Genomic DNA, 110809 nt, shown 5'->3' on the forward strand with positions numbered 1-110809 from the left:
ATGTCTGGCCAGCCATTGTGTGGCCGTGGCATGGTGCACATGCCCGCCGTCCAGCAGGGCAATGAGCACATTGATGTCCAGCAGCGCGACCATCAAACGCCTTCGGATTCGCGCAGGGCGTTGACCTGGTCGTTGCTGGTCAGTGCGCCGTGGCGCGGCAAGGGCCGGAAGCCAGCCACGGTCGGAGCCGATGGGCTGTCGCCCGTCCGGCTCGTCAAGGCCCGCCTCGCCAGGCGCGAGATCACCTGCCCGGCGCTCAGATGCTCCCGTCGCGCCATCTCCTTGGCGGCCAGCAGAACGTCGTCTTCGATGTCCAGAGTGGTTCGCATACCGAATTCCAAGACCAAGTTGATGCGATGATTGTAAATCATCAGCGCATCAAACTATCTCCCTCAGCATGCGCGCCACCCCGTCCTCCCAGTGCGGCAAGGTCAGGCCGAAGGTGTTTTGCAGCAGCGTGGTGTCCAGGCGTGAATTGTGCGGCCGTTGGGCCGGTGTCGGATAGGCCGAGGCCGGGATCGGCAGCACCTGTTCCGGCCCGGCTTTCAGGGCCCGGCCGGCCGCCTGCGCCCGCTGCAGCACGAAGCGCGCATAACCGTGCCAGGAAGTCTCGCCGGCCGCCGCGAGGTGATAGATGCCCGATGACGTCAGGTCGTTGCGCCGCATGGGCGGCAGCACGTGCCGGATGGCGTGGGCCGTCACGTCGGCCAGCAGGTCGGCCCCGGTGGGCGCACCGATCTGGTCGTCGATCACCGTGAGCTGCTCACGCTCGGCGGCCAGGCGCAGCATGGTCCTGGCGAAATTGCCGCCACGTGCGCCGTAGACCCAGCTGGTGCGCAGGATCAGGTGCTGGCAGCCGCCGGCCGCGATGGCCTGTTCGCCTTCGAGCTTGGTACGACCATAGACACTGAGCGGTGCGGCGGCATCCGATTCCTTCCACGGCGTGCTGCCGCTGCCGTCGAACACATAGTCGGTGCTGTAGTGCACCAGCCAGGCCCCGAGCTGCGCGGCCTCGCGGGCCAGCGCCGCCGGGGCCAGGGCATTGAGGGCGCGGGCCAGCTCGGGCTCGCTCTCGGCCTTGTCTACCGCGGTATGCGCTGCGGCATTGACGATCACCTGCGGCTGCACGCTGCGCACGGTCTGCGCCAGCCCCTCGATGTCGGTGAAATCGCCGCACAGATCCTTGCTGTCATGGTCCAGTGCCACAAGCTCGCCCAGCACCGCCAGGGAACGCTGCAGCTCCCAGCCGACCTGGCCATTCTTGCCGAGCAGCAGAATCTTCATGCGTATTGCTTGCTCACCCAGTCGCGGTAGGCGCCGGACTGCACGTGCGCCACCCAGTCCTGGTGGTCCAGGTACCACAAGACCGTCTTGCGGATGCCGGTCTCGAAGGTCTCGGCCGGTTTCCAGCCCAGTTCCTTTTCCAGCTTGCGCGCATCGATGGCGTAGCGCCGGTCGTGGCCCGGGCGATCTTTCACGTAGGTGATCTGCCCGCGGTAGCTCTTGCCATCAGGGCGCGGGCGCAGTTCGTCGAGCAGCGCACACAGCGTCTGCACGATCTCGATATTGGGCTTCTCGTTCCAGCCGCCCACGTTGTAGACCTCGCCCAGCCGGCCGGCGGCCAGCACGCGGCGGATGGCGCTGCAGTGGTCCTTGACGTACAGCCAGTCACGGATCTGCATGCCGTCACCGTAGACCGGCAGGGGCTTGCCCGCCAGGGCGTTGACGATCATCAGCGGGATCAGCTTCTCGGGGAAGTGGCAGGGGCCGTAGTTGTTGCTGCAATTGGTGGTCAGCACCGGCAGGCCGTAGGTGTGATGGTAGGCGCGCACCAGGTGGTCGCTGGCCGCCTTGCTGGCGCTGTAGGGGCTGTTGGGTTCGTAGCGGTGCTGTTCCGTGAAGGCCGGCTCGGCCGGGGCCAGGGAGCCGTAGACCTCGTCGGTGGACACATGCAGGAAACGAAAGGCCGCTTTGCCTGCTTCGTCCAGCCCGCCCCAGTGGGCCCGCACGGACTCCAGCAGGCGGAAGGTGCCGACGATATTGGTCTGGATGAAGTCTTCCGGGCCGTGGATGGAGCGGTCCACATGGGACTCGGCCGCGAAGTTGAGCACGGCACGCGGCCGGTGCTCGGCCAGCAGGCGCTGCAGCAGGGCGCCGTCGGCGATGTCACCCCGCACGAAGACATGCCGCGGGTCACCCTGCAGCGTGGCCAGGTTTTCCAGGTTGCCGGCGTAGGTCAGCTTGTCGAGATTGAGCACCGGCTCGTCGGTCTGAGCCAGCCAGTCCAGCACGAAATTCGCGCCGATAAACCCCGCCCCGCCGGTGACCAGAATCATGCATGCCCCTGTGACCCGGTAGCGCCGCTTCAGGCCGGCCCCGGGCTGTGTATGAACGCTCAAGTTTATCGCATGGCCAACCTGCAAACGCCTGCCGCCCAGGCACTGGCGCACCGGCCCGACTGGGCGTAGAGTCCCGTTCATACCGGCCCTTCAGGAGTACAGCACCATGAGCAGCAAATCGACCTCGCACGGCACTCCCCCGCACCCCTCCGAAGCCGATTCCGTGCGCGACTCGGCCCACCAGATCTGGCTGGCCGGCCTGGGCGCCTTCACCAAGGCCCAGCAGGAAGGCGGCAAGGTCTTCGACGCCCTGGTGCAGGAAGGCCTGACCATGCAGCGCAAGGCCCAGACCACGGCCGAGGCCAGGCTGAGCGAGGCCAGCCAGAAGATGAGCAGCATGGCCCGGGAGATCGGCAGCCGCGCCACCGGCCAGTGGGACAAGCTCGAAGGCCTGTTCGAGGAGCGCGTGGCCCGCGCCCTGGAACGCCTGGGCATGCCCACGGCGCAGCAGGTCCAGGCCTTGCAGGCCCGTGTGGCGGCGCTGGAAGCGCAGCTCAAGGCCCGTGCCGCCAAGCCGGCTACGGCCGCGAAAAAAGCCACCCCTGCCCGCAAGACAGCGCGCAAACCCGCCGCCAAGACAACCCGCTGATGGCCAAAAAGGCGCCACGCCGCACCGCCCAGCGCATCCAGGAGGCGGCGCTGGCGCTGTTCAACCGCTACGGCGAGCCCAATGTCTCCACCACCCAGATCGCCGCCGAGCTGGGCATCAGCCCGGGCAACCTCTACTACCACTACCCGGCCAAGGACGGCCTGGTCAACACCCTCTTCGAGCAGTACGAGCAGGCCCTGGCCGGCCTGCTGCCGGCCGCCGGGGACGTGCGCGACGTGGAAGGCGCCTGGTTTTTCATGCACAGCCTGTTCGAACGGATCTGGGAATACCGCTTCCTCTACCGCGACCTCAACCTCCTGCTCAGCCGCAACCGCCGGCTCGAAGCCGGCATCCAGCAGACCCTGCACGACCAGACCGTGGCGCTGAGCACCCTGCTGGCGCGGCTGCAGGGCAGCGGCGCGCTGCAGATCGAAGCGGTGGACGCTGCCGGCCTGGCCACCAGCCAGGTGGTGCTGCTGAGCTACTGGCTGAGCTACGAGTACGCGCTGAACCCGCGCCATGCGCTGGAACCCGAGGGCCTGCAGTCCGCCGGCCTGCGCGGGGCCGGCCAGGCCCTCGGTTTGCTGCTACCCTACCTGGTTGCGGCGCAGCAGGCCCACCTGCGGCGCCTGCTGCGCGCCTATGAACCCGCCCATGCCATCGAGAACCCCGGAGCCACCCCATGAGTGACCTCAAGTCCAAATTCGAAGCCGCCGTCGCCGCGTCCAAAGACCTCAGCGAGCGCCCCGACAACATGACTCTGCTCAAGATCTACGCCCTGTACAAGCAGGCCAGCGCCGGCGCCCCCACCGATGCGCGCCCCGGTTTCTCCGACATGGTGGGCCGTGCCAAGTGGGACGCCTGGAACGCGCTCAAGGACAAGAGCCAGGACGAGGCCATGCAGGACTACATCGACCTGATCGAGTCGCTGGGCTGATGCCCTCACCCTAGCCCTCTCCCAGGGGGAGAGGGGACAAGACGGTCGCATTGTCCCCCGGGAGAGGGCGGTGGAAATGCATTGCTCCCCCTCCCCCTGGGAGAGGGTTAGGGTGAGGGCAGGTATTCACCCCACCACGCCACGCACCTTGAGCGCAGCAATCTGCGCCTCCGTCAGCCCCACCTCGCGCAGCACGGCCTCGCTGTCCTGCCCGAGGGCCGGCGCCAGTCGCCACTGACCGCCCGGCGTGGCCGAGAGCTTGGGCACCACGCCCGGCACCGTCAGTGCGCTGCCATCCTCCATGGTCACCGTCTGCAGCATGCCGCGCGCCGCGTAATGCGGATCGGCCGCGATGTCGGCCACCGTGTAGATCTTGCCGGCCGGCACCTGGGCCGCGTCGAGCGCGGCCAGCACGGCATCCACCGCCATCGCCGCCGCCCACTTTCCGATCGCCGCGTCCAGTTCCTGCACCCGCGCCACGCGGCCCGCGTTGTCGGCCAGCGCCGGGTCATTGGCCAGATCGTCACGACCGATGCAGTGCATCAGGCGCTTGAAGATGCTGTCGCCGTTGCCCGCGATCAGGGCGTAACCCCCGTCGCTGCAACGGTAGGCGTTGGTGGGCGCGATGCCCGGCATGGCGCTGCCGGCCGGCCCGCGCACCGCGCCAAAAGCGCTGTACTCGGGCAGCAGGCTCTCCATGCAGTTGAACACCGCCTCGTACAGGGCCACGTCGATCACCTGGCCTCGCCCCTTCGGCGCTGCCTGACTGACCGTGGCGTGGCGGTGCTGCAGCGCCAGCAGGACGCCGATGACGCCGTGCAAAGAGGCCAGCGTGTCGCCGATGGACACGCCCACACGCACCGGCACGCGCCCGGACTCGGCCGTCAGGTGGCGCAGGCCGCCCATGGCCTCGGCCACCACGCCGAAACCGGGCCGGTCGCGGTAGGGCCCGGTCTGGCCGTAGCCGCTGATGCGCAACATGATGAGCCCCGGGTTCAGCGTCTGCAGCGCCTCCGGCCCCAGGCCCCAACCCTCCATCGCGCCGGGACGGAAGTTCTCGATCAGCACGTCGGCCTCGGCGGTCAGCTTGCGCACGATGTCCTGCGCCTCGGGCTGTTTGAGGTCCAGGGCCAGCGAACGCTTGTTGCGCGACTGCACCTGCCACCAGACCGAGGTGCCGTCCTTGAGCAAACGCCACTTGCGCAGCGGATCACCGGCGCCCGGCGGTTCGATCTTGATCACCTCGGCGCCGAAATCGGCCAGGGTCTTGGCGGCGAAGGGGCCGGCGATCAGCTGACCCAGTTCGACGACCTTGAGCCCGGTCAGCGGGCCTGAGGGCTTGCGTCGGTCTTGTTGTGTCTCCATGCCCTGCATGCTACCCTCACAGCCCTCACCCCAACCCTCTCCCGCAGGGAGAGGGAGAAAGCCCAGCCCCATGCTCTACAAGTTCAAGTCCCGCGCCGCCGCCGACCTCATCATGCTCGAGCCCAATGGCCGGCGCCTGCTGCAGATCATCGGCAAGCCGCTGGACGAGAAGCAGGGCATCCTGCAGCCGCAGGACATGGGGGCGGCCATCGCCGCCTTGGAAGCCGCCATCACCCAGGAAGAGGCCCGGCAGCAAGCTGCGCGGGAAGCCACCGTGGCACGCGGCGAAGAGCCTCCGAAGGCCGAGGACGTCTCGCTGCGTCAGCGCGCCGCCCCCTTCATCGAGATGCTGCGCCGCTGCGAGAAAGCAGACAAGGAAATCGTCTGGGGGGTGTAGTCCAACGCTACGTCAACGCCGAAACGCCGCGCCTGAAGAAAGCCAAATCGTGGAACGCCGTGGAACCGGCTTGGCCGGGCCACTGGCGTTGCCCCCTGCAAGGGGGGCTGAGACCTGCGGCTCCAAGCCTGCCCGCGCAGGCTTGGACAGGTCGAAGAGCCTTGGCCTCTGGACAAGGCCCCGCGGCGACTAGCGAACGAAGGGAGCGGAGCCTGGGGGTTAATCCACTTTGGCGCCGGAGGCTTTCACGACCGCTGCCCACTTCTTGTGTTCGGCATCGATGAAGCGGGTGAACTCCTGGGGTGACATGCCGCCGGGGATGGCCCCCTGGGCCTGCAGCTTTTCCTTGATGGCCTGCGTGCCCAGCGACTTGGCCACCTCCTGCTGGATGCGGTTGACGATGTCGGGCGGGGTGCCGGCCGGCGCCAGCAGGCCAAACCAGCTGCTCGCCTCGAAGCCCTTGAGCTTGCCCGCCTCCTCCACCGTCGGGATGTCCGGCAGGGCCGTAGAACGCTGGCTGCTGGTCACGGCAAAGGCCTTGAGCTTGCCCGACTTGATGAGGGGCATGGAAGACGGCAGGTTGTCGAACATGACATCCATATTGCCGCCCACCATGTCCAGCAGCGCCGGACCGGAGCCGCGGTAGGGGATGTGCGTCATGAAGATGCCGGTCATGGACTTGAACAGTTCACCGGCCAGGTGGATGGACGTGCCGTTGCCGCTGGAGGCCATGTTGAGCTTGCCGGGGTTGGCGCGGGCGTACTTGATGAAGTCGGCCACGCTGTTGATGTTCAGCGCCCGGGCCCTGTCGGCGTTCATCACCATCACATTGGGCACGCCGGCCACCAGGGTGATGGGCGCAAAATCCTTCTGCGGCTCGTAGGGCAGCTTGGCATACAGCGCCTTGTTGATCCCGTGCGTGCCCACCGTGCCCATCAGCAGGGTGTAGCCGTCCGCCGGCGACTTGGCCACGATGTCCGCGCCGACATTGCCGCCGGCGCCGCCGCGGTTGTCCACCACGAAGGGCTGGCCAAAGGCCTTGGTCAGCTCCGGCGCCATGGCGCGCGCCAGGATGTCGGTGGTGCCGCCCGGCGCAAAGGGCACGACGATCTTCACCGGCTTGCTCGGCCAGGCATCCTGGGCCCAGACGGCTGGTGTCAGCGCGAGCAGCGTTGCGGCGGCGAGCAGATGGCGGCGGTTCGAGGCAAAGATCTTGCGCATGGTGATGTCTCCTGGATTTGATGCGGTCGAGTGTAGGCTTTGGCTTGCTTCTGTGACCTAGGGTTTGCCTCGGGTTGGGTTGACTGTTTGTCGCTTTCGATACTGGCCGTTGGCTGGCTGTTTTTCTTGCGTGGCATTGCCGGGATGTGCCCCCGGCAATGCCACGCAAGCAACAACACAACTCAACGCAAAAAAGAAAAAGCCACCTGAACGGTGGCCTTTCCGGCAGTGAAGCAGAACGAATCAATCAGTCGGCGTAAACCCCGGCCGCTTTCAAAATGGGGCTCCACTTGGCGATTTCGTCGGCCACGAACTTCTTGTGTTCGGCCGGCTCGACGCGCTTGTCGGTCACCACCACGGCGCCCAGGCCTTCCTGCTTCTTGATGAAGTCCGGGTCCTTGAGCGCGGCCTTGAGCGCGGCGTTGAGCTTGGCCAGCACATCGGCCGGCGTGCCCTTGGGCGCGTACAGGCCGTGCCAGATCGTCACTTCGAAGCCCTTGAGGCCGGACTCGTTGAGCGTCGGCAGGTCCTTGAGTGCAGGCGTCGTCAGGCGCTTGGCCGTGGTCACGGCAAAAGCCTTGACCTTCTTGCCCTCGATCTGGCTCGTGGTGTTGGTGGTCTGATCGCACAGCAGATCGATCTGGCCGCCGATCAGGTCGGTGATGGCCGGGGCCGTACCCTTGTAGGGGACGGTGGTCATGTCGGTCTTGAGCGCGTTCTGGAACATCAGGCCGCACAGGTGCGAAGCGGCGCCGATGCCGGCGTTGCCCAGATTGATCTTGCCCTTGTTCTCGCTGATCCAGGTCGTCAGTTCCTTGTAGTTGTTGGCCGGCAGGTTGGGGCGGGCGATCAGGGTCATGGGCACGTCGTTGACCATGCCCAGGTAATCGAAGTCGGTCTCGACCTTGAAGGGCAGGTTGCGCACCAGGGTGGGCATGGTGGCCATGCCGATGTGGTGCAGCAGCAGGGTGTGACCGTCGGCGGCGGCCTTGGCCACCTTGTTGGCGCCGATGGAGCCGCCGGCGCCGGCTGCGTTGTCCACTACCAGGGTCACGCCGCCCAGGGGCTTGCGCATGGCCTCGGCCAGGTCACGCGCCACGCGGTCGGTCGGGCCGCCGGCCGCGAAGGGCACGACGATGGTGATGGGCTTGGATCCGGGGAAGGATTGGGCCTGGGCCGCGATAGCGGTCACGGCGGCAGCGAGCAGTAGCAAACGTTTCATGGTGAACCTCCAAAGAATGGGAGGGAGTCTAGCCCCGCCCGTCCAGCATGCCAGCGCGGAAAATACTTAGTCCGAGGGAAAACCCCGCCCAAACAGGCTGCTCACTTGTAACTGCGTGCGTCCTCGATCACCTTGCCGTCGTTGGGCAGGCTGCCGGGCAGTACCAGCTCCACCTCGCCGCGCAACTTGGTCACGTCGCGGATGGTTTCGGCAATGCGCAGGGCCAGTTCGCCCGGCCCGCCGCAGGCCGTTTCCACCTGCAGTGTCATGCGGTCGTTGGCCATCTCGCCGGCCACCACCAGGCGCGCGCGCACCACCTCCGGGTAAGGCTTGACGATCTCGGCGATCTGGCCTGGGTGCACGAACATGCCACGCACCTTGGTGGTCTGGTCAGCGCGCCCCAGCCAGCCCTTGATGCGTGTATTGGTCCGCCCCGTGGGGCAAGGGCCGGGCAGGATGGCCGAGAGGTCGCCGGTGCCGAAACGGATCAGCGGGTAGTCCGGATTCAGTACCGTGACCACCACCTCGCCCACCTCGCCCTCGGGCGCGGGGTCGCCCGTGCCGGGACGCACGATCTCCATGATCACGTCCTCCTCCAGCACCAGGCCCTCGCGCGCCGAAGTCTCGTAGGCAATGAGGCCGGCGTCGGCCGTGGCATAACACTGGTAGGCGGTGATGCCGCGCCCGCCCAGCCAGTCGCGCAGGCTGGGCGGAAAGGCCTCGCCGCTGACCAGGGCCTTGCGGATGGACAGGGTCTGCCCCGCCTCCTGCGCCTTCTCGACCAGGATCTTCAGGAAACCCGGTGTGCCGGCGTAGGCCACGGGCCGCAGGTCGGCGATGGCCGCGAGCTGCTGCTCGCTATTGCCCGTGCCGCCCGGAAACACCGTGCAGCCCAGGGCCTGTGCGCCGGCCTCCATGATCCAGGCGCCGGGGGTCAGGTGGTAGCTGAAGCAGTTGTGCACGAGATCACCGGCCTCGAAACCGGCCGCCGCAAAGGCGCGGGCACTGCGCCAGTAATCTGCGGCATGCCCCTCGGGTTCGTAGATCGGGCCGGGCGACTGGAAAACGCGCCGCGCCCCGCTGTTGCGCAGCAGGCCGCGCCAGCCGATCGCAGCGAAACCGCCGAAGGGATCACCCGCATCACGCGCGCGTGCAGCCTGCTGGCGCTCCAGCAACTCGTGCTTGCGCGTCACCGGCAGGCGGGCCAGCGCGGCCCGGCTGGTGATCGCCGTCGCATCGACGCCGCGCAGGATCTCGGCGAACGCCGGGGCCAAACGCTGGGCCTGCGCCACATGGCCCGGCAGGGCGGCCAGCAGCGCCGCCTCGCGCTGCGCCGGGTCGCGCGTTTCGAGCGCATCAAAAAAATCAGTCATCCTTGCCTCTCTTTTCCCTCTCCTTCCGGGAGAGGGTTGGGGTGAGGGCTCTTACCCATCCAACGCCCGCCCCTCACCCCCTCCCTCACCCCCAAAGGGGGGAGGGAGTGAATCGGTTCACGCCAGCCAGCGCTTACGGCGTTTGTAGCTTTTGACGTCTCGGAAACTCTTGCGCTCGCCGCCGCCCATGCCGAGGTAGAACTCCTTCACGTCCTCGTTGCTGGCCAGGTCGACCGCTGCGCCATCCATCACGATGCGGCCGGACTCCATGATGTAGCCGTAGTCCGCGTACTTGAGCGCCATGCTCGTGTTCTGCTCGGCCAGCAGGAAGGTCACGCGCTCCTTCTGGTTCAGGTCTTTCACGATCTCGAACACCTCTTCCACGATCTGCGGTGCCAGACCCATGGAGGGCTCGTCCAGCAGCACCATGCTGGGGTTGGCCATGAGCGCCCGGCCGACGGCGCACATCTGCTGTTCGCCTCCCGAGGTGTAGGCCGCCTGCGAGCCGCGGCGTGTCTTCAGGCGCGGAAAGTAGGTGTAGACCTTCTCCAGGCCAGCGGCCACTTCGGTCTTGCTCTTGCGCGTGTAGGCCCCGGTCAACAGGTTCTCCTCGATGGTCAGATGGGCAAAGCAGTGCCGCCCCTCCATCACCTGCACCACACCACGCTGCACCAGCTCGGACGGCGTGAGGTTCTCGATGCGCTCGCCGCGCAACTCGATCGAACCCTTGGTCACCTCGCCGCGCTCGCCCTTGAGCAGATTGGAGATGGCGCGCAGCGTCGTGGTCTTGCCCGCGCCGTTGCCCCCGAGCAGCGCCACGATGCCCCCTTCCGGCACCTGCAGCGACACGCCCTTGAGCACCAGGATCACGTGGTTGTAGATGACCTCGATGCCGTTGACGTTGATGACGATATTGGCTGTACCCATGACGAAATGACCCTCCGCAAACACGAGCGCCGCACGCGGCACTCGTGTTTGCGCACGGATGACGCGCTGCGCGCATGACCTCTTCCCTGTCATGGATGCGGCAGAGCCGCAAGGTCATGCCTGCGCAGCAGGCGTCATGCCGTCATCAGCTTTGACAGTCAGCCGGGGTGCGCGCCGTCAGCTTCTTCTCCGCCGCGTACTTGGCCGCCGTGCTCTTCACCAGCGGCTTGATGATCTGTTCGTCGGCCTGCAGCCAGTCCGAGGTGAACACCCATTTCTTGCCGTCCCAGGTGTGGATGCGCGCCCAGGAAGCGCCCATGTGGTCCACGCAGGAGGTGCTGATCGGCCGCATGACCCCGGCAAAACCCAGCGCGTCCAGCTTGGCCTGCGTGAGGTTCAGGTTCTCCAGGCCCCAGCGCACCTGTTCACCCGTCATGACCTTGCCCTTGCCGTAGCGCTCCTGCGCCGCGCGGATGCCCTCGATGCCCAGCATCGCGCTCATGGCGCCGCGCATGTACAGCACCTGGCCCACCTCCTCCTTCGGGCCCGTGCCCTGGCCCTTGCCGTGCACCAGGGCCATCACGTCCTTGACCAGCTTGGACTGCGGCTCGGCGCCGTGCTGCATGGTCACGGCGTTGTAGCCCTTGGCGCCCTCGGCCACGTCCTTCACGTCGGGTTCGGCACCGGCCCACCACACGCCGTACATCTTTTCGCGCGGGTAACCCGTGGCCTGGGCCTCCTTGATGGCCGTGCTGTTCATCACGCCCCAGCCCCACAGCGCCACGTAGTCAGGCCGGCTCTGGCGCACCTGCAGCCAGGTGGCCTTCTGCTCCACGCCCGGCGCGGTCACCGGCAGCAGTTGCAGGCTGAAGCCGTGCATGGCCGCGCGTTCCTGCAGCAGCGGGATGGGTTCCTTGCCGAAGGGGCTGTCGTGGTAGACCAGCGCGATCTTCTTGCCCTTGAGCTTGGCCAGGCCGCCTTCCTTCTTGGCGATGGCCTGGATGATGGCGTCGGCCGCCACCCAGTAGGTGCCGGCGAGAGGGAAGTTCCACTTGAACACCGTGCCGTCGGCGCTTTCGCTGCGGCCGTAGCCCACCGTCACCACGGAGATCTTGTCGGCCGGGGCCTTCTCGGTGATGGCAAAGGTCGCGCCCGTGGACAGGGGCTGCACCAGGGTAGCCCCCTTGCTCTTGAGGCGTTCATAGCACTCGACGCTGCGCGCCGTGTCGTAGCCGGTCTCGCACTCCTCGAAGGAGAGCTTCACGCCGTTGACGCCCCCGCGCGCATTGACGAGTTTGAGGTAGTCCACATAACCATTGGCCCAGGGCACGCCGTTGGGCGCGTAGGGGCCGGTGCGGTAGGACAGCACCGGAATGAACTGCTCCTTGGCTTGCGCCAGGGCTGCCACCGGCGCAGTACACGCCACCACCGTGGCCGCCAGAACGAGATGACGTAGCTTCATACTTGTCTCCTTAGAGTTGATCGGAACACCACCAGCACATCAGCCATCAAGAAAACATAAACCCAGGGGGCTGCAGCCCTGAGTTCAGTGTGGGAAGGGCCACAGGCGCATCTTCTGCTTGCCCACGGACCACAAGCGCGCCAGGCCGTGCGGTTCCACGATCAGGAACCAGACGATCAGGCCGCCAAAAATCATGAGCTCGGCATGCGAGATGCCGGCCGTGGAAATCTCGATGCCGAACAGGCCCAGGAACATGGGCAGGAACTGGTTGAGCGCGATGGGCAGCACCACGATGAAGGCCGCGCCGAAGAAGCTGCCCATGATGGAGCCCAGCCCGCCGATGATCACCATGAACAAGAGTCGGAACGAGTAGTCCACCGAGAAGGCCGCCGGCTCCCAGGCGCCGAGGTAGACAAAGGCCCAGAGCGCGCCGGCCACGCCGACGATGAAGGAGCTCACGGCGAAGGCGCTGAGCTTGGCGTACATGGGGCGGATGCCGATCACCGCGGCCGCCACGTCCATGTCGCGGATCGCCATCCACTCGCGGCCGATGGCGCCGCGCACCAGGTTCTTGGCCAGCAAAGCAACGACCACCAGGATGGCCAGGCAGAACCAGTACTTGCTCAGCGCGCTCTCCAGCGGCCAGCCGAAAACCTGCAGATTGGACACCGAGACCGAGCCCGAGGGCGTGTCCAGCGTGAACCACTTGATGCGCAGGAACATCCAGTCGGCGAAGAACTGGGCCGCCAGCGTGGCCACCGCGAGGTACAGGCCCTTGACGCGCAGGCTGGGCAGGCCGAACAGCACGCCGAAGGCCGTGGCGCACAGGCCGCCGAGGATGAGCGCGGGGATCAGCGGCAGGCCCGGAATGCGCACGAAGAAGTTGTAGGCCCCGTAGGCGCCTACCGCCATGAAGGCGCCCGAACCCAGCGAGATCTGGCCGCAATAACCCACCAGGATGTTCACGCCGATGGCCGCCAGCGAGAAGATCAGGAAGGGAACCAGGATGGCGCGGAACAGGTAGTCGCTGGCCAGCGCGGGCACCAGCACAAAGGCGGCCAGCAGCAGCAGGCCGATGGCGATGCGGTCCTGCAGGATGGCAAAGATCTGCTGGTCCGCGCGGTAGCTGGTCTTGAACTGGCCGTTTTCTCTGTAGAACATGAGCTAATGACTCCGCAGCTTCGCTGCTCAAGGACGGAATGACCTTGCGGCTGCGCCGCTTCGATGACGCGTGCAAGGCCTGCATGAACAACTTGGCGTCTGCGGCGCCATCATCGATGCCGCAGGCAAAGTCATCGTGCCGCGCGGCGGCATGGTCATGCGAGCGCAGCGAGCTGTCATACGCGGTCGATGATCTTCTCGCCAAACAGACCCTGCGGCCGGAACAGCAAAAACACGAGCGCCAGCACATAGGCAAACCAGATCTCGATGCCGCCGCCCACGAAGGGCCCCAGGTAGACCTCGGACAGCTTCTCGCCCACACCGATGATCAGGCCGCCGATGATGGCGCCGGGCACCGAGGTCAGGCCGCCCAGGATGATCACGGGCAGCGCGCGCAGGGCGACGGTCGCCAGCGAGAACTGCACGCCCAGCTTGCTGCCCCAGATCATCCCGGCCACCAGGGCCACCACACCGGCCAGGCACCAGACGATGACCCAGATGCGGTTGAGCGGGATGCCGATGCTCTGCGCGGCCTGGTGGTCGTCGGCCACGGCCCGCAGCGCGCGGCCGGTGGCCGTCTTCTGGAAAAACAGCGAAAGCCCGGCCACCAGCACGGCGGCGATGGCCGCGGCGAACAGGTCTTCCTGGTTGATCAGCACGCCGCCCTCGAAGACCGACTCGAAGGCGAAGATCGGGTCCTTGGGCATGCCGATGTCGATCTTGTAGATGTCGCTGCCGAACAGGGTCTGGCCCAGGCCTTCCATGAAATAGGTGATGCCCAGCGTGGCCATCAGCAGCGTGGCGCCTTCCTGGTTGACCAGGTGGCGCAGCACCAGGCGCTCGATCACCCAGGCCACGACGAACATGACGGCGCCGGCCAGCACGAAACCAAAGGTATTGGCCAGCCATTTGTTGTCGATGCCGGTCCAGGCCGGGAACCATTCGGCAAAGCGCGCCATGGCCAGGGCCGCGAACAGCACCATGGCGCCCTGCGCGAAGTTGAAGACGCCCGAGGCCTTGAAGATCAGGACAAAGCCCAGCGCCACCAGCGAATAGAGCATGCCGGCCATGAGGCCGTTGAGCAGGGTCTCAAGAAAAAATGCCATGGCTTGTCCTGTGCGAGATGACGAAATGACCTGGCTGCTGCGCAGCTTGATGAAAAATGACTTTCGTCATGCGGCGCAGCCGCGTCACCAAAGCCGAAGGCGAGGTCATTTCGTCATCTCCTGATGAGAAGTGCCCAGATAGGCCCGGACCACTTCCTCGTTCTTGCGCACGGCGTCGGGCGTGCCGTCGCCGATCTTCCTGCCGTAGTCCAGCACCACCACGCGGTCGCTGATGTCCATCACCACCCCCATGTCGTGCTCGATCAGCACCACGGTCGTGCCGAACTCGTCGTTGATGTCGAGCACGAAGCGGCACATGTCCTGCTTCTCTTCCACGTTCATGCCCGCCATGGGCTCGTCCAGCAGCAGCACCTGCGGCTCCATGGCCAGGGCCCGGCCCAGGTCCACGCGCTTCTGCAGGCCGTAGGGCAGCTGGCCCACGGGCGTCTTGCGGTGCGCCTGGATCTCCAGGAAGTCGATGATGTGCTCGACGAACTCGCGGTGGCGGATCTCCTCGCGCTCGGCGGGGCCGATCCGCAGCGCCTGCAGCAGGATGCTGCTTTTGATCTTGAGGTTGCGCCCGGACATGATGTTGTCCAGCACGCTCATGCCCTTGAACAGGGCCAGGTTCTGGAAGGTGCGCGCCACGCCCATCTCGGCCACCTGGCGGCTGTTCATGTGGTCGAAGGTCCGGCCGCGGAAGGTGATGGTGCCGTGCTGCGGCGTGTACACCCCGTTGATGCAGTTGAGCATGGAGCTCTTGCCCGCGCCGTTGGGGCCGATGATGGCGCGAATCTCGTGCTCGCGCACGTCGAAGGAGATGTCGGTCAGCGCCTTGACGCCGCCGAAGGCCAGGGAGATGTTCTTCACATCCAGAATCACGTCGCCCAATTTTCCTTGCGTCATACCCAACCCCGTTCGCACTGAGCCGCCTGTCCTGAGCACTGCCGAAGGGGTCGAAGTGCTTGTGCATTGCTAGTCTGAAGGGCTTCGACAAGCTCAGCCCGAACGGTATTTCTCCTCATGCAACCGCCTTCACTGGGGTAAAGGTCTTGGCGTCACGGATGGGCAGCGTGGCCGAAACCGTGCCGCTGCGGCCGTCCTCGAACTTCACCTGCGTCTCGATGAACTGCTCCTTGCGGCCCGCGTAGAGCGCCTCGATCAGCACGGCGTATTTGTCGCCGATGAAACCGCGGCGCACCTTGCGCGTGCGCGTGAGCTCGTCGTCGTCGGGGTCCAGCTCCTTGTGCAGCACCAGGAAACGCGCGATCTGCGTGTCGGCCATGCCGGCCTCGGTGGCCAGGCCGGCATTGACCTGCTGCACGCAGTCGGCCAGCATGTCCAGCACCTGGGGCTTGCCGGCCAGGTCCACGTAACCGCTGTAGGGCAGGCCCTGGCGCTCGGCCCAGTTGCCCACGGCCTCGAAGTCGATGTTGAGGAAGGCGCAGACCTGCTCGCGGCCGTGGCCGAAAACCACCGCCTCCTTGATCTGCGGGAAGAACTTGAGCTTGTTCTCGATGTAGTTGGGCGCGAAGATCGCGCCCGCCGCCATCTTGCCCACGTCCTTGGCGCGGTCGATGATGATCAGGTGGCCGTCCGGGTCGATCACACCGGCATCGCCCGTGTGAAAAAACCCCTCGGCGTCCATGACCTCGGCCGTGGCGTCGGGGCGCTTGTAGTACTCCTTGAGCACCGAGACACCGCGCACCAGCACCTCGCCGTTGTCGGCGATCCTGATCTCGATGCCCGGCGCCGCCTCGCCCACGCTGTTGAGCTTGACGCGGCCGTTCTTCTGGATGCAGACGTAGGCGCAGGTCTCGGTCTGGCCGTAGAGCTGCTTGAGGTTGATGCCGATGGAACGGTAGAAGCGGAACAGGTCGGGCCCGATGGCCGCGCCCGCCGTGTAGGCCACACGGATGCGGCTCAAGCCCAGCACATTGCGCAGCGGCCCGTAGACCAGCACATTGCCCAGCGCATAGAGCAGGCGGTCGCCCAGCCCCACGGGTTTTCCGTCCAGGAGCTCGGCGCCGCAGCGGCGCGCCACGGCCATGAACTTGCCGTACAGCCAGCGCTTCGGGGCGGCCGCGTCCTCCATGCGGATGGAGACCGAGGTCAGCATACCCTCGAACACCCGCGGCGGGGCGAAGTAATAACTCGGTCCGATCTCGCGCAGGTCGATGCTCACCGTCTCGGCCGACTCGGGGCAGTTGATGGTGAAACCCGCCACCAGCCACTGGGCGATGGAAAAGAGGTGGTCCCCCACCCAGGCCGGCGGCAGGTAGGAAATGATGTTGTCCTCGGGCGCCAGGCCGTCCACCTGCACCCCGCCCTGCGCGGCGGCAATGAAACTCGCATGGGTCTGGCACACGCCCTTGGGCCGGCCCGTGGTGCCCGAGGTGTAGAGGATGACCGACACATCCGAAGGCTCACCCTGGGCCACCGACTTCGCATAGAAGTCCGGATGCGTGCGCTCGTAGGCGCGGCCCAGTTCGAACAGGCGCTCGATGCCGATCAGGCCCTCGTGCCGGTAGTTGCGCAGGCCGCGCGGGTCGCCGTAGACGATGTGCTGCAGCAGGCCACCGTCCACATCCTTAAGACTCTCGCGCAGCTCCAGCAGCTTGTCGACCTGCTCCTGGTTCTCGGCAAAGGCGTAATGGATCTCAGCGTCCTGCAGCACGAAGGCCATCTCGCTGGCGATCGCGTCCTGGTACATGGGCACGGGCACGCCGCGCAGGCTCTGCGCCACGACAAAGGCCAGATAGAGATGCGGCCGGTTGTCGCCCACGATGGCCAGGTTCTGCCCGGGCTTGAAGCCCAGGGCCGCCAGGCCGCAGCTCATGAGCTTCACGTCCTCGGCCGCACGCGCCCAGCCCCAGGTCTGCCAGATGCCGTATTCCTTCTCGCGCAGGGCCGGGGCTTGCGGCCGCTCGGCTGCGTGCTGCATCAGGAGTCGCGGGAAGGTCGTCTGCATCCTGTTTCCTTGTGGACTTGCGGCCCATGGTAGGGCGGTGATTTGACGTTTTGTTGTCGTTACGACGACAATTCAGGGCAATCCCTAGCTGGGACTTACCCGCCCATGACAACCGAATCCAGCCTGCACCAGCGTCGGCGCGCACTCACCGAACCTGAACTCGCGGGCATCCCCTGGCTGCCCCGGCTCACGCCGGATGAACGCGCTTATGCCGCGGGGGAGTTGCAGATCAGCGAAGCCCAACCCGGTGACCTGGTCTGCCGCATGGGCCGGCCCGTGACCTACTGGTTCGGCGTGGTCGACGGCCTGCTCAAGATGAGCAGCGAAAACGCCGAGGGCCAGTCCCTCACCTTTGCCGGCCTGCCCCCGGGCGGCTGGTTCGGCGAGGGCACGGTGCTCAAGCGCGAGAGCTACCGCTACAACGTGCAGACCCTGCGCAAGAGCCTGGTGGCCGGCCTGCCTGTGGAGAGCTTCCACCGCCTGCTGGACCAGTCCATCGGCTTCAACCGCTTCGTGATGAACCAGCTCAACGAGCGCCTGGGCCAGTTCATCGCCGCGCGCGAGATCGACCGCATGAACAGCCCCGACCTGCGCGTCGCGCGCAGCCTGGCCGCACTCTTCAACCCCGTGCTCTACCCCGGCGTGGGCGAGGTGCTGCGCATCACCCAGCAGGAGCTGGCCTACCTCGTAGGTCTCTCGCGCCAGCGCGTCAACGAAGCCCTGGCCAATCTGCAGGCCCAGAACCTGATCCGCATCGAGTACGGCGGCCTGCGCGTGCTGGACCTAGAAGGCCTGAGGTATATGAAGCACCCCCCGAGCGGCTGACGCCGCTCGATGCTCACGGCCTGAGTCCGTGGCTCTTCAGGCTGTCCAAGCCTGCGCATGCAGGCTTGGAGCCGCAGCCCTCAGCCCCTCTCTCGCCTGCGGCGGGAGGGGGGCGCACCCAGTGGCCCGGCGAAGCCGGTTCCACGGGTGCCCTGGAACGGCCAGCTGCGCGGCCTTGTGCATCCCTGCCAACCCTGACCGTTACGAAGAGGACCCAAACCAGGGCGCCCGCGGAGCTGGCTTCGCCAAGCCACTGTGCCGCTCGGGGGGTGTCTCACAGAGGCAGATTCAGGCGCACACCCAGCGTCCAGTTGAAGCCGGGCGCCGGTTCGTAGAACTGGCTGGCCGCCTGGTTGACGATGACCGAGCCCACATAACGCTGGTCCGTCACGTTGTCCAGGCGCCCGTAGGCCGTCAGGCTGCCCTTGCCCGCCACCGGCCAGCCCTGGCTGGCCTTGAGGTTGAGCGTGCTGTAGCCCTCGGCCGAAGCCGTGTTGCTGTCGTTGGCGTAGAGCTTGCCGGCGCTCACCACCTCCGCGCCGGCCTGCGTGCCCAGCCCCGGCTTGCGCCCGGCGTTGTCCAGGGCCTGCGCGGACCACAGCAGCTCGGTGAACAGGAAATGCTGCGGGATGCCCGGCATGCGGTTGCCGGCGTTCACCGTCACGCCGTTGGTGACAAAGGTTTCCGAGAACTTCGCCTCGATCGCCGAAGCCGACAGCGTGGCCCGCCAGTTCGGGCTCAGCAGGGTGCGGCCGGCCAGCTCCCAGCCGCTGCGCGTGGTGCCCGGCGCGTTCTTGTAGGCCGTGCTGCCGCCGCTGCTCACCGCCACCACGATCTCGTCCGTGGTGGCTATCTGGTAGAGCGTGAAGTCCAGGCGCGAGCGTGCATCGGGCGCCCACTTGGCGCCCAGCTCGTAGTGCTGGCTGCGCGCCGCGTTGATGCCGGGGTTGAAGCTGGGCGCGCCGGTGCCGGTGTAGGCCACCTCCACCAGCGTGGGCGTCTCGAAACCGCGGCCGTAGTTGGCGTAGAGGTTCAGCGTGTCCAGCGTGTGCCAGGTCAGGCCCAGCACCGGGTTGGCCGCGCTGTAGCTCACGTCGCCCGAGCCGTTGCCGTTGCTGAGGAAGTAGTCTTCGCTGGCGATGCGCACCGAACTCGCGCGCAGGCCGGCTGTGGCCGACAGGCGCTCGGCCGCCAGCACCGTGCCCTGGACGAAGGCATCGCTGTTCTGCGCGCTGTTGTCCTCGTTGCGCGTCAGCGCGCCGGATTTCTCGCCCCCGCTCACCCCGCCGGACTGGCGTCGCTCCTTGGAGTAGTCGTACTCGTAACCCGCCACCCAGTTGACCGGGCGGCTGCCCCAGCGGGCCTGCGCGTTGTACTGCAGGCCCGCGCCGTAGTAGTCGCGGTTCAGACCCACCCAGTTGGTGGGCAGGTACTGCAGGTTGTCGCGTTTGCCGTAGTACAGGCGCGCCGTCACCGAACGGTTGGCGTCCAGCGCGTGCGTCACCGACGTGCCGGCCTGGCTCTGGCTGGTGATCTTGCGCAGGCGCGCGCTGATCGCGTTGGTGCCGGCCTGCGTGGCGTCCTGCGCCAGCTGCGCCGCCGTCAGACCCACCGGGTCCTGGGCCAGCGGCATGTCGAACTGGTTGAAGACCAGGTTCACGCGCGTGTGCGCGTCGGGCCCGAAGCTGAGCTTGCTGTTGAACTGCCTGCGCTCCGTCGTGCTGTTGTCGCGATAGCCGTTGGTGTCGAAGGTGCTGTAGTCGGCCACCAGCCCCACCGTGCCGACGCGCCCGGCAAGCTGCCAGTCGCTGCGGTGCATCTCGTAGGCGCCCGTGTAGTACTGCAGGCCGGCCTCGGGCACTTCGGGCGCCTCGCGCGTGAAGGCCTGGATCACCCCGCCAGCCGAGTTGCCGTACATCAGAGCCAGCGGCCCGCGCAGCACTTCGATGCGTTCGGTGGACGTGAGCGCCACCGAGGACCCCTGGCCTTGGCCATCGGGCGTGGTGGCGGGGATGCCGTCGATCAGCAGGCGGATGCCACGGATGCCGAAGGCCGAGCGCGCGCCGAAACCGCGGATCGAGACCTGCAGGTCCTGCGCGTAGTTCTGCCGGTTCAAAACGGTCAGGCCCGGCACGCGGTTGAGCGACTCCGAGAGATTGACCTGCGGGCCCGCGCCCTGGAGGGTCTCGCGGTCCACGGCCTCGACCGCCGCCGGCGCGTCAAAGCTGCGCTGCGCTGCGCGCGAGGCCGAAATCACCACGTCGTCCAGCGCCTGGCCCCAGACGGGCACGGCGCCCAGGCCGCTCACCAGCAGGGCCAGCGTTGCGCGGGCGCCAGGGAACCGGCTCACCCGGCTGTCTCGTTGTTGGTGCAATCTCATTTCTCTTCCACCCGGATCTGCAGCGACGCGTACCACGCCGCCAGGTTGTCGATGTCTTCGTTGCTCAGGGGCTTGGCAATGACCGTCATCACCTCGTTGGCCCGTTTGCCATTGCGGAAATGCTTGAGCTGCTCGGCCAGGTAGACCTCCTGCTGCCCGGCCAGATGCGGCACGCCCGGCTGCATGGACAGGCCCAGCGGGCCATGGCACATGGCACACGCGGCCGCCGCCTTGGCCTTGCCTGCGGCCACATCCGCCTGCGCCGCCGCCGCCAGGGCCAGCAGCACTCCTCCCAGGATGAACTTGTTCATTCGAAACCTCCTCACTCAAAAAAACGGAGATCGCAGCGATCTCCGTCCGTCTCATGGCGCTGCACGGCACCGCCGTGCAGCGCACTGGCGCAACACTCAGTTGCTGTAGGTCACACGGTAGATCGCGCCCACGTAATCGTCAGAGATCAGCAGGGAACCGTCCTTCATGGGCGCCACGTCCACCGGGCGGCCCTTGTAGACCCCGTTGGCGTCCAGCCAGCCCTCGGCAAACACCTCGGAGGCGCCCGCCGTGCCGTCGGCCTTGATGGGCACAAAGTTGATCAGCGCGCCGCTGGGCTGGGTGCGGTTCCATGAACCGTGCGCGGCCACGAAGACCCCGCCCTGGTAACGGGCCGGGAACATCTTGCCGTTGTAGAAAGTCATGCCCAGCTGCGCCTGGTGCGCCGGGAACTCCACCTGCGGCTTGGTCCAGACCGCCGGCGCCTTCATGCCCTTGAGGTCCGGCGCAGCCGCCGTACCCGCAACCGGCACATTGTTGCCGTGGATGAACGGATAGCCGAAGTGCTCGCCCCCGGCCTTGGTGATGCGGTTGAGCTCACCCGGCGGGATCCCGTCGCCCATGCCGTCGGTCTGGTTGTCGGTGAACCAGACCGTCTTGTCGCGCGGGTTGATGTCCATGCCCACCGAGTTGCGCACGCCCATGGCCACCACCTCGCGCTTGGAGCCGTCGAAGGGGTCCATCCGGATCATGCCGCCGATGCCCAGCTTCTCGTACAGCGCCACCTTGCCCGCCGGTTGCACGTTGTAGGGCTGGCCCAGGGTGATGTAGAGCTTGCCGTCGTCACCGACGCGGCAGGTGCGCGCCCCGTGGTTGTAGGACTCCTCCTCTTCGGGAATCAGCTTGCCCTGCGGCACCACCTCGATCACCGCCACGTCCGGGCCCTCGTAGAAGAACTCGGCCGCGGGGAAATTGAGCACGCGGTTGTGCTCCACGACGATCAGGAAACCGTCCTTGGTCCAGCACACGCCATTGGGCACCTTGAAGTTCAGCGAAGGCGCGAAGGCCTTCACCTCGTCGGCCGTGCCGTCACCGTTGCGGTCGGTCACGGCCCAGACCTTGGTCTTGCGCGTGCCCACGAACAGCATATTGGTCGACGGCGCCACCGCCATGTGGCGCGCGTCGGGCACCACGGCATAGAGCTCGATCTTGAAACCCGGCGGCAGCTTCACGCTCTTGAGGTTGGCGCGGATGGCGTCCGCGTTGCGCCCGTCCTGCGGCACCGGTGGAATGTTGAGATCGGTCGTCGCGACCTTCATCTGCTTAAGGGTGGACAGGTTGTCCTTGCCCGACTGCGCACCTGCCGTGACAGCGAATCCCGCTGCCAGCAGGGCGACGCCCAGCTTGTTTCCGATCATGGCTTGCTCCTCTGGATGTTCTTGCTGTTGCACGACGCGCCGACCGGCGCTTCGTGCATTGCATTAAGCCGAGGCCGTCGACCGTCTGCAAGCCGCAGCGCAGCAAACCACGCGCCCTGTCAGGTTGTTGCGTGCGCGCAGGTCGCGCGAGGTGTCGCGATTTGAGTCACTCTGTCGCAGGGAGTGACAGCCCAGGCGACCTCTCATAAATCCTGCTTATATCGCTTAGTGCCTTGACTGCATGAAGCCCGGGTGGAAACCCTAGGCGATGCACCCGGGGGCCGGCATAGGATTTCAGATGGTCGATGCACAACAACCATAGCTTTTCCACGGAGACCCTCCCCATGACCCGATACACCATCCTCGCAGGCGCGCTGCTGGCCAGCCTGCTGAGCGCTTGCGCCACGTCCGAGCCGCCCGCAACGCAGGCCACGGCCCCCGCGCCACAGGTCTCGGCCGCCCAGCCGGCCGCAGCGCCCGTGCCGGCCCCGGCCCCGATGGCGACGCCGGCGCCCCAGGCCGCCGCCCCCGCCTGGCAGCAGGGCCGCCCGGCCAGCATGGCCGACTCCAGGCTGGCCCCGGTGGCCGGCAAGAACACCATGACGCCCGCCTCCGACATCCCGCTGGACAAGCTCAAGCTGCCGCCGGGTTTCAAGATCGAGATCTGGTCCACCGGCACGCCGGGCATCCGCGCCATGTCGCGCGGCGCCAGCGGCAAGATCTACGCCGGCACGCGCGGCCTCGGCCGTGTCTACGAAATCACCGACAAGGGCAAGGAGCGCACCAGCCGCGTGGTGGTCGACAAGCTCAACCAGCCGGCCGCGGTCATCCACAAGGGCAATCTCTACGTGATGGCGGTGGACAAGGCGCTGCGCTTCGACGGCATCGAGAAGAACCCCGGCGTGGCCCCGGTCGACATGACGGCCGCCTTCAAGCTGCCTCCGGAACAGCACCACAACTGGAAATACCTGCGTTTCGGCCCGGACGGCAAGCTCTACGTGCCCTTTGGCGCGCCCTGCAACATCTGCGTGCCCCCCACGGGTGAGTACGCCCAGATCCGCCGCTACAACGCCGACGGCACGGGCATGGAAGTCATCGCCACCGGCGTGCGCAACACCCAGGGCTTCGACTGGCACCCCGTCACCAAGCAACTCTGGTTCACCGACCACGGCCGCGACTGGCTGGGCGACGACGGCCCCGAGGACGAGCTCAACCGCCTGGGCAGGAAGGGCGAGTTCTTCGGCTTCCCCTACTGCCATGCCGGCGGCATCGCCGACCCGGACATCAAGAAGGCCGACGCCTGCAAGGGCGTGACCCTGCCGGTGCGCACCATGGGCCCGCACGCTGCCGCCATGGGCCTGCACTTCTATACCGGCAAGATGTTCCCGGCCAAGTACCGCAACATGGCTTTCGTCGCACGCAAGGGTTCCTGGAACCGCACCACCAAGATGGGCTATGACGTGGTCACCGTGAACGCCGATGCCCAGGGCCGCAACCCGGTGATGACACCCTTCATCACCGGGTTTGCCGACCCGGCCGCCAACACCTTCTGGGGCCGCCCGACCTACTTCCTGCAGATGCCCGATGGCGCCCTGCTGCTCTCCGACGAGCAACTGGGCGCGATCTACCGCATCTCGTACAGCGCCAAGAAGTAAGCCCTGGCCTGATTCCCGGCAAGCAGGGCCCCTGGCAACAGCGGCCCTGCTTTTTTCCGGCCATCGCTACACACTACCGACCCCATGCGCTTCATCTACACACTCCTCCCCACCCTGACCCTGCTGCTGGGCCCGGCCGCCGCACAGGCCCAGGCCCGGCCGCCCCGGCTCGAACTCTGCGCGGCCTGCCATGGCCCGCAGGGCAATTCACAGATCCCGCAAATCCCCTCATTGGCCGGGCAGCCGAAGATCTTCGTGGAGAACCAGCTGGTGCTGATCCGCGAAGGCCTGCGCGACATCCCGGCCATGAAGGGCGTGCTCGACGGCCTCAAGGACCCCGAGCTGATCGCCCTGGCCAAGTACTTCTCGGAACAAGTGCCCGTGCCTTTGGCCAGCACGGTCGATACCGAACGTTTCGAGCGTGGCAAGGTGCTGGCGCGCAGCATGCTGTGCGGCACCTGCCACCTGCCCGACTACAAGGGCCGCGAACAGATGCCGCGCCTGGCCGGCCAGCACGAAAGTTTCCTGCGCGCCGTCATGGAGGAATACCGCGACAAACCCGGCCCCGGGCGCGACACGGTCATGAACAATGCGCTGCACGGCCTGAACAACCAGCACCTGGACGATCTGGCCCACTTCCTGGCCAACCTCCGTTGACAAGGCGCCGTTCGGGCTGTCGAAGCCCCGCATGGGCGAACCGCAGCGTTTCGACCCTTCGTCAGGCGCAGGACAGGCCCAGCCCACGCGAACGGCAAGGCGAGGAACCTACAATCGGTTTCCGATGAAAGACACGCCAGCCAATCCCGCCGCGCCCACCCTGCGCCGCGCCCCGCGCCCCGAGGGCGCGCCCGCGCCCCAAGCCGGCGGCGCGGGCGCCACCAGCCGCATCAACAAGCGCATGGCCGAGCTCGGCCTGTGCTCGCGCCGCGAGGCCGACGCCTGGGTCGAGAACGGCTGGGTCAAGGTCAATGGGCAGGTGGCCGAGATGGGCCAGCAGGTCACGTCCAGCGACCGCATCGAGATCGACAAACAGGCCCAGAACCAGCAGGCCACGCAGGTCACCATCCTGCTCAACAAACCCATCGGTTACGTCAGCGGCCAGGCCGAGGACGGGCACGAACCCGCCGTGGTGCTGGTGCAGCCGCAAAACCGCTGGCGCGAGGACCGCGCGCCCCTGCGCTTCAACGGCGCGCAGCTGCGCGGCCTGGCCCCCTCGGGCCGGCTGGACATCGACTCCACCGGCCTGCTCGTGCTCACGCAGGACGGCCGGGTGGCGCGCCAGCTGATCGGCGAAGACTCGGTGATGGAAAAGGAATACCTGGTGCGTGTGGTCTACCTCGGCACGCCGGCCGCCGCCGCGGCGCCCACCCAGCTCACCCGCATCGACGACGACGACCCCGTCTCCACCCATGTGCAGGCCGTTTTCCCGAGCGCCATGCTGGCCAAATTGCGCCACGGCCTGAGCCTGGACGGCCAGGCCCTCAAGCCCGCCAAGGTGGACTGGGAGAACCCCGAGCAGCTGCGTTTTGTGCTGACCGAAGGCAAGAAGCGCCAGATCCGCCGCATGTGCGAACTGGTCGGGCTCAAGGTCGTGGGCCTGAAACGCGTGCGCATCGGCCGGGTCATGCTGGGCCAATTGCCTGTGGGCCAGTGGCGCTACCTGGCGCCGCACGAGAAGTTCTGAGCGGCGGCTTCACTTTTTCTCTCGCCCGCACAAGGCCGGGCCCAAGTGCCGCCGCTCATGTCCTCCGGCCTGCGGCCTCCGCCTTTATTTCGCTGCGCAGAGCGCCCGGTCCGCCTGATCCAGCGAACGCCACAAACGCCGGCCCCGCAACACGCAGCCCTTGAAATCCCGCACAACGCCCATAATTCACCGCTTCGCCGACCTGTCCGGCTCCCTTTTTTTGTACCGTTGTCTGATCCCATGAGCAAACAAACCCATTCCTTCCAGGCCGAAGTCGCGCAACTGCTGCACCTCGTCACCCACTCGCTGTACTCCAACAAGGAGATCTTTGTGCGCGAGCTGGTCTCCAACGCCTCGGACGCCTGCGACAAGCTGCGCTACGAGGCGCTGAACAACAGCGCGCTGTACGAAGACGCGCCCGAGCTGCGCGTGCGCATCAGCTTCGACAAGACAGCCAAGACTCTGACCATCACGGACAACGGCATCGGCATGAGCACGCAGGAGGCCATAGCCCACCTGGGCACGATTGCCAAGAGCGGTACGCGCGAATTCATGGGCAAGCTCGGCGCCGAGAAACAGGCCGACGCCAAGGAACAGGGCCAGCTGATCGGCCAGTTCGGCGTGGGCTTCTACTCGGGTTTCATCGTGGCCGACAAGATCACCGTGGAGTCGCGCCGCGCCGGCCTGAAGGCCGAAGAAGGTGTGCGCTGGATCAGCGGCGGCACCGGTGACTTCGAGGTCGAGGCCATCACCCGCGCCGAGCGCGGCACCAGCGTCATCCTGCACCTGCGCGAGGACGCGGGCGACTACCTGAGCAGCTGGAAGCTCAAAAGCATCATCGCCAAGTACTCCGACCACATCGCCCTGCCCATCCAGATGCGCAAGGAAGAGTGGAAGGAAGGCGAAAACGACCAGCCCGGCGAGATGGTCACCACCGACGAATGGGAAACCGTCAACAAGGCCAGCGCCCTGTGGAGCCGCCCCAAGAAGGACATCACGAAGGAAGAGTACGAGAACTTCTACCAGGCCATCAGCCACGACCACGAGGCACCGCTGGCCTGGAGCCACAACCGCGTGGAAGGCAGCACCGAATACACGCAACTGCTCTTTGTGCCGGCCAAGGCACCCTACGACCTGTGGAACCGCGACAAGAAGGGCGGGCTCAAGCTCTACGTCAAGCGCGTCTTCATCATGGACGAGGCCGAGGCCCTGCTGCCCAGCTACCTGCGTTTCGTCAAAGGCGTGGTGGACAGCGCCGACCTGCCGCTCAACGTGAGCCGCGAACTGCTGCAGGAAAGCCGCGACGTGCGCGCCATCCGCGACGGCAACACCAAGCGCGTGCTGAGCCTGCTCGAGACCCTGTCCAAACAGGATGTGCCCGCCGCCGACGCCAGCGAGGAAGACAAGGCCAATACCGGCAAATACAGCGCCTTCTACGCCGAGTTCGGCGGCGTGCTCAAGGAAGGCCTGGGCGAAGACTTCGCCAACCGCGAGCGCCTGGCCAAGCTGCTGCGCTTTGCCAGCACGCATTCCGTTCAGGCTGAGCCCGTCGAAGCCGGCGCAGACACTTCGACAAGCTCAGTGCGAACGGGTGGATTGACCTCCCTGGCCGACTACAAGGCCCGCATGAAAGAAGGCCAGGGGGCCATCTACTACATCACCGCGGATACCCTGGCCGCGGCGAAGAACAGCCCGCAGCTTGAAGTCTTCAAGAAGAAGGGCATCGAGGTGCTGCTCATGAGCGAGCGCGTGGACGAGTGGGCCCTGAGCCACCTGCCCGAGTTCGACGGCACGCCCCTGCAAAGCGTGGCCAAGGGCGCGGTAGACCTGGGCACCCTGCAGGACGAGGCCGAGAAGAAGGCCGCCGAAGAAGCCGCCGAGGCCTTCAAGCCCGTTCTGGCCAAACTCAAGGAAGCGCTGAAGGACAAGGCCGAAGACGTGCGCGTCACCACCCGCCTGGTCGATTCACCGGCCTGCCTGGTGGTGAAAGAAGGCGACATGAGCAACCAGCTCGCCCGCCTGCTCAAGCAGGCCGGCCAGAAGGCGCCGGACAGCAAGCCCGTGCTCGAAGTGAACCCCGAGCATTCACTGGTCAAAAAGCTCGACGGCTCGGTGCACTTCCACGACCTGGCCCACATCCTCTTCGACCAGGCCCTGCTGGCCGAAGGCGGGCTGCCTGAGGATCCGGCGGCGTATGTGAAGCGGGTAAATGCATTGCTGGTTTGACCCACGACGGAGCTGTCTCAATACGAAACAGCTCCGTAAGTGGTTCTACTGAGTTTTCATCGTTCAAAACCGCGTGACCAGCAACCGAACGCCAGGGCGAGGGGAAACACTCATGCCCCCTTGCACTGGCCCGTACTACCATTCATTTGAGTAACGATGATCGGGGCCTTCGGGTCACGATGCGAACGACAAATGGAGACCGGGCCACGGGCCCAATGGCATGAGTGCAGACATCATTCTCGAAACGCGCGAACTCACCCGGGAGTTCAAGGGCTTCGTCGCAGTGGACCACGTGAACCTCCAGGTCCGGCGCGGCTCCATCCATGCGCTGATCGGCCCCAACGGTGCAGGCAAGACCACCGTCTTCAACCTGCTGACCAAGTTCCTTCCCCCTACCTCGGGCCAGATCCTCTACCAGGGCGAAGACATCACGCACCGCGCCGCCGCCGAAGTGGCGCGCTCGGGCATGGTGCGCTCCTTCCAGATATCGGCGGTGTTCCCGCACCTCACCGTGCTGGAAAACGTGCGCGTGGGCCTGCAGCGCAAATTGGGCACCAGCTTCCATTTCTGGAAGCCCGAGTCCACGCTCTACGCGCTGAACGACCAGGCCATGACCCTGCTGGAATCGGTCGACCTCGGCAGCTTTGCCGGCACGAAGACGGTAGAGCTGCCCTACGGCCGCAAGCGTGCACTGGAGATCGCCACCACGCTGGCGCTGGACCCCGAGCTCATGCTGCTGGACGAGCCCACCCAGGGGATGGGCCACGAAGACGTGGGCCGCGTGGTCGATCTCATCCGCAAGGTCGCGGCCAACCGCACCGTGCTCATGGTGGAACACAATATGAACGTGGTCGCCGACCTGAGCGACACCATCACCGTGCTGGCCCGCGGCGCCGTGCTGGCCGAAGGGCCCTACGAGCAGGTCTCGAAAGACCCGCGCGTGCTCGAAGCCTATGTCGGCTCCTCCGAAGAGGAATCCGCATGAGCAAGGTTCTGTTGAAGATCGAGAACCTGCACGCCTGGTACGGCGAATCGCACATTCTGCACGGCGTGAACTTCGAGGTGCGCGAAGGCGAGCTAGTCACCTTGCTGGGCCGCAACGGCGCCGGCCGCACCACCACGCTCAAGGCCATCCTGGGCCTGACTGGCAAGCGCACCGGCACCATCGAGGTCATGGGCCGGGAGACCGTGCACCTGTCAACTAACCGCATCGCCCGCCTGGGCCTGGGCTACTGCCCCGAAGAGCGCGGCATCTTCTCCACACTCTCCTGCGAAGAAAACCTGCTGCTGCCGCCCAAGGTGGGCGAGGGCGGCATGTCGCTGGACGAGATCTACGAAATGTTCCCCAACCTCAAGGAGCGCCGCCACAGCCCTGGCACGCGCCTGTCGGGCGGCGAGCAGCAGATGCTGGCCATGGCGCGCATCCTGCGTTCGGGTGCCCAGGTGCTGCTGCTCGACGAGATCACCGAGGGTCTGGCCCCGGTCATCGTGCAGACGCTGGGCCGCGTGATCCGCGCGCTCAAGGCCAAAGGCCTGACCATCATCCTAGTCGAGCAGAACTTCCGCTTCGCCGCGCCGCTGGCCGACCGCCACTACGTGATGGAGCACGGCCAGATCGTGGCCACAGTGAACAAGGCCGCATTGAGCGAGAAGGCAGCCATGCTGCATGAGTTTTTGGGTGTGTGAGTTTTGACAACCATTTCTAGGAGACCAACATGAAACGCAAACTGATCGCCACCGCCGTGGCGGCCACCCTGGCCGGCACCTTTGGCCTGGCCCAGGCCCAGAAGCTGTCGGGCGACGCCGTCAAGATCGGCGTGCTGACCGACATGTCCGGCGTCTACGCCGACTACGGCGGCCCCGGCGCTGTGGCGGCCGCCAAGCTAGCCGTGCAGGACTTCGGCGGCAAGATGTTCGGCAAGCCCATCGAAGTGGTGAACGCCGACCATCAGAACAAGCCCGACATCGCCAAGAACGTCACCCAGGCCTGGTTCGACCGCGATGGCGTGGACATGACGGTGGAGAACCTGAACTCAGCCGTGGCCCTGGCCGTGCAAGCCCTGGGCAAGGAAAAGAACAAGATCACCATCGTCAATGGCGCCGCCTCCTCGCGCCTGACCAACGAAGACTGCGCCCCGGCCACCGGCATCCACTACCTGATGGACACCATCGCACTGAGCAATGTGGTGGGCAAGGCCATCGTGAAGGACGGCGGCAACACCTGGTACTTCCTGACCGCCGACTACGCCTTCGGCCATTCGCTGGAAAAGGACACCAGCGACGTGGTGAAGGCCGCCGGCGGCAAGGTGCTGGGCGCCGTGCGCCATCCGCTGTCCACCGGTGATTTCTCCTCCTTCCTGCTGCAGGCCCAGTCCAGCGGCGCCAAGGTGGTGGGCCTGGCGAACGCTGGCATGGATACAGTGAACAGCGTCAAGGCAGCGGCCGAGTTCGGACTGACCAAGAAGCAGAACCTGGCGGCGCTGCTGATGCTCATTACGGATGTGCATTCCATCGGACTGAATACCGCTCAAGGCCTGTACCTGACCGAAGGCTGGTACTGGGACATGAACCCCGAGACCCGTGCCTGGGCCGACAAGTACAGCAAGGTGATGAACGGTCGCAAGCCCAACTCCAACCACGCCAGCGTCTACTCGGCCACCCTGCACTACCTGAACGCCGTCAAGGCCGCCGGCACCGACGACACCGCTGCCGTGATGGCCAAGATGCGCTCCATGCCCATCAACGACATGTTCGCCAAGGGCGGCAAGCTGCGCGAGGACGGCCGCATGGTGCACGACATGTACCTGTTCCAGGTGAAAACGCCCGCCGAGTCCAAGGGCCCGTGGGACTACTACAACCTCAGGGGTACCGTGAAGGGTGACGACGCCTTCCAGTCCCTGGCCAACAGCCGCTGCGTTGCCATCAAGAAGTGATGCGCAGCTGATGTGACCGAACGGGCGGGCCCGCGCGTGCGGCCCGTCCGTTTCCCCGACCCGGATGAACATGTCTGAAATCTTTGGCGTCCCCATACAAGCCCTGATGGGCCAGCTCATGCTCGGGCTGGTCAACGGCTGCTTCTATGCCATGCTGTCGCTCGGCCTGGCCGTGATCTTCGGCATGCTCAATATCGTGAACTTCGCGCACGGCGCGCTCTACATGGTGGGCGCCTTCTTCGCCTGGATGCTGCTCAACTACGCCGGCGTCAATTACTGGTTCGCCCTGCTGCTGGCCCCGGTCGGGGTGGCGGCCATCGGCATCGTCATCGAGAAGACCATGCTGCGCTGGCTGCATCAGTTGGACCACCTCTACGGCCTGCTGCTGACCTTCGGCCTAGCCCTGGTGTTGGAGGGCATCTTCCGCGAGTTCTATGGCTCCTCGGGCCTGCCCTACGAGCTGCCCGCGCTGTTCCGCGGCGTGTACGACCTGGGCTTCATGATGCTGCCCAAGTACCGCGCCTGGGTGGTGGTGGTGTCCATCGTGGTGTGCCTGTTCACCTGGTACGTCATCGAGAAGACGCGCCTGGGTGCCTACCTGCGCGCCGGCACCGAGAACCCGAACATGGTCAAGGCCTTCGGCATCAACGTGCCGCTGATGGTCACCCTGACCTACGCCTTCGGCGTGGGCCTGGCCGGCCTGGCCGGCGTGATGGCCGCGCCGATTTATCAGGTGAGCCCGCTGATGGGCTCCAACATCATCATCGTGGTGTTCGCGGTGGTGGTGATCGGCGGCATGGGCTCCATCCTCGGATCCATCCTCACCGGCCTGGCGCTGGGCCTGATCGAGGGCCTGACCAAGGTCTTCTACGCCGAGATTTCGAGCACCGTGGTCTTCATCATCATGGCGATTGTTTTGCTGGTGCGACCCGCAGGCCTCTTCGGCCGGGAAAAATAATGAAGAAGTCTGCCCTCCTCTACAGCGCCCTGTTGCTTGCCCTGCTGGTGGCCCCCTTCGTGGGCTACCCCATGTTCCTGATGAAGCTGCTGTGCTTCGCCCTGTTCGCCTGCGCCTTCAACCTGCTGATCGGTTTCACCGGCCTGCTCTCCTTCGGCCACGCCATGTTCTTCGGTTTCGCGGCCTATGTCTCGGGTCACGCCGCCAAGGTCTGGGGCCTGACGCCCGAGTTGGCCATCCTGGCCGGCACGCTGAGCGCCACCGTCATCGGCGTCGTCACCGGCTGGCTGGCCGTGCGCCGCCAGGGCATCTACTTCGCCATGGTCACGCTGGCGCTGGCGCAGATGATCTACTTCATCTGCGTGCAGGCGCCTTTCACCTACGCGGAAGACGGCATCCAGAGCATCCCGCGCGGCTCTCTCTTCGGCCTGATCGACCTGCACAACGACCGGGTCATGTACTACGTGGTGCTGGCGCTCTTCGTGGGCGGCTTCGCGCTGATCTACCGCATCATCCACTCACCCTTCGGCCAGGTGCTCCAGTCCATCCGCGAGAACGAGCCGCGCGCCCTCTCGCTGGGCTACAACGTGGACCGCTACAAGCTGCTGGCCTTCGTGCTCTCGGCCACGCTGGCCGGCCTGGCCGGCGCCACCAAGGCCATCGCCTTCGGCATCGCCACACTGACCGACGTGAGCTGGCAGATGTCCGGCGAAGTGGTGCTGATGACCCTGCTGGGCGGCATGGGCACCATCCTGGGCCCGGCTCTGGGCGCGGGCGTCATCATCACCATGGAGAACTACCTGGCCGACCTCGGCTCCTGGGTCACCATCATCATGGGCGGCACCTTCGTGGTCTGTGTGCTGCTGTTCCGCCGCGGCATCGTGGGCGAGATCGAGCACCGGCTGCTGAAGAAGCCCTGAGGGCTGCGCCCGGGAAAAACAAAACCGCCTGCGGGCGGTTTTTCTTTGATATCGGAGGGACGCCGTCAGCGTGGACGTGTGCTTTCCCTCCTGGCTTTCAGTGTCAACTCCCGGCTTGCTTCGACGACTGGACGTGATCCGCATAGGCCACGCCATGGCCCAGCGACCAGTCCATGCGCGTGTTCTCCACGAGCGCGATCATGACGTCATCGGGGCGGAACCCCGCCTCGACGGCGCGCGCGGTCAGCCGTTTGTAGAGCTGCCGCTTCTGCCCATCCGTACGTCCCTGGAGAAAAGTGATCTCCACGATGCAGCCGTCTTGAGATCGGTTCACGCCCCCGAAGGCGGGATCAAGAATCATCTCCTCTGCGTCAAAGCGCGCCAGCAGCTGGAAGAGGTCATTGGCCGGCACGTTGCAGGTGCTGACCAAGCCTCCTGGGCCGCGTCGGCCAGCGCCTTGATCTTGGCGTGGGGCAGGTGTCTGGGGGCGGAGATTCGGGTCAATGGCATGGCTGGGTTTCAAGAAGCGAGCGGAGGACCATCGTAAGCGAGCCTTCCAGGCTGAGCCGCTGGCGACCCGCACCTGACTGATGTATAGATCGAAATACGAGTCATCGCATCTCCCTACTATTTGAAGAGAATAAGGGCCATCGACGCTCATACCTCTTCTGTGGGTGTCTGTAAGATTATCGAATCATGATCACCACACCAGAGCAACTCGTGTATTGGCTGGCCGAACCAGAGGGTTTGCGGCTGGAGTTCAAGGAAGCCAGGAACAGTTACCACTTCGACAAACTGGTGCGGTACTGTGTAGCCTTGGCGAATGAAGGTGGCGGCAAGATCATTCTGGGGGTCAGTGATCGCCGTCCGCGTCAGATCGTGGGCACCAACGCTTTCGAAGAACCTGGGCGAACCGAGGCAGGGCTACATGAACGACTGTCACAGCGCATCCCGATAGAAGAGTTGCGAGTACCCGAAGGACGTGTCTTGATCGTACACGTGCCAGCGCGCCTGCCCGGCACAGCCTGGCAAATCGATGGCAGCTATCTCAAGCGCGCTGGCGACGAATTGACGGCTTTAGGTGACGCCGAACTCAAAAACATCTTTGCAGAAACTGGCCCCGATTTTTCCGCCGAGTTGTGCCCGGGTGCCGGGTTGCAAGACTTGGCGCCAGCAGCCATTGCATTATTTCGTGAGCGCTGGGCCAGGAAGTCGCACGACGAACGCAAGCTACTCTGGAACGACACTGAAACGCTCACGAATGCCGAACTGCTGCTGGGCGGGCAAATTACTTATGCCGCATTGATCCTGTTCGGCACGCGTACTGCCCTGGGAAGATGGCTGGCACAAGCGGAGCTGGTATTTGAATACCGCCCATCCGATGCCTCGGGCCCGGCAGCCGACCGTGAGGAATACCGGGAGGGCTTCTTCAACTGGCAGGATGCACTGTGGAACAAGATCAACCTGCGCAACGAGAAGCAAAGCTATCAAGATGGTCTTTTCCGTCTGGATTTGCTGACGTTTGACGAAGTCGCGGTACGCGAAGCGTTGCTCAACGCAGTGGCACATCGTGATTACCGGCTGGGTGGCTCGGTATTCGTTCGTCAATATCCTCAACGACTGGAAGTGGTGAGCCCGGGAGGCTTGCCGCCTGGTATCACCCCAGCCAATATCCTGGATCAGCAAAACCCGCGCAATCGCCGACTGGCCGAGGCACTTGCCAAATGCGGTCTGATTGAACGATCGGGTCAAGGCATGAACCTGATGTTCGAAAGCGCCATCCGTCAAGGCAAACAATTACCCAGCTTTGCCGGCACAGCCGAACACGAGGTACGTTTGACACTGGATGGCATGGTACGAAGCCCGGCCTTTGTACGTTTCCTGGAACGCCTGGGTGAGCAAACCCTGCGTTCATTTTCCACCGAGGACTTTCTGACGCTGGATGCGCTGCATCGCGAACAACCACTGTCGCCGCACATGAAGGAACGCTTGCCTGGTCTGGTAAGCGCAGGGGCAGTGGAAGTCGTAGGACATGGGCGGGGAGTGCGCTATATCCTGTCTGAAGCGCTTTATGCTGCGTTGGGTGCCAAAGGCACGCACACCCGCAAAAAAGGACTGGATCGCGAAACCAACAAAGCGCTTCTTCTCAAGCACCTGTCCAAACAAAAAGAAGAAGGCGCCCCACTTGCAGAACTACGCCAAGTACTGCCAGCACTACCTGCCAGTGCCGTGCAAGCTTTGATGCATGAACTCCGGGAAGAACGCTCTGTATTCCTGCACGGCCAGCGCCGATGGGCTCGATGGAAGCTGATGGAATACAAGGTCTATAAGTTGGAAGATTTTTGAGTAAGCTTTAGAGATGGTCAAAATTAAAAAAAAACACCAATAAAAACAACAGCTTATAAAACAATTCATTGCGCGGATTTAAGCGCCGCACAATGAATTAAGGCACCGAACTCAGCCCGTACGTACAGAAACGTTCAGTACGTCAGCTCCAGCACCGTCACCCGCTGCTGCGCCGCAGGCCAGACACGGCCCACCAGCTTTTCGCCGTTGAACTCCGCCGCGATGGCGCGGCCTTCGGCTGTGCCCAGCTTGAGTTTGGAGCTGGACACCCCGGCGCCCATGGGCGGCACACCCGGCGGCAGGGTCTGGCCGTCGAAGCTCAGGTGATCCCGTTGCGCATCGAAGTAGCCCCGCGGGCGGGTGAAGATGACCAGCGCCTGGGCGTCCTGGTCGGCGGCGGCGATGCGTTCGGGGCGCAGGTTGACGATGGTGCTGGAGCGCGGGAAAGCGCTGCGGTAGATGTGCGTGGTGGCGTAACCCGGCGCCTTGATCTCGAATTCGTAGGCCGTGCCGGCCTGGGCCGTGAAGGGGCCCCAGCGGCCGTCGGCGCCGACCTTGTACGTGTAGGCCGCGGCGCCGATACGCTGGCCCGTGGCCGTGTTGGTCTCGTAGATGGCGAGTTCGGCGCCGGGCAGTGGCAGGTTGTTGGCGAAGTTGCCGGTGGCCGGGTTCAGCGGGTCTACACCCTGGCCGGTGATGACACCGCCGAGTTCGATGCGTGCCTCGGGCGCGATGTCGCGCACCAGGGTGGCCCGGCCGGTGATGAAGCTGTAGGCCGCGGCGAAGGCTGCGGGCGAATAAGACGTTTCACGGTGGTCGATGCGCGGGACGACCACATTGGTGGCGCCCTTGAGTTCGGGGCCGGCGGCCGTGACGTTGGTGGGGGTGCCTTTGGCGCCTATCCACAGGCCGTCGGCTTGGGCGAACTTGTCGTTGTTGTCGCTGCGGATGGTCATCCAGCGCACCGGGCCTGTCACCTCGTCACCATTGGCGTTCTTGGGCGCGTTCAGGCCCGTGAGGAAGGGGCCGGTGCCCGAGAACTCATTGCCCTCGCGGAAGCCCTTGATGGCCCAGACGCCGTGGTTGGGTGTGCCGCCCAGGATGGCGTGCGAGACGGTGGCCGCACCGCCGCCGTTCTGGATGTAGTTGCGGATGGCGTTGCCGCCGCGTGAATTGCCGATCAGCACGACCTGCTGCGCACCCGTGACGCGCAAGACCTTCTCGACCTCGGCCTTCAGATAGGCCATGTGCTCGGCGGTGGAGGTGCGGCCGGGCTGGGCCTTGCTGTCGTCGTCACGCGCCAGGGGATAGGGCAGCTCGATGGCGTGCAGGCGCTCGCGCGGCCAGCCGTTGGATTCAAAACGCCAGAGCGTGGTCTGCCACAGCGCGGCGCTGTCGCCATTGCCGTGGACGAAGACGATGGGGGGCGCCTCGCTGAGCGAAGGCGCAGTGGTGCAGCCGGCCAGCAGGGCCAGGCTGGCGAAGAGGGGAAGGAGCAGGCGACGTGTCAGCATGGTGGTTCACTCAAAGCCGCCGGAGCGGCGCAGTTCCGCCGCGGCAGGCGCGGCCAGCAGGTCGATCATCATGCGGGCGGCCTGGGGCTGCTCGGCTTTGGTGGCGATGGCCGCGGTGTAGACCGTGGCCAGCTCGAATTTCTTGGGCAGCACGTTGATGAGCTGCACGCCCGGGGTGTAGAGAATTTCCGTGACCTGGGTGCAGCCGATCAGGCCCGGGCCGCTGGCGGCGGCCATTTCCTTCATGGCGGTGGCACCGTTGGGGTAAGGGCGCAGCGCGCCGGCCACCTGCTGGGCGATGCCCAGCTGCTTGAGCACGCTCATGACATGGATGCCGGCCGTGGCCTTGATCGGGTCGGGGAAGTAGATGCCTTTGGCGGCCAGCAGGGCGGCCTTGAGCGCCTCGGCGGTGTCCACTTTCGGCTGCGGCTCGCCGCTTTTCACGGCCACGCCGGTCTTGACCACGCCCAGGGGCGTGGCGCTGCCGGCTTGTACATGGCCCTGGGCCGTGAGTTCGTCGATCAGCGCCTGGGTGAGGATGAGCACGTCACAAGGCTCGCCGGCCAGCAGCTTGTCGCGCATGAGCCCGACGGCGCCGAAGCTGCCTTCGACGGCGCGGCCGGTCTCGTTGTAGATGCTGCCACGCAGCGCGTTGACCAGCCCTTGCGCGGCGCCGCCGCTGATGATGTGAAGTGAACTCATAGAACCCGATTATTCAGCCGAAAGATGTCAGAACGCTACGCACGAAGGGTTTATGCGGGGAACGCCCCGTGGAACCGGCTTTGCCGGGCCACTGGCGTTGCCCCCTACAAGGGGGGAGCCGGCGCTGGCCGGCACGGGGGGGTTCAATCAATCGGCCTTGATGCCGGCGCTCTGGATCACGCGCGCCCACTTGGCGATATCCTCGCGCATGTACTTGTCGAATTCCTGCGGGCTCATCAGCATGGGCGTGGCGCCCTGCTTGGCCCAGAGCTGGCGCACCTCGGTCTGGCTCACGATCTTGCTCACGGCTTCGTTGAGCTGCGACACGATGGCCGGCGGCGTGCCCCTGGGCGCCATGAGGCCGAGCCAGATGGAGGCCTCGTAACCGGGCAGTCCGGCCTCGGCCAGGGTGGGCACGTCGGGCAGCACGGCGGAACGCTGGCGGCCGCTGGTGGCGATGGCGCGCACCTTGCCGGCTCGGGCCTGCTCGGCCATGGTGGTGACGGCATCGAACATCATGTCGACCTGGCCGCCGATGATGTCGGCGCGCGCGCCCGAGCTGCCGCGGTAGGGGATGTGCACCAGGTAGATGCCGGCCATGCTCTTGAAAAGTTCACCGGCCATGTGGTACGGGGTGCCCGGACCGCTGGAGGCGTAGTTGTACTTGCCGGGTTTGTCCTTGGCGAGCTTGAGGATGTCCTGCAGGTTCTTCACCGGCAGCGAAGGGTGGGTGACCAGCAGCAGGTCGGAATAGTTGACGGGCGCCACGGGCACGAAGTCGCGCAGGAGCACAAAGGGCTTGCTGGGTATGAGCGTCTCGTTCACCGTGTGGGTGTTGGACATCATCAGCAAGGTGTAGCCGTCGGCCGGGGCCTTGGCCACCAGGTCGGTGCCGATGATGGAGCCCGCGCCGGGCCGGTTGTCGACCACGAAGGACTGGCCCAGGGCCTCGCCCAGGCGCTGGCCGATGAAACGCGCGTAGTTGTCGGCCGGGCCGCCGGCGGCAAAGGGCACGACGATGCGCACCGACTTGCTGGGGTAGGCCTGCCCCGAGCCTGTCGAAGCGGTCTGGGCCTGGGCCGCGGTGGCCGCAAGCAGCAGCACGGCCAGCAGGCCGCGCAGGATGGGGAATCGCATGGTGCAGTCTCCTGATGGGTTGCATGCATGCTAGCCGCAGAGCCGCGACTACGCCCCCGGGCTATCCCTGAACTTGGCTCGCATTGGTTGGCTGCCAGCTCAGGCTTTGCTCAGACCAGCAAAGGTTCTTCCTGCATGGCTTCGATCTGGTCTTCCAGCATCTGCACCTGGCCCTTCCAGTAGTCGCTGCTGCCGAACCAGGGAAAGTTGATGGGGAAGGTGGGGTCGTCCCAGCGACGCGCCAGCCAGGCGCTGTAGTGGATGAGGCGCAGGGTGCGCAGGGGCTCGATCAGGGCGAGTTCGCGGCGATCGAAGTCGCGCAGCTGTTCGTAGCCGTCGAGCAGGCAACTGAGCTGCCAGGTGCGCTGGGCGCGGTCGCCCGAGAGCAGCATCCACAGGTCCTGCACGGCCGGGCCGGTGCGCGCGTCGTCCAGGTCCACGAAGTGCGGGCCGGGCCCGGCGGCGGCGGGCACGTCCACCGGGGTCCACAGCACATTGCCCGAGTGACAGTCGCCATGCAGGCGCAGGCGGCGGATGTCGCTTGGCGCGCCCGTCAGGGCCGGCTGCTGCGCGATGAGGGCCAGGGCGGCTTCGCACTGGCGCTGCCAGGCCGACTGCACGTCCAGCGGGATCATCTCGTGCCGCAGCAGCCAGTCCAGGGGTTCGCGCCCGAAGGATTGCAGATCCAGCGCAGGGCGGCTCGAAAAAGGGCGCGCTGCGCCCACGGTGTGCAGGCGCGCGAGGAAACGGCCGATCCATTCCAGCACCTCGTCGTCGTCCAATTCGGGCGGGCGGCCGCCACGGCGCGGGCAGACGGAGAACATGAAACCGGCGTGACTGTGCAGCGTGGCGCCGCCCAGCGTCAGCGGCGCCACCACGGGCACCTCGGCGGCCGCCAGTTCGGCCGCAAAAGCGTGTTCTTCCAGGATCTGCGCCTCGCTCCAGCGCGCCGGGCGGTAGAACTTGGCCACCACGGCCTGGCCGTCTTCCAGCTGCACCTGGTAAACCCGGTTTTCGTAGGAGCTCAGAGCCTGCAGGCGGCCGTCGCAGGCCAGGCCCAGGCCCTCCAGCGCGTCCACCACGGCGTCGGGCGTGAGCATCTCGAAGGGATGGCGGGCGGCGGTGTCGGAGGTGCTCATGTCCCGATTGTCGCCTTTGCGATCCGTATGCAAATCGCTGGCGTTTTCCCTAGGCGGCCCCTCCGGGGGCGTGGCTACACTGGCTCGCATGTCCCCCATGCTGCCCTTCCATCGCAAGCTCGCGCTCGGCACCGCCGGCGTGGCGCTGGCCGTGGCCGTGCTGGCCGGCCTGGCGGCGGGCTTCATCGCCCACGACAAGGCCGAAGACACGCTGGTGGCCCAGGCCACCGAGGACGCGCAGCGCCTGTTGCGCCAGGAGGCTTTCCGGCCCGAGGGCGTGCAGGCCACGCGCAATGCGCAGGCCGCAGCGCAGGCGCTGGCAGCCTCCTACTTCGACATCGCACAGATCTACACCGCGGGCGGCCTGCTGATGGCCGAGCAGTTCAACGCCGACGGCCGCGCGCTGGACGCCGAGCTGCCGCCGCGCGGCGCGCGCAGTTACACCCAGTCCTGGTTTGAGCGGCGCTGGCTGCCCGGGCGCCGGGCGGTGCTGCGCATCTTCATCCCGCTGCGCAGCGAGGGCCAGGCCCTGGCCGGTTATTTCGAAGGCGCACGCCTGGTGCCCGACTGGCAGCGCGAGCGCATGCTGGCCGACGCGCGCCGCACGGGCCTTCTGACCGCGCTGGCCGTGCTGCTGTGCGGTGTCGCGCTCTACCCGCTGGTGCTGCGCCTGAACCGCGACAGCCAGGACCGCCAGCGCGAGCTGCTGGAATCGCACATCGCGATGATGGAGGCGCTGGGCCGCGCGATCGCACGGCGCGATTCGGACAACGGCATCCACAACTACCGCGTGGCCTGGATCTCGGCCACGCTGGCCGAGGCCGTGGGTCTGCACGGCACGCGCATGCAGGAGCTGATCGCGGGCAGCTTCCTGCACGACGTGGGCAAGATCGGCATCCCCGAGCACATCCTTCTCAAGCCCGGCCCGCTCAGCCACGAGGAAATGCTCATCATGCACACGCACGTGGCCGCGGGCGAGGACATCGTCAGCGGCTCGGGCTGGCTGGCCGGCGGCCAGGCCGTGGTGGCCGGTCACCACGAGAAATGGGACGGCAGCGGTTACCCGCGCGGGCTGGCCGGCACCGACATCCCGCTGGTGGCGCGCATCTTCGCGATTGCCGATGTGTTCGACGCCCTGTGCTCGCGCCGCCCCTACAAGGAGCCAGTGCCGCTGGAAGCCGCCATGGAGGCGCTGCGCGCGCAGGCCGGCAGGCATTTCGACCCGCACCTGGTGCAGGTCTTCGACCAGCAGGCCGCCACGGTCTACCGCACGCTGACCGAGGCCGACGAGGAACAGCTGCAGGCCCTGCTCACACGCATGGTGAGGAAACACTTCAGTCTTTGACTGAAGCACCCCCTGAGCGGCTGACGCCGCTTCCCCCTCTCTCGCCTACGGCGGGAGGGGGACGCACCCGGCGGCCCGGCAAAGCCGGTTCCGCGGGTGCCCTGGACTTATATCTCTTCTGTCGCCGTGGCGAGCTGCTCGAAGGGCAAGGTCTGCTTGACGAGGATGACGGTGCAGGGTGCGTCCATGGCCACCCGGATGGGCACGGTGGCGATGAAGCGCTGCGTCAACAGGCCATGCGTGGCCGCCCCCATGACGATGACCCCCACACGGTTGCCGCGCGCGTAGTCGAGCAGCGCCCGCGCCACGTCACCGGCCTCCAGCACATGACAGGAGATCTGGTGCCCCGTCTGCTCCAGCGGCTGGGCCCACAGCCTGAGCTGGGTGAGGTAACGCCGGTGCATGCTGGTCTCGCTCTGGCGCGCGCTCACGCTGCCGGTGGCCCCCGACGAGATCACGGTCACGCAGGCCAGGCGCGCGCCGGGGCGTGTGCCCAGGGCACGGGCCGCCGCCTGGCGCAGCGAATACAGCGTGGCGTCGCTCACATCCTCATGCGGCACGGCCACCAGGACGATGGGCACTTCGGCGATCAGCCGCGCCGGCAGCGGGCTGGGCTGGTAATGCAAACCCGCCGCGCGCACCCAGCGTTTGAACAGGGCCCAGACGCCGGCGCCGTAGCGGCGCTCGCCGCGCGCGCTCACGCGCACCTGCTGCGGGTGCTGCAGGTCGAAGGCCAGGTGCGCAGCAGAAGGGTAGCGCTGCGCGGCCTCGGGCGCCAGGCAGCGCAGCACCACTTCCTGCAGCCAGGCCGGCAGCTCGGGGCGGTAACGGCGCGGCGGCGGCGGCTCCATCCACAGGCGCTGGCGCAGGCCGCCGTTGGTCACGGGCGCGCCGAAAGGCAGCTCTCGCGTGAACAGCTGGTAGAGCATGACGCCGATGGCGAAGACATCGCTGCGCGGGTCGCCGCGCACGCCCACCACCTGTTCGGGCGCCATCCAGGCCGGGGAGCCCACGGCGCGGCGCAACTCTTCGGCCAGCAGGTCGGGGTAGTGCGCATGGCAGGACAGGCCGAAGTCCAGCAGCACGACCGAGCCATCCTCGCGCACCAGCACATTGGCCGGCTTGAGGTCCAGGTGCACGGTGTTCTGCTGGTGCAGGCTGTGCGCGGCATGGGCCAGGGCCACGCCCAGCTGCACCACCGCCTCGATGGCGGGCAGCGCGGGCTGCTCCAGCCAGTGCGTGAGGGTGCGCCCGGGCAGGTATTCCATGACCAGGTAGGGCCAGCGCTCCAGGTCGCCGGCGGCGACAAAACGCGGCACGTGCGGCCCGCTCAGGGCCGGCAGGATCTGCTGCTCGACCTCGAAGCTCACGATGTTCTCGGCGCCGTCGCCCTCGGCCATGCGCGGCACTTTCATGGCCAGGGGGAAACCGGGGTCGGGTGCGCCCTTGGCGTAATGCACGCGGTAGATGTGGGCCATGCTGCCCTGGTGGATGCACTCGTCCACCACGAAACCATCCAGTTCGCTGCCCGGCTCCAGCAGTTTCATCGGCCCAGCTCCAGGCGGTCGGCGAAGAAGCCGGGCAGGCCGGCCTCGCGGATGGCTTGGGCCGCGGCGTGGTGATCGTAGGCCACGCGGTGGAAGGTCAGCTGCGTCTGCTCGGTGTCGAACAGGGCATACATGGCGCGCGGGCTGCCGTCGCGCGGCTGCCCGACCGAACCGATGGTGGCCAGCCAGTGCCGGCGCGGCGACACCGGCACGGCCACGCCGGGCGTGGGCACGAAGGGGATGAGATTGTCGTCCGCTCCCCGGTAGTAGAGCGACTGGCGGTGCACGTGCCCGCCGAAGACGTAGCGCACGCCCTCGCGCCTGCCGGCGGCCTCCAGGCTGAGGGAGGCCATCTGTGCGTCGTAGACGTAACGCCACAGCGCAGGTTCGTCGGCCGTCGCGTGCACCAGCAGCAGGCGATCGTCCTGCAGGGTCATGGGCAGCTCGGCCAGGAAGGTCCGCTGCGCAGGGTCGAGCTGCTCGTGCGTCCACCACGCCGTGCTCTCGCCCAGGGTGCTGTTGCCCGCAGGCGGATGGGCGGCCATGTCGTCGTGGTTGCCCTTGAGCACCAGCGCCCCTTCGCTGGCCAACTGCATCACCCGCTGCACCACGGGGCCAGGATCGGCGCCGTAGCCGACCAGGTCGCCCAGGAAGGCGTGGCGCTCGGCGCCCTGTTCCCGGGCATGGGCCAGGCAGGCCTCCAGGGCCTGGAGGTTGGCGTGGATGTCGGACAGCAGGGCCAGTCGCATGCATCCAGTATGCCCTGCCGGGCGGGGTCGACCAAGGGCATGCGGGTATCACCCGGGGTCGCCCCCGCGGGGTCCGGGACTAATATGCGTCGGCAGGAGACTGTCATGTACGACTACATCATCATCGGCGGCGGCTCGGCCGGCTGCGTGCTGGCCGCGCGCCTGTCCGAAGACCCCGGCGTGCAAGTGGCTCTGCTGGAGGCCGGCCCGCGCGATGACAGCGTGCTGATCCACTGCCCGGCCGGCCTGGCCCTGCTGGCCAAGAGCGGCCAGGCCAACTGGAAGCTGCAGACCGTGCCGCAGGCCGGCCTGAACGGCCGGCGTGGTTACCAGCCGCGCGGCAAGGTGCTGGGCGGATCGAGTTCGGTCAACGCCATGATCTACGCGCGCGGCCACCGGCGCGACTACGACGACTGGGCCGCCCAGGGCAACCCGGGCTGGGCCTGGTCCGACGTGCTGCCTTTTTTCAAGCGGGCCGAGCACAACGAACGCGGCGCCGACGATTTCCACGGCAGCGGCGGCCCGCTCAACGTGATGGACTTGGCGCAACCGAACCGCCACAGCCCGGACTTCGTGCAGGCCGGCGTGCAGGCCGGTTACCCGCACAACCGGGACTTCAACGGCGCCGAGCAGGAAGGCGTGGGCCTGTACCAGGTCACGCACAGGAACGGCGAGCGCCACAGCGCGGCCAAGGCCTACCTCACACCCCACCGCGCACGCGCCAACCTGCAGGTGATCACCGGCGCCCACGCGACGCGCATCCTGCTCGAAGGCAAACGCGCTGTCGGCGTGGAGTTTGTCCAGGACGGTCAGAAGCGCACACTGCGCGCCAGCCGCGAGGTGCTGCTGAGCGCCGGCGCCCTGCTCTCGCCGCAGCTGCTGATGCTTTCGGGCATCGGTGCGGCGGAGCAGCTGCGCGAGCACGGCATCACGCCCCTGCACGAGCTGCCCGGCGTGGGCCGCCATCTGCAGGACCATGCGGACGTGGTGCTGGTCTGCGACGCACCGCAGCTGACCGATCTCTTCGGCCTGTCCTTCAAGGGCGCGCTCAAGATGCTGCGCGGCATCTTCGAGTGGCGCCGCGCGCGCAGCGGCATGCTGACCACCAACTTTGCCGAGGCCGGCGGTTTCATCCGCAGTCAGGACAGCGAAACCATCCCCGACCTGCAACTGCACTTCGTGGTGGGCAAGCTGGTCAACCACGGCCGCACCACCACCTTCGGCCACGGTTATTCCTGCCACGTCTGCCTGCTGCGCCCCAAGAGCCGCGGCAGCGTGCGCCTGGCCAGCGCCGACCCGCTGGCAGCGCCGCTGATCGACCCCAACTTCCTGGCCGAGCGCGACGACGTGGACCGGCTGGTGCGCGGCTTCAAGCTGATGCGCAACATCCTCTCGCAGCCGGCGCTGGCGCGTTTCGGCGCGCGCGAGTTGCCGGCCTCGGCCGCGGCGCAGAGCGATGCACAGATCGAAGCTTTCATCCGCAACCACGCGGACACCATCTACCACCCGGCAGGCAGCTGCCGTATGGGGCCCGGGGCCATGGACGTGGTGGATGCGCAGCTGCGCGTGCACGGCCTGCAAGGCCTGCGGGTGGTGGATGCCTCGGTCATGCCCCGCCTGGTGGGCGGCAACACCAATGCGCCGGTGATCATGATGGCCGAGAAGGCCGCCGCCCTGATCCGCTCTGGCGGCTGAGCAACACGGCCGTCAGGCGCGACGACAGGGTTTGTCAGGTTTTTTCCGACACGAGAAACCGGCGGATGCCGATTCAAGTTGGCTGACACGGGGCCTAGAGTGATTGCACCACATCGGGAAATGGTGTGATGCAAGGAAAACCCGTGAGAACCAACCCTATTTCGCTCAACCCCTTCAGCCTCATGATGGAGCCCGAGATCGTGCTCCAGACCATGGAACACTCCAAGTCATTACGTGCGCTGCGCCGCCACCAGCTGCGCCCGCTGGACAAGCCCCTGATCCCCTACGCCGTTGACCCGCTCGATGACGGGCTGGACGAAGAAACCATCCCGGGTGAACTCGGCAGCCACTGAGTTTCGCGGGCTCCACCCTGCCACCGGTGCTAGCATCGGACGCATGCCTGCACCGCCCCTGTTCACACGTTTTTCCCTGGCACGCCTGACCCCTTCCGTCGGCTTGCGCGCAGCCTGCGCCGCGCAGCCATGAACTTCTGGCCCGCCTGCGGTTTTGACCGCCTGCAACGCAATGCCCAGGGCTGGCTGATCGTCACGCCGGACTATCTGCGGCTTTTCCTCGACCGGCCCGAACTGGCCCTGGCGCCCGAATCCTGCAAGGCCGAGCGCCGCCTGCACCTGGCGCTGCGCGACGATCCGCTGCAGTCCGTCCCGCCCGAGACCTTGACCCGTTTCAAGGACCCCGACGCGCGCGACAACTACCAGCTTTTCCTGAAATTCCGCGACGCACTGCAGGCCGCCGGCACGCTGGAGGCCTGTTACCTGCGGCTCATGCGCAGCGGCCGCATCACCCTCCCCCCGCTGTTCATCGACCTCATGGTGCAGGCCATGCTGCGCGGCCTGCTCGACAACTGCGAGGACTCCTTGCAGCTGCGCGCGGCCGAGCTGCTGTTCCGTCCGCAGCGCCTGACCGTGCAGGAGGGACAGGTGCTGGCCGCCGACCAGGCCGTGGTGGACCTGTACAGCGAGAACGCCGGCCTGGGCGAGATCGGCCGCCTGCTGATGGAAAACAAGTCCCGGCTGCGCGAAGCCGAACTGGCCGTGCTCGATGCATCCAACGCCGCGCGTTACTGGGAGCGCAGCGAGCGCTACCACTTCCTGCTGGACCTCACGCATGAAGTGCAGCAGGAGCTGAGCCACGGCCTCACCCTGCGCATGACCCGCGCGCGCAGCGGCCTGAAGGCGCTGGCCCGTGTGCTGGAGCTCTGGGTGCGGCACCTGCTGGGCGTGGCCGTGACGATCGAACCGCTGGCGCGCGTGGACGATGTGGCCTGGCGCTGGCACATCGGCCTGGACGCCGAGGCCACAGCCATCCTCAACGATCTGTACGAAGAGCATGAAGTGGCGCCCGAGCGCATGCAGCGCCTGGTCAGCCTGTTCCGCCTGAGCTTTGCCGACCCGACCGTGGTACAGGCCGAGCTCGCGGGCAAACCGGTCTGGCTGGGTCTGGCCATGAACGCGCAGGGCCTGCTGCGCCTGAAGCCGCAGAACCTGCTGCTCAACCTGCCGCTGGCCGCGTAGCAGCAGGCGCTACATATTGCGGCGGTACTGGCCGCCGACCTCGAACAGCGCGGTCGTGATCTGGCCCAGGGAGCAAACCCGCACCGCGTCCATCAGCACCTCGAACACATTCCTGTTTTCGATCACGGCCTGCTGCAGGCGCTGCAGCTGGGCCGGTGCCACAGCCGCGTGGCGCGTGTGGAAGTCCTGCAGACGCTGGAGCTGGCTCTGCTTTTCCTCTTCGGTCGATCGTGCCAGTTCCAGCTTTTCCATCACGGCGTCGCCATGCGGGTTGCGGAAGGTGTTGACGCCGATGATGGGCAGCTCGCCGGTGTGCTTGAGCATCTCGTAGGTCATGCTCTCGTCCTGGATCTTGCCGCGCTGGTAGCCGGTTTCCATGGCGCCGAGCACACCGCCGCGCTCGCTGATGCGCTCGAACTCGGCCAGCACGGCCTCTTCCACCAGCTCGGTCAGCTCCTCGATGATGAAAGCGCCCTGGCTGGGGTTCTCGTTCTTGGCCAGCCCCCACTCGCGGTTGATGATGAGCTGGATGGCCATGGCGCGGCGCACGCTGTCTTCGGTCGGTGTGGTGATGGCCTCGTCGAAGGCATTCGTGTGCAGGCTGTTGCAGTTGTCGTAGATGGCGATCAGGGCCTGCAGCGTCGTGCGGATGTCGTTGAACTGGATCTCCTGCGCATGCAGGCTGCGGCCGCTGGTCTGGATGTGGTACTTGAGCTTCTGGCTGCGTTCGTTCGCGCCGTACTTCTCCTTCATGGCCACGGCCCAGATGCGGCGCGCCACACGGCCCATCACGGTGTACTCGGGGTCCATGCCGTTGGAGAAGAAGAAGGAAAGATTGGGCGCGAAGTCGTCGATGTGCATGCCGCGCGCCAGATAGGCCTCCACCAGCGTCAGGCCGTTGGACAGGGTGAAGGCCAGCTGGCTGATGGGGTTGGCGCCGGCCTCGGCGATGTGGTAACCGCTGATGGACACGCTGTAGAAATTGCGCACGCGGTTGTGCACGAAGTACTCGGCGATGTCGCCCATGACCTTGAGCGAGAACTCGGTGGAGAAGATGCAGGTGTTCTGGCCCTGGTCTTCCTTGAGGATATCGGCCTGCACCGTGCCGCGCACGTTCTCCAGCACCCAGGCGCGGATCTTTTCCGCTTCGGTGTCCGTGGGTTGGCGCCCGTTATCGACCTGAAACTTGGCCAGGTACTGGGCTATGGCCGTGTTCATGAACATGGCCAGGAGGGTGGGCGCGGGGCCGTTGATGGTCATGCTGACCGAGGTGGCCGAGTCGCAGAGGTCGAAGCCTTCGTAGAGCACCTTCATGTCGTCCAGCGTGGCAATGGACACGCCCGAGTTGCCGACCTTGCCGTAGATGTCGGGGCGCGGGTCGGGGTCGTTGCCGTAGAGCGTGACCGAGTCGAAGGCGGTGGACAGGCGCTTGGCCGGCATATTGGCGCTCAGCAGCTTGAAGCGCTTGTTGGTGCGGAAGGGGTCACCCTCGCCGGCGAACATGCGCGTGGGGTCTTCGTTCTCGCGCTTGAAGGCGAAGGTGCCGGCCGTGTAGGGGTAGCTGCCGGGCACGTTGTCCAGCATCAGCCACTTGAGGATTTCGCCATGGTCCTCGTAGGGCGGCAGGGCCACCTTGCGGATCGTGGTGCCCGAGAGCGATTTGGTGGTCAGCGCGGTGCGGATTTCCTTGTCGCGGATCTTCACCACGTACTCGTCGCCCGCATAAGCTAGTCTCATGGCCGGCCACTGGGCCAGCAGGCGGCTGGCGTCGGCATCCATCTGCAGCTCGCGCGACTGCGCCAGGTCGATCGCCGCCTCGGCGGCCTTGGCGCGGTCCGGCTTTTCCTCCTTGAGCATGGTTGCCGCCGCCTTGAGCTGCTGGATCTCGCGCGCCAGGCGGGCCTGCGCCCGCGCGCGGCGCTTGTAGCCGCGCACGGTGTCGGAGATTTCGGCCAGGTAACGCGTGCGCGCGCCGGGAACGATGGGGCTCTGGTTGCTGCTGTGGCGCACGCTCACGGCCGGCAGGCGGCCGGCTTCGAGCTTGAGGCCCAGCGCGGCCAGGCGAACCTTCAGCGCCTGGTAGAGCGCGGTCACGCCGTCGTCGTTGAAACGCGCGGCCATGGTGCCGAAGACCGGCATCTGATCGGGTGGTGTGCTCCAGGCCTCGCGGTTGCGCTGCACCTGCTTGGCCACGTCACGCAGTGCGTCAGCCGCGCCCTTGCGGTCGAACTTGTTGATGGCCACGAACTCGGCGAAGTCCAGCATGTCGATCTTCTCGAGCTGGCTGGCGGCGCCGAACTCGGGGGTCATCACGTACAGCGGCACGTCCACATGCGGCACGATGGCCGCGTCGCCCTGGCCTATGCCCGAGGTCTCGACGACGATCAGGTCGAAGCCCGCGCATTTGCAGGCGGCCACCACGTCGGGCAGGGCCGCGCTGATCTCGCTGCCGGCATCGCGGGTGGCGAGTGAGCGCATGAAGACACGCTGCCCGCTATCCGTTCGCCCTGAGCTTGGCCTGTCCTGAGCCCGTCGAAGGGTCGAAGGGCTCGCGTGGGCTTCGACAGGCTCAGCCCGAACGGAGCTTGTTGCCCAGGGCGAGATGGCGTTCATGCGGATGCGGTCGCCCAGCAGAGCACCGCCGCTCTTGCGGCGCGAGGGATCGATGCTGATGACGGCCACGCGCAGCGCATCGCCCTGGTCCAGGCGCAGACGGCGGATCAGCTCGTCGGTGAGGCTGGACTTGCCGGCGCCGCCGGTGCCGGTGATGCCCAGCACGGGGACTTTCTTTGCTGCCGCCTGTTCGCGCAGGCGCGTGACGAGCGCCACATCGGCGCCCGCTGCGCGGGTGGGGCTGTCGCCCCCGCTGCCATTTTTGCCTTCGGCAGAAACCTCACGGTTTTCCAGCGCGGTGATGAGCCGGGCCAGGGCGCGCCAGGCTGCCTCGCCATGGCCCTGGAGGGCCTCGATCTTTTTCGGCGCCAGCGTGCCGAGGTCGCGGTCACAACGCATGACCATCTCGCCGATCATGCCGGCCAGGCCCATGCGCTGGCCATCCTCGGGGGTGTAGATGCGCGTGACGCCATAGGCCTGCAACTCGCGGATCTCGGTGGGCACGATCACGCCGCCGCCGCCGCCAAAGACCTGGATATGCTCGCCGCCGCGCGCCTTGAGCAGGTCCATCATGTACTTGAAGTACTCGACGTGGCCACCCTGGTAGGAACTGATGGCGATGCCCTGCACATCTTCCTGCAGGGCGGCGGTGACGACCTCGTCCACGCTGCGGTTATGGCCCAGGTGGATGACCTCGGCCCCCATGCCTTGCAGGATGCGCCGCATGATGTTGATGGCCGCGTCGTGCCCGTCGAACAGGCTGGCGGCCGTGACGAAACGCACCTTGTGCGTGGGGCGGTAGTTCGCGAGGGCCTGGTGGTCGGCGGACAGGTCGGTCATGGCGGGCCAATTGACGTTTACGTAAACGTCAATCTTACCGTTTTTGACCGGATTCCCCAAGAGAAAGGGGCGCCGCGGCGCCCCTTTTCAGATTGAAAACCTGTCGGTCATCCGCCGTAGAGATAGTTCGGCAGCCACAGGGTCAAGCCCGGCCAGATGTACATGAAGACCATGCAAAGGATCACGATCAGCATGTAGGGCATCATGCCGGCGAAGATCTGGTTGATCGTCACATGCGATGGGCTGACCCCCTTCAGGTAGAAGGCCGACATCGCCACCGGCGGGCTCAGGAAAGCCGCCTGCAGGTTGACGAAGACCAGCACACCCCAGAGCATGGGATCGATATGGAAATGCTGCAGCAAGGGCAGGAAGATGGGCACGAAGATCACGATGATCTCGGTCCATTCGAGCGGCCAGCCCAGCACGAAGATGATGGCCTGGGACAGCAGCATGAACTGGATCGGCGACAGGTTCATGCTCAGCACCCACTCCTCGACCAGGCGCTGGCCACCGAGGATGGCAAACACGGCCGAGAACAGGGCGGAGCCGACAAAGAGCCAGCACACCATGGAGGTGGTCTTGGCGGTCAGGAACACGGCCTCCTTGATGCGCTGGAAATCCAGCGTGCCGGCCTGCCAGGCCATGAGGAAAGCACCCGCCGCACCCACCGCCGCCGACTCCGTGGCCGTGGTGATGCCGAAAAGGATGACCCCCAGCACCACAAAGGTCAGGATGCCCAGGGGCATGACCGAGGTGATCAGCATGGTCAGGATCTCGTACTGCTCGGCATCAAACTTCCAGTAGTACCAGGCCAGCAAGCCGACAGCGATCAGGCAGGCCACCCAGAAGCCGGTGTAAAAGCCCCCGGGCACTGGTTCGGCCTTGGGCGCCTCGCTCCCCTCGCCGGCGCTCATGTCCTGCAGGGGTTCGTCCTTGTCTGCCTCGTCGGCCGCCGGTCCGTCGGAACCGGAAAGCTCCTGCAGGCCCGCAGCTTCGACCGGCTCCTGCGGGCTTGCCGCTGCGGGTGTGTCCGCCGACTTCTGCATCAGTTGCACCACCTTGACCGGCTCGGCTTCGCTGCCCTGCTGAGAGTAGATGGTGACGTACCACCAGGTCACACCCAGACAGACTACCGCGATGATCACGGGCACCAGGGTCCGCAGCAGTCCGCCCAGCAGCTTGAGCCAGCTGAGCTGCACACCTTCGATACCACTGCGCAGGGCCTTGGCCGGCATCAGCACAGCCATCAGCAGGGCGGGCAGCATGAAGCGCGAGTAGCTCGCGGCGATGTGCGCGACCGCAGGAGAGATCGGCGCCTTCATCTTTTCCGGCGGCAGCTTGGGCGCCACCTTGGGGTTGATCATGGCCCAGCCGATCACATAGACCAGGTAGAGGAAGGCCAGGAAGAAACCCGGAAACATGGCCGCGGCGTAGAGCTTGACCACCGACTGACCGGCCACGGCCGCGTAGACGATGATCATGACCGAAGGCGGGATCAGGATGCCCAGCGTGCCCCCGGCGGTGATGACACCGGCCGCCAGCCGGGTGTCGTAACCGGCATTGAGCATGGGGCGCATGGCGATCACACCCATGAGCACCACGACAGCGCCGACCAGGCCGCTGGCAATGCCCCAGAAGGTGCAGATGACCAGGGTGGTGACGGCCAGCGAACCCGGCAGGCGGCGGAAGGCCAGCTGCACGCTGTGGAACATCTTGTCCACCAGCGCGCCCCGTTCCATGATGTAACCCATCAGGACGAACAGCGGGATCGACAGAAGCGTGTCGTTGTTCATGGCCCCGAAGGCGCGTTGCACCATCAGGTCGAAAACCTTGTTGTCCAGCCAGTGTGCGGCCGGGTCGTACAGGGCGACGAAGCCGAACATCATGCCCAGGCCCATCAGCGTGAACGCCGTCGGAAAACCCATCATGATCACGACCACGATGAGCCCCAGCATGGTGAGACCAAGTGCTGCATCACTCATCATTCAACCTTTCAAACCTTTGGATTGCTCGATGGCCAGCTTGCGGGCCTCTTCATCGACATACTCGCTGCCCGCCAGCTGCTGCGCCACGACGTCGGCCTCCTCGGCGTCCTTGATGCGCGGTGTCCACTCACCGGTCTTGATGCAGACCGCGCAGCGGACAATCTCGGAGATGCCCTGCATCAGCACCAGCGCACCGGCCAGCGGGATCATGAACTTGAAGGGGTAGACCGGCAGCGGATCCGCGTTGAAGGTCTGCTCATGGATGGCCAGGGAATCCTGGAAGTAGGTCCAGCCCGACCAGGTCAGGGCGGCGATACCAGGCAGGAAGAACATCACATACAGCACCAGGTCGATGCTGGCCTGGGTGCGCGGCTTCATGCTGCCGTAGAGGAAATCGCCACGCACATGGCCGTCGTGGGCCAGGGTGTAGGCGCCACCCATCATGAACAGGGTGCCGTAGAGCATGTTGCTGGCGTCAAAGACCCAGGCGGTGGGGGCATTGAGCGCATAGCGCTTGAAGACTTCGATGACCACGAGCAGCATCAGCGCCACGATGAGCCAGGCAAACGCCTTGCCCACCCAGGTGCTGATGGCATCTGCCGTGTGCAGCAGGGATTGGACTTTCATGGGATTTCTATTGGTGCAAAAAACAAACCAGCCATCCGGGAGCCCAGATGGCTGGCATGGTCGTCAGGCTACCGACTTCGTATCAGGCCTTCTTGGCGCCCTTGCCGAAGTAATGGTTGGAGGCCATCTTGAAATCGACCATGTAGGAGTTCTGCCATTCGGTGGTTCGCGCGGCATAGGCCTTCTGCGATTCGATCACCTTCTTGAACAGCGGGTTCTCGCCGCCCTTCTTGGCGATGATCTTGTCCCACGAAGCCAGCTGGGTGCGCAGGATGGCGTCGGGCGTCTTGTAGAACTTGATGCCCTGCTTCTTCAGTTCGATGTAGTCTTGCGAGTTGCGGTCGATGGCCTTCCAGCTCATGTCGGCGCTGGCCGCCTGCACGGCGTAGTCGATGATGGAACGCAGCTCGGCCGGCAGGGCCGAGAGCTTGGTCTTGTTGAACAGGATCTCGAACTGTTCGCCGGACTGGTGGAAGCTCTGCAGCATGCAGTTCTTCGTCACATCGGGGAAGCCCAGGATGCGGTCGGAAGTGGCGTTGTTGAACTCGGCCCCGTCGATCAGGCCGCGGTCCAGCGCCGGCACGATTTCACCGCCGGGCAGCGGGTTCACGGCAGCGCCCATGTCGGTGTACATGTCCACGGCCAGGCCCACGGTGCGGAACTTCACACCCTTCATCTGCTCGACCTTGGAGATCGGCTTCTTGAACCAGCCGAAGGGCTGGGTGGGCATGGGGCCGTAGAGGTAGGAGACCACGTCCATGTTGATGGATTTGTAGATCTCGTCCAGCAGGGCCTTGCCGCCGCCGTAGTTGTGCCAGGCCAGGACCATGTTCGGGTCCATGCCGAAAGCCGGGCCGGAACCCCACAGGGCCAGCGCGGACTGTTTGCCGTAGTGGTAGGCCACCACGCCGTGGCCGCCGTCCAGCGTGCCCTTGTTCACGGCTTCGAGCAGCTGGAAGGGCGGCACAACGGAGCCGGCAGGCAGCACTTCGATCTTGAGCTTGCCGCTGGCCATGTCGTTGACCTTCTTGGCGAAGTCATTGGCGTACTCGTGGAAGATGTCCTTGGCAGGCCAGGTGCTCTGGAAGCGCAAGGAAGTGGCGGTCTGCGCGGTCGCGACCATCGGGGCGGCCATCGCGCCAGCGGCGACGGCAACGCCCTTGAGCAGGCTGCGGCGATTGGGGGTTTTGTTATCGGTCAAGGTAGTCTCCGGTAGTGGACAAGACAGTAGTGGTCAGGACGATGCGTTCGCTTACCATCGGGCTCAGATTCTGCGCCTCCGTGGGCATACGCACGTCTAGGGTTTTCACCAGTATCTATTGTCTCCGTGTGAAACAGTTTTCACGAATCAGCACCCACAAGTCGCTTACACGCTGGTACAACCTTGAATGCGTCTGCACACCATGAAACCAGCTGAGGAGACCTCCATGGACCGCCGTCATTTTTTCCAGAACACCGCGCTCGTCACCACCGGCGCACTGGCCGGCTGCGCCCTGCCCGGCGTGGCCCAGAACAAGCCCAAGAGCCCCTTCGATGTGGCCGACACCTACATTCCCATCATCGGTTCCGACGAGATGTTCCCGGTGCGTCGCATCTACTGCATCGGCCGCAACTACCGGGCTCATGCGATTGAAATGGGTTCCAATCCGGACCGCGAGCCGCCCTTCTTTTTCCAGAAACCGACCGATGCCATCCAGTACGTGGCCGCCGGCGCCGTGGCCGACCACCCCTACCCCACGCTGACCAGGAACTACCACTACGAGGCCGAGCTGGTGGCCTGTCTGGGCAAGGGCGGGCGCAATATCCCGATGGAAAAAGCACTCGATCTGGTCTACGGCTACACCCTGGGCCTGGACATGACACGGCGCGATCTGCAACGCGCCATGGGCGACCAGAAGAAGCCCTGGGAAATCGGCAAGAGCTTCGACAAGTCGGCGCCTATCGGCGCCGTGCACAAGCTCGGCCAGGTTCAGCATTTCTCCCAGGGCAACATCTGGCTCAAGGTCAACGGCCAGGTCAAGCAGAACGCCAACCTGAACCAGATGATCTGGTCGGTCGCCGAGCAGGTCAGCAAGCTGTCCGAAGCCAACGAGCTCTTCCCCGGTGACATCATCTACTCGGGCACGCCCGAGAACGTGGGCCCCGTGGTCAAGGGCGACCTGATCGAGATGCACATCGACGGCCTGCCCAATCTGAGCGTCAGGATCGTCTGATCCGACCCGCCGCGAGGCAGCGAGGGCCGCGTCATCCCGGTGGCGCGGCCTTCGCTTTTTTTGCGTATCCTTGGGGCTCTTCCTGCATCCACCCGGACGCCCCATGCCATGAACCCGATCCAGCTCTTCGATCCCGCCTCCAGCACTTACACCTACCTGCTCTTCGACGCCGACAGCCGCGAGGCGCTCATCATCGACCCGGTGGACGAACAGCTGGAACGCGACCTCGGCGTGCTGCGCGAGTACGGCCTCAAACTCACGCTGGTGGTGGAAACCCACGCCCATGCCGACCACGTCACCAGCGCCGGCCTGCTGGTGGAACACACCGGCGCCCGGACGGCCGCGCCCGAAGCCTGCGGCATCCGCACCGCGACCCTGCAGTTGCAGGACGGCGCCGAACTCGCCTTCGGCCGTGAACGCATCCGTGCCCTGCACACGCCGGGCCACACTGCGGGCAGCATGTGCTACCTCTGGGAAAACGGTGGCCAGCGCCACGTTTTCACCGGCGACACTCTGCTCATCAATGGCTGCGGGCGCACCGACTTCCAGTCCGGCAGCGCCGATGCGCTGTACAACAGCCTCACCCGCGTGCTCTTCACCCTGCCGGAAGACACAGTGGTCTGGCCGGGCCATGACTACCAGGGGCGCCAGCACAGCACCATCGGGGCTGAAAAACACGGCAACGCCCGTGTGGCGGGCAAGTCCCTGGCCGAATTCAAGGCCATCATGGAAGGCCTGAAGCTGCCCAAGCCGCGGCGCATCGACGAGGCGGTCCCCGCCAACCTGCAGTCCGGCCTGCGCCACGATGCCGATGGCGCCGCGCTGATGGCCGTGGCGCCGGCGCCGGGTTATGCCGGCAACGTGAGCCCCGAACTCGCCTGGGCGTGGGTGCAGACCGGCCAAGCCCTGCTGGTCGACGTGCGCAGCGACGCCGAGCGCGAATGGGTGGGTTTCGTGCCCGGGGCCCTCGGCCTGGCCTGGAAACAATGGCCCGGCATGCAGCCCAACGCCAACTTCGACGCCGGCCTGCTGGCCGCTGCCTCACCCGGCAAGAAAGTCGTGCTGCTGTGCCGCAGCGGGGTGCGCTCCATCGCCGCCGCGCGCCGCGCCACCGAACTCGGCCTGGAGGCCTACAACATCCTGGAGGGTTTCGAGGGTGATCCGGACGAGCAGGCCCAGCGCGGCCACCGCGGTGGCTGGCGTTTGCGCGGCCTGCCCTGGCGACAAGGCTGAGCATCATCCTCCTTTATGATGCCGGCTGTCGCCAACTGAATCCAAAACATGTCTTTTCTCGCCATTGACGTTGGCAACACCCGCCTCAAATGGGCCTTGTACGAAGCGCCCCAGCCCGGCGCCCGGGTGCTGGCCCAGGGCGCTGAATTCCTTGATCACATCGACCGCCTAGCCGAGACCGCCTGGGCCGGCTTGCCGGCGCCCAGCTGCATGCTGGGCTGTGTGGTCGCCAGCGACGCCGTCAAACACCGCATCGAAGCGCAGATGGAGCAGTGGGACGTCTCCCCACACTGGGTCATCGCAAGCAGCCAGGAAGCCGGACTGGGCAATGGCTACGACCATCCGGCCCGCCTGGGCCCGGACCGCTGGGTGGCCATGATCGGCGCCTGGCATCACATGCTGTCCATGGGTCCGAAGCGCCCCATCGTCGTGGCCATGGTGGGTACGGCGGTCACGGTGGAGGCCATCGATCCTGGTGGCAAGTTCCTGGGCGGCTACATTCTGCCGGGCCACGGCATCATGCTGCGCGCATTGGAGTCCGGCACGGCCGGACTGCACGTGCCCACGGGCGAAGTGCGCCCCTTCCCGACCAATACCAGCGACGCCCTGACCAGCGGCGGCACCTACGCCATTGCGGGCGCGATGGAGCGCATGGTGGAGCACGTGCGCCAACATTGCAACGCCGAGCCCTGGTGTGTCATGGCCGGCGGGGCCGGCTGGAAGATGGCCCCCAGCCTGGCCACGCGCTTCGAGCTGGTCGATACGCTGATTTTCGACGGCCTGCTGCAGATCGCCGCGCACCGCGGCCTGGGAGCGCCGCGCTGAAGAAGTCGCTTCAGCGGCCGGGCGCCAGCCAGGCCTCTGCCAGTTTGACCCAATAGCTGGCGCCCAGGGGGATGAGCTCGTCATTGAAGTCGTAGCTCGGGTTGTGCAGGGTGCAGGGGCCGCCGCCATGGCCCATTTCGCGGTGCACACCATCGCCGTTGCCGATGAAGGCATAAGCGCCGGGTTTGGCCAGCAGCATATAAGCAAAGTCTTCCGCGCCCATCGTGGGCTCCTGCTTGAGCACGTTGGCCTCGCCGACGATGCCGGCCATCACGCCGCGGGCGAAGGCCACTTCCTGCTCGGCATTGATGGTGGGCGGGTAGTTGCGATCGAACTCGAAGTCACAGCGGGCGCCAAAGGCCGCGCAGGTGTGTTGCGCCACCTCGCGCATGCGCGCCTCGATCTGGTCCAGCACCTCCAGCGTGAAAGTGCGCACCGTGCCCTGCAGTTCGCAGCTGTCGGCGATGACGTTGGTGGCGTAGCCCGCGTGGATCATCGTGACGGAGATGACACCGGCGTCGACGGGCTTGATGTTGCGGCTGACGATGGTCTGGAAGGCCTGCACCATCTGACTGGCCACCAGCACCGGATCCACCGCGTTGTGCGGCATGGCCGCGTGCCCGCCCTTGCCGTGGATGGTGATCTTGAATTCGTTGCTCGACGCCATCACCGGCCCCGGGCTCAGTGCAAAAGTACCAGCGCGCATGCCCGGCCAGTTGTGCATGCCGAACACGGCTTGCATGGGGAATTTTTCGAACAGTCCGTCCTTGATCATCTCGTTGGCGCCCGCGCCGCCTTCTTCGGCAGGCTGGAAGATCAGGTAGACGGTGCCGTCGAAGCTGCGCTGCCTGGCCAGGTGCTGTGCTGCCGCCAGCAGCATGGCGGTATGGCCGTCGTGCCCGCAGGCGTGCATCTTGCCGTCGTGGCGGCTGGCATGGGCAAAGGTGTTGCCCTCCTGCAGGGGCAGGGCGTCCATGTCGGCGCGCAGGCCGATGGCGCGTTTCGAGGCGCCCTGCTGGATGATGCCGACCACGCCGGTGCCCCCCAGACCGCGGTGCACGGGGATGCCCCATTCGGTCAGACGGGCCGCGACCAGATCGGCCGTGCGCCGTTCCTGGAAGCTCAGTTCGGGGTGGGCGTGGATGTCACGCCGGATGGCCGCCATGCCGGCGGCCTGGGCGACGATGGAATCGATGACCTTCATGGGTGAGAGTCTATTCCTTCAACCGCCCTTCTGTCAGCCGGGGATATCCCCGGCCCGCTTCAGGTGCGCACTCGCCCGTCGCCGGTCAGCATGGACAGCTCGACAAAACCCGAGCCCACGTGGTCAGAGGCCGAGAAGTTCACCTGGAAGCCGCCCAGGCTCTGGGTCCCGATGGCTTCGATGCCCTGGATCAGCCCTTCGCGGCTCAGCCGCGCGCCGGCACGCCTGAGGCCTTCGGTCACGATCTTGGCCGCCAGATAGCCTTCCATGCTGGAGAAGTTGGCCTGCGCATTGCCACCGGCCTTCCTGACGACTTCGGCCAGTTCGCGCGCGATCGGACGCGAGGCGCTGTAAGGAGAGGGCACCACCTGGGACACCACCACGCCCGCGCCATCCTTGCCGAGCTCATCGACCAGGGCCTGCGTGCCGACAAAGGACACGTTGTAGAAAGTCCCGCCGTAGCCGGCCTTGCGCGCCTCGCGGATGAAGGCCGCGCAGGACTTGTAGGCGCTGATCTGCACCACCGCGTCGGGAGCGGCGGCGGTCAGCGCCTTGGCAGCGGCGGCCACGTTGACGGAATTGCGCTCCACCGTGGCCTGTGCCACCGGCTTGAGTCCTTGCTGCCCCAGCGCCAGCGTCACGCCATCGAGCCCGGCCTTGCCGTAGGCGTCGTTCTGGTAGAAGACCGCGATCTTCCTGAGCCCCAGATTGGTGAGCTGCTTGACGATCAGCGCGGTCTCGTCGTTGTAGGAAGCGCGCAGGTGGAAGACCTGCTTGTTGAAGGGCTCGCGCAAGCCCATGGCGCCCGTGAAGGGCGCGATGAAAGGCACCTGCGCCTTGGTCAGCAGCGGCAGCGCGGCCAGGCTGGTCGGGGTGCCGATATAACCGAACAGCGCGAACACGTCCTCGCCGATCAGCTTCTGGGTATTGGCCGCGCAGCGGTCCGGCTCGTAGCCGTCATCCAGGGTCTTGATCTCGATGGTCTTGCCGGCGATGCCGCCCTGGGCATTGACCTGGTCTAACCAGAGCTTGGCGCCTTGATGGAACTGAATGCCCAGTTCGGCGGCCGGACCGGTGAAGGCGGCCGACTGACCCAGAATGATCTTGCTGCTGCCCTGGGCCTTGAGCAGGGCGGGGGCGGCCAGCAGCGATGCTGCGGCCAGGCCGAATTGGCGACGTGTCGTCATGGTGAACTCTCAAATGCGGACCACTGCGCATGACCATGGCCCAGCGACCATGGCACTGCCTGCTAGAGTGCCCGGAATTGGAAAAGCCCTCGTAAGAGGGCTTTTCTTGTTTGGTTGCGCGAGGAGGATTTGAACCTCCGACCTGGGTTATGAGCGCTCTACTATCACTGTGTAGACCTAGCGACTATATGCGCCATGCAACGATCTTAATTGGCGCAAGTCAATTAAATCAATCACTTAGACCACGCTAGAGATGACGCCGATCTAACCCACAAGATGACGAGTGTCACTGCCGCGTCATCCTGCCACTCCCAAAACTTTTTCAGATGGCATAGAGAATATACGCGAAAGTTGACCATTGGGTACTGACAGCGGCGTGGAATTTGCAAACTTTCGTTTGCCGATTTGCGTCACTTGCCGGATCGTTTGCATATGGCAATTTTTTGCGATAAGCTAAAACCGTTGGGTCGAACTTCTCGGCTCATCGCGCCGCCACATCGGCGCCTTATATATAGCGGATCTGGCCATCCTTAGAGATGGCGGGTACGCATGGCACCGCCAATCAACGCTGCTGCTGACTTTCTGCGTCAGCGATAGCCGCACTCAAAAGATGGCCGACGGAATTCTCCCGTCAGTCGTAATGAGCGCCATTTCCGTTGTTGTGACGAGGAGTCCTGGATCAGCCCGTTGGGCGTGATCCGGGCTCAACCATTCCCTTTTCCTCGCCGTTCTTGCCCGGTCATTCGGTCGGATCTCATCCGCCAAATCCAACCCGGTCATCGCTCTCTACGCTATTGGCGCACCTCATTCAAAGGAAGACCCATGAATCAAACGCGACTACTTACCGACATCACAGACAGTACTCATTTATTAAAAGAAGATCAATGCACCAACAACCAATTCATCGAAAGGATTTTGAAATTATTTGACGCACCACGCGGCGCCCCCGCTTTTCTAACCGTCGTCAGCGCAGCAACCAAGTCCGTCATGCGCCTACTTGAGTGTCTTCCTTCAGCTAATCATCACGCTGATGACGTCAAATACAAATTCAGTGATCTCCTAGACGGAGTCCTCAGCACTCAGCAAGATGATCAGCTAGATGCTCCAAGCGCGCTGAAAGGTCTCAAGCACAAGCACCCATTGTGGTGTCTTCTGGCCGACTCACGCTTACAGAAAAACAACCTCGCACAAATCTATGTGGGTCTTCAAACATTGTTGGCGCTGCAACGCATGAAGCCAGTTCCGTTGAGTGCATCAAGGCACTTAAGCACGATGCTCGGAGAAGATGATGTACCGTCAAGCAGTATCGAAATTCTTCTTGGAGGCATGGCACCCGATGAAACCGTGGATGCCCCCTGGTTGCACAGCCTGCACAAGGCCTGGCGCGATGTCGTACGTCATTTCTCCAGCGCCCCACCACCCCCGCCATCAATTCGAGGTCGCGTTGTCGGGGAGCTGATGAGCAATGTTTTTTCGGCTTCATCCGCCCATCGAGCAGGAGCGACAAAACACCGCAACCTCAGCAACGAACAGACGACACGCGCATATTCCGTGATTGCGCGCGAACTCGACGCCGATTCATTGAGTGGGGCGCTGGGTGTACTGGTGGCGATCACGGGGTTCTCCATAGGTGTAGCAGCTGAAATTGAGCTTCTCGATTCGCTGATCGACGGCGCATGGGTTGCAGGAGTTGCCATCAATGAAGGCACCATCAAAATCGACTTTGGAATGGTCATCAATGAACCGTCTCAAGCCCTGCCGGGCAGCATGCCCTCGTCGTACATGCTCGTCCGCCCTCTTCCCTTGAAGCTGGTCAGAAATTTGAAATCACGTTTTGATCGTTACCCAGCCGCGAAAAAACTGCAGGACCTCTATCCAGAACATGCCCCTCCTAATAGTTCCGCCCGGGTGTACCCATGTCCTGATGACATTGCACCATCATGGTCAAGGCTGCGTTACAGCACGGGGCGCGCACTGCGACAGTTGGGCGTAGATTGCTTGAGCAGCTTCATCACAAACTGCGACCTGAGTCACATCCCTCGCAGCAAGCTCCACTATGCCAGCCTGAGTGCCGCAGAAATCCACCAAGCCATGAGCCGCCTCTACGCCATGACCGAATGGAGTGAACCGGCATCAATCCCGATCGGCTCTATTGGCTTTGGATGCCGTGCAGTACCGACGCATGAAGCCTTGCAACGGCACGACCGGCACCTCGTCGATCTGACAAACCAATACAGCCCAGGAAACCATGCAGGACTTCATCGCCTTCTGACGTTTCACAACAGCTTTATCAGGCTGTCAGCATGGCGACTGTCGGTGCTACTCGCCTTGCGCGAAACAGCCACTGTCGATTTGCCGGCTGATATCGATGAAAACAACGACGCATGGCTGGCACTGCACGACAAGGTGACTCCCAATGATCAGGGTCTACAGCCGGTACCCCTGTGCAAATTCGCCACGCTAACGATCAGAGGGGTGCGCGCCCATTGCAGGATCATGCTCACGCGCCTGTCCCGACAACACACGCCATCGTCCGACTTTGCCCGCTGGTGCAACAGCGTCGCCAATAGTTCGAATATTCGTCTGCTTTGTCTTGCGACTGATACCTGCAAGGTCGTCCCCGTCGCCACGCATGACTTCATACGGTCATTTGACAGTGACTATGAACTGGCCCCGGACTGCGGCCGCAAAGTCATGGAAAACTTCCTCCGGCACGCAGGACTGCCATCCAGCCACATCGACGCGGTTCTGCGCCATTCCATTCGCGGCCAATATCGTCTCAGTGCATTCAGCAACTCCTGCCTCGACACCTGGAGCAGCCGGACCGCGAAAGCGATGGATGCAGTGGCAACTTCCGTTTTCGGCGACGTGGTGTTTGGCCTGTCGAAGGAGTGAGGAATGTCTTTTTCCCGATCGACTCCTGAGCTCACGCCCGGTGTTCTGTTTTCCAGATCCGACGATGGCGCGGTCACATGGTCAGTTTCTATAGACAGCCAAAAACGAGTCAGGCGATTTTTGCAACTTCAGGCGATCGCCATTACCCGCGATCACCATGCCCCAGGAACGTTGCCACTGCGGCTAATCTGCCTGGACGGCGTGCATCCCAAGGCGTTGAAGGAACTCGAAAGTTCACCCTTGGCTCACTATTCAATCGATGGGCGTGCCGCCCTGGAATGGGAAGCCGTTGATCCACCGCACCTCGAGCGACGTTACCTCAGCCCGCTCACCGTCATGGCCTGGTCAGGATCAGTCTCAAGTCTTGATGCTGCCACACGCAGATGGAGCAGTGATCTGATTCAAATCCTTCGTTCTAGCCACGTGTTTGCAGACAAGTCTGACCCCATCAAGGAGCTGACCCTTGACTTTGAATCCTGGTGTAACCAACATTTTCCTGCCAGCCTGGTCGCGCACGCCTGTCGTGTCTTCTGCCTGTCAGCCATTCCACGAGAGGCATGGGCACGCAAGCAAACAGGCATGACCATCAAGGATCAAGACCCGGACGATGGCGTGGACACGGTCTACGAGTGTGGTGCCACATCCAGTCTGCTAGATGTGGCGGAGGACGCCGCAGGTTCCACCATCAACATGGCGGTATTGAACATGACGCTCGACATAATGCGCGAGGAACGCCAAAACGAAATCGACGGCCTCACCAAGCGCCGTTGGGCCCACGGCTTCACCGGTCTTGGCGCCCGTCTGTTGTCCGCGGACCCCAGGACTGCCGTGCTGGTCGCCTGGGCGGCGCATATCTGCGAGAACGGGACCACTCAAACCCCCAACCCTGCCGCCAGTACCGTCAGCAGGTACATCGCTTGTGCTCTGCTCAAGCTAGGCCGAGCGATCAGTGATTTGCCGGACAGCCCGTTCAATTGGCGCACAGAGCAGCTACAGCCCCTCTATGCAACCCTTGTAGCTGAAGAGGCTCCCTCCAACCGTGCCGTCATGAGCGCCGCATTGGCCAGCTTCCATCAATTCCTTACCGAGTGGTTCGATCTGGAGCCATTGGCCCAATCCTTTCTTGGCAATGCCCGCACTGAGAGCCGTGTTCAGGCCAATGTGATCTGGCCACATGAGATTCAGTGGTGCATGAGCACCGCTTCCCAGTGCGCCGATGCACGCATGGGATTGTATTCACAGGCAATTCTGGCTATTGCCGGCAACACGCCGGTGCGCCGCATGGAGTTAATGAGGCTGCGCATCCGCAATGTCAAGTTTGTCACCGGCAACGATGGTCGAGGCGCCGAAATCGAAATCGCTCGCGATGCCCGCCGTGGCCGCCTCAAGTCCATCGACAGCCAAAGGCGTTTGAGCCTGCGTGAACCGGTGGCGTTGGCCGTTGTTCAGAAGCTGGTTGATTTCCGTCGCTCCGAGGGCGCACCGGACAGCGCCTTTCTGTTTGGGGACCCGGGTGATGATGCACAACGCTATCGCCCGTCCTCCTCCGAAAACTATGTGAACGCTCTTTTGAAGTGCGCGACCGGACAACGCTCTATTCGACTCCACACCCTGCGACATACAGCAATCAGCAATGCGGTGTACCTCAGCTGGTTATCCAGTCCCACGGCGGACGTCAGCCCGCTTGAGATGATTGCCGCGATGGCCGGGCATGCTTCCCCTGCAACCACCTTGCGTAGCTACAGTCACCTCTATGAGGAGCCCCTACGCAAGTGGCTTGATGACACCATCTGCGAAAAGTCACAACTGACAACCACGGAATGGGCGAACATTCTCGGCATCAGGCCCAACACGCTTGCTCAAAGGGTGCGACGCACCGGCCTTTCGGCCGCGCATTTGTGTTGGCGCACGCTTGAAGACACTCAGTTGCCGGCCACGTTGCCCACTTCATCCGATCCATTTCAATGGACCACCCCGACTGCACCCCGTGCAAGTCAGGCGGCCCAACAGGGTCTGGTGGTCGGGTCGGTAGTCTGGGCCATTGAGCAAATGCGCGACGGAGCGTCCGACGCGGCCATCGCCCAGCGCATGCTGCTACCGACGGATGTGCTCACTCGCTGGCGAGAGCGGCTCGAATCAGATTTCCGCCGTTGGCTGGGCCTGCAGTTCCCGCGCAAATTCAGTGGCAACAAAGCCGAGGCATTGCGCCTGCCAGCCTTGCTTGTCAGCCTCGGCGCCAGGCTCGAACGGATGTGGCAGCCCAAGTACCAAACCATTGCCTATTATTTGCAAGGCAGCGCGGATGACCGCATGCTCGAGCATGCGGTCGAAAGCTGGCGTCGATGTGCCGTCGGCATCTACCTCTCTCTCGCTGCAGCGGCACGTGCGCGTGATCTGCTGGAGCTGCTTCGCAAGGCGGGTGTCATGTCTTCCTCGCTACGCATTTGCCTGCAGAAGGGTGAGGGTTCTGCGCGGACCAGCGCCTTGGAATTCGACCTGCGTTCGGTGTTCACGCAGGTATTTGATGTCCCTCCGGTGATTCACCGTCGGGGCAATCGCGATGATCGCCCCGTCGCCTACCTGCTTTGGTCATCGGCCGAGACACACGCCACTTCCGGTTCCACCAAAGATGGCGCCGCCGATGAGATCGGGGGCTTGCAGGCCTGGATGGTTTGCATTCATGCGTACCTGATCTTGAAGGAGTCGATGACATGACGAAGACACGCACCCATTCTTTTGCATGGCGGGATTTTGCGGCCAATGGTGTTGCCCTCACGGAGGCCGTTCTTGAAGCAAGGACCCGCGAGTTCAAGGAGGAGTTGTGCACGGATCTGCCGTCCCTGCGCTCCCTGATGGCCAGTTCCCTGGGATTTGAATTCATGCCTGGCGACAACACAATGCAGGTGATCGCCCATCTACTCGAGACACCCCAGCGCGCACTGCGTCTGTCGGTTCGGAAAGACGGCTCCGATGACCTGTTCAATCAAGATATCGCGCGCATCCTAGAAGACCAAGCTCGGTTGCGCGAATCGTATGCCTGGGCGTTTTCCTGCGCGATCAACCCAGCCTCCGATGCCCGTATAGCTGAGTTGCGGAATCGGGCACGCCGTCATGCGCGCAATGGTCAACTCCATATTCACAGTGGACAAAACGGAGAACTTTTCGCCACCGGCCCACGGGTCAAGACCCTGCCACTATGCAAGCCTCAGACCGTCAAGGTCAGGGTACTGGCGATTTCCAGAACCTGGGCTGATGTGCAACTGCAAGAAGATTTGTTTGGCGATGATCAAATCTCTCCGGCATACCAGGCCTTCGAAAAAATTCGCGTTTACCGGGATAGGTATTCTGGCGACGCTGCCACAACGGAACCCATTGCAGAAGCCATGGACTCTCTGACAGACATTGACTTGCGGGTCGTGACGGAACATCGCTGGACTGACGGAATGCCATACCGAGTTACGTTGATCGATTCTCCATAAGGTTGAACCATCAGCCGCATGGGCCTGACTGATGCCCAGACGGTCATGGCTCAATTGCCGGCGGCATTCGAGCACTTCAATGAAGTGCATCCGCATTCGAGTTTGAAAATGAAATCACCCAGGGAGTTCAGGCAGCATCAAGCTGCAAAACGGCGTCAGGGACCAATAGAGCAACCCGCGCTATATTGCGAATAGACCGTGTCCGGGAACACGGGGGGCAGGATCAGTTGACGCTTCAACCGGCTATCGACTGGGTCACTGGACAGATTAAGCACATTGAACTTGTGAAATTCCGGGACGATAAGTCTCCCTGCGTGCCTCGAACACAAAAATTCAGATAGCCCCTGCATTTCACTCACCCAACCGGTTTAATCACAAAGTTGCACTTCAGACTTGAGCTCGCAAAGAAAAGAATATGAAAATATTTTCAATGAAACCGGGGCACGACGGATCAATCGCGCTGATCGACGGCACAGTTGGCAAACTCGAATGGTCGTTCGAGGCCGAAAAGGATAGTTTTCCGCGATTCGAAGTTTTGAATCCAACCCAGTTCGTTAGTGCGGCTGAACAACTTAGTGTTATGCCAGACGTGTTTGCGGTGAGCGGCTGGAGCAAAGGATCGTTGGCAGTCAATGCGCCGATCGGCGCTGGATACTATGGCCATAACCGATCAGCCGTTCAGTATCACGCAACGCGAATGTTTGGCGCTGAGGTTAAATACTTTACTAGCAGCCACGAACGCTCGCACATCTGGTGCAGCTATGGCCTTTCGCCCTTTGAGCAAGGCAAGCCGTGCTACGTGTTGGTATGGGAAGGTGCCCTGGGTGATTTTTATCTTGTAGATGAGAGCCTGCTTGTCACAAACCTCGGTCGTGTAATGGCAACGCCGGGAAACAAGTACTCATTCCTTTACGCGCTGGCCGATCCGACCTTCACCTTGCAAAAAGGCAAACTGCGAAACGAAGATCCAGGCAAACTTATGGCCTTGTGCGCCTACGGCGAATCTGGTGAGATGACCCACGAAGAACAAGAAGTCACCGACTTTCTATTAAAGCACGACAGCATTCTTGCCACACTTGCCAAGGACGACATGCATTGGTCTAAGTTTTACAACATCGGCCTAAAACACCCAGACTTCACGCGTTTGGCCAAACGTTACTCGGATGAGATATTTAACCGCTTCTACCAGTACGCCCAGAAAAACCTCACCGCTGGCTATCCATTGCTTATCTCGGGTGGCTGCGGCCTCAACTGCGACTGGAACACCATGTGGCGAAATAGCGGTTTATTTGAGGACGTGTTTGTACCCCCGTGTACTAACGATACTGGTTCCTCAATCGGTACTGGCATAGACGCTATGCGGGAGTTTACTGGCAAAGCAAAGGTCGAGTGGGACGTTTACAGCGACAAGGCATTTGAGGATGATTCACCCGACATGCCTGACGTCAACACCTTCCCGCTAGAAGCACATCGAGTAGCTCAGTTCCTAGCACAAGAAAAAATCGTTGCATGGACCCATGGTCGTTGCGAAATCGGCCCTCGTGCGCTGGGGAACCGTTCAATTTTGGCTGCACCGTTTACCGACGGAATGCGTAACCGTCTAAACCACATTAAGAAACGTGAAGAATTTCGTCCGGTTGCGCCGATTTGTATGGAGGAAGAGGTGAGCCGCCATTTTGATTGGCAGGGGCCATCTCCGCATATGCTGTACTTTCAGAAAGTCAAGAATACAAATTTGCGGGCCATCACGCACGTGGATGGCACTGCCCGTGCGCAAACAGTCAACGCCGCCCAAAATCCGGCGATTCACAAACTGCTCAGAGCGTTCCGAAGTTTGTCCGGAGTCGGGGTGCTTTGCAACACTTCTCTGAATTTCACCGGAGCAGGCTTTATCAACCGCACCAGCGATCTTTATCAGTACTGCAAAACGACCGGTATCGAAAGTTTTGTTTACAACAATAAATTCTGTGTTTTTAGGGATCGTTGAAAGGGACACCGCCCTACCCCCAACCCAATACCATAAGCTTTTAATCTTACTGCGTCGCAAATATAGACGCAGATTTATTGAGTTGCAATGCGGGCAGTGTCCCAGAACGCTTGCGAGGGCGACGCCCAGTTGGAGGCGCAATGTCATGATCGAGTTTGATACGTGACGCTGCGCGCGCTGAACTTCCCCGAGGGACGTAATTCTTGGGAACAGCAGGTACCTAGCGTTTGATGAGGTTTTTTTACCGCTGGCATCGCTGCCAGCCTTCAGTCGCGGTGCCATCAAGAAGCCGTACGCGGCAATGCTCAGACTGGCGTGGTGATTCATCCCCGCCAGCCCGTCCCTCGTGTCGTGGTGACCCAGCCCCAGATCCTGCTTCAAGTCCTGGTAATCGCGCTCAATGCGCCAGCGCATGTGCGCGGTGGTGTCAAGAAACTCCTCTACGTTACCAGTTAGACGATGAACCATGGACTGAACACACGCCTTGCAAAAGCAATCGGCAGCTGGAAGCTGATCTTCCATGAGTGCGAATACGGCCTGACAGACCTAACTTCCCGAGATTAATCTTTTCAATAAAAACAACTACTTAGAGATGCGAATAGGGGTATTCCCTTGAACCGTCCATGTTGGCGCGTGACTTGCAGTACATCGTAGGCCCGCCCTCAATGGGTTGGCACCTCCCTGAACGCCTTGGGCCGCGGGGGCCGACCAAGATCAAAAAGCAACTGGAGACATGCCACGATGGAAACTTTTTACGAGGTGATGCGCCGCCAAGGCATATCCCGCCGCAGTTTTTTGAAATATTGTTCCCTGACCGCTACGTCATTGGGTCTCGGGCCGGCTTTTGTGCCGCAAATTGCGCACGCTATGGAAAACAAGCCGCGCACGCCTGTTCTCTGGCTGCATGGGCTGGAGTGTACGTGCTGCTCTGAATCTTTCATTCGCTCGGCGCATCCACTGGCCAAGGATGTCGTGCTATCCATGATTTCTCTGGACTATGACGACACATTGATGGCTGCTGCCGGCCACCAGGCAGAAGCCATCCTTGAGGAGATCATGGTCAAGTACAAGGGCAACTATATCCTCGCAGTGGAGGGTAACCCGCCGCTGAACCAGGATGGCATGAGCTGCATCATTGGTGGCAAGCCCTTTATCGAGCAGTTGAAGCATGTGGCCAAAGACGCGAAGGCGATCATCTCCTGGGGCTCATGTGCCTCATGGGGGTGTGTGCAGGCGGCCAAGCCCAACCCGACACAGGCCACGCCAGTTCACAAGGTGATCTTTGACAAGCCCATCATCAAGGTGCCAGGTTGCCCGCCGATTGCCGAGGTGATGACGGGGGTCATCACCTACATGTTGACATTTGACCGAATTCCAGAACTGGACCGTCAAGGCCGTCCGAAGATGTTCTACAGCCAGCGCATTCACGACAAATGTTACCGTCGTTCGCATTTCGACGCAGGCCAGTTTGTCGAGGCCTGGGACGACGAGTCGGCGCGCAAGGGCTACTGTCTATATAAGATGGGATGCAAAGGTCCAACAACCTACAACGCTTGCTCTACGGTTCAATGGAATGAGGGAACCAGCTTCCCCATCAAGGCGGGCCACGGCTGTATCGGATGTTCGGAAGATGGCTTCTGGGACAAGGGCTCGTTCTACAACCGCCTGACTGACATCAACCAGTTTGGCATTGAGGCCAATGCCGACAAGGTCGGCGGTGCGGCAGCAGCAGTCGTAGGTGCGGCAGCGGTCGCCCACGCGGCAGTTTCGGCCATCAAGCGTGCCACCCAAAAACCAGACACCCGTCAAAGTGAGTCAGCTTCTGCTGATCGCTAAGGCACAACACAAGACAAAAAAGGAAGCAACATGGGTGCATACGAAACGCAAGGTTTCAAGATGGACAACACGGGTCGCCGCATCGTGGTCGATCCGGTTACACGCATCGAGGGCCATATGCGCTGCGAGGTCAATCTCGACAGCAATAACGTGATCCGCAACGCAGTCTCTACGGGGACGATGTGGCGTGGGCTGGAAGTGATTCTTAAGGGGCGTGACCCCCGCGACGCTTGGGCATTCGTGGAGCGGATCTGTGGCGTCTGCACGGGCTGTCATGCGCTGACTTCAGTGCGCGCCGTGGAGGACGCGCTGGGCATCGTGATTCCGAAAAATGCCTACTTGATCCGCGAGATCATGGCCAAGACGCTGCAGGTGCACGATCACGCTGTGCATTTCTATCATCTGCATGCTCTGGACTGGGTGGACGTGGTGTCGGCTCTGAAGGCTGACCCGAAGAAAACCTCTGAACTGCAGCAGACAGTTTCACCAAGCCATCCTCTGTCGTCGCCCGGTTACTTCCGTGACGTCCAGAATCGTCTCAAGAAGTTCGTGGAAAGTGGGCAACTCGGGCCCTTCATGAACGGCTACTGGGGCTCCAAAGCCTATGTTTTGCCGCCCGAAGCCAACTTGATGGCCGTGACGCACTACCTCGAAGCACTGGACTTGCAGAAGGAATGGGTCAAGATCCATACCATCTTCGGCGGCAAAAATCCGCACCCGAACTATCTCGTGGGCGGCATGCCCTGTGCGATCAACATCGACAAGGATGGCGCGGCCGGTGCTCCGGTCAACATGGAGCGCCTGAATTTTGTTGAAGCCCGCATCAAGGAAATGATCGAGTTCAATAATAATGTCTATATCCCCGACGTATTAGCCATTGGCACCCTCTACAAGCAAGCAGGGTGGCTCTACGGCGGCGGCTTGTCTGCCACCAATGTAATGGACTACGGCACCTATGAAAAGATCATGGGCGACCACAGCACGCAGAAACTTCCCGGCGGCGTGATTCTGGATGGCAACTGGGACAAGATTCACCCCATCGACCCCCGCGATCCAGAGCAGGTGCAAGAATTTGTGCCGCACAGCTGGTACAAATACGCCGATGAGTCCAAGGGTCTGCATCCTTGGGATGGCGTGACAGAACCCAACTACGTGTTGGGTGACAAGACCAAGGGAACACGGACTGACATCAAGGAAATTGACGAGAGCGCCAAGTACTCCTGGATCAAGTCCCCGCGTTGGCGCGGGCGTTCCGTGGAAGTGGGGCCCTTGGCGCGCTACATCCTGGGCTACGCCCATGCATCGCAGGGAAATAAGTACGCCCAGCGCGTCAAGGAGCAGGTGGACCAGTCTGCCATGATGATCAACTCAGGCATACCCAAGGCATTGGGCATACCCGAAACGCGATACACCGTCAAACAGCTGATGCCCAGCACCATTGGCCGCACGCTGGCGCGGGCGCTAGAGTCGCAGTACTGCGCTGAAATGATGTATGACGATTTCAAGGAGATGGTCGCGAACATCAAATCGGGGGATACCGCTACGGCCAACGTCGAAAAGTGGGATCCGGCCACTTGGCCGAAGGAAGCCAAGGGTGTGGGTACGGTCGCGGCCCCGCGTGGCGCCCTGGGTCACTGGATCAAGATCAAGGATGGCCGCATTGAGAACTATCAGTGCGTGGTACCTACCACCTGGAATGGCAGCCCGCGCGACAACAAGGGCCAGATCGGCGCGTTCGAAGCCAGCCTGATGAACACGCCCATGGTGAACCCCGAGCAACCGGTGGAAATTTTGCGAACGTTGCACTCGTTCGATCCCTGCCTGGCGTGCTCCACCCATGTCATGAGCCCCGAGGGTCAAGAACTCACCAGCGTGAAAGTGCGTTGAGCGCACCGCTTGCAATCCGTTCTGTTTTCATAGGAGACATTTCAAAGTGAAAAAAATCAACTTTTTGCGGTCTATAGCGACGGCGGCCATGATGGCGACGATAGCTTCAGCACAGGCGCATACCGGGCATGGCACCAGCAGCCTTTTTGAAGGCCTGGTCCATCCCTTTGGCCTGGATCATCTGCTGGCCATGGTTGCCGTTGGCGTGTGGTCGGTCAAGGCCCTTCCCGCCAATAAAGCTTGGTGGGGGCCATCGGCATTTATGCTGGCCTTGATGCTCGGAGCAGTGGCGGGCGCGATGGGTGTGACCGTGCCGTATCTTGAACACGCGGTATCTCTGAGTGTGATGCTGTTTGGGGTCATGCTGGTGTTCGCTCGCGTGCAAATGCCTATTGCCGCAGGACTGTGCCTGGTCGCTGTGGCCGCGTCACTGCACGGCTTAGCGCACGGCTCAGAAGCACCAGAGAGTGGCTTTGCGGGTTACGCCACTGGCTTTCTTCTTGCAACGGCCGCTCTGCACATTGGTGGCATGGCAATCGGTCTTGGCATTCGACGCTATCTCGCCAACAAGGCGGCCTGGGTTTTGGGCGGCCTGGGTGCTTGCTACGGCGGCGCAGGTGCCTACCTGCTGAGCCAACTTTGATTCGATCCTGATGCGCGCCGTGGGCTGCATCGAATGCAGACCACGCGTTGCCCCACAAACCTAGCCAGCAGGAGATTGATTAATGAGCAAGACAAGCACGTCGGCCAGTGCCGCCGACTTTCACAGGCCCACAGAAACAGACGAGGAAGCCGTCGCTCATGCCTTATCGATCAAGTCGGTTTACGTCTTCGAGGCCCCGGTGCGCATCTGGCACTGGATTAATGCCTTGGCGATTACTGTGCTTGCCGTTACCGGCTATTTCATCGGCTCGCCGCTGCCAACGCAGCCGGGTGAGGCCAGTGCCAACTATCTGATGGGCTACATCCGTTTCGCGCACTTTGCTGCTGGTTACATGCTGGCAGTGGGTCTGCTGGGGCGGATTTATTGGGCGGTGGCTGGGAACAGCCATGCCCGTGAATTGTTCTCGGTGCCCATCTTTCAACGTGTCTATTGGCGAGAAGTCTTGGGCATGATGAAGTGGTACGCGTTTCTTAGCCCGCGTCCCGGCCGTTATGTGGGACACAACCCCTTGGCCCGGTTTGCCATGTTCTTCATGTTCCTGCTGACGGCACTGTTCATGGTGGTGACAGGTTTTGCCCTCTATGGCGAAGGTGCGCAAGCTGGCTCCTGGGCCGACCGCGTCTTCGGCTGGGTGATTCCGCTGTTCGGTCAGTCGCAAGATGTGCATACATGGCATCACTTGGGCATGTGGAGCCTGATCGTTTTTATCATCGTGCATGTGTATGCAGCGATCCGCGAGGACATCATGGGCCGCTCCAGCGTGGTTAGCACGATGATTTCCGGCCACCGCACGTTCAAGGATTGATCATCGTGGAAGCCGCGTGGCGTCAATTACCGGTATCAAAGGGTGTCCCATCCGGTGTGCCGCCACGCGCACCTTGGCACCCAGGGCGCTTTTTGAGCCGTAATTACCTGGCGCCCTTGGGCCTGTCACAGACAGAGGCCGCCCGCCTTTTGGGTGTTTCCCGTCGCCGCCTGCATGAACTTGTGCAGGGCCAGCGCGATATGACCCCAGACACCGCCATCCGCTGCGCGTTGGTGTTTCGCTCAGACACCAATTTTTGGCTGGCTCTGCAAGCCGCCTGGGACAGTTTCCATGCCTGGAAACAACTGCGCTCCCAACTGGACGATCAGCCCAGCATTCGTCACCCCTTTTGAAGGAATGATTCAAGCATGAGCACCAGTTTGCCTCAAACGGCCTGTCACCACCCTGGTGACAGGCCCGAAACCATTTGCGTGCTGGGCATCGGCAACGTTCTGTGGGCCGATGAAGGGTTTGGTGTGCGATGCATCCAGGCACTGCAAAGCCGCTACGAATTTGCGCCCCACGTTCAACTGATTGATGGTGGTACACAGGGTCTGTATCTGATCCAACATGTGCAGGATGCGTCACGGTTGCTCATATTCGATGCCATTGACTATGGCTTGGAACCAGGCACCTTGAAAACGGTGGAAGACGATGAAGTTCCCCGCTTCATGGGGGCCAAAAAAATGAGCTTGCACCAGACTGGTTTTCAAGAGGTTCTGATGCTGGCGCAACTGACTGAAAAATTCCCGCACGCTGTTTTGTTGATCGGCTGCCAGCCGGAGGAACTTGACGACTATGGCGGCAGCCTGCGGCCCTGTGTGAAGCGCGCCATGGAAGATGCCTTGGCTTTGGGTGTGGATGCGTTGCGCCGCTGGGGTGCTCAGCCGATTCCGCGCACCCGACCGCTTACTGAGCGCGAGACGGTGTCATTCGCCCAACTTGACTTGGCACTTTATGAAGGCCAACGTCCCGACGAGGCGCTGGCTTGCCGGGTTGGCGACGAGCGCTTTTTTCCTCCCTCCGCGATTCCAGTCTGAAGGCCAAACACCATGTGTATCGGTATTCCCATGCAAGTTGTCGCCGTCGAACCAGGTCATGCCCGGTGCACCGGCCGTGGTGACCTGCGCCGCGTGAACACAGCTCTGGTGGGCGCGGTAGCGCTCGATGAATGGCTTCTCATTTTTATCGACAGCGCGCAAGAGCGCATCAGTATTGAGCGAGCACAGGAAATCAATGCCACGCTTGACCTTATGGAAGCTGCGCTTCATGGCGAGAGCCACGATATCAGTGTGGGCTTTGCATTGCCTTCGGCCATGAGCCTGGAACAGATTCTGGCGCTGTCCGGTACGCATCAACAACAACCTTTGGAGACGTCTCTTGAACACTGAAACCGTTGACGCTGTGGGCAGCGAAGCCCTTGTAAAACTGCCCGTTCAACCACCTCGATCGGCACCAGAAACCTCACCCTTGATTGAACGCCTGGTCACTGTTCACGGCGCAACCTGGGTTGATGAAACCAGCATTGATGCGTGGGCGGCCGAAGGCGGTGACCGCGTCGTGCTATTTGCCGGTGACCCGGTGCAGTTTCCGGAAGGTCTGGATGTCGCCGTGGTTTTGCCAGAATTGCAACGCTGTTTCCCCGGACGCTTCAAAGTGGCCGTGGTGCCGCGCCAGTTGGAGCAGGCTTTGGCGCTACGGTACGGATCGCAACGCTGGCCCACGCTTTTATTTCTGCGCGATGGCCAGTACGTCACTACACTGTGCGGCATGCACGACTGGGACGAGTATGTACAAGAGATGGCCAGGGCCTTGGCCATGCCCGTGTCTCGTGCGCCAACGATTGGCATTCCCGTGGTCAACGCCACCGCGTCTGGCACTTCCTGTCACTAATAAGGTGTGTGATGAAAGACTTTCCCATTCCTGTCGTCAGTATCGGTCCCGGCAGCCAAGTCGAGGATGAAATTCTGGATTACATGCCTATGCCGCAGGGCATGGAAACCTTCCGCCCCCCCGCGTTACCTGAGCCCGAAGAAATTGCGGCACGCGTAGGTGCGCATGTCGCTCTGCGCGAGGCATTAGCGCTGCTTGAGGAAGTTCGCCACGGCGGCCCCAATCGCAGCGTTGATTTGGGCCATTTGTCGCTGCCCGATCTGAAGCTAATCAATCAGGTGCTCGGTGAAGGCGAAGTCAGCGCAATAGTCAAAGGCACAGACACCGGCACGGGGCAGTCTCAGGTTGAGTTGAGCGTGCAGGAGTCGGTCTTTGCCGGTGTCTGGCGCGTCATACAGTCCGTCAACGGTGCTGTGGCAGCAGACACTCTGGAACTGGGCGCTGTACCTGAGGTACTCAAGACTGCCGCTCAGCAGGACGTCTGGCCCACCGTGCCACGCTGGCAGGGCGCATTGCCCCCCAATGTGCAGAATGCACCTTCACTACTGGCCGAGATTGAGGAGCAGTGGCGCACTTGGCGGCCGGGCCAGCCCCCGCACGTGGTGAACCTCACATTGCTGCCCATGTCCAATGAAGACATCGGTTTTCTCGACCATCATCTGGGCACAGGCCGGGTCTTGATTCTCTCGCGGGGGTATGGCAACTGTCGCATCACGAACACCTGCACACCCAATTGCTGGCGCGTGGTCTACTACAACTCGCAAGACTTGGTAATCCTCAACACCGTTGAGGTCACCGGGATACCGGAGGTGGCACTGGCCGCACCTGAAGATTTGCACGATTCCTATGAACGCCTCAAGGAAGTGCTTGAATGGGTGGAGCACGCATGATCTCCTCCAGCGGGCCCCGCTTTGAAGGCAGTTACCTTGGCAACAGTGCGCAGTTGCCTGCTGCCGCCCGGCTGGAGTGCAAGATTTGCTGGTGGGTCTATGACCCAGCGCAGGGCGATCCAGTGTGGCAGGTGAATCCGGGCACCGCGTTTAGCGACCTGCCTGCCCACTGGCGCTGCCCCGTGTGCGATGGGGACGCCGATCAGTTCATGGTGTTGGTGGACGCCACCTGAGCGTATTTGCACATGGGCGCCATCACACCCGCAACGCTAACGCCCCGCATCGACGCGTTGACGGCCTTGTTCGAGAACGTGGGCCGGACGCGCATGGCGGGTGTGCCAATTTTGAACCCGGCACTACGTGTTGAGGCTCTGGGCTTTGAACTGTGCGAGACTGTTGTAGCCCATTCAGCCCCTGTAGCGGCTCCAACGCCAGCCGGCGCCTTGGCCCAAGCCAGCGAAAAGGTGAGTGCAGTAGGCATCCTGATTACCCCATGGTTTATGAACCTGGTCTGGCTCCCTTTGGAGCGCATCGATCAGCCAGGTACGGCAGGGAGCAGTCGCTCCCACCGTGTTGGGGTCAAAAATTTTGATTTCATCGCGAGCTATGAACCCACTTTTGGCAGTTACGAAGCCTGTTCGCTCTTTTCACCCATGTTCGAATTCACTGACCATGCGGCGGCGTGTGCCACAGCCCAAGCGGTTTTGGCGGAGTTGCGCCAACCACCGGCTCCAGCTCCGGTCACGGCTGCCCCGGCCAAAGAGGCCGTAGCACAGGCCAAACCATCCGACCTGGCGGCGCGCCGGACCTTCCTTTTTGGTCGTCGACCGTCCTCCGGGAGTACGGTATGAGCTTGTTGCGATCGGATGACCTTGCTGGGGTGCTGCGTGTAACGCCAGGCCAGCCGCGCCCGCACAATTTGATTAGTACCCGACGCGACTGGGCTGCCCTGCTCACCCGTGGGGTGCCGGCAGCCTCATTACCGACCAGGCTTGGTAGCCTTTTTAGCCTGTGCGGTCATGCACACCGGCTATGCGCGGAGATGGCAGTGGCTGCGGCCCAAAGCCTAGCGCCCGCTGCTGGGACGACCGCTGCCAAAGACCTGCAACGGGAAACCCTGCGCGAACATGTGCGCCGCATTGGGCTGGATTGGCCGGCGCAACTGGCGTCCACGCTTGCATACGATCAAGTCAGGCTGCAAGCCCATACTGCATTGCAACTGTGCCCAGTATTTGGCGCAGAGGCACCACCGCCGTCGGGTGCATCGCACAATGAGCCGTGGCATGGCCTTCAGCATTGGTTGTCTGTGCATGTGCTTGGCTTGCCTGCGCAAGAATGGTTAACGCATTGGGAAAAAAGCCCGGCGGCATGGTTGCGTTCATGGAGCGAGGGCACCGAACTCTGGCTGCCACGGCTGTTGCGTCAGGCCCGAGCGCTGGTAGACAAAGTGACGCCCGCAGCATCATTTTTGCGCGTGCATGCCAGCGCGACTGATTTGAGGGTGCTGGCCGACTCCTTGCACCGGGAGCCCGGCTTTAGCCGCCAACCGTTGTGGCGCGCCGAGTGTGCTGAAACCGGGCCTTGGACGCGCTTGCACCAGACCCGACCTGAGTTGATCAACACCCCATGGCTACGCCTGGGTTCGCGCCTGGCAGAGTTGGTGCGCCTCGCGTTGGCCGACGAACCTGCACGCAGTGGCGCGCAATGGCTGGCGGTGGGCAGCATGACATCAGCCTCGCTGACCGGAATGGCTTGGGTCGAAATGGCTCGTGGCCTGCTGGTTCACCATGTTCAACTTGACGGTACGGGCCACGATGCACGGGTGGTGTCGTGTCAAGTGCTTGCCCCAACAGAATGGAATTTCCACCCCCACGGCGCAGTCGCGCAAGCCCTTGAAAACCTGCACCCTTCCACCAACCCAGATGTTTACCGCGAGGTCAATCTTCTCCTGAGCGCCTACGATCCCTGTGTGAAACATGAATTCTTTACTCAACCGAGCGGGCTCGCCAATCAATCACCGGAGGGTTTCCATGCATGAGGCCAGTCTGGCGGGGGGTATTCTCAAACTGGTGGAAGACGCCGCGGTTCGCGAAGGGTTTCACCGCGTCACCCTGCTTCGGCTCGAAGCGGGACAACTTGCTGGTGTCGAAGCACGTGCCCTGCGGTTCGCGCTCGAGGCATTGGCGCCAGGAACCTGCCTGCAGGATGCTCGCTTTGACATTGACGAGCCGCCCGGCCAAGCTTGGTGCATGCCCTGCAGTGAGTCGGTCATGATCGGGCAACGTGGCGACGCTTGCCCGGTTTGTGGCCGCTACCAGCTTCAACCCACGGGTGGCACTGAGCTGCGCGTGGTGGATATGCTGGTGGAAGATAACTGACATGACAAACAAGGAGATAACAAGATGTGTGTAATTTGCGGTTGCGCCACCTCAGGCACGGTAATTGCGCATGATGGCGCACATGGGCATTCTCATGGCCACGGGCATAACGGCGGCCATCCCCATGAGCACGGCCATGGCCACGCCCACGAGCATGGACAAGGCCGGCCACCTGAACAAGACCATGCCCATGTCCATGTTGACCCTCGTAACGGTGACTTGCATTTCGGTGCAGGTGCGGCTCGGGTTTCGGTGCCCGGCATGAGCCAGGCACGCGCCATCAAGCTGGAAACAGACATTCTGGGTGAGAACAACCGGATTGCCAGTCAAAACCGTCATCACTTCAAGGCACACGGAGTCACCGCCTTGAATTTGGTCTCCAGCCCCGGCTCAGGAAAAACCACCTTGCTTTGCGCGACCATCGAAGCGTTGAAAGTCCGGCAGCCGGGCTTGCGCGTGGCCGTGATCGAGGGCGACCAGCAAACCAGTCTTGATGCTGACCGCATCCGCGCCACTGGCGCACCGGCCGTACAAATCAACACCGGCAAGGGCTGCCACCTTGACGCATCCATGGTGTCACAAGCTTTTGCGCAATTGCATCAGCACCCTGATGCAGGCAACCATGACCACAACCACTCGCATGCAGACGCACACAGCATGCTGTTCATTGAGAACGTTGGCAACCTGGTGTGCCCCGCCATCTGGGACTTGGGTGAAGCTGCCAAGGTGGCTATTTTGTCGGTGACCGAAGGCGAAGACAAGCCGCTCAAATACCCCGACATGTTTGCCGCGTCGCAGTTGATGGTGCTCAACAAAATCGACCTGCTGCCGCATGTGCGTTTCGACGTGCAGCGTTGCATTGAACTCGCGCGTCGCGTCAATCCGACCATCGAGATACTGCAGTTGTCGGCGACCACCGGAGAAGGGATGGACGCATGGCTGAGCTGGCTGGGTGCTGCCATGATGCCGGCGGACGAAAACGACGTGTTGCGTCAACGCATGGCCTATCTGGAAGCCGAGCTGGCCCGGTTGCGCAGCGCCGGTGCCGAGCAACAAACCCACAACCCGACACCCGCGTGATGCATGGCAACTTGCCCACGGTGCTGGCCTGTGGTGCGTGGCTCAAAAATACCGCGTGCTTGCTCTCGCCAGGCAGGCTGCAGTGGTCGGCGCTGCACGGTGACTTGAGCCATCCCGACGCGTGCCGGGCGCTGGAGCTTTCCGCCCGTTCACTGCTGCGCCACGCGCAGCGTCCAGTGGCGGCGGTGGCCCATGATCTGCATCCCGATTTTTACAGCACCCGCTTGGGCCTTAGCCTGGCGCATGAACTAGGCGTGCCCGCCATCGGTGTGCAGCACCACCATGCGCATATCGCGGCAGTGATGGCTGAACATGCTCTGCAGGAACCCGTTATCGGTCTTGCGCTGGATGGTGTCGGCCTCGGTACAGACGGCAAAGCCTGGGGCGGAGAACTCTTGTGGGTGGCGCCAGGTGACTGGCGGCGCCTGGGCCATCTTTGGCCGCTGGCGCTGCCTGGGGGTGACGTAGCGGCGCGCGAACCCTGGCGCATGGCGGCCTCTGCGCTGCACGCGTTGGGCCACACCCAGGAAATAGGTCAACGGTTCGCGCCGGTGGTGGGCGATGTTGCCGCCCGCATGGTTCAGCGAATGCTGGAGCGCGGCATAAACTGCCCATCTACCAGCAGCACTGGTCGCTGGTTTGACGCTGCCGCCGGAGCCCTGGGCCTTAGCGTTCGCCAGACTCATGAGGCCGAGGCCGCGATCGCGCTGGAGCAAAAGGCTCAAGTCTGGCTGAGCCAAAACGATCCGCCAACCGTCCGGCACGGTGTGGACACACTCTGCCTGGAACGACTCGACATTCGTACGCTGCTGGAGCCACTTCTGGTCACGCCCGCTGATCTTCCAGATGTGCCAGCGGCTGCGGCCTGGTTCCATCTTGCACTGGCAGATGCGCTGGCCGACTGGGCCGCGCTGGCCGCAAAACAAACGGGCGCGCACACCGTGTGCTTGGGCGGGGGATGTTTTTTGAACGCCGTGCTCACGCGCCGCGTTACATCCAGCCTGCAGCAGCGCGGCATGAGTGTGCACATGCCGCGAACTCAATCATGTGGCGATGCCGGGCTCGCACTGGGTCAGGCCTGGGTCGCGGCGCATGGCGTTGCCGCCCCTGCGCACACGCCAACGAATGTTCGCCCTATTCAACAAGAAATCGAAAGTCTGTCATGTGTCTTGCCATTCCAGCCAAACTCGTCGAGCTGCTAGCCAACGACCAAGCCGTCGTTGACCTCGGAGGCATTCGCAAGGAAATCTCCATTGCGCTTGTGCCCGGCGTCGCCGTAGGCGACTACGTGATCGTTCACGTGGGCCACGCCATCGGGCGCATTGATCCGGAGGAAGCCGAACGCACACTCGCACTGTTTGGCGAGATGGCCGTGCACGCAAACCAGCCGCAGGAAGCAACCCCATGAAATACATCGACGAGTTCCGAGACGGCGATATTGCCCGCAAGATTGCAGAGCGCCTTGCTGCTGAAGTGAAGCCCGGCAAGTGCTACAGCTTCATGGAATTCTGCGGCGGCCACACCCATGCGATATCGCGATACGGTGTCGCCGAACTTCTTCCGCCAAACGTGCGCATGGTTCACGGACCAGGCTGCCCAGTATGTGTGTTACCGATTGGCCGCATTGACCTGGCCATAGAACTGGCGCTGGAGCGCAACGCTATCGTCTGTACCTATGGCGACACCATGCGTGTGCCGGCATCCAATGGCCTGTCACTGGTGAAGGCCAAGGCGCGTGGTGGCGACATCCGTATGGTGTATTCCGCCGCCGATGCATTGACCATCGCGCTCCAGAACCCTGAGCGTGAGGTGGTATTTTTTGCGATTGGGTTCGAGACCACCACGCCACCCACCGCACTGGTCATTCGTGACGCACAGCGCCAGGGCCTGGAAAATTTCACCGTATTGAGCTGCCATGTGCTCACGCCCTCGGCCATCACGCACATCCTGGAATCGCCTGAAGTGCGTCAATTTGGCACGGTACCGCTTGATGGTTTCATCGGTCCGGCGCATGTGAGCATCGTCATTGGTTCAGGACCCTATGAACATTTTGCGCAGGAGTACCGCAAGCCGGTTGTGATTGCGGGATTCGAGCCACTTGATGTGATGCAGGCGGTGTTGATGCTGGTGCGCCAGGTCAACGAGGGGCGTTACGAAGTCGAAAACGAGTTTACGCGCGCGGTTGACCGCGACGGCAACCGCAATGCCCAAGCACTGGTCTCGGAAGTGTTTGAGCTGCGCGCCAGCTTCGAATGGCGCGGCTTGGGCGAGGTACCTTACAGTGCCTTGAAGATCCGGCCAGCCTTCGCCCAGTTTGATGCCGAGCGACGGTTTGCGCTCAATTACAAGCCAGTGGCGGACAACAAAGCTTGCGAATGCGGCGCTATTTTGCGCGGCGTAAAAAAGCCCACCGACTGCAAGATTTTTGGCACGGTGTGCACGCCGGAAAACCCGGTGGGCTCGTGCATGGTTTCCAGCGAAGGCGCCTGTGCTGCGCACTATTCGTATGGACGTTTTCGCGACATCGCCATCGTGGCAGAGGCAGCGTGAGCAACATGGTCAAAAGAAACTACATCCGTCCGCTTGATATCAAAAATGGCCGCATTGACATGGGCCACGGCGCAGGCGGGCGTGCTGCAGCCCAGCTGATTGAAGAGCTGTTTGTGGCCACACTGGACAACCCTTATTTGCGCCAGGGTGACGATAGTGCCTCGTTCGCAATTCCCGTGGGTGGGCGCATGGTGATGGCCACGGATGGCCACGTGGTGTCGCCCCTGTTTTTCCCGGGGGGTGATGTCGGTTGCCTGAGCGTGCATGGCACCATCAACGACGTAGCCATGTCGGGTGCGCAGCCTTTGTACTTGGCGGCCAGCTTCATCATTGAAGAAGGTTTTCCACTGGCCGAACTCAAACGCATCGTGGATAGCATGGCGGCGGCCTCGCGGGAGGCGGGCGTGCCGGTCATCACCGGCGACACCAAAGTGGTGGAGCGGGGCAAGGGCGATGGCGTGTTCATCAGCACCACGGGCGTTGGCGTGGTGGGGCCGGGGGTTGATATATCTGGGTCCAACGCGCGCTCAGGCGATGTCGTGCTGCTGTCGGGAACCATTGGTGACCACGGCGTGGCGGTGCTGTCGCAACGCGAGTCGCTTGAGTTCGCCACCACCATCACCTCAGACACTGCCGCTCTGCACACGCTTGTGGCGGCCATGCTGAGAGCGGCGCCAACAGCAGCGGGTTTGCGCGTGCTGCGCGACCCGACGCGCGGGGGTCTAGCCACCACGCTCAATGAAATCGCGGGGCAGTCCGGTGTGGGCATGGTGATCCAAGAGGCTGCTATACCGGTACTACCGCAGGTGGATGCAGCCTGTGAGCTGCTGGGCCTGGACCCTCTGTACATCGCCAACGAGGGAAAACTCGTCGCGATTTGCAGCCCGGACTGTGCCGATGCCATCTTGCTGGCCATGCGCGCCCATCCGTTGGGGGCGCAAGCGGTGCGCATTGGTGTCGTGACCGAGGACCCGCACCACTTTGTGCAAATGGACACCCGGTTTGGTGGACGTCGCGTAGTGGACTGGCTCAGCGGAGAGCAGTTGCCGCGCATCTGCTGACGCCATGCGCATTCTCTTGCTTTGCCACAGCTTCAACAGCCTTTCGCAACGGCTGTTTACGGCGTTGACGGCACTTGGGCACCAGTTGTCCGTGGAACTCGACATTTCGGACTCGGTGACCGAAGAGGCCTGCGCACTGTTCCAGCCTGAGTTACTGATCGCGCCGTTTCTTAAACGGCGCATTCCTGAAGCGGTCTGGCGTTCTGTGGTGTGCCTGGTGGTGCATCCCGGCCCACCTGGGGACCGTGGGCCCTCCGCGCTTGACTGGGCTGTGCTGGAGCAGGCGCCACAGTGGGGGGTCACCGTGTTGCAGGCCAACGCCGATTTCGATGCAGGCCCGGTTTGGGCTCACGCCAGTTTCGATATGCGTTCGGCCAGCAAGGGGAGCCTCTATCGGTCTGAAGTTACCCAGGCGGCTGTGGCGGCGGTCCTGCATGCTGTGGAGCGCTTTGGCGCTAGAGGCGGCCCGCTTGTGCCGTCGAAAGCCGTAGATGCCGCCAGCCAGGCGTCACTTTGCAACAACTGGCGCCCATCCATGCCGCAGGCGGCACGCCGCATCGATTGGGTGCGCCACGACACTTCCGAGATCCTGGCTCGGCTGCGCAGCGCCGACGGCCAACCGGGCGTCCAGGACGAGTTGTTTGGCCACCCGTGCCATTTATTTGATGCGCATCCTGCAACCGGAACTGCCCCGCAGGCGCTGGCGGGAGCCGCTGTGGGTGCCGTAGTGGCCCAGCGCGATGGTGCCCTGCTGCGGCGTACCGTGGATGGCGGCGTCTGGATTGGGCAGGTCCGCCTTGCACGGGGCTGCGGTGATGGGCCGGCTTTCAAGCTTCCGGCGACTCTGGCATTTGCGGCGGAGGCAGCCACGCTGCCGGTCTGGTCTGTACCGCTCGAACGCGCGGACGATGAATGGGCGGAGCTACGTTACCGTGAATTCGGGCCTGCGGGTGCTCGCGTGGGCTGTCTGTCGTTTGACTTTTACAACGGCGCCATGTCCACCGATCAGTGTTTACGCCTGCTTGCCGCTTTGCGGCAGGTGAAGCAGCGTGACACGCGCGTGCTGCTGTTACTCGGCGGGCGTGATTTTTTCAGCAATGGAATCCACCTGAACTGCATCGAGGCCGCGGCACATCGGCCCCAGAGCAGCGCAGCCGACGAGTCCTGGCGCAATATCAATGCGATGGATGATCTAGCCAAAGAACTCATTGAAACCACAGACCGGCTCACGGTGTCGGTGCTGCGCGGCAATGCCGGGGCGGGCGGCGTGTTTCTGGCATTGACGGCCGACGAGGTGTGGGCACACAACGGCGCGGTGCTGAACCCCCACTACCGCAACATGGGCAACCTCTACGGTTCAGAATACTGGACTTATTTGCTTCCCAAACGCGTCGGGCCTGAGCGCGCACACAAGATCATGACGTCGCGCATGCCCCTCTCGGCTGTTGATGCGCAGCGTTTGGGTCTTGTGGACCGCTGCACGGACACAGCCCCCGACGCCTTTGAACACGAGGTCATTCAACCCGCCCTGGCAATGGCGGGCGCCTGCAATTTGAAGAGTAGGATATTGCAAAAACAAAAGACCCGCGCTGATGCCGAGGCAACCCGGCCACTAGCTGACTACCGCAAAGAAGAATTGTCCCGCATGTACAGAAATTTCTACGGCTTCGACCCTAGCTTCCACGTGGCACGCTACCACTTTGTACACAAGCTGCCCCATGCTTGGACACCACGTCATCTGGCCGTTCACCGTCCATGAACCCAACTGATTCATTGCCGACGGTTCTGGTAGTCGATGACGAAGTGCGTTCGCAGGATGCGATGCGCCGCACGCTTGACGAAGACTTCGCTGTTTATACCGCGAGCGATGCCGACGAGGCCCTCGAGAGGCTGGAACGCACCGACATTAGCGTGATACTGTGTGATCAGCGCATGCCCGGATTGACCGGCGTTCTCTTCCTGAAGGAAGTGCGTGAGCGTTGGCCTGACACGGTGCGCATCGTGATCTCGGGCTACACCGACTCCGAAGACATCATTGCCGGTATCAACGAAGCGGGTATTTACCAATACATCCTCAAACCCTGGATACCCGACCACCTGTTGGCCACCGTGCGCAATGCCGTAGAGGCACAGACGCTGCAGCGCGACACCAACCGATTGCACCTCGAATTGCGCACAAGTACTCCGGTGCTGCGTCAGCGCGCTACAGCAAAACTGTCGCGCGCGCGCAGCATCTTCGATTTCGACCGCATTGAGCGTGCGCCCGGCAGCCCTCTTGACGCCGTCTGCGATGTGGCGGTACGCGTGGCGCGCCACGACCTAAGCTTGCTAATTCTGGGTGAATCCGGCACCGGAAAAGAGTTGCTGGCACGTGCCGTGCACTATGCCAGCCCACGCGCAGGCGGCGCCTTCGTGGTTGAAAACTGCGCCGCCATTCCCGACACACTGCTCGAGTCCGAGCTGTTCGGCCACAAGCGTGGAGCGTTTACGGGCGCCTATGAAGATCACCCTGGACTGTTCCAGCGGGCCAGCGGCGGCACCATTTTTCTTGATGAAATTGGAGAAACCTCGCCAGCGTTTCAGGTGCGGCTTCTGCGCGTGTTGCAAGAGCGTGAGGTTCGTCCCGTCGGCGCTGCGCATGCAGTGCCAGTGGATGTGCGCGTGGTCGCAGCCACCCACCGCGACCTGGAGCAACGTGTGCGTGAGGGCCTGTTTCGCGAAGACCTTTTCTACCGTATCGCGGGCGTCTCGATCACCGTGCCGCCGTTGCGTGAACGCGCGGGTGACATCACGCCAATTGCGCGCCGTCTTGTGCGTGAAGTGGGCGCCGAACTCGGCCGCCCGGAGGCGACACTCAGTGATGAGGCACTGGCCTGCTTGATGGGCTACCCCTGGCCGGGCAATATCCGTGAACTGCGCAACGAAATTGCGCGCGCCGTGGCGCTCAGTGATAACAATGTCGTAGCTGCCCCTGCTTTTTCATCGCGTGTGCTGCACGGCCAAGCGGGCCTAGCCACGGCCAACCAGGCAGGGGCTCAGGCCGTAGCCCTGCCGCACAGTGGCACCCTGAGCGAGCGGTTGGATGCCATCGAGGCCATGGTGCTGCGGGAGACCCTGCTGCGCCACCGCTGGAACAAAACACGCGCCGCCAAGGAGTTGGGTTTGTCGCGCGTGGGTTTGCGGGGCAAGATGGCCCGCTTCGGATTGGAGGGGTGATCATGGCGAATTCGACATTACCCCAAATAGCCCTCAATGTACTGTGGCTTCAGTCTGGCGGGTGCGGCGGCTGCAGCATGTCGCTGCTGTGTGCTGACACCACTGATTTTCATGGTCAATTGCGCGACGCGGGCATTCACCTGATGTGGCACCCCTCCCTCTCGCTGGAAAGCGGCCATGAACTGATCAACATACTCAACGAGATCGTGGCAGGACGCCTGCGGCTTGATGCCCTGTGTATTGAAGGTTCTTTACTGCGCGGACCCCATGGAACGGGTCGCTTTCATGTGTTGGCAGGCACGGACATTCCGATGATCCATTGGGTTGAGCGACTTGCCAAGCAAGCACGGTATGTCGTGGCGGTGGGCAGTTGCGCGGCCTGGGGCGGCGTGACCGCTGGCGGCGTCAATCCAACCGACGCTTGCGGCCTACAGTATGAAGATGCCCGCTTGGGCGGTCTGCTGGGGGCTGAGTTTCGCTCAACCAGTGGCCTGCCGGTAATCAACATCGCGGGCTGCCCCACCCACCCTAGCTGGGTGATCGACAGCCTGATGGCGTTAGCCGCCACAACCTTTGGCAAAGGTGATCTCGACACACTTGGCCGTCCGCGTTTTTACGCAGACCAACTAGTGCACCACGGTTGTACACGCAACGAGTATTACGAATACAAGGCCAGCGCTGAAAAGCCATCTGACCTGGGCTGCATGATGGAACACATGGGTTGCAAGGGCACGCAGGTGCACGCCGACTGCAACACCCGGCTGTGGAATGGTGACGGCTCCTGCACGCGCGGCGGCTATGCCTGCATCGCCTGCACCGAGCCGGGTTTCCAGGAGCCTGGCCATCCTTTCCACGAAACACCCAAGTTCGCCGGTATTCCGATTGGCCTGCCCACCGACATGCCCAAGGCCTGGTTCGTGGCGCTGGCCTCGCTGTCCAAATCCGCCACGCCCCGGCGCGTCAAGCTCAACGCCGTGGCCGACCATCTAGTGGTGGCGCCGGTGGCACGAAAAACTCGCCTGAAATGATCAATCTGCCATGACCCGCTTACTCGTTGGCCCGTTCAACCGCGTCGAGGGCGACCTCGAAGTCACTCTTGATATTGAAGAGGGCCGGGTCACATCAGCGCACGTGAATGCCCCCATGTACCGGGGCTTCGAGCAGATATTGCAGGGCAAAAACCCGCATGATGCGTTGGTCTATGTGCCCCGCATCTGTGGCATTTGTTCGGTGTCTCAGTCGGTGGCTTGCGCGCGGGCACTGGCCAGCCTGGGCGGCATCTCGATGCCGCCCAATGGCCAGCACGTCACCAACGTGATTCTGGCTACTGAGAACCTGGCCGACCATCTGACGCATTTTTATTTATTCTTCATGCCCGACTTCACACGCCCTGTGTATGCGCTCCAGCCTTGGCATGCCGAGGCAGTACGTCGCTTCGCCGCGAACACCGGGGAGCAAACGCGCGTGGCAATAGCCGCACGTCAGCGCTGGCTCACGCTACTGGGCACGCTGGCGGGCAAGTGGCCGCATACGCAAAGCATTGAGCCCGGCGGTTCAACCCGCCCCATCGAGGTGGCTGAGCGCATACGCCTGTTGGCCAAGGTGCGTGAGTTTCGGAGTTTTTTGGAACGCCAGTTATTTGGGGCGCAACTCGAACAAATCGCTGCATTGGAAAGCGAAGAAGCGCTGTGGGCCTGGCATGCACAAGACCCCTGGGGTGGCGATTTCCGCCTTTTCCTCAGCATGGTGAAAGACTGCGGTCTGGACAGCCTCGGGGCAGGGCCTGGCCGCTATTTGAGCTTTGGGGCTTATCCGCAACCGCAAGGTGGTTTTGAGTTGGCGGGTGGCGTGTGGCATGCGGACACCGGTGCATTGTCTGTCCTTGACGTGAGCAGCATCACTGAGGATGCTACCCACGCCTGGCTGTCGGACGCGGCAGGACCACGGCACCCGCTGGACGGCATCACCCTGCCTGACATCAACAAAGTGGAGGCCTACACCTGGAACAAAGCGCCGCGCCTGGGAGGCGACGTGATTGAGACGGGTGCCATTGCGAGGCAATTAGCCAGCGCGCACCCCCTGATACTCGACGCCGTGAGTCGCCACGGCGGCACCGTCTACTCAAGGGTGCTCTCGCGACTGCTGGAGCTGGCACGCGTAGTGCCCATGATGGAGCGCTGGCTGCATCAATTGCAAGCCAATGAAGCCTATTGCGCGCCTACGCCAACGTTCACCGAAGGTGCGGGCGTGGGCCTGAGCGAAGCCGCGCGCGGCAGCCTGGGCCACTGGGTGGTGGCCAGCCGGGGCCGCATCGCCAACTACCAGATCGTGGCACCCACCACCTGGAACTTTTCGCCACGCGATGCCACAGGCACCCCTGGGGCGCTGGAGCAGGCGCTGGTTGGTGCACCGGTGCAGGACGGGGAAATCACGCCGGTGGCGGTGCAGCACATCGTGCGCTCGTTTGACCCCTGCATGGTGTGTACCGTGCATTGATTTTCTGCATGTGCCATGGAGCGCTTCGTTATCTCTATCGACGACAAGCTCGCCCACGCCTTTGACAACTGGATTACCGAGCCCAACGACACTCAAAGGCTCTTTCATGTTTCGAGTTACTGCGCTGTGTTCGCCCGTGCGTCAAGGTCTTTCATTCCTTGGTCGTGCAATGCTCGCTGTGGGGTTGTTGGGGCTGGGTGCAAGTGCCATCTGTGCCGGCGTGAACGAACTGCCGCAGGTTGTCATCACCGGCACGTCTGCGCCGGACGAAAAACCGCCCTCTGCGACCGAGGGTATCGTGCTGCGCGAGCAAATCGAACGTCGCTCATGGTCGCGTCCGGCCGAGGTGCTGGAATCGGTGCCCGGCTTGGTGGTCACCCAGCACACTGGCGATGGCAAGGCCAACCAGTATTTTTTGCGTGGCTTCAACCTGGACCATGGCACCGACGTGAGCATTTCTGCGCTGGGCATGCCGGTGAACCAGCGCACCCATGCCCATGGCCAAGGGTACGCCGATCTCAACTTCCTGATCCCAGAACTGGTGGACAACTTGGTTTATCGCAAAGGGCCTTACCTGGCGCGTGACGGTGACTTCTCCACCGCGGGTGCGGTGGACATCGACTATGTGAATGAACTAGACCATTCGTTCGCAACCATCGGGGTCGGCTCCAAAGGTTACAAGCGCTTGCTGGTAGCGGGCTCATGGGGCCTGAAAAAGCCGGAAGACGATTCCGGGCATCTGCTGCTGGCAGCAGAGACAGCAGGGTATAACGGTCCCTGGTCAGTGCCTGAGGAACTCGCGAAACAAAATCTGTTCATGCTGCTACAGCAAGGGCACGGCCGAGCAAGGCTGGCGCCTGACCGGTATGCTCTACCGAGCCAGCTGGACCGGCACAGACCAGATCCCCGAGCGTGCCGTTACGCAAGGCTTGATGGGGGAGTTCGATTCACGGGACGCCACCACGGGGGGTAAGACCAACCTGTCCGCCCTGATGTGGAACGCGCACGGCAGCAATGCCTGGGGGCCGTGGCAAGTCAATGCCTATGTGGCCGACTATGGGCTGGACCTGTATTCCAACTTCACCTACGCAACCAATGCGGCACAAGGCGACCAGTTTCGCCAATATGACCAGCGGACCAAGCTCGGCGGCGACCTTTCACAAACTTGGCGTTACCAGGCCCTGGGTGCCACCCAGAGCACCACCACCGGACTACAGGTCCGCCAGGACCGCATCGACTTGGGCCTGCAGCTGACTCAAGACCGCCAGGTCTATGACTCCGTGCGGCAGGACCAGGTGACAGAGGCCAGCGCCGCTGTGTTCATCGACCAAGCATCGCAGTGGACGCCCTGGCTGCGCACCCGCGTGGGCGCGCGCGCTGACCAGTTCAGCTTCAAGGTCCGTTCCGACTTGTCCGCCAACAGCGGCAGCACCAGCGCTCAAATTGTCTCACCCAAAGTGGCACTGACCCTGACCCCTATTAAGGAAATAGCCATCTTCGCCAACTGGGGCCAAGGTTTTCACAGCAATGACGCGCGCGGCACAGTCATTCAGGTGAACCCGGACCCACGATCAGCCAGCTTTGGTCAGCCGATCGACCGCGTCACGCCGCTGGTCCGTGCTATCGGCACGGAATTGGGTGCGACGTGGACAACACCCAGGTTACAGTTGAGTGCCGCGCTATGGTCCCTGCAGCTGGATTCCGAACTGATTTACGTGGGCGACGCAGGTAGCACTGAAGCGGGTCGGCCCAGCCGGCGTTACGGCATTGAGCTGTCAGGTGTTTGGCAACCATCGAGCCGCTGGACGGTGGATGCCGATGCCACGTTCACCCAGTCTCGCTATGACGACGGTGACGTCAGCGCGTCCTATGTGAAAGGGGCTGTGCGGCATACCGCCAACGCTGGCGTGACGTTCCGTCCGGCCAGTGCCTGGAGCACGGCGCTGCGTGTGCGCCATATTGGTCCGCGCCAGCTCACAGAAGACGGCAGCCTGTTTGGAGCTTCGTCCACGGTGTTCAATGCCCAGGTCGGCTACAGGATCAAACACAACCTGAGCCTGGCACTGGAGGTGTTAAACCTTACCAACCAACGCTTTCCCGACATGGAATACATCTACGCCTCGCGGTTGCCTGGAGAAGCAGCCCCAGTGACTGATCTGCATTACCATCCTGGCGAGCCACGCAGTTTTCGGTTTATGGTGAAATACAGCTTCGACTGATATCCAGACCTCCCTTGGAAGCCTGCCGTACACCATGGTTCCGCTACCGCCATCTGCCAACGCTTCACCGATCCGGGCCAAAGGCCTGGAAGGACTGATGCCGAACGGCCCCATGGAAGGCGTGGATGAGGCCACCTGGTTGGATGTGATCCAAAAAATGGACGAGGTGTACTCTCAGCTGATCCATGATGAGGTCGAACTGGAGAAAAAAAACACCGAGCTAGAGCAATCACAGCAATTCATCTTCAGCGTGCTCTCGGCCATGTCGGATGTGCTGCTGGTATGCAATGAGTTGGGTGTGATTGAGGAGACCAATACCGCCCTGTGTGAGCTGGTGGGTCGCAGTGACGCCGTTTTGCGCGGCACCTCGGTGTATGAGCTGCTGGCCGATGCGCAAAGTGAGGAGCGGGTGCGCGCCGTGCTGGACAACACCAACCCACCGCGCCGAGGTGAAGGGCTGGAACTAAACTTGCTTGACACACAGCGCCAGAGCGTGTCGGTAGATGCGAACTGCACGCCTCGCATCGCCGCCAGCGGCCGACGCCTGGGCACTGTATTTGTGGCCCGGCCCACAGCAGAAATCAAACGGGCTTATCACGAACTGCGCGCTACGCATGAAGCTCTCAAACGTGCACAACAACAACTGATTCACTCCGAAAAAATGGTCTCTTTGGGCAGACTGGTAGCGGGAGTTGCGCACGAGCTCAATAATCCCATCAGTTTTGTGCTGGGCAATGTGCACGCGCTTACCAAATACTGTGACCGACTGCGCCGGTACTTGAAGGTCGTGCATGCTGGCGAAGCGGCAGAACAGCTGGAGGAAATGCGCAACAAGTTGCGCATTGATCACCTTCTGGGCGACCTGCCATCGCTGATCGAAGGCACGCTCGAAGGCGCGCAGCGCACGGCGGACATTGTCAATGGCCTCAAGCGTTTCTCCGCCATGGACCCCGAGGTGCGTGCCCCGGTCGACCTGAACAAAGTGATCGAGCGCGCCATCCATTGGGTACGCAAAGGTGCACCCCCCAGTTTCGAAGTGCACTGGCAGCCCGGGGTTCCGTGCATCGTGACGGGCAGCGCAGGCCAGCTGCAACAAGTGCTGATGAACTTGCTGCAAAATGCATTGGACGCAGCCAACAGCGTGGGCAGATCCCCCCCTGTGGTCTGGATCGACACTGCATTGATAAATGCCCGTGTGCAGCTGCACCTGCGTGACAACGGGCCAGGTATCGCGCCAGAACATCTGTCTCGCATATTTGACCCCTTTTTCACCACCAAACCTGTGGGCAAGGGTACGGGTCTGGGCCTGTCGATCAGCTACGGTATCGTGGAACAGCACGACGGTACCCTGATCGTAAGCAACCATCCGGACGGTGGGGCTGAGTTTGTGCTGGAACTTCCCCAGACTGGGGCGGCGGCCCCTGGCGCAACTGAAGCCGTAAAACGACCGGGCTGGGTCTAACCACGTTGTCGCTCTTGGGGCAATGGAGAAATCTGGGGGTTGGATTATTGGGCGCACTTTTGGGTAGTCAAGCAAACGTTCAACATGGGGGCTATTGATTTTCTGGTTCTTCGTTGATTTCACTGGGCGGCTCCCTCACCCCCCATATCCAACTTGCCGCAATGAAAATGCGAGATTCCGCAATTGACCTACGAGCTTTGAGATGAAAGACACAGCGCTGTAGGCCGGCACCTATAGTGATAACGCAACGCAACGCAACCGACTGTTTCATGGAATCCCTCCACCAGCATGGGTGCCGTACGCAACTCTGGTGATGGTGATTTGTCTACTAGACTGTGTGCATTGCCCAGTATCCCTCATCCATCGTCCAAAAACCAGTTTGGGCGCGACGAGTAATGGTTAGCGACTGGCAACTACGGGCACTGAGTTGCCAGTCATTCGTCGCTGGTGCACTTTCGCTTCCAGTCTATGGAGCAGACGTTCTTGAATTAGCCAGCAATAACCGGCACAGATGGTCGGTGGGATCGGAATACGCACGGATCCGGCTCCCACATGTATTCCTCCAATTGACGATTAGGAGGCGCCCCGCGCTCGCTCCAGGTAAGAGCGCACCATCGACAGACCTTCCGTTCCCTGCGCTTTGATCACCTCCAGCGGCGTGCGATTGTCAAAAGCCCTGTTCCCGGAGGTCATCCAGCGGCCAGCCAACTTCCCATTGCTGGCCAGAAGTATCTGCAGACTGTCATGAATCTCCAGTAGAAGCAGCGCGCGCTCGAACTGTTCGCTACTGGCACCGATTGGCTCGCCTTGGCGATGGCGATCCAGGACATCCCTGTTGCCAGGTGCAATGCCCAACAGCGCCGCCTGGTCCTCGCAACCCAGCATCCAGAGATCGAGCAACTTCATCACCACCTTGGCCAACACGCCCCTTTGCAGAGCATCGAGAGCCGGAGGATCGGCTCCCTCGTATGAGTTGGGGTTGCTCATGTCAGCTCCCCATCAGATGCCAACACTGATCCGTGCCCACCTTGCACACATCACTGTCCATCAGGTTCAGGCGTTCCTCCAGCCGTTCGCCCTTCTGCAGGTTCGCCACGCCGTTCAGCAGCAGGGTCCGGCTTTCGGTATCGATCTGGGTATTGGCACCGAATCCGCCGACATAGGTGATCTTCTGCACCGTGCCGATGTATTGGCGTTGTGCCGGCACGCCGATGCTGTTGATGGCCCGGTAAGTCCAGGGCCAGAAGATCAGTGACAGCATGATGAGAAACACCACACCGAAGAACAGGAGCATTCCCCAACCGGCATCGGTGCTGCCGGCGCTCTGCTGCGCTTGCGTCGGTGGCATCTGCGCATCGCTGTGCGCTTCGTCATCGCTGGGGTCTGCTTTGGTTTTGTCATTGTTCATGTTGAAGCTTCCTTGTGTTTCGGTTTGACGGGTAGTTGTTTGCAAGCGAGTGGGCACTCACCATGTATTTATCAGCCTGGTGCAACGGTGGGCCGGATCACACAGATAGCGATCCGCGTTGCCCCGGATTTCCAGCGTGAGCGGCTGGCCCTTGATCAGGCTCGCGCCATCGATCAGGGCATAAAAGCCGATGCTGGTTTCCACCAGGGCACGGGTGAACAGCCCGTCGCTCAGGGTGACGGCCATCACCTGGCCGGCCGCTTCGGTGGACTTGACGATCTTGACCTGATGCCGGTCCAAGAGATAGAAGGCCGTACCGCCCACGGCCACGATCAGCAGGGACAGCCCCATGCACAGCACCATGATGATGAGCACGACGCGCTGGATGCGCTCGCTAATGGTCGATGGCCTGGTTTGCTTGTTGGATGAAGTTTCCATGGTTTGAATTTCGGTTGCTGGTTTGATGAAAAGCCGCGCCCTGCGGCGCGGCGGTTTGGACCGGCTCTTGTCAGGCCGCCCGCTTGCCACGGCCTTTTTTCTCGGCCGCCGGCGTTTTGGGGGGGGCGTACATCTGTGCGATGCATTTCATGCCGATGTAGGTGACGGTGTCCTTCTCCCGGTGAATGGCCGTCATCTCGTGGTCTTCCAGGTCTGCCACACAGGCGTTGAACACCGCCTCGCCCAGGGTTTCCTTGAGAGACGATGGCAGCAGGAACAACACATGGCCCGCGAAGTCATGCACAACCGCGGGCTGGCCTGACGGGTTCTGCTCCGGCGTTGGCGCCCAGTCGGACGGTCTGCGGGTCATGCGCATGGCTACTGCGGTTTGAATGAATTCAGGGCTGATGCCCTGTGCCGCCTTCGGGCTGGATGTTTTGGTGCTGCTCTTTTTGGCAGTCGCTGCTGTGGATTTCTTGCTCATGGTTCTTTTCCTTTGAATGGATGGATTTCGGTTTCTTCGGGCAAAGCTCTCCCCTGACCCGCTGGGAGCGGGTTTTGAGGAACTGGCTGGTAGGTATTGACGCCCGCGCCGGCATGCCCGGTTGCGCCAGTGGCGCAGGGTCGGCAATGATTCGCCGCTACGGCGGGTGGACGTGCGGAGCCTGGGCTCGGGTCAGGGTGGTCATGGCATCAATTTCTCAAGAGGTCTTGATCCAAGTTCTCACAGAATTCGGTTTCGTCAAGAGCCGGCGTGAAACGTTTTGATTTCAAATTCGCAGCTACCGCGGCAAGGCCATGTGGATGCGGCTGTGGATGCGCAGCAGGTAGAAGCAGGCCTCGGTCTCGAAATGGGCCGACACCACCAGCGGGCTCTGGTTGGCCTTGCGGATGGTGGGAGCGCCCAGGATCCGGAGCAGCTCGTCGGGCACCCCCACGACCTGCAGGCCATGGGTGTGAAACACCTTGACGGGCTTGGACGGGATCGGCAACTGCGCGGCCGCTCGTTCGCGGTAATGGATATCGGTCACCGCATCGAGCGGCGTGCTGGCACTGCCGAAGTGAAACGCAAAAGGTTTGTGCATGCTGGCTCCTCCAGGACTCAGGACAGCCGCGGCTTGGTCAGCGTCGTGAGCGTGTGCTCACGTTGTCCGGCACGCTCCAACGCCTGCTGGACGATTTGCTGCAGCTGCGGGATGTAGCAGCCATCGATCTCGTCGGCATTGCCCCAGCCCAGGCACAGGCGCAGCAGACTGGCCTGCTGGGGTGCATGGTCGTCGAGCTGGTACAGGGCTGTGCGCACGATGGTGAACATCACGTCGTCCACGCTGGCGCCGCCGACGATGCACGGCGCCAGCAGTTGCCTGATGCCTTGCATCAGGGTGGCCACATACATGACTTCTCGGTGCGGCCAGCCCTGGGCCGACCAGAAGGAGGCGGCCGCTGCCGCTGCCCGCAGGTACTGGATGGCATAGCGCTGGTAGTAGCCCTGGGCGTTGTGCCGGGTGGTGAGGATCTGGTGGACTTCGGTCTCAGTGAAGACGGCCTCCAAGAATTCTCGCAGCTCGGTATGGCGCACGGCCTTGAGGGTGTCCTGCACGATCTGCTGCGGATCCACGGCCGGCTTCAAATGGGGATGGATGTCTTCTTGTTCTGGCTTGGGGGTGATCGCACTGGACTGGGGTTTGGGGTTCGCGCCGGGTTTCGCTTTGAGGTGTTGCAGGTCGATGCCTTGCTGCGCGAGGAAGGCTTGGACGCGGGGGCTGAGTTTTTTCATAGGAATCCTGATTGGTGAAGGGATGAATAGGGGCTACGGTTTTTGGGCAAAGCTCTCCCCGGCCCGGCTTCTGCGTTTCAGAAGACCGGGCGTGAAATGCTTTGCGGAATGGGATCTAGCTCAGGTGCTGCGCAGCGGGGATGCTTGACCACCGGGCAGACTGAGCCAGTTGTGCCCAGGGCGGCGGTTGTGGCTCCGCATCGCCGAAGTAATCGGTCGACGCATTGGTTTGCGTCGGACCTTTGCCTGTAGAGCGGCCACCCTGGATGCTGCGCAGCCTCGGCTTTGCTTGGGTGGGCTGGACGGTACCCAGGGGCTGACTCGTCCTTCCATGGGTTCCAGACTGAACGATCTGTTGCAACGCGGATGCGCTTTGCTGTTGCTGAATCGTTCCCGTCGACAAACGGCTGGCCAACAGGCGCTCCATGGCAGAACCATCCTGGCGGGTCAGGTTGGGCACATAGCGGCTGTAGACCCGGAACAGCATCTCGGTGCTGGTGTGACCCAGCTGGCGGGCAATCCATTCGGGTGCTTCACCTGATGCCAGCCACAGCGTGGCCGCAGTATGGCGCATCTGATAAGGACGCCGTTCCTTGAGCTCGAGATGGCGCAGCAGCGGATACCAGACCCTGTCAGAAAAGTTCTTGTTGTCCAGGGGTTGCCCCATCAGATTGCAGAACACGTATTCGGACACGCTGCCGGTGACCTCGAACTGCTTTTTAAGCGCGTCGAACACCGGCTGGCTCATCTGGATGTCGCGCTGGCTGCCGTCGGTCTTGGTGTATTCGTCCTCACCGAGGACGAAGGTTTCGCGCACGCGGATGATGCGCAGGTCGAAGTCGACATACTTCCATTTGAGCCCATGGACCTCGCCGGTGCGCATGCCGGTGAAGAAGCGGGTGACGAAGTAGTCCTTGTAGTCCGGCCGGACCGTAGCCAGGATGCGCTGGACATCGACCAGGCTGAACGGGTCGACGTCGGTTTTACGCAAGCGCAGGGTTTTGATGTTGAGCGCCGGTGACGTAAACTCAAATCGGTCGGCGGCTTCGTTCAGGATCTGGCGCAGCAGGCCAATGATTTCGTTGATCCGCTTGGGTGAGAGCCCCTCCTTGTCTCCGCGACCTTTAACTTTGGCGAGTGTGGCGCGGAAGACCAGGATGTCAGACTTGGTGATACTGCCGACCGCCTTGTTCCCGAAATGCGGGATCAGGCGGCTGTTGAGGGTCGAGACCAGCGACTTGATATGACTGCGGCGCCATTCGATGCTGTGTTCGTCGACCCATTGGTTGGCGAAGGTGCTGAATAGAGGCGTACTGATTTCATTGATTGATTCAGCAATGCTCGGCGCTGGTGTTGCTTGCGCAATCCCTGGATCAAACCGTGAGGCAAGCGCACTCTCAGGGAAAAAGTCCCTGTACTTAAACGTGCCGTCCTTTTGGGCCTTTGTGATTTTTTCGATCACCCCTTGCACACGCTTTCGGTTTTGTTGTGAATCAGGCAGGGCTGTTTGTTCACGGCAGCGTACCCCGCGATAGGTGAAGTCGATAACCAACTTCCCTGTTTCCTTTCGGACAGTGACTTTAGCCATGGAGGACGGCTCCATTCGCCATCGGGATGGCCCCCATACCGATGGGCTGCTGAATCGAGGCGACTTTCATGTCACGCTCAATCGCTTCCCATACGAACAATATCTTGCGCCCGCCGAACGGGCGCAGATAGTGCACGCCTTCAATCAAGACGCTGTCTTTGAGACGTTCGCGAATCGTTCTGACGTCATACTTGATCCTTGAAGACAGTTCGTCGGTAGTGAGATAAGTCTGCCCTATCATTGCTAGCTCCTTTACAATTCAGGTTGCAAGCGATAACAATATTTATCACTTGCTAGCAATAATACACATAAAAGCTCATTTTGCAAGTATTTTGATAAATTTATTTATCTTTCGACGTTTTTTATCACCATGATTCGATTCAAACTCGGCGAAATGATTGAGAAGAAGCAGTTCGCTGAAGGGCGACGCGTCACGATCAATGAGATTGCGACAGCCACCGGCCTGAACCGAATGACGCTGTCAAAAATCCTTAATCAGAAGGGATACGGCACGGGGACCGAAACCGTTGATCGGTTATGCCTGTACTTTGAATGCAAGGTTGAGGATTTGATGGAACACTTGCCAGAGGACGTGAGCTAGGCCGCTGATCAATCTGTGCGCCTCGCAAGTAGCAGTGGATCGTTTCAACGTCGAAAAAAGCTGCCTCCGATCCGTTACTACCGGGCTGTTTAGTGCCCTAAGCCGCCTGTTGATCTCTGAAAAAACCGCCATCCATTATGAAAATGGCCATCCCAGTATTACTTGAACGTGCGACCTGCCGTCCGGAATTTCGTTTTGGCGAAGCGGCGAGCCACAGGGACATCCGCAGGAGCGATTGACCTCAGAACTCAACGACCTTGCCGTCATATGCCGTTTCGTGTTCCAGGTGTTCAAGCCGGCCAAGCATGTCATCGCTCATATGCGTGAGTATTAGACGCTTGGGGTGAATGAGAGGTAGCTTTTCAAGAAGGGTTTTCAGATCGAGGTGAAATTTGATTTTCTTGTCGAAGAAATAGGCTTCGGCGACGAAGAGATCGGCATCCGCTGCGGCCTGTATCAGATGATCTGTCCACTCCGTGTCGCCGGTGTATGCGATCACGCAGCCTTCCGCTTCCAATCGATACGAAAAGAACGGGCCACCAGGGTTCCCGTGGCATGCCTGAAACGGTTTGACCGTGACGCCGGCAAACGTCACGGCTTGTTGGCCGGCCTCCATTTCGACAAGCGACAGCGTGAATTTGTGTTGCGTGCGCGACGACCCTGGAAACGAGGTCTCCATGAAGCGTTCGTACCAACTCCGCAAGCCAGGAGGACCCACTATGGTGAGGGGTTCCGTTCGCTTGGAAAAAAGCTGCGCGTCGATTATGAAAAACGGAATGCCACCGAAATGATCCGCATGAAAGTGCGTGACAAAGATGGCTTGAATTTCACGAAGCGCAACCTGCTTGGCCTTCAGGCCGATCAAGGATGATGCGCCACAGTCAATCAAGAAATTGACGCTATCGCCGGTGACGTGGAAGCATGTATTCAGACGGCCGCCACTGCCGAATGCATCCCCGCTGCCGATGAATGTTAACTGCATATGTCAAGCTCTCAAACGCAATGTAGACCGTAACACCTGCAATCCAAGTACCGTGAAACACGGTCCTATTCTAGGGGGGCTACGGCCGGTTGTGGCCGATCAGGGACGGACGCACTTGCCCATTGGATGATTCTGTGAAACCGAAAAATTAACCTTGGGATGAGATGCCGTGAGCCTCGTCATTCACCCAATGGTCACGGACTGAGGTTTCGAATTTTGTGACGACACAGACCTCGTCACAAACCTCGACACAAAAGCAAAACGCCCACATAAAGTGGGCGTTTGCTGTCAGCGGAGACCGCTTACTTGTTGGTTGCGCGAGTAGGATTTGAACCTACGACCTTTGGGTTATGAGCCCAACGAGCTACCAGGCTGCTCCATCGCGCGGTAATCCAGCATTATAGCTTAATCTGCTTTCGGTGCTTCGGTTTCCGCCGGACGGTCAACCAGTTCCACCAGGGCCATGGGGGCGTTGTCGCCCACGCGGAAGCCCATCTTCAGAATACGGGTGTAACCACCGGGGCGGGCCTTGAAGCGCGGGCCCAGATCGTTGAACAGCTTGGTGACGCTGTCGCGGTCACGCAGGCGGTCGAACGCCAGGCGGCGGTTGGCCAGCGTGGCTTCCTTGGCCAGGGTGATCATGGGCTCGACCACACGACGCAGTTCCTTGGCCTTGGGGACCGTGGTCTTGATGACTTCATGCTCGATGAGCGAATTCATCATATTGCGCAGCATGGCGAGGCGGTGCTCGCTGGTGCGGTTGAGTTTACGGAGTCCGTGTCCGTGACGCATGGTGTATTCCTTTCTTTATCTATCAACTGAAGCCGTATCAGGTACTTCAGGTTCACCACTAAAAAATCCCAAAGGGCGAGGCTGCTGCAGCCTCGTTATCACCTTGTTTATCGCTTTTCGAGCGCGGCCGGCGGCCAGTTCTCGAGTTTCATGCCCAGGGTCAGGCCGCGCGAAGCCAGCACTTCCTTGATCTCGTTGAGCGACTTGCGCCCCAGGTTGGGGGTCTTGAGCAGCTCGTTCTCGGAACGCTGGATCAGGTCGCCGATGTAATAGATGTTCTCGGCCTTCAGGCAGTTGGCCGAACGCACGGTCAGTTCGAGTTCGTCGACCGGACGCAGCAGGATCGGGTCGAACTGGCTGCCGCTGCGCGGCGCCGGTGCGTCGAAGGCGGCGAGTTCGCTGCCCTCGAGCTGGGCGAACACGGCCAGCTGCTCCACCAGGATCTTGGCCGAAGCGCGCACGGCATCTTCGGCGGTGATGGCGCCATTGGTCTCGATCTCGACGACCAGCTTGTCCAGGTCGGTGCGCTGCTCGACGCGGGCGCTCTCGACGGTGTAGCTCACGCGCTTGACCGGGGAGAAAGAGGCGTCCAGCACGATGCGGCCGATCGACTTGGTCGGCTCGTCGCCGTAACGGCGCATGGTGCCCGGCACATAACCACGGCCCTTCTCGACCTTGATCTGCATGTCGAGCTTGCCACCGGCAGACAGCGTGGCGATCACGTGCTCGGGGTTGATGATCTCGACATCGTGCGGGGTCTGAATGTCGCCCGCCGTGACCAGGCCTTCGCCGTCCTTGCGCAGGCTCAGCGTGACTTCGTCGCGGTTGTGCAGCTTGAACACCACACCCTTGAGATTGAGCAGGATGTTGACCACGTCTTCCTGCACGCCGTCGATCGACGAGTACTCGTGCAGCACGCCGGCGATGGTCACCTCCGTGGCAGCGTAACCCGGCATCGACGACAGCAGGACGCGGCGCAGCGCGTTGCCCAGGGTGTGGCCATAACCACGCTCAAACGGCTCCAGCGCCACCTTGGCGCGGTTCGGACCGAGTTGTTCGACGTTGATTGCTTTGGGTTTCAGCAGACTGGTTTGCATGCAGACTTCCTGTCAATACCCCCGGCTCGTTACACCGGTAAGGCTGGTGAAGCGCCTGACCGGAATGCTTCCTGGCCAGGTACGAAAAACTACAGGGGCGAGGTTGCGCGGCAACCTCGTTTCACCTTGCTTATCTCGAGTACAACTCGACGATCAGCGATTCGTTGATATCGGACCCGAATTCGTCGCGATCGGGCACCTTCTTGAACGTGCCTTCGGCCTTGTCGAGATTGACCTCGACCCAGGCCGGCATGCCGACTTGCTGGGCCAGCTGCAGGGCCTCGACCACGCGGTTCTGCTTCTTGGATTTTTCGCGCACGGCGATCATGTCGCCGGCCTTGACCGAGTACGAAGGAATGTTCACGGCGTTGCCGTTCACGGTGATCGCCTTGTGCGAGACCATCTGACGCGCCTCGGCACGGGTCGAACCGAAGCCCATGCGGTACACCACGTTGTCCAGGCGGCATTCCAGCAGGAACAGCAGGTTGGCGCCGGTGTTGCCCTTGCGGCGATCGGCTTCCTCGAAATAACGGCGGAACTGGCGCTCCAGCACGCCGTACATGCGCTTGACCTTCTGCTTTTCACGCAGCTGCAGACCGAAGTCGGAGGTGCGGGCGCCCGAAGTGCGGCCATGCTGGCCGGGCTTGGAGTCGAACTTGGCCTTGTCGCTGATCGAGCGGCGGGCACTCTTCAGGAACAGGTCGGTGCCTTCGCGGCGGGAGAGTTTGGCCTTGGGGCCGAGATTGCGTGCCACTTGAACTTCCTTCTATGTCAACTTCCGCAGTTGTCTGCGGGAGCCACCAGCGCAATGCCGGTGGCGGTGGGCTTGTTAAAAATGCGCGTGCCGCTCAGATGCGACGGCGCTTCTGGGGACGGCAGCCGTTGTGCGGCACCGGCGTCACGTCGGAGATCAGGTTGATGCGGATGCCCAGTGCGGCCAGAGCGCGCACCGAAGACTCGCGACCCGGGCCGGGGCCCTTGATCTCGACGTCGAGGTTCTTGATGCCCTGCTCCATGGCCGCGCGGCCAGCCACTTCGGACGCCACCTGGGCGGCGAACGGCGTGGACTTGCGCGAGCCCTTGAAGCCCTGGCCACCAGACGACGCCCAGGACAGGGCGTTGCCCTGGCGATCGGTGATCGTGATGATGGTGTTGTTGAAGGAGGCGTGCACGTGGGCGACACCGTCGGCCACGTTCTTGCGAACCTTCTTGCGCACACGCTGCGCGGCATTATTGGCGGGAGCTTTAGCCATGGTGATCTTTCAATGCCAGTTTATTTCTTCAGTGCTGCGGCGCCCTTGCGCGGACCCTTGCGGGTACGGGCATTGGTGCGCGTGCGCTGGCCGCGCATGGGCAGGCCACGGCGATGACGGAAGCCGCGGTAGCAGCCGATGTCCATCAAACGCTTGATGTTCATCGTGGTCTCACGACGCAGGTCACCTTCGATGGTGATGCCGGCGATCTGGTCGCGGATTTTTTCCAGATCAGAGTCGGTCAGATCCTTGATCTTCTTGGAATATGCAATGCCGCAGGCATCGCAAATCTTGCGAGCGCTCGTGCGACCGATGCCGAAGATGGCGGTCAAGCCAATTTCTGCATGCTTATGCGGCGGAATGTTGATGCCAGCGATACGTGCCATTTTCGTCCTCTATAACTCTTGCAATCAGCCTTGACGCTGCTTGTGGCGGGGATCCGTGCAGATCACACGCACCACACCCTTGCGGCGGATGATTTTGCAGTTGCGGCAAATTTTCTTGACCGAAGCCGAAACTCTCATTTCACTCTCCTAAAACTTCTACAGCCTGGTTCCGGAGGATCCGGAACCTGCAAATTCATTTGGCGCGGAAAACGATCCGCGCACGGGTCAGGTCATAAGGCGTCAACTCGACCGTCACCTTGTCACCCGGCAGGATACGGATGTAATGCATCCGCATCTTGCCGGAGATGTGTCCCAGAACGATGTGGCCGTTTTCCAGCTTCACGCGGAAGGTCGCGTTCGGCAGGTTTTCCACCACCTCACCCTGCATCTGAATGACATCGTCTTTCGCCATCTCTTTCAGGCGCCCAGCGTCGGCTTGAAATTGGCTTTCTTCAGCAACGACTCGTACTGCTGCGACATCATGTAATTCTGTACCTGTGCCATGAAATCCATGGTCACCACCACAATGATCAGAAGCGAGGTGCCGCCGAAATAGAAGGGCACGTTGTACTTCAGGATCAGGAACTCGGGCAGCAGACAGACAAAGGTGATGTAGATCGCACCAGCCAGGGTCAGTCGCAGCAGAATCTTGTCGATGTGGCGCGCCGTCTGCTCACCCGGACGAATGCCCGGAATGAAGGCGCCGCCCTTTTTAAGGTTGTCGGCCGTCTCACGGCTGTTGAACACCAGGGCCGTGTAGAAGAAGCAGAAGAACACGATGGCCGCGGCATACAGCATCACGTAGATGGGCTGACCCGGGGTCAGGCTGCTCGCGATGTCCTTGAGCCACACCATCGAATCGCCACTGCTGAACCAGCTCACCACGGTGGCGGGCAGCAGGATGATGCTTGATGCAAAGATGGGCGGAATCACACCGGCCATGTTCAGCTTGAGCGGCAGGTGCGAAGACTGGCCGCCATAAACCTTGTTGCCGACCTGACGACGCGCATAGTTCACCAGGATCTTGCGCTGACCGCGTTCGACGAACACCACGAACCAGGTCACCAGCACCACCAGGGCGACGATGAACAGAGCGGCGATGATGCTCATGGCGCCGGTGCGCACCAGCTCCAGCAGGCCGCCGATGGCGCCCGGCAGACCCGCGGCAATACCGCCGAAGATCAGGATCGAGATACCGTTGCCCAGGCCTCGCTCGGTGATCTGCTCACCCAGCCACATCAGGAACATGGTGCCGGCGGTCAGCGTCACGACGGCCGTGAAACGGAAGCCGAAACCGGGGGTGATCACCAGGCCTTGCGAGCTCTCCAGCGCCACGGCGATGCCCAGCGACTGGAACAGCGCCAGGCCCAGGGTCGCGTAACGCGTGTACTGCGTGATCTTGCGACGACCGGCTTCGCCTTCCTTCTTGATCTGCTCGAAAGCAGGCAGCACATAGGTCAGCAGCTGCATGATGATCGACGCGGAAATGTAGGGCATGATGCCCAGCGCGAACACCGTGAAGCGCGACAGCGCACCACCCGAGAACATGTTGAACAGGTTCAGGATGCCACCCTGCTGACCATCGAACAAGGCCTTGAGCTGGTCCGGATTGATGCCCGGCACCGGAATGTGCGCACCGATGCGGTACACCACCAGTGCAAGCAGCAAAAAGACCAGCCGACGACGCAGGTCGCCGAATTTGCCGGTTTTTGCAATCTGAGCCGCGTTCGTTGCCACTTCGTTCTACTCTCGGTCTGGTTTCTTCAGGCCACGCTGCCGCCGGCTGCCTCGATGGCAGCCTTGGCGCCCGCAGTGGCGCCGATGCCGTTCAGCTTGACGGCCTTCTTGAGCTCGCCCGACTTGATGACCTTGACCACCTTGGCCAGCTGGCCGATCAGGCCAGCCTGCTTGAGCGTCAGCATGTCGACGGTGTCGGCGCCCAGCAGCTCGAGCGTGTCGAGAGTGATCTCGGCGTTGTACTTGAGCAGCTGCGACTTGAAGCCGCGCTTGGGCAGACGACGATGCATGGGCATCTGGCCGCCTTCGAAGCCGACCTTGTGGTAGCCGCCCGAACGGGACTTCTGACCCTTGTGGCCGCGACCGGCGGTCTTGCCCAGGCCGGAGCCGATGCCGCGACCGACGCGACGCTTGGCGTGTTTGGCGCCCGCTGCGGGCTTGATGCTGTTGAGTTCCATCGTCAGCCTCTCAGAGAACCTTGACCAGGTAGTCGATCTTGTTGATCATGCCGCGCACGGCGGGAGTGTCCTGCAGTTCGCTGACGCTGTTCAGCTTGCGCAGGCCCAGGCCACGCACGGTGGCGCGGTGGGATTCCTTGCAGCCGATCGGGCTGCGAACCAGCTGGACCTTGACGGTTTGTTGCTTAGCCATGTCTGTAACTCCCGTTTAAGCGAAGAGTTCTTCAACGGTCTTGCCGCGCTTGGCTGCCACACCCGCAGGGGTGCTGCAGTTGTTCAGCGCGTCCAGCGTGGCACGGACCATGTTGTAAGGATTGGTCGAGCCGTGGCTCTTGGCCACGATGTCGGTGATGCCCATCACTTCGAAGACGGCGCGCATCGGGCCGCCGGCGATGATGCCGGTACCCTTGGGGGCCGGCGCCATCATGACGTTCGCGGCGCCGTGACGACCCGTCACCTGGTGGTGCAGCGTGCCGTTCTTCAGCGACACCTTGAGCATGTTGCGACGGGCTTCTTCCATGGCCTTCTGCACAGCAGCCGGCACTTCCTTGGATTTGCCCTTGCCCATGCCGACGCGGCCGTCGCCATCACCCACCACGGTCAGTGCGGCGAAACCCAGGATACGGCCACCCTTGACCACCTTGGTCACGCGGTTGACCGCGATCATTTTCTCGCGCAGGCCGTCCTCGGGACCCTCGGCCCCTTTGCCCTGCATCTTTGCTTGAACTTTAGCCATCTTTAATTCCGATCTGCTTAGAACTGCAAGCCAGCTTCACGTGCCGCATCGGCCAGCGCCTTGACGCGGCCGTGGTACGCGAAACCTGCGCGGTCAAACGCCACCTTCTCGACGCCGGCAGCCTTGGCCTTCTCGGCGATGCGCTTGCCGATCAGCTGGGCGGCGGTGGCGTTGCCACCCTTGCCCGAGGCGCCGATCGACTTGCGCACTTCGGCTTCCGCGGTGGAGGCACTGGCCAGCACCGTGGCGCCGTCGCCGGAAATGACGCTGGCGTAGATGTGCAAATTGGTGCGGTTCACGGTCAGACGCGCCACGCCTTGCGTTGCAATGCGGATGCGGGTCTGACGGGCCCGGCGAAGACGCTGCTCTTTCTTGGTCATCATGGTGCAGCTCCTTATTTCTTCTTGGTCTCTTTGATCGTGACCTTCTCATCCGCATAGCGGATGCCCTTGCCCTTGTAAGGCTCGGGAGGACGGACGGCGCGGATCTCGGCGGCGATCTGGCCGACGCGTTGACGATCTGCACCCTTGATCACGATTTCCGTGGGGGCGGGGGTGGCCACCGTGATGCCGGCAGGCATCTCGATGTTCACCGGGTGGGAGTAACCCACAGCCAGGTTCAGCTTGGCGCCCTGGGCCTGGGCCTTGTAACCCACGCCGATCAGCGTCAGCTTCTTCTCGAAGCCCTTGCTCACGCCGTTGACCATGTTGTTCACCAGCTGACGCATGGTGCCGCTCATGGCATTGGCTTCACGGGTTTCGTTCGCGGGGGCGAAGCTCAGCTTGCCACCCTCGTTGCTCACCTTGACCAGGGCCGACTGGGTCAGCGACAGCGTGCCACCGGCACCCTTGACGTTGATCTGATCAGCCTTGATCGACACATCCACCCCGGTCGGGATGGCTACAGGCATTTTTCCTACGCGCGACATTTCAGTTTCTCCTCAATGCCTTAGGCCACGTAGCAAAGCACTTCGCCGCCGACACCGGTGGCGCGAGCCTTACGATCGGTCATGACACCCTTGGGGGTGGTCACGATGGCCACGCCCAGACCGTTCTGGACCTGGGGGATGGCGTCACGGCCCTTGTACACGCGCAGGCCGGGACGGCTCACGCGCTCGATGCGCTCGATCACCGGGCGACCGGCGTAGTACTTCAGGGCAATTTCCAGTTCAGACTTGCCACCTTCGGACTTCACCTGGAAGCCGTCGATGTAGCCCTCGTCCTTCAGCACCTGGGCGATAGCGATCTTCACTTTGGAAGAAGGCACCGACACCGAGGTCTTGGCCACCATCTGCGCGTTACGGATACGCGTCAGCAGGTCGGCGATGGGATCACTCATGCTCATCTTTAATCTCCTGCTTACCAGCTGGCCTTGGTGACACCAGGGATGTCACCGGCAAAAGCCATTTCACGGATCTTGGCGCGGGCCAGACCGAACTGGCGGAAGGTGCCACGCGGACGGCCGGTGATGGCACAACGGTTGCGCTGGCGCGTCGGGTTCGCGTTACGCGGGAGCTTCTGCAGGCCCAGACGGGCTGCCGCACGCTCTTCGTCGCTGCGCTTCATGTCGCTGGCGATGGCCTTGAGTTCCGCGTGTTTCTTCGCGTACTTGGCGACCAGTTTGTCTCGCTTGAGCTCGCGCTCGATCAAAGCTACTTTAGCCACAGGTCACCTCAGTTCTTGAAGGGGAATTTGAAACCGGCGAGCAGTGCCTTGCACTCTTCATCGGTCTGGGCCGTCGTGGTGATGCTGATGTTCAGACCACGCAGGGCGTCCACCTTGTCGTATTCGATTTCGGGGAAGATGATTTGCTCTTTCACGCCGATGTTGTAGTTGCCACGGCCATCAAAGGCGCGGCCCGAGATACCACGGAAGTCGCGCACACGGGGCAGGGCCACGGTGACGAAACGGTCCAGGAACTCGTACATCTGCACGCCGCGCAGAGTCACCATGCAGCCAATGGCCTGCTGCTCGCGGATCTTGAAACCGGCGATAGCCTTCTTGGCCTTGGTCACCACCGGCTTCTGGCCGGCGATCTTGGTCAGGTCGCCCACGGCGTTGTCCATGACCTTCTTGTCGGCGACGGCTTCGCTCACACCCATGTTCAGGGTGATCTTGGTCAGACGCGGCACTTGCATGGGCGACTTGTAGCCGAACTTGGCGGTCAACTCAGGGACCACCTTCTCGCGATAGTGTTGTTGCAGACGCGCCATGTTTATGCCACCTTGATTTCTTCGCCGCTGGACTTGTAAACGCGAACGCGCTTGCCGTCGGCCAGCAGCTTGATGCCGACGCGGTCGGCCTTGCCGGTGGCCGCATTGAAAATGGCCACGTTGGACTGGTGGATCGGCATGGTTTTTTCCACGATGCCGCCGGTCGTGCCCTTCATGGGGTTGGGCTTGGCGTGCTTCTTCACCGTGTTCACGCCCTCGACCACCACATGGGTCTCATCCTTGCGCAGCGCGACCTTGCCGCGCTTGCCCTTGTCACGTCCGGCGAGGACGATGACTTCGTCGCCTTTGCGAATCTTGTTCATGGCCTGTCCTTAGAGAACTTCAGGAGCCAGGGACACGATCTTCATGAACTTCTCGGTGCGCAGTTCGCGCGTGACCGGGCCGAAGATGCGGGTGCCGATGGGCTCCAGCTTGTTGTTGAGCAGCACGGCGGCATTGCCGTCGAACTTGACCAGGGAGCCATCGCCACGGCGGATGCCCTTGGCGGTGCGAACCACCACAGCGCTGTAGACCTCGCCTTTTTTGACGCGGCCACGCGGAGCGGCTTCCTTGATGCTCACCTTGATGACATCGCCGACACTGGCGTAGCGACGCTTGGAACCGCCGAGCACCTTGATGCACAAAACGGACTTCGCGCCGGTGTTGTCGGCGACTTCTAACCGAGATTCAGTCTGGATCATTTCAATATTCCCAACTTGCACCAGTAAGCACAAGGCAAACCGGTCAGTCTTGGGCCCGTCGTCCCCGGCATGAACCACTCACGCCGCTTCCGCTGGGCAGAAACTTCAGCTTTTTCAAGCGAAGCCCGCAATTGTGCCAAAGAATTGGCAGAGCGTCAAGCGTCTTGTTCGGACGGCCAGCTTAAATAGTCCCGGGCCAGGCCCAGAAAGTCGGCCAGGGCCGGGTCCCGCCCGGTTTCCTCGGCCAGGATGGCCGCCACCCGTGGCGCCAGCGATGCCGCCAAAGCCGCGTCAAGGAAGAGCAGACGTGAACGCCGAGCAAGAACATCCTCGACAGTTAGCGCATACTCATATCTGGCTGCGAAACGCACCATGGCCTCGTCCAGGCCAGGCGCCAGCAACAGTCCGGCCCCCGGCAGGGACTGGAGCAGAGCCTGCTCGCTGCCATATGTATGAAGGCCAGCAGCGGCGGCCACCGCCGGTCTCGAAGCATCAAGCGTCGACTCCGCCCCCACCAGCTTGAGCCGGTCGCTCACCCCAGCCGGTTTTTCGGGCAGCAGCCCGGCCCGGAAACAGCGCGCCAGCACATCCTCGGCCATGGCACGGTAGGTGGTCCATTTGCCGCCGGTCACCGTGACCAGGCCCGTGGCGCTGACCAGCACCGTGTGCTCGCGGCTCAGGCGACCGGTGTCGGCGTCATCGTCACCGGCCGGCCGGACCAGCGGGCGCAGGCCGACCCAGATGCTCTTCACATCCGCGCGGGTCGGGGGCCGTGCCAGGTAGCGCGCGGCCTCGCCCAGGATGAAGTCGAGTTCGGCGCGCAGGGGGCGCGGCTCGCGCGGCAGGTCGCTGCGCGGCGTGTCCGTGGTGCCCAGCACCAGCTTGCCCAGCCAGGGCACGGCGAACAGCACCCGGCCGTCGGCCGTGCGCGGCACCAGCAGGGCGTGCTCGCCGGGCAGGAAATCCCGGTCCACCACCACGTGCACACCCTGGCTGGGCGCCACCACCGGGCCGACGCTGCGGCCCTGGGCAGCGCCGTCGAGCTGGCGCAGCGCATCGACCCAGACCCCCGTGGCGTTGACGACACAACGCGCGCGCACTGTGTAAGCCTGTTTGCTGAGACGGTCTTCGCAGCGCAGGCCCGTCACGCGCCCGCCCTGGTGCTGCAGCTGCGTCACCGCGCAGTAGTTCAACAGCAGGGCACCCTCACGAGCGGCCGTGCGTGCCAGCGCCAGCGCCAGGCGCGCATCGTCGAACTGGCCGTCCCAGTACGACACGCCGCCGCACAGGCCGGCGGGCTGCAGGTTGGGCAGGGCGGCCAGGGTCTGCGCACGCCCCAGGAAACTCGTCGCGCCCAGGCCGGCACGGCCCGCCAGCAGGTCATACAGCTTGAGGCCCACGCCATAAAAGGGCGTCTGCCACCAGGCATAGGAGGGCATGATGAAAGACAGCCTGGAAGCCAGGTGCGGCGCATTGCGCAGCACGGTGCTGCGCTCGTGCAGCGCCTCGCGCACCAGGGAAAGATTGCCCTGCGCCAGATAGCGCACGCCCCCGTGCAAGAGCTTGGTTGAGCGCGAGGAAGTTCCGCTGGCGAAATCGTGCGACTCCAGCAGCACGACCGACAGGCCGCGCGCCGCCGCGTCCAGCGCCACGCCCAGGCCGGTGGCGCCGCCTCCGACCACGGCCAGGTCCCAAGCGCGAGGTTCGGCCAGACGGGCGAAAAGCTGTGCGCGATTCATAAATCAAACTAACTGACAGACAAATTCTTGGGAAGGGACGGCCGAGCGCATGCAAGTTTCACACCGCCATCGGCCGCCCCGGATTTCCCGGCTTTACCGCACCCGGCCCGCCTTCCAGGCGTTCAGCAGGGTTTCGTAGGCGATGGTCTCGCCCTTGGGCTTCTCATTGGCCAGCTTCTTCCACGGCGCACCCTTGTCGGAGAGCCACTTGTTCGGGTCCTCCTTCTTGTTGAGCTTGGGCGCGCAGCGGGCCATGCCGGCACGCTCAAGACGGGCCATCACCTGGTCCATCTCTTCGGCCAAGTTGTCCATCGCGGCCTGCGGCGTTTTCTCGCCCGTCACGGCCACGGCCACGTTCTTCCACCAGAGCTGGGCGAGCTTGGGGTAGTCGGGGACGTTGGTGCCGGTCGGCGTCCAGGCCACGCGGGCAGGGCTGCGGTAGAACTCGACCAGGCCACCGAGCTTGGGCGCGAGGTCGGTCATGGCCCTGCTCTGGATGTCCGATTCGCGGATCGGCGTCAGGCCCACGATCGTCTTCTTGAGCGAGGTGGTCTTGGCCGTCACGAACTGGGCATACAGCCAGGCCGCGGCCGTCTTGTTGGCATCGTGCGCCTCGAAGAAGGTCCACGAGCCCACGTCCTGGTAGCCGTTCTGCATGCCCTTCTTCCAGTACGGGCCGTTGGGGCCGGGGGCCATGCGCCACTTGGGCGTGCCGTCGGCATTGACCACCGGCAGGCCGGGCTTGGTCATGTCGGCGGTGAAGGCCGTGTACCAGAAGATCTGCTGCGCGATCTGACCCTGGGCGGGCACCGGGCCAGCTTCGCCAAAGGTCATGCCGGTGGCCTCTTTCGGTGCGTACTTCTTCATCCAGTCGACGTACTTGGTCAGCGCGTAGACGGCGGCCGGTGAGTTGGTGGCACCGCCGCGCGAGACGCTTGCACCCAGCGGGTTGCAACCGTCGGCCGAGGCACGGATGCCCCATTCGTCGACCGGGCGGCCGTTGGGGATGCCGATGTCGGCGGTGCCGGCCATGGACAGCCAAGCGTCGGTGAAGCGCCAGCCCAGCGACGGGTCCTTCTTGCCGTAGTCCATGTGGCCGTAGATGGGCTTGCCGTCGATGGTCTTCACGTCGTTGGAGAAGAACTCGGCGATGTCTTCGTAGGCGCTCCAGTTCAGCGGCACGCCCAGGTCATAACCGAACTTGGCCTTGAACTTGTCCTTCAGGTCCTGGCGTGCGAACAGGTCGGCGCGGAACCAGTACAGGTTGGCGA

The 110809-nt window shown here is 62.9% G+C and carries 112 protein-coding genes, 1 tRNA gene and 2 pseudogenes (2 of these 115 running past the window's edge); 53 read left to right on the top strand and 62 right to left on the bottom strand.

All coding sequences use genetic code 11. The features are described from left to right. The 4 genes in view from ACYVH8_RS06915 to rfbB are tightly spaced (at most 49 nt apart) and all read right to left on the bottom strand, a layout consistent with a single transcriptional unit that may run on beyond the window. Positions 1 to 93: the 5' portion of a TA system VapC family ribonuclease toxin gene (locus ACYVH8_RS06915; RefSeq protein ID WP_460488143.1), read on the bottom strand. It extends 357 nt beyond the left edge of the window; only the first 93 of its 450 coding nucleotides appear in the window; its start codon is at positions 91 to 93; its stop codon lies off the left edge, out of view. After that, entirely contained in the window at positions 93 to 329 is a 237-nt protein-coding gene (locus ACYVH8_RS06920; RefSeq protein WP_460488144.1) for a CopG family transcriptional regulator, read from the bottom strand. The genes ACYVH8_RS06915 and ACYVH8_RS06920 overlap by 1 nt, the downstream gene beginning before the upstream one ends. A gap of 49 nt (positions 330 to 378) precedes the next feature. Then, positions 379 to 1284, bottom strand: coding sequence for a dTDP-4-dehydrorhamnose reductase (rfbD, locus tag ACYVH8_RS06925; protein ID WP_460488145.1), 906 nt, complete (start codon positions 1282 to 1284; stop codon positions 379 to 381). After that, positions 1281 to 2336: a dTDP-glucose 4,6-dehydratase gene (gene rfbB, locus ACYVH8_RS06930; protein ID WP_460488146.1), complete on the bottom strand. Its 1056-nt coding sequence runs from the start codon at positions 2334 to 2336 to the stop codon at positions 1281 to 1283. The genes rfbD and rfbB overlap by 4 nt, the downstream gene beginning before the upstream one ends. A gap of 169 nt (positions 2337 to 2505) precedes the next feature. Between rfbB and ACYVH8_RS06935 the strand changes: the two genes are divergently transcribed. From ACYVH8_RS06935 to ACYVH8_RS06945, 3 genes are read left to right on the top strand one after another with little or no spacing between them, the layout of a single operon-like run. Further along, complete coding sequence (locus ACYVH8_RS06935; protein WP_460488147.1) at positions 2506 to 2988, top strand: phasin family protein; 483 nt, start codon at positions 2506 to 2508, stop codon at positions 2986 to 2988. Continuing rightward, positions 2988 to 3674, top strand: coding sequence for a TetR/AcrR family transcriptional regulator (locus ACYVH8_RS06940; protein WP_460488148.1), 687 nt, complete (start codon positions 2988 to 2990; stop codon positions 3672 to 3674). The genes ACYVH8_RS06935 and ACYVH8_RS06940 overlap by 1 nt, the downstream gene beginning before the upstream one ends. Continuing rightward, positions 3671 to 3925: an acyl-CoA-binding protein gene (locus ACYVH8_RS06945; protein ID WP_460488149.1), complete on the top strand. Its 255-nt coding sequence runs from the start codon at positions 3671 to 3673 to the stop codon at positions 3923 to 3925. Before ACYVH8_RS06940 ends, ACYVH8_RS06945 begins: the two co-directional genes overlap by 4 nt. Before the next feature lie 126 nt (positions 3926 to 4051). Here ACYVH8_RS06945 and ACYVH8_RS06950 read toward each other — a convergent pair whose 3' ends face one another. Further along, positions 4052 to 5290 (bottom strand): CaiB/BaiF CoA transferase family protein, encoded by a 1239-nt coding sequence (locus ACYVH8_RS06950; RefSeq protein WP_460488150.1) that lies wholly within the window; start codon positions 5288 to 5290, stop codon positions 4052 to 4054. 70 nt (positions 5291 to 5360) lie between these two features. Between ACYVH8_RS06950 and ACYVH8_RS06955 the strand changes: the two genes are divergently transcribed. Continuing rightward, a complete protein-coding gene (locus ACYVH8_RS06955; protein ID WP_460488151.1) occupies positions 5361 to 5687 on the top strand; it encodes a DUF1840 domain-containing protein in 327 nt (108 codons plus the stop codon). 219 nt (positions 5688 to 5906) lie between these two features. Here ACYVH8_RS06955 and ACYVH8_RS06960 read toward each other — a convergent pair whose 3' ends face one another. The 10 genes from ACYVH8_RS06960 to ACYVH8_RS07005 form a co-directional block, all read right to left on the bottom strand. Then, positions 5907 to 6908, bottom strand: coding sequence for a Bug family tripartite tricarboxylate transporter substrate binding protein (locus tag ACYVH8_RS06960; protein WP_460488152.1), 1002 nt, complete (start codon positions 6906 to 6908; stop codon positions 5907 to 5909). A 247-nt stretch (positions 6909 to 7155) separates the two neighbouring features. After that, positions 7156 to 8130 carry a tripartite tricarboxylate transporter substrate-binding protein gene (locus ACYVH8_RS06965; RefSeq protein ID WP_460488153.1) on the bottom strand — a complete coding sequence of 325 codons (975 nt, stop codon included), beginning with the start codon at positions 8128 to 8130 and terminating at the stop codon, positions 7156 to 7158. 101 nt (positions 8131 to 8231) lie between these two features. Continuing rightward, the gene (locus ACYVH8_RS06970) at positions 8232 to 9503 is read right to left on the bottom strand and encodes a phenylacetate--CoA ligase family protein (RefSeq protein WP_460488154.1); all 1272 of its coding nucleotides are present in this window, start codon (positions 9501 to 9503) and stop codon (positions 8232 to 8234) included. 117 nt (positions 9504 to 9620) lie between these two features. Beyond that, a complete protein-coding gene (locus ACYVH8_RS06975; RefSeq protein WP_460488155.1) occupies positions 9621 to 10430 on the bottom strand; it encodes an ABC transporter ATP-binding protein in 810 nt (269 codons plus the stop codon). Positions 10431 to 10575: 145 nt separating this feature from the next. Then, positions 10576 to 11892 (bottom strand): ABC transporter substrate-binding protein, encoded by a 1317-nt coding sequence (locus ACYVH8_RS06980; protein WP_460488156.1) that lies wholly within the window; start codon positions 11890 to 11892, stop codon positions 10576 to 10578. Positions 11893 to 11976: 84 nt separating this feature from the next. Further along, positions 11977 to 13053, bottom strand: a complete 1077-nt coding sequence (locus tag ACYVH8_RS06985; protein ID WP_460488157.1) for a branched-chain amino acid ABC transporter permease — start codon at positions 13051 to 13053, stop codon at positions 11977 to 11979. A gap of 176 nt (positions 13054 to 13229) precedes the next feature. Next, entirely contained in the window at positions 13230 to 14159 is a 930-nt protein-coding gene (locus ACYVH8_RS06990; protein ID WP_460488158.1) for a branched-chain amino acid ABC transporter permease, read from the bottom strand. Further along, positions 14143 to 14268, bottom strand: coding sequence for a hypothetical protein (locus ACYVH8_RS06995; protein ID WP_460488159.1), 126 nt, complete (start codon positions 14266 to 14268; stop codon positions 14143 to 14145). The genes ACYVH8_RS06990 and ACYVH8_RS06995 overlap by 17 nt, the downstream gene beginning before the upstream one ends. Further along, positions 14265 to 15065 (bottom strand): ABC transporter ATP-binding protein, encoded by an 801-nt coding sequence (locus ACYVH8_RS07000; RefSeq protein WP_460488160.1) that lies wholly within the window; start codon positions 15063 to 15065, stop codon positions 14265 to 14267. Before ACYVH8_RS07000 ends, ACYVH8_RS06995 begins: the two co-directional genes overlap by 4 nt. A gap of 115 nt (positions 15066 to 15180) precedes the next feature. Continuing rightward, a complete protein-coding gene (locus ACYVH8_RS07005; RefSeq protein ID WP_460488161.1) occupies positions 15181 to 17130 on the bottom strand; it encodes an AMP-dependent synthetase/ligase in 1950 nt (649 codons plus the stop codon). A gap of 105 nt (positions 17131 to 17235) precedes the next feature. On the opposite strand from ACYVH8_RS07005, the gene ACYVH8_RS07010 reads away from it, so the two are divergent. Beyond that, entirely contained in the window at positions 17236 to 17955 is a 720-nt protein-coding gene (locus tag ACYVH8_RS07010) for a Crp/Fnr family transcriptional regulator (RefSeq protein ID WP_460488162.1), read from the top strand. 274 nt (positions 17956 to 18229) lie between these two features. Here ACYVH8_RS07010 and ACYVH8_RS07015 read toward each other — a convergent pair whose 3' ends face one another. The 3 genes from ACYVH8_RS07015 to ACYVH8_RS07025 form a co-directional block, all read right to left on the bottom strand. Then, positions 18230 to 20305, bottom strand: coding sequence for a TonB-dependent receptor family protein (locus ACYVH8_RS07015; RefSeq protein WP_460488163.1), 2076 nt, complete (start codon positions 20303 to 20305; stop codon positions 18230 to 18232). Positions 20306 to 20331: 26 nt separating this feature from the next. Beyond that, the gene (locus ACYVH8_RS07020; protein WP_460488164.1) at positions 20332 to 20646 is read right to left on the bottom strand and encodes a c-type cytochrome; all 315 of its coding nucleotides are present in this window, start codon (positions 20644 to 20646) and stop codon (positions 20332 to 20334) included. A gap of 96 nt (positions 20647 to 20742) precedes the next feature. Then, positions 20743 to 22023, bottom strand: coding sequence for a PQQ-dependent sugar dehydrogenase (locus ACYVH8_RS07025; RefSeq protein ID WP_460488165.1), 1281 nt, complete (start codon positions 22021 to 22023; stop codon positions 20743 to 20745). A 344-nt stretch (positions 22024 to 22367) separates the two neighbouring features. Between ACYVH8_RS07025 and ACYVH8_RS07030 the strand changes: the two genes are divergently transcribed. The 9 genes from ACYVH8_RS07030 to ACYVH8_RS07070 all read left to right on the top strand — a co-directional run bounded on the left by ACYVH8_RS07030 (position 22368) and on the right by ACYVH8_RS07070 (position 32399). Continuing rightward, entirely contained in the window at positions 22368 to 23678 is a 1311-nt protein-coding gene (locus tag ACYVH8_RS07030) for a PQQ-dependent sugar dehydrogenase (RefSeq protein ID WP_460488166.1), read from the top strand. Between the two features lie 84 nt (positions 23679 to 23762). Beyond that, positions 23763 to 24335 (top strand): c-type cytochrome, encoded by a 573-nt coding sequence (locus tag ACYVH8_RS07035; RefSeq protein WP_460488167.1) that lies wholly within the window; start codon positions 23763 to 23765, stop codon positions 24333 to 24335. 124 nt (positions 24336 to 24459) lie between these two features. Then, positions 24460 to 25362: a pseudouridine synthase gene (locus ACYVH8_RS07040; protein WP_460488168.1), complete on the top strand. Its 903-nt coding sequence runs from the start codon at positions 24460 to 24462 to the stop codon at positions 25360 to 25362. 240 nt (positions 25363 to 25602) lie between these two features. Then, positions 25603 to 27588, top strand: a complete 1986-nt coding sequence (gene htpG / locus ACYVH8_RS07045; RefSeq protein ID WP_460488169.1) for a molecular chaperone HtpG — start codon at positions 25603 to 25605, stop codon at positions 27586 to 27588. A gap of 220 nt (positions 27589 to 27808) precedes the next feature. Then, positions 27809 to 28573 (top strand): ABC transporter ATP-binding protein, encoded by a 765-nt coding sequence (locus tag ACYVH8_RS07050; protein ID WP_460488170.1) that lies wholly within the window; start codon positions 27809 to 27811, stop codon positions 28571 to 28573. Further along, positions 28570 to 29274 (top strand): ABC transporter ATP-binding protein, encoded by a 705-nt coding sequence (locus tag ACYVH8_RS07055; RefSeq protein WP_460488171.1) that lies wholly within the window; start codon positions 28570 to 28572, stop codon positions 29272 to 29274. Before ACYVH8_RS07050 ends, ACYVH8_RS07055 begins: the two co-directional genes overlap by 4 nt. 29 nt (positions 29275 to 29303) lie before the next feature. Next, positions 29304 to 30521 (top strand): ABC transporter substrate-binding protein, encoded by a 1218-nt coding sequence (locus tag ACYVH8_RS07060; protein ID WP_460488172.1) that lies wholly within the window; start codon positions 29304 to 29306, stop codon positions 30519 to 30521. A gap of 70 nt (positions 30522 to 30591) precedes the next feature. Then, positions 30592 to 31479 (top strand): branched-chain amino acid ABC transporter permease, encoded by an 888-nt coding sequence (locus tag ACYVH8_RS07065; RefSeq protein WP_460488173.1) that lies wholly within the window; start codon positions 30592 to 30594, stop codon positions 31477 to 31479. Then, entirely contained in the window at positions 31479 to 32399 is a 921-nt protein-coding gene (locus ACYVH8_RS07070; RefSeq protein WP_460488174.1) for a branched-chain amino acid ABC transporter permease, read from the top strand. The genes ACYVH8_RS07065 and ACYVH8_RS07070 overlap by 1 nt, the downstream gene beginning before the upstream one ends. 103 nt (positions 32400 to 32502) lie before the next feature. On the opposite strand, the gene ACYVH8_RS07075 is transcribed toward ACYVH8_RS07070, so the two are convergent. After that, positions 32503 to 32829: a tautomerase family protein gene (locus ACYVH8_RS07075; protein ID WP_460488175.1), complete on the bottom strand. Its 327-nt coding sequence runs from the start codon at positions 32827 to 32829 to the stop codon at positions 32503 to 32505. 266 nt (positions 32830 to 33095) lie between these two features. Here ACYVH8_RS07075 and ACYVH8_RS07080 point away from each other — a divergent pair, with 266 nt between their 5' ends. Next, on the top strand, positions 33096 to 34745 hold the full coding sequence (locus ACYVH8_RS07080; protein WP_460488176.1) for an ATP-binding protein: 1650 nt from the start codon (positions 33096 to 33098) through the stop codon (positions 34743 to 34745). 134 nt (positions 34746 to 34879) lie between these two features. Here the strand turns inward: ACYVH8_RS07080 and ACYVH8_RS07085 are convergent, their stop codons facing one another. The 4 genes from ACYVH8_RS07085 to ACYVH8_RS07100 form a co-directional block, all read right to left on the bottom strand. Next, entirely contained in the window at positions 34880 to 36259 is a 1380-nt protein-coding gene (locus ACYVH8_RS07085) for a twin-arginine translocation pathway signal (RefSeq protein ID WP_460488177.1), read from the bottom strand. A gap of 6 nt (positions 36260 to 36265) precedes the next feature. Beyond that, on the bottom strand, positions 36266 to 36961 hold the full coding sequence (locus tag ACYVH8_RS07090) for a molybdate ABC transporter substrate-binding protein (protein ID WP_460488178.1): 696 nt from the start codon (positions 36959 to 36961) through the stop codon (positions 36266 to 36268). A gap of 147 nt (positions 36962 to 37108) precedes the next feature. Beyond that, complete coding sequence (locus tag ACYVH8_RS07095) at positions 37109 to 38098, bottom strand: tripartite tricarboxylate transporter substrate binding protein (RefSeq protein ID WP_460488179.1); 990 nt, start codon at positions 38096 to 38098, stop codon at positions 37109 to 37111. Positions 38099 to 38208: 110 nt separating this feature from the next. Continuing rightward, on the bottom strand, positions 38209 to 39237 hold the full coding sequence (locus ACYVH8_RS07100; protein WP_460488180.1) for a serine/threonine protein kinase: 1029 nt from the start codon (positions 39235 to 39237) through the stop codon (positions 38209 to 38211). Between the two features lie 88 nt (positions 39238 to 39325). Here ACYVH8_RS07100 and ACYVH8_RS07105 point away from each other — a divergent pair, with 88 nt between their 5' ends. Further along, entirely contained in the window at positions 39326 to 40582 is a 1257-nt protein-coding gene (locus ACYVH8_RS07105) for an HD-GYP domain-containing protein (protein ID WP_460488181.1), read from the top strand. A gap of 107 nt (positions 40583 to 40689) precedes the next feature. Here the strand turns inward: ACYVH8_RS07105 and ACYVH8_RS07110 are convergent, their stop codons facing one another. Next, positions 40690 to 42129 carry a serine/threonine protein kinase gene (locus ACYVH8_RS07110; RefSeq protein WP_460488182.1) on the bottom strand — a complete coding sequence of 480 codons (1440 nt, stop codon included), beginning with the start codon at positions 42127 to 42129 and terminating at the stop codon, positions 40690 to 40692. Then, complete coding sequence (locus tag ACYVH8_RS07115; protein ID WP_460488183.1) at positions 42126 to 42878, bottom strand: metallophosphoesterase family protein; 753 nt, start codon at positions 42876 to 42878, stop codon at positions 42126 to 42128. Before ACYVH8_RS07115 ends, ACYVH8_RS07110 begins: the two co-directional genes overlap by 4 nt. A gap of 105 nt (positions 42879 to 42983) precedes the next feature. On the opposite strand from ACYVH8_RS07115, the gene ACYVH8_RS07120 reads away from it, so the two are divergent. The 3 genes from ACYVH8_RS07120 to ACYVH8_RS07130 all read left to right on the top strand — a co-directional run bounded on the left by ACYVH8_RS07120 (position 42984) and on the right by ACYVH8_RS07130 (position 46108). Continuing rightward, on the top strand, positions 42984 to 44573 hold the full coding sequence (locus ACYVH8_RS07120; protein WP_460488184.1) for a GMC family oxidoreductase: 1590 nt from the start codon (positions 42984 to 42986) through the stop codon (positions 44571 to 44573). Positions 44574 to 44716: 143 nt separating this feature from the next. Next, the gene (locus tag ACYVH8_RS07125; RefSeq protein ID WP_460488185.1) at positions 44717 to 44926 is read left to right on the top strand and encodes a hypothetical protein; all 210 of its coding nucleotides are present in this window, start codon (positions 44717 to 44719) and stop codon (positions 44924 to 44926) included. 129 nt (positions 44927 to 45055) lie between these two features. Continuing rightward, entirely contained in the window at positions 45056 to 46108 is a 1053-nt protein-coding gene (locus ACYVH8_RS07130) for a DUF6352 family protein (RefSeq protein WP_460488186.1), read from the top strand. A 9-nt stretch (positions 46109 to 46117) separates the two neighbouring features. On the opposite strand, the gene icmF is transcribed toward ACYVH8_RS07130, so the two are convergent. The 4 genes from icmF to ACYVH8_RS07150 all read right to left on the bottom strand — a co-directional run bounded on the left by icmF (position 46118) and on the right by ACYVH8_RS07150 (position 53374). Continuing rightward, the gene (gene icmF / locus ACYVH8_RS07135; protein WP_460488187.1) at positions 46118 to 49561 is read right to left on the bottom strand and encodes a fused isobutyryl-CoA mutase/GTPase IcmF; all 3444 of its coding nucleotides are present in this window, start codon (positions 49559 to 49561) and stop codon (positions 46118 to 46120) included. Positions 49562 to 49668: 107 nt separating this feature from the next. Then, positions 49669 to 51516: a TRAP transporter large permease gene (locus tag ACYVH8_RS07140; RefSeq protein WP_460488188.1), complete on the bottom strand. Its 1848-nt coding sequence runs from the start codon at positions 51514 to 51516 to the stop codon at positions 49669 to 49671. Positions 51517 to 51546: 30 nt separating this feature from the next. Beyond that, a complete protein-coding gene (locus ACYVH8_RS07145) occupies positions 51547 to 52173 on the bottom strand; it encodes a TRAP transporter small permease subunit (RefSeq protein ID WP_460488189.1) in 627 nt (208 codons plus the stop codon). 82 nt (positions 52174 to 52255) lie between these two features. Then, the gene (locus ACYVH8_RS07150; RefSeq protein ID WP_460488190.1) at positions 52256 to 53374 is read right to left on the bottom strand and encodes a TRAP transporter substrate-binding protein; all 1119 of its coding nucleotides are present in this window, start codon (positions 53372 to 53374) and stop codon (positions 52256 to 52258) included. Positions 53375 to 53600: 226 nt separating this feature from the next. Here ACYVH8_RS07150 and ACYVH8_RS07155 point away from each other — a divergent pair, with 226 nt between their 5' ends. From ACYVH8_RS07155 to ACYVH8_RS07165, 3 genes are all read left to right on the top strand, one after another. Continuing rightward, complete coding sequence (locus ACYVH8_RS07155) at positions 53601 to 54386, top strand: fumarylacetoacetate hydrolase family protein (protein ID WP_460488191.1); 786 nt, start codon at positions 53601 to 53603, stop codon at positions 54384 to 54386. A 108-nt stretch (positions 54387 to 54494) separates the two neighbouring features. After that, positions 54495 to 55619 carry an MBL fold metallo-hydrolase gene (locus ACYVH8_RS07160; protein WP_460488192.1) on the top strand — a complete coding sequence of 375 codons (1125 nt, stop codon included), beginning with the start codon at positions 54495 to 54497 and terminating at the stop codon, positions 55617 to 55619. Between the two features lie 48 nt (positions 55620 to 55667). Further along, complete coding sequence (locus tag ACYVH8_RS07165; RefSeq protein WP_460488193.1) at positions 55668 to 56444, top strand: type III pantothenate kinase; 777 nt, start codon at positions 55668 to 55670, stop codon at positions 56442 to 56444. Between the two features lie 10 nt (positions 56445 to 56454). On the opposite strand, the gene ACYVH8_RS07170 is transcribed toward ACYVH8_RS07165, so the two are convergent. Both ACYVH8_RS07170 and ACYVH8_RS07175 read right to left on the bottom strand, forming a co-directional pair. Further along, positions 56455 to 57648, bottom strand: a complete 1194-nt coding sequence (locus ACYVH8_RS07170; RefSeq protein WP_460488194.1) for a M20 aminoacylase family protein — start codon at positions 57646 to 57648, stop codon at positions 56455 to 56457. 59 nt (positions 57649 to 57707) lie between these two features. Then, entirely contained in the window at positions 57708 to 58835 is a 1128-nt protein-coding gene (locus tag ACYVH8_RS07175; protein WP_460488195.1) for an ABC transporter substrate-binding protein, read from the bottom strand. Between the two features lie 822 nt (positions 58836 to 59657). Here ACYVH8_RS07175 and ACYVH8_RS07180 point away from each other — a divergent pair. The 5 genes and pseudogenes from ACYVH8_RS07180 to ACYVH8_RS07200 all read left to right on the top strand — a co-directional run bounded on the left by ACYVH8_RS07180 (position 59658) and on the right by ACYVH8_RS07200 (position 67196). After that, on the top strand, positions 59658 to 61730 hold the full coding sequence (locus tag ACYVH8_RS07180; protein WP_460488196.1) for a hypothetical protein: 2073 nt from the start codon (positions 59658 to 59660) through the stop codon (positions 61728 to 61730). Between the two features lie 3 nt (positions 61731 to 61733). Further along, complete coding sequence (locus ACYVH8_RS07185) at positions 61734 to 64445, top strand: tyrosine-type recombinase/integrase (RefSeq protein ID WP_460488197.1); 2712 nt, start codon at positions 61734 to 61736, stop codon at positions 64443 to 64445. Further along, positions 64442 to 65209 carry a hypothetical protein gene (locus ACYVH8_RS07190; protein ID WP_322276997.1) on the top strand — a complete coding sequence of 256 codons (768 nt, stop codon included), beginning with the start codon at positions 64442 to 64444 and terminating at the stop codon, positions 65207 to 65209. The genes ACYVH8_RS07185 and ACYVH8_RS07190 overlap by 4 nt, the downstream gene beginning before the upstream one ends. 9 nt (positions 65210 to 65218) lie before the next feature. After that, positions 65219 to 65404, top strand: a pseudogene (locus ACYVH8_RS07195) (integrase core domain-containing protein); the annotation flags it as partial. A 220-nt stretch (positions 65405 to 65624) separates the two neighbouring features. After that, positions 65625 to 67196 (top strand): carbamoyltransferase C-terminal domain-containing protein, encoded by a 1572-nt coding sequence (locus ACYVH8_RS07200; protein WP_322277000.1) that lies wholly within the window; start codon positions 65625 to 65627, stop codon positions 67194 to 67196. Between the two features lie 160 nt (positions 67197 to 67356). Here the strand turns inward: ACYVH8_RS07200 and ACYVH8_RS07205 are convergent. Beyond that, positions 67357 to 67616: pseudogene (locus ACYVH8_RS07205) on the bottom strand (IS701 family transposase); the annotation flags it as partial. Positions 67617 to 67937: 321 nt separating this feature from the next. Between ACYVH8_RS07205 and ACYVH8_RS07210 the strand changes: the two are divergent. The 25 genes from ACYVH8_RS07210 (at position 67938) to ACYVH8_RS07330 (ending at position 91633) form a co-directional block, all read left to right on the top strand. Further along, positions 67938 to 69032, top strand: coding sequence for a hydrogenase small subunit (locus ACYVH8_RS07210; RefSeq protein WP_322277002.1), 1095 nt, complete (start codon positions 67938 to 67940; stop codon positions 69030 to 69032). A 30-nt stretch (positions 69033 to 69062) separates the two neighbouring features. Further along, positions 69063 to 70919 (top strand): nickel-dependent hydrogenase large subunit, encoded by a 1857-nt coding sequence (locus ACYVH8_RS07215; RefSeq protein WP_460488198.1) that lies wholly within the window; start codon positions 69063 to 69065, stop codon positions 70917 to 70919. 46 nt (positions 70920 to 70965) lie between these two features. Next, complete coding sequence (locus ACYVH8_RS07220) at positions 70966 to 71562, top strand: HupE/UreJ family protein (RefSeq protein WP_322277006.1); 597 nt, start codon at positions 70966 to 70968, stop codon at positions 71560 to 71562. Positions 71563 to 71644: 82 nt separating this feature from the next. Further along, positions 71645 to 72388 (top strand): Ni/Fe-hydrogenase, b-type cytochrome subunit, encoded by a 744-nt coding sequence (cybH, locus tag ACYVH8_RS07225; protein WP_322277008.1) that lies wholly within the window; start codon positions 71645 to 71647, stop codon positions 72386 to 72388. A gap of 56 nt (positions 72389 to 72444) precedes the next feature. Beyond that, positions 72445 to 72741, top strand: coding sequence for a HigA family addiction module antitoxin (locus ACYVH8_RS07230; RefSeq protein WP_322277012.1), 297 nt, complete (start codon positions 72445 to 72447; stop codon positions 72739 to 72741). 15 nt (positions 72742 to 72756) lie between these two features. After that, positions 72757 to 73428 (top strand): HyaD/HybD family hydrogenase maturation endopeptidase, encoded by a 672-nt coding sequence (locus ACYVH8_RS07235; protein ID WP_322271667.1) that lies wholly within the window; start codon positions 72757 to 72759, stop codon positions 73426 to 73428. 12 nt (positions 73429 to 73440) lie between these two features. Further along, a complete protein-coding gene (locus tag ACYVH8_RS07240) occupies positions 73441 to 73779 on the top strand; it encodes a HypC/HybG/HupF family hydrogenase formation chaperone (protein ID WP_322271665.1) in 339 nt (112 codons plus the stop codon). Then, positions 73769 to 74281 carry a thioredoxin domain-containing protein gene (locus tag ACYVH8_RS07245; RefSeq protein WP_322271664.1) on the top strand — a complete coding sequence of 171 codons (513 nt, stop codon included), beginning with the start codon at positions 73769 to 73771 and terminating at the stop codon, positions 74279 to 74281. Before ACYVH8_RS07240 ends, ACYVH8_RS07245 begins: the two co-directional genes overlap by 11 nt. An 11-nt stretch (positions 74282 to 74292) precedes the next feature. Continuing rightward, positions 74293 to 75171: a hydrogenase expression/formation protein gene (locus tag ACYVH8_RS07250; protein WP_322271663.1), complete on the top strand. Its 879-nt coding sequence runs from the start codon at positions 74293 to 74295 to the stop codon at positions 75169 to 75171. Next, the gene (locus tag ACYVH8_RS07255) at positions 75168 to 75404 is read left to right on the top strand and encodes a rubredoxin (RefSeq protein ID WP_322271662.1); all 237 of its coding nucleotides are present in this window, start codon (positions 75168 to 75170) and stop codon (positions 75402 to 75404) included. The genes ACYVH8_RS07250 and ACYVH8_RS07255 overlap by 4 nt, the downstream gene beginning before the upstream one ends. Positions 75405 to 75416: 12 nt before the next feature. Continuing rightward, positions 75417 to 76022 carry a [NiFe]-hydrogenase assembly chaperone HybE gene (gene hybE, locus ACYVH8_RS07260; protein WP_322271661.1) on the top strand — a complete coding sequence of 202 codons (606 nt, stop codon included), beginning with the start codon at positions 75417 to 75419 and terminating at the stop codon, positions 76020 to 76022. A gap of 197 nt (positions 76023 to 76219) precedes the next feature. Continuing rightward, the gene (locus ACYVH8_RS07265) at positions 76220 to 77209 is read left to right on the top strand and encodes a hypothetical protein (RefSeq protein ID WP_460488199.1); all 990 of its coding nucleotides are present in this window, start codon (positions 76220 to 76222) and stop codon (positions 77207 to 77209) included. After that, the gene (locus tag ACYVH8_RS07270; RefSeq protein ID WP_322271659.1) at positions 77202 to 77549 is read left to right on the top strand and encodes a hydrogenase maturation nickel metallochaperone HypA/HybF; all 348 of its coding nucleotides are present in this window, start codon (positions 77202 to 77204) and stop codon (positions 77547 to 77549) included. Before ACYVH8_RS07265 ends, ACYVH8_RS07270 begins: the two co-directional genes overlap by 8 nt. Positions 77550 to 77573: 24 nt before the next feature. After that, entirely contained in the window at positions 77574 to 78629 is a 1056-nt protein-coding gene (gene hypB, locus ACYVH8_RS07275) for a hydrogenase nickel incorporation protein HypB (RefSeq protein WP_322271658.1), read from the top strand. Beyond that, a complete protein-coding gene (locus ACYVH8_RS07280) occupies positions 78629 to 79831 on the top strand; it encodes a Kae1-like domain-containing protein (protein WP_322271657.1) in 1203 nt (400 codons plus the stop codon). Before hypB ends, ACYVH8_RS07280 begins: the two co-directional genes overlap by 1 nt. Next, the gene (locus ACYVH8_RS07285; protein ID WP_322271656.1) at positions 79792 to 80037 is read left to right on the top strand and encodes a HypC/HybG/HupF family hydrogenase formation chaperone; all 246 of its coding nucleotides are present in this window, start codon (positions 79792 to 79794) and stop codon (positions 80035 to 80037) included. Before ACYVH8_RS07280 ends, ACYVH8_RS07285 begins: the two co-directional genes overlap by 40 nt. After that, on the top strand, positions 80034 to 81179 hold the full coding sequence (gene hypD / locus ACYVH8_RS07290; RefSeq protein WP_322271655.1) for a hydrogenase formation protein HypD: 1146 nt from the start codon (positions 80034 to 80036) through the stop codon (positions 81177 to 81179). Before ACYVH8_RS07285 ends, hypD begins: the two co-directional genes overlap by 4 nt. Positions 81180 to 81184: 5 nt before the next feature. Then, positions 81185 to 82240, top strand: a complete 1056-nt coding sequence (gene hypE / locus ACYVH8_RS07295; RefSeq protein WP_460488263.1) for a hydrogenase expression/formation protein HypE — start codon at positions 81185 to 81187, stop codon at positions 82238 to 82240. Positions 82241 to 82244: 4 nt separating this feature from the next. After that, complete coding sequence (locus ACYVH8_RS07300; protein WP_322271652.1) at positions 82245 to 83999, top strand: enoyl-CoA hydratase-related protein; 1755 nt, start codon at positions 82245 to 82247, stop codon at positions 83997 to 83999. After that, positions 83996 to 85456 carry a sigma-54-dependent transcriptional regulator gene (locus ACYVH8_RS07305; RefSeq protein WP_460488200.1) on the top strand — a complete coding sequence of 487 codons (1461 nt, stop codon included), beginning with the start codon at positions 83996 to 83998 and terminating at the stop codon, positions 85454 to 85456. The genes ACYVH8_RS07300 and ACYVH8_RS07305 overlap by 4 nt, the downstream gene beginning before the upstream one ends. A 2-nt stretch (positions 85457 to 85458) precedes the next feature. Continuing rightward, a complete protein-coding gene (locus ACYVH8_RS07310) occupies positions 85459 to 86484 on the top strand; it encodes an NADH-quinone oxidoreductase subunit B family protein (RefSeq protein WP_322271650.1) in 1026 nt (341 codons plus the stop codon). A gap of 10 nt (positions 86485 to 86494) precedes the next feature. After that, complete coding sequence (locus ACYVH8_RS07315; protein WP_322271649.1) at positions 86495 to 87952, top strand: nickel-dependent hydrogenase large subunit; 1458 nt, start codon at positions 86495 to 86497, stop codon at positions 87950 to 87952. A gap of 220 nt (positions 87953 to 88172) precedes the next feature. Further along, a complete protein-coding gene (locus ACYVH8_RS07320) occupies positions 88173 to 88925 on the top strand; it encodes a TonB-dependent receptor plug domain-containing protein (protein ID WP_460488201.1) in 753 nt (250 codons plus the stop codon). Then, the gene (locus ACYVH8_RS07325; RefSeq protein ID WP_460488202.1) at positions 88819 to 90171 is read left to right on the top strand and encodes a TonB-dependent receptor; all 1353 of its coding nucleotides are present in this window, start codon (positions 88819 to 88821) and stop codon (positions 90169 to 90171) included. The genes ACYVH8_RS07320 and ACYVH8_RS07325 overlap by 107 nt, the downstream gene beginning before the upstream one ends. 97 nt (positions 90172 to 90268) lie before the next feature. Then, positions 90269 to 91633 carry a sensor histidine kinase gene (locus tag ACYVH8_RS07330; protein ID WP_322273691.1) on the top strand — a complete coding sequence of 455 codons (1365 nt, stop codon included), beginning with the start codon at positions 90269 to 90271 and terminating at the stop codon, positions 91631 to 91633. 573 nt (positions 91634 to 92206) lie between these two features. On the opposite strand, the gene ACYVH8_RS07335 is transcribed toward ACYVH8_RS07330, so the two are convergent. The 8 genes from ACYVH8_RS07335 to ACYVH8_RS07370 form a co-directional block, all read right to left on the bottom strand. Next, positions 92207 to 92620, bottom strand: coding sequence for an MbcA/ParS/Xre antitoxin family protein (locus tag ACYVH8_RS07335; RefSeq protein ID WP_322273692.1), 414 nt, complete (start codon positions 92618 to 92620; stop codon positions 92207 to 92209). 1 nt (position 92621) lies between these two features. Beyond that, entirely contained in the window at positions 92622 to 93041 is a 420-nt protein-coding gene (locus tag ACYVH8_RS07340; protein WP_322273694.1) for a hypothetical protein, read from the bottom strand. A gap of 57 nt (positions 93042 to 93098) precedes the next feature. Next, positions 93099 to 93479 carry a hypothetical protein gene (locus ACYVH8_RS07345; protein ID WP_322273695.1) on the bottom strand — a complete coding sequence of 127 codons (381 nt, stop codon included), beginning with the start codon at positions 93477 to 93479 and terminating at the stop codon, positions 93099 to 93101. A gap of 70 nt (positions 93480 to 93549) precedes the next feature. Continuing rightward, the gene (locus ACYVH8_RS07350; protein ID WP_322273696.1) at positions 93550 to 93963 is read right to left on the bottom strand and encodes a hypothetical protein; all 414 of its coding nucleotides are present in this window, start codon (positions 93961 to 93963) and stop codon (positions 93550 to 93552) included. Positions 93964 to 94261: 298 nt separating this feature from the next. Further along, positions 94262 to 94564, bottom strand: a complete 303-nt coding sequence (locus ACYVH8_RS07355; protein WP_322273697.1) for a hypothetical protein — start codon at positions 94562 to 94564, stop codon at positions 94262 to 94264. 17 nt (positions 94565 to 94581) lie between these two features. After that, entirely contained in the window at positions 94582 to 95256 is a 675-nt protein-coding gene (locus ACYVH8_RS07360; RefSeq protein ID WP_460488203.1) for a hypothetical protein, read from the bottom strand. 115 nt (positions 95257 to 95371) lie between these two features. After that, positions 95372 to 96844 (bottom strand): Arm DNA-binding domain-containing protein, encoded by a 1473-nt coding sequence (locus ACYVH8_RS07365; protein WP_322273701.1) that lies wholly within the window; start codon positions 96842 to 96844, stop codon positions 95372 to 95374. Beyond that, a complete protein-coding gene (locus tag ACYVH8_RS07370) occupies positions 96837 to 97085 on the bottom strand; it encodes a hypothetical protein (RefSeq protein WP_322273703.1) in 249 nt (82 codons plus the stop codon). Before ACYVH8_RS07370 ends, ACYVH8_RS07365 begins: the two co-directional genes overlap by 8 nt. A gap of 129 nt (positions 97086 to 97214) precedes the next feature. Here ACYVH8_RS07370 and ACYVH8_RS07375 point away from each other — a divergent pair, with 129 nt between their 5' ends. Beyond that, complete coding sequence (locus ACYVH8_RS07375; RefSeq protein ID WP_322273705.1) at positions 97215 to 97445, top strand: helix-turn-helix domain-containing protein; 231 nt, start codon at positions 97215 to 97217, stop codon at positions 97443 to 97445. Positions 97446 to 97686: 241 nt separating this feature from the next. On the opposite strand, the gene ACYVH8_RS07380 is transcribed toward ACYVH8_RS07375, so the two are convergent. From ACYVH8_RS07380 to ACYVH8_RS07485, 22 genes are all read right to left on the bottom strand, one after another. Continuing rightward, positions 97687 to 98427, bottom strand: a complete 741-nt coding sequence (locus ACYVH8_RS07380) for an MBL fold metallo-hydrolase (RefSeq protein WP_460488204.1) — start codon at positions 98425 to 98427, stop codon at positions 97687 to 97689. Positions 98428 to 98737: 310 nt separating this feature from the next. Then, positions 98738 to 98814 (bottom strand) — tRNA-Met (locus tag ACYVH8_RS07385). Positions 98815 to 98832: 18 nt separating this feature from the next. Next, positions 98833 to 99219, bottom strand: a complete 387-nt coding sequence (gene rplQ, locus ACYVH8_RS07390; protein WP_460488205.1) for a 50S ribosomal protein L17 — start codon at positions 99217 to 99219, stop codon at positions 98833 to 98835. A gap of 107 nt (positions 99220 to 99326) precedes the next feature. After that, positions 99327 to 100316: a DNA-directed RNA polymerase subunit alpha gene (locus tag ACYVH8_RS07395; RefSeq protein WP_460488206.1), complete on the bottom strand. Its 990-nt coding sequence runs from the start codon at positions 100314 to 100316 to the stop codon at positions 99327 to 99329. A 130-nt stretch (positions 100317 to 100446) separates the two neighbouring features. Next, positions 100447 to 101070 carry a 30S ribosomal protein S4 gene (rpsD, locus tag ACYVH8_RS07400; protein ID WP_460488207.1) on the bottom strand — a complete coding sequence of 208 codons (624 nt, stop codon included), beginning with the start codon at positions 101068 to 101070 and terminating at the stop codon, positions 100447 to 100449. Positions 101071 to 101164: 94 nt separating this feature from the next. Further along, the gene (gene rpsK / locus ACYVH8_RS07405; protein WP_057674003.1) at positions 101165 to 101569 is read right to left on the bottom strand and encodes a 30S ribosomal protein S11; all 405 of its coding nucleotides are present in this window, start codon (positions 101567 to 101569) and stop codon (positions 101165 to 101167) included. A 20-nt stretch (positions 101570 to 101589) separates the two neighbouring features. Further along, positions 101590 to 101955 carry a 30S ribosomal protein S13 gene (gene rpsM, locus ACYVH8_RS07410; protein ID WP_057674004.1) on the bottom strand — a complete coding sequence of 122 codons (366 nt, stop codon included), beginning with the start codon at positions 101953 to 101955 and terminating at the stop codon, positions 101590 to 101592. A 24-nt stretch (positions 101956 to 101979) separates the two neighbouring features. Beyond that, a complete protein-coding gene (rpmJ, locus tag ACYVH8_RS07415; RefSeq protein WP_011481465.1) occupies positions 101980 to 102093 on the bottom strand; it encodes a 50S ribosomal protein L36 in 114 nt (37 codons plus the stop codon). Between the two features lie 55 nt (positions 102094 to 102148). Further along, the gene (infA, locus tag ACYVH8_RS07420; RefSeq protein ID WP_006297869.1) at positions 102149 to 102367 is read right to left on the bottom strand and encodes a translation initiation factor IF-1; all 219 of its coding nucleotides are present in this window, start codon (positions 102365 to 102367) and stop codon (positions 102149 to 102151) included. A 5-nt stretch (positions 102368 to 102372) separates the two neighbouring features. Beyond that, positions 102373 to 103692 (bottom strand): preprotein translocase subunit SecY, encoded by a 1320-nt coding sequence (secY, locus tag ACYVH8_RS07425; protein ID WP_460488208.1) that lies wholly within the window; start codon positions 103690 to 103692, stop codon positions 102373 to 102375. Positions 103693 to 103718: 26 nt separating this feature from the next. Beyond that, positions 103719 to 104150, bottom strand: a complete 432-nt coding sequence (rplO, locus tag ACYVH8_RS07430; RefSeq protein WP_460488209.1) for a 50S ribosomal protein L15 — start codon at positions 104148 to 104150, stop codon at positions 103719 to 103721. Between the two features lie 10 nt (positions 104151 to 104160). Then, a complete protein-coding gene (gene rpmD / locus ACYVH8_RS07435; RefSeq protein WP_322273723.1) occupies positions 104161 to 104343 on the bottom strand; it encodes a 50S ribosomal protein L30 in 183 nt (60 codons plus the stop codon). Positions 104344 to 104358: 15 nt separating this feature from the next. Further along, positions 104359 to 104886, bottom strand: coding sequence for a 30S ribosomal protein S5 (gene rpsE, locus ACYVH8_RS07440; protein WP_460488210.1), 528 nt, complete (start codon positions 104884 to 104886; stop codon positions 104359 to 104361). 17 nt (positions 104887 to 104903) lie between these two features. Then, complete coding sequence (gene rplR, locus ACYVH8_RS07445) at positions 104904 to 105269, bottom strand: 50S ribosomal protein L18 (RefSeq protein ID WP_460488211.1); 366 nt, start codon at positions 105267 to 105269, stop codon at positions 104904 to 104906. 11 nt (positions 105270 to 105280) lie between these two features. Continuing rightward, positions 105281 to 105814 (bottom strand): 50S ribosomal protein L6, encoded by a 534-nt coding sequence (gene rplF, locus ACYVH8_RS07450; protein WP_460488212.1) that lies wholly within the window; start codon positions 105812 to 105814, stop codon positions 105281 to 105283. 20 nt (positions 105815 to 105834) lie between these two features. Further along, the gene (rpsH, locus tag ACYVH8_RS07455; RefSeq protein ID WP_057674010.1) at positions 105835 to 106230 is read right to left on the bottom strand and encodes a 30S ribosomal protein S8; all 396 of its coding nucleotides are present in this window, start codon (positions 106228 to 106230) and stop codon (positions 105835 to 105837) included. Between the two features lie 14 nt (positions 106231 to 106244). Beyond that, positions 106245 to 106550 (bottom strand): 30S ribosomal protein S14, encoded by a 306-nt coding sequence (gene rpsN / locus ACYVH8_RS07460; RefSeq protein WP_174253433.1) that lies wholly within the window; start codon positions 106548 to 106550, stop codon positions 106245 to 106247. Positions 106551 to 106558: 8 nt separating this feature from the next. Next, positions 106559 to 107098, bottom strand: coding sequence for a 50S ribosomal protein L5 (rplE, locus tag ACYVH8_RS07465; RefSeq protein WP_174253434.1), 540 nt, complete (start codon positions 107096 to 107098; stop codon positions 106559 to 106561). A 2-nt stretch (positions 107099 to 107100) separates the two neighbouring features. After that, a complete protein-coding gene (gene rplX / locus ACYVH8_RS07470) occupies positions 107101 to 107421 on the bottom strand; it encodes a 50S ribosomal protein L24 (RefSeq protein ID WP_460488213.1) in 321 nt (106 codons plus the stop codon). A gap of 9 nt (positions 107422 to 107430) precedes the next feature. Beyond that, positions 107431 to 107799: a 50S ribosomal protein L14 gene (gene rplN / locus ACYVH8_RS07475; protein WP_174253436.1), complete on the bottom strand. Its 369-nt coding sequence runs from the start codon at positions 107797 to 107799 to the stop codon at positions 107431 to 107433. Positions 107800 to 107954: 155 nt separating this feature from the next. After that, positions 107955 to 109538, bottom strand: coding sequence for a glycerol-3-phosphate dehydrogenase/oxidase (locus ACYVH8_RS07480; protein ID WP_460488214.1), 1584 nt, complete (start codon positions 109536 to 109538; stop codon positions 107955 to 107957). A 93-nt stretch (positions 109539 to 109631) separates the two neighbouring features. Next, positions 109632 to 110809, bottom strand: the 3' portion of a protein-coding gene (locus ACYVH8_RS07485; protein WP_460488215.1) for an ABC transporter substrate-binding protein. Its footprint extends 556 nt past the window's final position; the window shows 1178 of its 1734 coding nt (coding positions 557–1734); its start codon lies off the right edge, out of view — the gene reads right to left on this strand; it ends in the stop codon at positions 109632 to 109634.

The sequence above is a fragment of the Curvibacter fontanus genome (assembly GCF_054780335.1).

What these genes read in the sequence shown, in the direction of transcription:
- ACYVH8_RS07325 (WP_460488202.1), top strand. Translation starts at nt 88,819, where the DNA reads ATGCTCTACCGAGCCAGCTGGACCGGCACAGACCAGATCCCCGAGCGT.
- ACYVH8_RS07330 (WP_322273691.1), top strand. Translation starts at nt 90,269, where the DNA reads ATGCCGAACGGCCCCATGGAAGGCGTGGATGAGGCCACCTGGTTGGAT.
- ACYVH8_RS07080 (WP_460488176.1), top strand. Translation starts at nt 33,096, where the DNA reads ATGATCACCACACCAGAGCAACTCGTGTATTGGCTGGCCGAACCAGAG.
- ACYVH8_RS07250 (WP_322271663.1), top strand. Translation starts at nt 74,293, where the DNA reads ATGAAAGACTTTCCCATTCCTGTCGTCAGTATCGGTCCCGGCAGCCAA.
- ACYVH8_RS07185 (WP_460488197.1), top strand. Translation starts at nt 61,734, where the DNA reads ATGTCTTTTTCCCGATCGACTCCTGAGCTCACGCCCGGTGTTCTGTTT.
- ACYVH8_RS07110 (WP_460488182.1), bottom strand. Translation starts at nt 42,129, where the DNA reads ATGAAACTGCTGGAGCCGGGCAGCGAACTGGATGGTTTCGTGGTGGAC.
- ACYVH8_RS07025 (WP_460488165.1), bottom strand. Translation starts at nt 22,023, where the DNA reads ATGATCGGAAACAAGCTGGGCGTCGCCCTGCTGGCAGCGGGATTCGCT.
- ACYVH8_RS07360 (WP_460488203.1), bottom strand. Translation starts at nt 95,256, where the DNA reads ATGAAAAAACTCAGCCCCCGCGTCCAAGCCTTCCTCGCGCAGCAAGGC.
- ACYVH8_RS06985 (WP_460488157.1), bottom strand. Translation starts at nt 13,053, where the DNA reads ATGTTCTACAGAGAAAACGGCCAGTTCAAGACCAGCTACCGCGCGGAC.
- ACYVH8_RS07030 (WP_460488166.1), top strand. Translation starts at nt 22,368, where the DNA reads ATGACCCGATACACCATCCTCGCAGGCGCGCTGCTGGCCAGCCTGCTG.
- ACYVH8_RS07305 (WP_460488200.1), top strand. Translation starts at nt 83,996, where the DNA reads ATGAACCCAACTGATTCATTGCCGACGGTTCTGGTAGTCGATGACGAA.
- ACYVH8_RS06940 (WP_460488148.1), top strand. Translation starts at nt 2,988, where the DNA reads ATGGCCAAAAAGGCGCCACGCCGCACCGCCCAGCGCATCCAGGAGGCG.
- rpmJ (WP_011481465.1), bottom strand. Translation starts at nt 102,093, where the DNA reads ATGAGAGTTTCGGCTTCGGTCAAGAAAATTTGCCGCAACTGCAAAATC.
- ACYVH8_RS07255 (WP_322271662.1), top strand. Translation starts at nt 75,168, where the DNA reads ATGATCTCCTCCAGCGGGCCCCGCTTTGAAGGCAGTTACCTTGGCAAC.
- rpmD (WP_322273723.1), bottom strand. Translation starts at nt 104,343, where the DNA reads ATGGCTAAGCAACAAACCGTCAAGGTCCAGCTGGTTCGCAGCCCGATC.
- ACYVH8_RS06980 (WP_460488156.1), bottom strand. Translation starts at nt 11,892, where the DNA reads ATGAAGCTACGTCATCTCGTTCTGGCGGCCACGGTGGTGGCGTGTACT.
- ACYVH8_RS07115 (WP_460488183.1), bottom strand. Translation starts at nt 42,878, where the DNA reads ATGCGACTGGCCCTGCTGTCCGACATCCACGCCAACCTCCAGGCCCTG.
- rpsE (WP_460488210.1), bottom strand. Translation starts at nt 104,886, where the DNA reads ATGGCTAAAGTTCAAGCAAAGATGCAGGGCAAAGGGGCCGAGGGTCCC.
- ACYVH8_RS07215 (WP_460488198.1), top strand. Translation starts at nt 69,063, where the DNA reads ATGGGTGCATACGAAACGCAAGGTTTCAAGATGGACAACACGGGTCGC.
- ACYVH8_RS07190 (WP_322276997.1), top strand. Translation starts at nt 64,442, where the DNA reads ATGACGAAGACACGCACCCATTCTTTTGCATGGCGGGATTTTGCGGCC.
- ACYVH8_RS07175 (WP_460488195.1), bottom strand. Translation starts at nt 58,835, where the DNA reads ATGACGACACGTCGCCAATTCGGCCTGGCCGCAGCATCGCTGCTGGCC.
- ACYVH8_RS07020 (WP_460488164.1), bottom strand. Translation starts at nt 20,646, where the DNA reads ATGAACAAGTTCATCCTGGGAGGAGTGCTGCTGGCCCTGGCGGCGGCG.
- ACYVH8_RS07270 (WP_322271659.1), top strand. Translation starts at nt 77,202, where the DNA reads ATGCATGAGGCCAGTCTGGCGGGGGGTATTCTCAAACTGGTGGAAGAC.
- ACYVH8_RS07165 (WP_460488193.1), top strand. Translation starts at nt 55,668, where the DNA reads ATGTCTTTTCTCGCCATTGACGTTGGCAACACCCGCCTCAAATGGGCC.
- rplO (WP_460488209.1), bottom strand. Translation starts at nt 104,150, where the DNA reads ATGGAACTCAACAGCATCAAGCCCGCAGCGGGCGCCAAACACGCCAAG.
- ACYVH8_RS07240 (WP_322271665.1), top strand. Translation starts at nt 73,441, where the DNA reads ATGTGTATCGGTATTCCCATGCAAGTTGTCGCCGTCGAACCAGGTCAT.
- ACYVH8_RS07315 (WP_322271649.1), top strand. Translation starts at nt 86,495, where the DNA reads ATGACCCGCTTACTCGTTGGCCCGTTCAACCGCGTCGAGGGCGACCTC.
- ACYVH8_RS07090 (WP_460488178.1), bottom strand. Translation starts at nt 36,961, where the DNA reads ATGAGTTCACTTCACATCATCAGCGGCGGCGCCGCGCAAGGGCTGGTC.
- ACYVH8_RS06960 (WP_460488152.1), bottom strand. Translation starts at nt 6,908, where the DNA reads ATGCGCAAGATCTTTGCCTCGAACCGCCGCCATCTGCTCGCCGCCGCA.
- hybE (WP_322271661.1), top strand. Translation starts at nt 75,417, where the DNA reads ATGGGCGCCATCACACCCGCAACGCTAACGCCCCGCATCGACGCGTTG.
- ACYVH8_RS07120 (WP_460488184.1), top strand. Translation starts at nt 42,984, where the DNA reads ATGTACGACTACATCATCATCGGCGGCGGCTCGGCCGGCTGCGTGCTG.
- ACYVH8_RS07055 (WP_460488171.1), top strand. Translation starts at nt 28,570, where the DNA reads ATGAGCAAGGTTCTGTTGAAGATCGAGAACCTGCACGCCTGGTACGGC.
- ACYVH8_RS06955 (WP_460488151.1), top strand. Translation starts at nt 5,361, where the DNA reads ATGCTCTACAAGTTCAAGTCCCGCGCCGCCGCCGACCTCATCATGCTC.
- hypB (WP_322271658.1), top strand. Translation starts at nt 77,574, where the DNA reads ATGTGTGTAATTTGCGGTTGCGCCACCTCAGGCACGGTAATTGCGCAT.
- rpsM (WP_057674004.1), bottom strand. Translation starts at nt 101,955, where the DNA reads ATGGCACGTATCGCTGGCATCAACATTCCGCCGCATAAGCATGCAGAA.
- ACYVH8_RS07000 (WP_460488160.1), bottom strand. Translation starts at nt 15,065, where the DNA reads ATGACGCAAGGAAAATTGGGCGACGTGATTCTGGATGTGAAGAACATC.
- ACYVH8_RS07280 (WP_322271657.1), top strand. Translation starts at nt 78,629, where the DNA reads ATGCATGGCAACTTGCCCACGGTGCTGGCCTGTGGTGCGTGGCTCAAA.
- ACYVH8_RS07235 (WP_322271667.1), top strand. Translation starts at nt 72,757, where the DNA reads ATGAGCACCAGTTTGCCTCAAACGGCCTGTCACCACCCTGGTGACAGG.
- ACYVH8_RS06970 (WP_460488154.1), bottom strand. Translation starts at nt 9,503, where the DNA reads ATGACTGATTTTTTTGATGCGCTCGAAACGCGCGACCCGGCGCAGCGC.
- ACYVH8_RS07105 (WP_460488181.1), top strand. Translation starts at nt 39,326, where the DNA reads ATGTCCCCCATGCTGCCCTTCCATCGCAAGCTCGCGCTCGGCACCGCC.
- hypD (WP_322271655.1), top strand. Translation starts at nt 80,034, where the DNA reads ATGAAATACATCGACGAGTTCCGAGACGGCGATATTGCCCGCAAGATT.
- ACYVH8_RS07340 (WP_322273694.1), bottom strand. Translation starts at nt 93,041, where the DNA reads ATGAACAATGACAAAACCAAAGCAGACCCCAGCGATGACGAAGCGCAC.
- ACYVH8_RS07370 (WP_322273703.1), bottom strand. Translation starts at nt 97,085, where the DNA reads ATGATAGGGCAGACTTATCTCACTACCGACGAACTGTCTTCAAGGATC.
- rplN (WP_174253436.1), bottom strand. Translation starts at nt 107,799, where the DNA reads ATGATCCAGACTGAATCTCGGTTAGAAGTCGCCGACAACACCGGCGCG.
- ACYVH8_RS07010 (WP_460488162.1), top strand. Translation starts at nt 17,236, where the DNA reads ATGACAACCGAATCCAGCCTGCACCAGCGTCGGCGCGCACTCACCGAA.
- ACYVH8_RS06995 (WP_460488159.1), bottom strand. Translation starts at nt 14,268, where the DNA reads ATGACCTCGCCTTCGGCTTTGGTGACGCGGCTGCGCCGCATGACGAAA.
- rplX (WP_460488213.1), bottom strand. Translation starts at nt 107,421, where the DNA reads ATGAACAAGATTCGCAAAGGCGACGAAGTCATCGTCCTCGCCGGACGT.
- rpsH (WP_057674010.1), bottom strand. Translation starts at nt 106,230, where the DNA reads ATGAGCATGAGTGATCCCATCGCCGACCTGCTGACGCGTATCCGTAAC.
- ACYVH8_RS07380 (WP_460488204.1), bottom strand. Translation starts at nt 98,427, where the DNA reads ATGCAGTTAACATTCATCGGCAGCGGGGATGCATTCGGCAGTGGCGGC.
- ACYVH8_RS07345 (WP_322273695.1), bottom strand. Translation starts at nt 93,479, where the DNA reads ATGGAAACTTCATCCAACAAGCAAACCAGGCCATCGACCATTAGCGAG.
- ACYVH8_RS07480 (WP_460488214.1), bottom strand. Translation starts at nt 109,538, where the DNA reads ATGAATCGCGCACAGCTTTTCGCCCGTCTGGCCGAACCTCGCGCTTGG.
- icmF (WP_460488187.1), bottom strand. Translation starts at nt 49,561, where the DNA reads ATGACCGACCTGTCCGCCGACCACCAGGCCCTCGCGAACTACCGCCCC.
- ACYVH8_RS07335 (WP_322273692.1), bottom strand. Translation starts at nt 92,620, where the DNA reads ATGAGCAACCCCAACTCATACGAGGGAGCCGATCCTCCGGCTCTCGAT.
- ACYVH8_RS07395 (WP_460488206.1), bottom strand. Translation starts at nt 100,316, where the DNA reads ATGCAAACCAGTCTGCTGAAACCCAAAGCAATCAACGTCGAACAACTC.
- ACYVH8_RS07355 (WP_322273697.1), bottom strand. Translation starts at nt 94,564, where the DNA reads ATGCACAAACCTTTTGCGTTTCACTTCGGCAGTGCCAGCACGCCGCTC.
- ACYVH8_RS07100 (WP_460488180.1), bottom strand. Translation starts at nt 39,237, where the DNA reads ATGAGCACCTCCGACACCGCCGCCCGCCATCCCTTCGAGATGCTCACG.
- ACYVH8_RS07200 (WP_322277000.1), top strand. Translation starts at nt 65,625, where the DNA reads ATGAAAATATTTTCAATGAAACCGGGGCACGACGGATCAATCGCGCTG.
- ACYVH8_RS07005 (WP_460488161.1), bottom strand. Translation starts at nt 17,130, where the DNA reads ATGCAGACGACCTTCCCGCGACTCCTGATGCAGCACGCAGCCGAGCGG.
- ACYVH8_RS07050 (WP_460488170.1), top strand. Translation starts at nt 27,809, where the DNA reads ATGAGTGCAGACATCATTCTCGAAACGCGCGAACTCACCCGGGAGTTC.
- ACYVH8_RS06935 (WP_460488147.1), top strand. Translation starts at nt 2,506, where the DNA reads ATGAGCAGCAAATCGACCTCGCACGGCACTCCCCCGCACCCCTCCGAA.
- infA (WP_006297869.1), bottom strand. Translation starts at nt 102,367, where the DNA reads ATGGCGAAAGACGATGTCATTCAGATGCAGGGTGAGGTGGTGGAAAAC.
- ACYVH8_RS07160 (WP_460488192.1), top strand. Translation starts at nt 54,495, where the DNA reads ATGAACCCGATCCAGCTCTTCGATCCCGCCTCCAGCACTTACACCTAC.
- ACYVH8_RS07210 (WP_322277002.1), top strand. Translation starts at nt 67,938, where the DNA reads ATGGAAACTTTTTACGAGGTGATGCGCCGCCAAGGCATATCCCGCCGC.
- ACYVH8_RS07365 (WP_322273701.1), bottom strand. Translation starts at nt 96,844, where the DNA reads ATGGCTAAAGTCACTGTCCGAAAGGAAACAGGGAAGTTGGTTATCGAC.
- ACYVH8_RS06945 (WP_460488149.1), top strand. Translation starts at nt 3,671, where the DNA reads ATGAGTGACCTCAAGTCCAAATTCGAAGCCGCCGTCGCCGCGTCCAAA.
- rplE (WP_174253434.1), bottom strand. Translation starts at nt 107,098, where the DNA reads ATGGCGCGTCTGCAACAACACTATCGCGAGAAGGTGGTCCCTGAGTTG.
- ACYVH8_RS07170 (WP_460488194.1), bottom strand. Translation starts at nt 57,648, where the DNA reads ATGAAGGTCATCGATTCCATCGTCGCCCAGGCCGCCGGCATGGCGGCC.
- rfbD (WP_460488145.1), bottom strand. Translation starts at nt 1,284, where the DNA reads ATGAAGATTCTGCTGCTCGGCAAGAATGGCCAGGTCGGCTGGGAGCTG.
- rplR (WP_460488211.1), bottom strand. Translation starts at nt 105,269, where the DNA reads ATGATGACCAAGAAAGAGCAGCGTCTTCGCCGGGCCCGTCAGACCCGC.
- ACYVH8_RS07180 (WP_460488196.1), top strand. Translation starts at nt 59,658, where the DNA reads ATGAATCAAACGCGACTACTTACCGACATCACAGACAGTACTCATTTA.
- ACYVH8_RS07060 (WP_460488172.1), top strand. Translation starts at nt 29,304, where the DNA reads ATGAAACGCAAACTGATCGCCACCGCCGTGGCGGCCACCCTGGCCGGC.
- cybH (WP_322277008.1), top strand. Translation starts at nt 71,645, where the DNA reads ATGAGCAAGACAAGCACGTCGGCCAGTGCCGCCGACTTTCACAGGCCC.
- htpG (WP_460488169.1), top strand. Translation starts at nt 25,603, where the DNA reads ATGAGCAAACAAACCCATTCCTTCCAGGCCGAAGTCGCGCAACTGCTG.
- rfbB (WP_460488146.1), bottom strand. Translation starts at nt 2,336, where the DNA reads ATGATTCTGGTCACCGGCGGGGCGGGGTTTATCGGCGCGAATTTCGTG.
- ACYVH8_RS07155 (WP_460488191.1), top strand. Translation starts at nt 53,601, where the DNA reads ATGGACCGCCGTCATTTTTTCCAGAACACCGCGCTCGTCACCACCGGC.
- rplF (WP_460488212.1), bottom strand. Translation starts at nt 105,814, where the DNA reads ATGTCGCGCGTAGGAAAAATGCCTGTAGCCATCCCGACCGGGGTGGAT.
- ACYVH8_RS06975 (WP_460488155.1), bottom strand. Translation starts at nt 10,430, where the DNA reads ATGGGTACAGCCAATATCGTCATCAACGTCAACGGCATCGAGGTCATC.
- ACYVH8_RS07085 (WP_460488177.1), bottom strand. Translation starts at nt 36,259, where the DNA reads ATGCTGACACGTCGCCTGCTCCTTCCCCTCTTCGCCAGCCTGGCCCTG.
- ACYVH8_RS06950 (WP_460488150.1), bottom strand. Translation starts at nt 5,290, where the DNA reads ATGGAGACACAACAAGACCGACGCAAGCCCTCAGGCCCGCTGACCGGG.
- ACYVH8_RS07350 (WP_322273696.1), bottom strand. Translation starts at nt 93,963, where the DNA reads ATGAGCAAGAAATCCACAGCAGCGACTGCCAAAAAGAGCAGCACCAAA.
- ACYVH8_RS06920 (WP_460488144.1), bottom strand. Translation starts at nt 329, where the DNA reads ATGCGAACCACTCTGGACATCGAAGACGACGTTCTGCTGGCCGCCAAG.
- rpsK (WP_057674003.1), bottom strand. Translation starts at nt 101,569, where the DNA reads ATGGCTAAAGCTCCCGCCAATAATGCCGCGCAGCGTGTGCGCAAGAAG.
- ACYVH8_RS07375 (WP_322273705.1), top strand. Translation starts at nt 97,215, where the DNA reads ATGATTCGATTCAAACTCGGCGAAATGATTGAGAAGAAGCAGTTCGCT.
- ACYVH8_RS07300 (WP_322271652.1), top strand. Translation starts at nt 82,245, where the DNA reads ATGCGCATTCTCTTGCTTTGCCACAGCTTCAACAGCCTTTCGCAACGG.
- ACYVH8_RS07095 (WP_460488179.1), bottom strand. Translation starts at nt 38,098, where the DNA reads ATGCGATTCCCCATCCTGCGCGGCCTGCTGGCCGTGCTGCTGCTTGCG.
- ACYVH8_RS07145 (WP_460488189.1), bottom strand. Translation starts at nt 52,173, where the DNA reads ATGAAAGTCCAATCCCTGCTGCACACGGCAGATGCCATCAGCACCTGG.
- ACYVH8_RS07040 (WP_460488168.1), top strand. Translation starts at nt 24,460, where the DNA reads ATGAAAGACACGCCAGCCAATCCCGCCGCGCCCACCCTGCGCCGCGCC.
- ACYVH8_RS07035 (WP_460488167.1), top strand. Translation starts at nt 23,763, where the DNA reads ATGCGCTTCATCTACACACTCCTCCCCACCCTGACCCTGCTGCTGGGC.
- ACYVH8_RS06990 (WP_460488158.1), bottom strand. Translation starts at nt 14,159, where the DNA reads ATGGCATTTTTTCTTGAGACCCTGCTCAACGGCCTCATGGCCGGCATG.
- ACYVH8_RS07070 (WP_460488174.1), top strand. Translation starts at nt 31,479, where the DNA reads ATGAAGAAGTCTGCCCTCCTCTACAGCGCCCTGTTGCTTGCCCTGCTG.
- ACYVH8_RS07140 (WP_460488188.1), bottom strand. Translation starts at nt 51,516, where the DNA reads ATGCTGGGGCTCATCGTGGTCGTGATCATGATGGGTTTTCCGACGGCG.
- rplQ (WP_460488205.1), bottom strand. Translation starts at nt 99,219, where the DNA reads ATGCGTCACGGACACGGACTCCGTAAACTCAACCGCACCAGCGAGCAC.
- ACYVH8_RS07285 (WP_322271656.1), top strand. Translation starts at nt 79,792, where the DNA reads ATGTGTCTTGCCATTCCAGCCAAACTCGTCGAGCTGCTAGCCAACGAC.
- hypE (WP_460488263.1), top strand. Translation starts at nt 81,185, where the DNA reads ATGGTCAAAAGAAACTACATCCGTCCGCTTGATATCAAAAATGGCCGC.
- ACYVH8_RS07130 (WP_460488186.1), top strand. Translation starts at nt 45,056, where the DNA reads ATGAACTTCTGGCCCGCCTGCGGTTTTGACCGCCTGCAACGCAATGCC.
- ACYVH8_RS06965 (WP_460488153.1), bottom strand. Translation starts at nt 8,130, where the DNA reads ATGAAACGTTTGCTACTGCTCGCTGCCGCCGTGACCGCTATCGCGGCC.
- ACYVH8_RS07065 (WP_460488173.1), top strand. Translation starts at nt 30,592, where the DNA reads ATGTCTGAAATCTTTGGCGTCCCCATACAAGCCCTGATGGGCCAGCTC.
- ACYVH8_RS07310 (WP_322271650.1), top strand. Translation starts at nt 85,459, where the DNA reads ATGGCGAATTCGACATTACCCCAAATAGCCCTCAATGTACTGTGGCTT.